Source organism: Vibrio sp. 10N.237.312.B06, from assembly GCF_041464685.1.
Classification (GTDB): Bacteria; Pseudomonadota; Gammaproteobacteria; order Enterobacterales; family Vibrionaceae; genus Vibrio; species Vibrio tasmaniensis_A.
The window spans coordinates 1-82,548 of record NZ_JBFSPI010000009.1 but is presented as its reverse complement, the minus strand read 5'-3'; the positions used below and the strand labels follow the sequence as shown (position 1 = coordinate 82,548).

The following is an 82,548-nucleotide window of genomic DNA, read 5'->3' as shown; positions in this document are numbered from 1 at the left end:
GAAACTCACTCTACCATTTACCCAGAAATCAAGCTCATCTAAGCGGAGAAGAGCCGTTTAGCTAATCTGAAATGCCTATTCACGGTACAAATATTCATTCGTCAATCAGCGTTTTTACTACTACACTCGCGCTTAATTTTTATATCCCTATGGCCTATAAGACTCCAATTTATAGACCTAAATTATAGAGCTACAGCAATGCTACTAAGTGTTTTGTATATCATTGGCATCACGGCAGAAGCCATGACCGGTGCTCTCAGTGCTGGCAAACAAAAAATGGATTGGTTTGGTGTAATGCTAGTTGCGAGTGCAACGGCAATTGGCGGAGGTACAGTAAGAGATATTTTACTCGGCCATTACCCTTTAGGCTGGGTTGAAAACCCCCAGTATCTGGCGATCACTTGTATTGCTGGTGTTATCACAACGGGATTAGCCAAATGGGTAATCAAGCTAAAAGGCTTGTTCATTCGTTTGGATGCGTTGGGGCTTATCGTATTTAGTATCATTGGTACTAAAGTAGCGATGACCATGGGTCTGCACCCAATGATTTGTATGGTGTCTGCATTAGTGACTGGCGTGTTTGGTGGCCTGCTGCGCGATCTTATCTGTCGTCAAACGCCACTGGTTCTACATGAAGAGCTGTACGCATCTGTTGCCCTTGTCGCTTCAGGTTTATACCTAGGTTTGCTTGAGCTTGGCATTAACGACGTAACAGCAACGATTGTTACGCTTGTGGTTGGCTACTTGCTGCGTATGGCTGCCGTAAGATTCAAATGGCGCTTGCCTTCGTTTCAGCTTGATCCGGAAAGCTCTGTGCATTAGATAATATATTCTCAATGACGCAGAATATAAAAAGGGTTGCTTCATTACGAAGCAACCCTTTTTGGTTTCTCTCAAATCAGTTTCAAATCTGTTCTGAATAAAACGAAGCAGAACTAGATTTTTGGCGTTTCTGTTGTCACACCAAAGTTTTGACCACGGTGACGTAGTAAGTGATCAAGCAACACGATAGCCAGCATCGCTTCAGCAATAGGCACTGCACGGATACCAACACATGGATCGTGACGACCTTTAGTGATTAACTGCGTTGCTTCACCATCTTTAGTAATGGTGTCACCAGGAACGGTAATGCTTGATGTGGGTTTAAGCGCAATGCTTGCCACAATATCTTGACCAGTAGAAATACCGCCTAAGATACCGCCAGCATGGTTGCTGCTGAAGCCTTCTGGAGTTAATGGATCACGGTGTTCACTACCGCGTTGATTAACCACATCGAAGCCATCACCAATCTCAACACCTTTCACCGCATTGATGCTCATTAGAGCGTGAGCAATATCAGCATCTAGACGATCAAAGATTGGCTCACCAAGGCCTACAGGCACTTTAGTCGCAACTACTTGGATCTTCGCACCGATCGAGTTGCCTTCTTTTAGCAAGTCACGAATCAGTTGGTCAAATTCAGGTACTTTGTCGGCATCAGGACAGAAGAAAGCGTTGTTTTCGATCTCGTTCCAATCCACTTTATCAATTGAGATATCACCCATTTGAGAAAGATAAGCTTGGATTTCAACACCAAATTCTTGCTTAAGGTATTTCTTCGCAATCGCACCTGCCGCAACACGCATTGCAGTTTCACGAGCAGAAGAGCGGCCGCCACCTCGGTAATCACGCACACCGTACTTTTGATGGTAGGTATAATCAGCGTGGCCAGGGCGGAACTTGTCTTTAATTTCGGAATAGTCTTTAGAGCGTTGGTCTGTATTTTCAATCAATAGACCAATAGAAGTACCCGTAGTCTGGCCTTCAAATACACCGGATAAAATCTTTACTTCATCCGCTTCACGGCGAGCCGTTGTATAACGAGAAGTACCTGGGCGACGACGATCCAAATCTCTTTGAAGGTCTGCTTCGGTAATTTCTAATCCTGGTGGGCACCCATCTACGATACATCCTAGTGCGATACCGTGACTTTCTCCGAACGTAGTCACGCGGAAATGTTGTCCGATACTGTTTCCTGCCATTACTTCCTCTAAATCAGCCATTGAGCAGAAGGTTTGATTCCTAAACCTACGGGCTAACAGCTTTACTTGTCTATTCTTCGTGAATTCATATTGGCTTTATTACCAAATGATGTAAACCCCAAAAAACCAACAATTTTAACTTTCTATTACATCAGCCGAATGAAATGAATAACGAGGGAAAATGAGTGGCGATTGGAGATGATTGTTTTTATTATGGTGAGAAAGCAAAAAACCCGACAACTCAGAGAGTTATCGGGTTTCTTTAAATAGTGGTACGCCCTGAAGGATTCGAACCTTCGACCACCTCCTTAGAAGGGAGGTGCTCTATCCAGCTGAGCTAAGGGCGCGCTACAGGAAGGATTATACGAATTCGAATCAGTAAAGCAACGGCTTTATGTAACATTCTGATCCAAGTGAGTAAAAAAAGTGCAATAAGATTATAAGTGTTGGAAAATAGAACAAAGCAAACGTTTGCTTGATGGTAATCAAAAAGATTTTCTGGAATAATGCGCCAAAAACATCAGCCACTAACTTGAATATCAATACTAAGGAAATTCATGACTGCTCAAAATATTGATGGAAAGCTAATTTCTCAAACGGTTCGCTCTGAAGTTGCGGCTCGTGTAAAAGCTCGCACTCAAGCTGGATTACGCGCTCCGGGCCTAGCGGTTGTTTTAGTGGGTGAAGACCCTGCTTCTCAGGTTTACGTAGGAAGTAAACGTAAAGCATGTGAAGAAGTTGGCTTCGTATCTAAATCTTACGACTTGCCAGCCACTGCTACAGAAGACGAATTATTAACACTGGTAGACCAACTGAACGAAGACCCGGAGATTGACGGTATTCTTGTTCAACTTCCCCTACCAGCTGGTATTGATAGCACTCAAGTTCTTGAGCGCATCACGCCGGAAAAAGACGTTGATGGCTTCCACCCATACAACGTAGGTCGTTTGGCTCAGCGTATGCCTAAGCTTCGCTCTTGTACGCCTAAAGGCATCATTACGCTGCTTGACCGTTATAACATCGACTTACGTGGCAAACACGCGGTTGTGGTTGGCGCATCAAACATCGTAGGTCGCCCAATGACGTTAGAGCTTCTTCTAGCCGGTTGTACAACGACAACATGTCACCGCTTCACCAAAGACCTTGAGGGTCATGTACGTCAAGCAGATGTTGTTGTTGTAGCAGTTGGTAAGCCTAACTTCATTCCTGGTGCTTGGATTAAGAAAGGTGCTGTTGTGGTCGATGTAGGCATCAATCGTTTGGAATCTGGCAAACTCGTTGGCGACGTTGAATACGATGTCGCGAAAGAGAGCGCAAGCTTCATCACACCAGTTCCGGGTGGTGTTGGTCCAATGACTGTAGCAAGCCTAATTGAGAACACTATGATTGCTTGTGAGCAGTTTCACTCGTAATAGCCCACAAATGGCAGTTTCAGTAGCAATATCGCAGGCATGAATTGACTGTTACTAAAATAGAATTAAAAAGCCGCAGCGTGAAAACGTTGCGGCTTTTTTGATACAAAGCGACTCGCTTTAAATGCAGAGCACTCACTACTTATCTGGAGTATCAGCTCTTTCCGTTGGCTCCGAAGGCGGCAATAAACTAATGATCGCACACTCCGTTGATATGAGTTTTTCCAAATCAGAACCTTGTGTTACTAAACGGAAATCACCACCAGTCATCACACCGAGTGGAATCGCTTTAGGATACAGCGCGTTAAACTCATTAAGGTCAAACGCATCGGTCAATCCCGTGCTCTTAATTTGGCTGCCTTGAGCCATCAAGGAGTTAAGCTTGGAATAGGTAATTCCTTCCGAAAACAGGCTTCTGTTACCATCTCGGCTCACTGAATGCCTTTCGTGTTTAGTTTCTGTCGATTCAAGCTCAAACACCTTATTTTCACCAAACTCATCTTGATAATGCATGCTGACTAATGGATTGGTTTGACGATAAGGCGAGACGATCATCGCGCGCCCTATCCCGTCCAATTCCAGATTATTTTCCGCGTGGCTTGAGGCTGGGTTACCAAAATAGACATTCAGGTTATCCATACGCGCCAAACGAATGCTTTCCCAGTTGGTATCGGCAAGTACACTGTTGATATTGTGTGTCGCCAGCACCTTGGCAAACTGTCTTGCAAAATGAGTCGCGCCAAAGAAGATAACCCCTTGCGCTTTCTCTTGAGTCACACCCAACCTTCTCGCCCACCAACTTGCGGTAAGGCTTTGAATCACAACCGTACCGATGATGACCAAGAACACCATTGGCACCAGTAGATCAGCCCCTTCAATCAATTGCTTCTCTTGAAGTTTGATAGCAAACAGAGAAGAAACTGCGGCAGCAACGATCCCGCGAGGCGCCATCCAGCTCAAAAACCATTTATCTGCTGAGGTAAGATCCGTGCCGATCCCGCTGATCCACACACTCAGAGGACGAGCCACCAGCATGACGACCGCTAATAAGCCAATACCGCCCCAACCTATCGAGAGGAAAGTCCCAGAATCGAGTCGACTCGCCAGTAAGATAAACAAGGCAGAAATGAGTAACACGGTTAAGGTCTCTTTGAACTCAATAATATCTTCAAGATCCAAGCCTTTCACGTTGGCGAGCCAGATACCCATGATGGTAACGGTTAATAGGCCAGACTCTTCACTAAGATCATTAGAAAAAGAGAATGCCGCCAGCATTAACGTTAGAACAGCCACGTTACGCAAATAGTGCGGAACCCAATGCCCTTTCAGCATCTTGGCAATCAAATAGCCACCGATGATCCCTAAGCCTAAACCGATGGCTAGAGTCAGCCCCAAAGCCGACAGTACATGGCTTGTAGGATCGGCTGAAGAAACAATGTATTCGTAAACGAGAACGGCAAACAGAGCGCCAATCGGGTCAATCACTATCCCTTCCCAGCGCAAGATACTGCCTAACGAAGATTTGGGCTGAATGCTGCGCAGCATGGGAACAATCACGGTTGGCCCCGTCACCACTACTAAGGCAGCAAACAGCGCGGCTAATGGCCAACTGAAGTCCACAAAGTAATAAGCACCAACGACAATACACGCCCAGGTAATCAGCATGCCGAAACTCACGAGGTGCGTCACCATGCGACCATGGCCTCTGATTTCTTTGAAATTCAGGGTCAATGCACCTTCAAACAGAATAATAGCGACACCTAATGAAATCAGCGGAAATAGCACGTCACCAAAAATGGCATCGGGATTAAGGATGTTAAGACCGGGACCTAAAAGTAGGCCGACAATAAGAAGAGGAAGAATAGCAGGAAGACGTAAGCGCCAGCCTAACAATTGACACGTTAAGGACAGCAGTCCAATTAACGCCAAGGATGAAGTAATCGACAAATCCATTTGTGCCCCTAAAAAATTTGCACCACACCTTGTGATACAAACCTATTTGCTGAAACAAGAAAGCCTATGTCATTAAACTATAGGCTCTCTTTTTCATGCTAACCGAATATTAGTGTGATTAATCAGTCACTTTACTATAGGGGAAATAAAGTGACTGACTCATCCACTCTGTACTTATCATCTAGCTACAGAGAAAGCACCACGCCAGCGATCGCAGCGCTCATTAAGTTGGCAAGCACACCCGCACAAATCGCTTTGAAGCCATATTGTGAGATGAAAGAGCGACGCTCTGGAACTAAGCTACCCAAACCGCCAATCAGAATCGCCATGGTAGAGATGTTAGCAAAACCACATAGTGCAAAAGTAACGATCGCTTTTGAGTGCTCACTCAGTGCATCTTTTACGTCCATTAACTGGATGAAAGCCACAAACTCATTCACAACGATTTTGTTACCGATCAGCGAGCCTGCAACCACAGCTTCAGACCACGGTACACCGATCAGCCATGCAACGGGTGCGAACACATAACCTAGGATAAGTTCGAAGCTTAGGTTTACGCCAAACCAGCCACCAACAATACCTAACAAGCCATTCAGCATCGCAATCACACTGATAAAGGCTAGAAGTGTCGCACCCACCGCAACGGCAATACGAAGTCCAGACATAGCCCCATCTGCCATTGCCTCAACTACGTTTGTTGCTCGTGGAATCTCTACACCAGACTCAATATTTTCTTGAACATCCTCTGGGCTGCCTGGTACTAAGATTTTAGCCATCAATAGACCGGCTGGTGCCGACATAAATGCCGCAGCGATCAGATAGTTTAGGTCAACACCCAGCGATGCATAACCCACTAGCGTGCCGCCAGCAACAGAAGCCAAACCACATACCATCACAGCAAACAGTTGTGAGTCCGTCATATGTTTTAGGTAAGGCTTAACCACCAATGGCGCTTCGATCATGCCAACAAAAATGTTTGCCGTTGCAGATAGTGACTCCGCACGACCTGTGCCTAGAAACTTCTGCAAAGCACCGCCGATTATGTTGATCACCTTTGGCATAAAGCCGATGTGATACAAACCTGAAATCAATGCAGAGAAAAAGATAATGATGCCGAGAACGTTAATAGCGAAAACAAATCCGTTATTCGTTAGGCCACCGAATAGGAAGTTAATCCCCTCTTGACCGTAGTTGATCAAGCTAGACACCGCACCAGTAGCTGCATTCAGCGCTTCTTTACCCATTGGCACATAAAGAACCAATAGCGCGAATGAGATTTGCAGTAAGAAAGCCAAAGAGACAGTTCTTAGCGGGATATTTTTTCTGTCCGTAGATAGTAACCAAGCGGCTACTAGAATAGTGATAATTCCAAGTAGGGAAGCCATATGCGTCAACCTAAAAGTTGTAGGTAGGAAAGGCGACGCATTGTATAGAGGAAATCGTTTGCGGCAAGGTGCGGTTGTTAATGTGATGTTGGGATTATCAGCAACTTGCCCAAGATTAAATTAAAGCATTGAATTTTAATGGATTAACTTGTTCAAAAAGCATACTTTTTCCATATGGAAATTATATTTATGAATTAGGAAACAATTAACGATGCAGCTCAACGCAAGTTTTGAGGTTTTTGTCCCAATACGTCGGCGAACCAACATGCTGTTTGATGAACTCAATCACTGCTGAAAGCTTCTTTGGCATGTTCTTTCGACTCGGATAGACGGCATAGAATGGCATCAACTGACTGGCTCTCCATTCTGGTAATACTTGGATTAACTTGCCTGTTCTAAACTCCTCTTTGACTAAATAAGTCGCCAAATAAGCAACACCCCATCCAGATACAGCTGCGTCTCGTACCGCCTCAGCCAAATCCACCGAGTAATCGCCCGCCACTTTGACACTGAGGTTTTCTTGCCCGTTATCAAACGCCCATGACGTGTAGTCTCGTTCACGGCTGCGATAGATAAGACAGTTATGGTCAATCAGATCAGATGGCACATGAGGAGTACCAGCTTTAATCAGATAATCCGGTGATGCGGCTACCACAAATTGGCTGTCGGCTAAACGCTGCGCAATATAACCTTCTGGCAGGTCTTCATTATTGGTGATCCAAAGATCCAAGCGCTCCTCAATCATATCCACTTTGTAATCGAACAAATGCACTTCAATTCTCAGCTGCGGATAGAGCTGTCTGAGCTGATCAATCGCTGGAATGATATGCAGTGTGCCAAATGACTGAGACAAGCCTATGCGGAATATTCCAGAAATGTCGTCACGCTGGCTATCCATATCCATTTGAGCCGCTTTCACCGTATTGAACAGCTGCTCACAATGCTGATAGAACACTTCCCCTGCTTCAGTTAGTGTCAGGCTGCGTGTGGTTCTTTGCACCAGCTTGATACCTATCGAATCCTCGAGCAAAGCAACTTGCTTACTGATGTGAGACACCGACACATTCAAACTTTTTGCTGCACTGGTAAAGCCTTCATGCTTGATTAACGCATGGAATATCACCATCTGTGCGGCTCTATCTGTTAGCACAAGGCCACCTTTAAAAATCTCTGAAATATAAAAGAAAAAGGACTCCGAAGAGTCCTTTAGTTCGTTCTGCCTATGGTAGGCCAAATGCTATTCAAAGCGACCTAAATCTGTTAACCAAATTAGCTCGAATAACCAAATTAAGGCCATTAATCAAATTAGGTCGATTAATCAAACTTAACTCTGTCCGCTAGGTGGCTTACTGCTAAAGCAAAGTAGTAAGAACGATTCCACTTCATTAACACATTGTAGTTGTTGTAAATGAGGTAAGAACGGCCAGTTTCATCGTCTGGCATAATTAGCCAAGCTTTAATATCTTCATCAAGCGTTGGTAGTGGGCGATCGTCAAAGCGCTTAATACCGAGTTCAGACCACTCTTTTAAGTATTTCGCTTTGTCTTCGCCTCGGCCTTGCATTTCAATAGACACAGTCGACGGTACGTGAACCTGACGGCCCCAAGTATATTTGTCATCCCAACCCGATTGGCTGAGATAATTCGCCGCTGAAGCAAATACATCCTCTTCAGTACCCCAAATATCTTTCTTGCCGTCGCCGTTACCGTCAGCGGCATAAGCTAAGAATGAGCTTGGCATAAACTGAGGCTGCCCCATCGCACCAGCCCAGGATCCTTTCATCTCTTGTGGTGCAATATGGCCTTGATCAAGAATCTTCAACGCCGCCATCGCTTCGCTACGGAAGAAGGCTTCTCTACGTCCTTCATAGGCCATAGTCGTGAGAGCATCAATAACACTGTAGTTACCCGTGAACTTACCAAAGTTACTCTCAACACCCCATAGCGCGACAATGAATCTTGGTTGAACACCATATTCATCACCAATGCGCTTCAACGCAGAATAATGCTTCTTATAGAGCGATCTCGCCTGCTTCACTTTCCAATCTGGAACCGCGCGTGGAATGTATTCATCCAGAGTCAGTTTTTTCTCAGGTTGATTCTTATCGGCTTTCACCGCTCTTGGCTTAAACGTCACACCATCAAAGGCCTGATCAATGATCGTTTCAGAGATGCCTTCTGCACGGCCTTGTTGCTTTAGTTTCTCTACATATTGCTCAAAGCTCAGCTCTTCAGCCTGAACTGAACCAATCGTCAGGCTATTACCCAATAGTAAGGCCGACACAGCCAATATGGTTTTCGAAAATTTACTCAACGATCACTCCTCCCTGAATTAAGGTAGCTATCACTCTTCGTCTTGAACGTTTTGCTGAGCTTTACGCTCTTTATGAAGTTCAAGTTCATTAACCGGTGGTGGCGGAACCTGCAAAAAGAAACCATCGGTGTTCAGTGATTCTCTCACTTTATCGATGTTCACTTGCGCCAGTTTACGGCCATCCATTTTAATTACCATTACAAAACTAGGTTTACCAAACATTTGCATCAATGCGTCAGGAACTTGTGAGAAATCATCCTTCTTAGGGATATAAAGGTATGTTCCTTCTTTCTTTGAACTTTTATATATAGAACACAGCATGACAAACCTTTTTATTGTTTATGACTACAAAACTCTCACTTACGAGATCAATAGTTTATGTTAAGGGAAATATTGGGAACAAAACGTTCATTTGACAACAAGATTACTTGCTGTGCTTGGTTTGGGAATATAACATGATAAACCAAGTTTCAGGCAACGCCCTTTATTTTATTGATAAAGAAATTGTACCAATCCGCTATTGAGGTCCTGTAGTTTTCGATGTCTAGTAATCCAGAGCTAAAAGGTAGCAGTTTTACGCTATCTGTTTTGCACTTATCCGATGATCAAGTCGAAAATGCGGTGTCTTTTCTTCAAGAAAAAGTAAACCAAGCTCCCACTTTTTTCGCTGCTGCGCCTGTTGTTATCAATATTAGAAAAGTCGCGGGTGATATCGATTTTTTGCAACTGAAAGAGGGTATATCTCAAGCGGGCATGATCCCAGTAGGTGTGGCTGGTTGTTCGGATAAACGTATGCAGAACCTAGCGAAAGAAGCTGGTTTTGCAGTGATGACAGCCAGTAAATCTCCTTCTCAAGCTCCAGCGAAGATGGCTCCGATAAAAGTGGTGAGAACGCCTATTCGTTCTGGTCAGCAAGTGTATGCAAAAGATGGCGATCTATTGATCCTCAGCCATGTGAGTGCTGGCGCAGAAGTCATAGCCGATGGCAGCATCCATATCCATGGTACTTTACGCGGTCGTGCGATTGCAGGCGCGAGTGGTCAAACTGAAGCAAAAATAATTTGTAATGATTTACAAGCCGAGCTGGTTTCCATTGCTGGAAATTACTGGCTCAGCGATCAAATTGAAAGCGAGTACTGGCAGAAGAAAACCATGTTCAGTATGGCAAACGATGTATTACACGTTGATGTCCTCGCAATATAAGAGAAATAAAAAGGAAAACTAAATGGCACGCATTATCGTTGTAACGTCAGGTAAAGGCGGGGTAGGCAAAACGACCTCCAGTGCAGCTATTGCCTCAGGCTTAGCTTTAAAAGGGAAGAAAACCGCAGTTATCGACTTTGATATCGGTCTGCGTAACCTAGATTTAATCATGGGTTGTGAGCGTCGTGTTGTGTACGACTTCGTTAACGTTATCAATGGCGAAGCGACACTGAACCAAGCGATGATCAAAGACAAGCGCACAGAGAATCTATTCATTCTTCCGGCTTCTCAAACTCGTGATAAGGATGCACTAACAAAAGATGGTGTTCGTCGTGTATTTGATGAACTAGATGAAATGGGCTTTGATTTCATCATCTGTGATTCTCCTGCAGGTATCGAACAAGGCGCTCTGATGGCGCTTTACTTTGCTGATGAAGCGATTGTTACGACTAACCCAGAAGTTTCTTCTGTACGCGATTCAGACCGTATTCTCGGTATTCTTGATTCTAAGTCTCGTCGTTCAGAAGATGGCTTAGAACCAGTGAAAACGCACCTTTTACTGACTCGCTACAACCCAGCACGTGTAACTCAAGGTGAGATGCTAAGTGTTGAAGACGTTGAAGAGATTCTTCACATCTCTCTACTGGGTGTCATCCCAGAGAGCCAAGCAGTACTGAACGCATCGAACAAAGGTGTTCCAGTTATTTTTGACGAAGCAACCGATGCAGGTATGGCTTACAATGATACTGTAGAACGACTACTGGGTAGCCAAGTGGACTTCCGTTTCTTAACGGAACAGAAGAAAGGCATCTTCAAAAGACTGTTCGGGGGCTAATTCGCAATGTCATTACTAGAGTTTTTTAGACCACAAAAAAAGACAACCGCAAACCTAGCTAAAGAGCGTTTGCAGATCATTGTTGCCGAGCGACGCAGCCATGACGACCCAGCGCCGTCTTATCTGCCGCAACTAAAAGAAGACATCTTGAAGTGTATCGCGAAGTACGTTGACGTCGATCCATCAATGGTTGATCTGACTTTCGAACACAAAGATGACGATATCTCAGTATTAGAGCTGAACGTCAAACTTCCAGAAGAAGACCGATAAGCAGAGCTCGAGCTGCGCTTATCACGATTCAATAAAAAAGAGAGCCTAGGCTCTCTTTTTTGGTATTTTAACTTGTGTCTAAACGCTATAAAAGATTAAGAATTCTGCATACGCTTTTTCAGTCGAGCTAAGTCAATTTCACTAGAGCGAACAGTCAACTTAATGCACTCGTAATCGTACTCTTCTTTAACCACACTCATGTTTGAGCGAATCTCTCCGATGATGCCTTGTCCTGAATAAGGGATGGTGATCTCTTCTTCGATCATGCCTTCTTCAGCAACACCAACGATGTACTTGTGCAGTTTCGTGATATCCAGAGGATCCCGAGTCGACGTTAGCATCGCATCTGGGAATTCTTCGATCAGCTCTAATTGCTGTTCTTCAGTCAATCTATCGCACTTATTCAGAACTAATAGTTTTTCGCTGCCTTCTACACCCACTTGAGCTAATACGTCGTGTACCACATCAAGTTGTGCGCGGAATGAAACATCAGAAGCATCAACCACATAAAGCAACAATGAAGCATCGTGCGCTTCTGCTAGCGTTGAGTGGAATGATGCAACCAGATCGTGTGGCAATTTCTTGATGAAACCAACGGTATCTGAAACCAGAATACGCGGTTGAGTAATCGGCTGAAGCGCACGAACCGTCGTATCTAGCGTTGCGAACAGTTTATCTTCACCCACCACTTCGGTTGCGGTCATTGCACGCATCATCGAAGACTTACCGGCATTGGTGTAGCCAACTAAAGCAACAGTGAAAAGCTCCGCGCGCCTTGTGCGTCGGGTCTTCATTTCATCTTGTACGCTTACTAGCTCACGCTTAAGCGCAGCAATTTGGTCACGTACGTTACGACGGTCTAGCTCTAGTGAAGTTTCACCGGCGCCCTGACCCATTTGACGCTCTTTATCGCCCTCAGCCGTTTCGCGAAGACGTGGCACTAAGTAGTTTAAACGAGCGATATCAACTTGCAGACGAGCAGTACGAGTACGAGCGTGGCGGCTAAAGATTTCAATGATGATGCCAGTACGGTCAAATACTTCCACACCCAAACTCGCCTCAACAGTACGCATTTGAGATGGACTTAAATCACAGTCAAATACCACAACATCAGCGGCACCGTATTGGAAATTGCCCGTTGGAAGATCATCAAAATCTAGCTCATCGATTTCAGAATCAAACAAACCCGACTCATCAAGAAAGTCTTCATCTTCAGCTTCTTCAATAGAGCCTTGGTAACCAGTTAGATGTGCAATTTCGGCGAGCTTACCTGCACCCAACACATTCTGTCTTTGAGATGAACTGTGGTGTTGCGATTGCGTACCGACGACTTTAAACCCTAGGGTTGTCACTAAGCGAGCAAGTTCGGCAAGAGACTCTTTTGCTTCGTCACCTTTAAAATCCGGTGTCGTAATAGAAATAAGTAAAGCGTTATTCGCCGCTGGTTTTGCTGTTAGTTTCATGTATTCTTCTGTTTATGCACCAAGGTGCAGCCTAGTTTCTGGTCTAAAGTAGTGTGATCCTACGCGTTTCTACGTCAGCTTTATAGAGCTAAGGGATACTAAATCACGATATTATTGCAGTAGAAGCATATATATCGTTTATCCCTCTGTTTTTATAAGGGATAAAAAGCAAGTATAGACAACGAAAAAGGCAGCATCACGTTACTTATTAGTAGTTGGTGATACTGCCTTTGATTTAGACATGAACTTTGATTGTTAAACTAACTCAGCAACTAGAAGTTAGAAGTCGATTCTCGCTTCGGTTTGAGCATCGAAGAATACCGCCTTTGATAAGTCAAAATGCAGCGGTGCCATTTGCCCAACCGTCACTTCGAATTCTGGCGACAAACGACACGCGACCTCTTGGTCATTCACTTTAACCATCGCGATCGTATCTGGCCCAGTTGGTTCCAATACTTCTAGTTGCAAGTCTAGCTTGGTGGAAGCTGAAACATCATCGCCTTCCTGCTCAGTGATGTGTTCTGGACGCAACCCAATCACCAACTCTTTGCCATCTTGGTCACGCATACTCTGAGGCAATCGAATGTGGTGTTCTTGCTCCGCCGTGCCAGTTACTTTGATGATCGGATTCTGGTCCTCATCCAAGTCCACCATGGTTTTAATGAAGTTCATTGATGGTGAGCCCATAAAGCCCGCTACGAACATATTGTTGGGTTTGGTATAGATCTCTTGTGGCGTACCTAGCTGCTGCAGTTCACCGTCTTTCATTACTGCGATGCGATCCGCAAGAGTCATAGCTTCGATCTGATCATGGGTTACATAAACAATTGTGGTATTCAGCTTCTGGTGGAGACGTTTAATCTGATGGCGCATTTCAACACGCAGCTTGGCATCCAAGTTGGAAAGCGGCTCATCAAACAGATACAGCTTAGGACGACGAGCTAGAGCACGTCCCATCGCGACACGTTGACGCTGACCACCAGAAAGCTGCGACGGTTTACGATCCAACAACTGTTCGATTTGCAGCATTTCCGCTACTCGGTTTACCTCTGCATCGATCTCTTGTTGCGGCATCTTACGAATCTTCAAACCGAAAGCGATATTGCCGCGTACCGTCATATTGGGATAAAGCGCGTAAGACTGGAATACCATCGCAATGTCGCGGTCTTTAGGTTCAACCTGAGCCACGTCAACACCATCAATCACGATTTCACCCGAACTAATATTTTCGAGCCCAGCAATGGTGTTCATTAGGGTGGACTTTCCACACCCCGAAGGGCCGACAAGTATCAAAAATTCCCCCGAATCGATACTGATGTCGATGCCCTTTAACGTTTCGTTGTCCGCGTTGCGATAGGTTTTACGGATCTGTTTTAAATCTAATGTTGCCATGGGTAATTATCCTTTTACTGATCCTGCCGTTAGGCCACGAACAAAATATTTTCCTGCGAAGACATACACCAACAGCGTTGGCAGTGCAGCGATGATCGCGGCAGCCATGTCGACGTTATATTCTTTAACGCCTGTGCTGGTGTTGACTAGGTTGTTTAATGCCACGGTGATCGGCTGAGTCTCTGAGCCGGAATAGACCACTCCGAACAAGAAGTCATTCCAAATCGCGGTGAACTGCCAGATCACCGTCACCATGATGATTGGTGTCGAGATCGGTAATAAGATCTTAAAGAAAATGGTAAAGAAGCCTGCGCCATCCAGTTTTGCCGCTTTGATCAATTCATCAGGAATCGAGATGTAGAAGTTACGGAAAAACAGAGTAGTAAACGCCATGCCGTAGATAACGTGCACAATCACCAAGCCGATAGTTGTGTTCGCCAAACCCATTTTTCCTAACATGGTTGCCATTGGAAGCAACACCACTTGGAATGGAATAAAGCAGCCAAACAACAACAAGCTAAAGAACAGGTTTGAACCTCTAAATTGCCATTTCGTCACGACATAACCATTGAATGCACCGAGTAATGTTGAAATCGCAACCGCAGGAATCACCATTTGGAAAGAGTTCCAGAAGTAACCTTTGATGCCTTCACATTTCACGCCCGTACAAGCGGTGTCCCACGCTTTATACCAAGCGTCAAACACCCACTCTTTCGGTAAGCTCATCAAGTTACCTGCCTTTATGTCTGGCAAGGTTTTGAATGACGTCAGCGCCATGACGAACAATGGCATCAAATACACCAAGCAGAAGAAAAGCAGTGCTGAATAAATAAAGATTCGAGCAAAATTGATGTTATTCATCATGACTTTTTCTCCCTAAGTTCAGAGTAAAGATAAGGCACGAGAATCGCTAAGATACCGGCAAGCATCATCATGGCACTGGCAGCACCAAGGCCAATTTGTCCGCGAGTAAAGGAGTGTGCGTACATAAATAGCGCAGGAAGATCCGATGAATAACCGGGGCCACCTGCCGTCATTGCGGTCACAAGGTCGAAGCTCTTAATCGCAATGTGCGACGTAATGATCACCGCACTGAAGACCACTGGGCGCAAACAAGGCAGAATGATTTTGAGATAGATGGTAGGTAAGCTTGCCCCATCAATTTGCGCCGCTTTAATGATTGAAGAATCGATGCCACGCAGACCTGCTAAGAACATCGCCATCACAAACCCTGAAGACTGCCAAAGTGCCGCGATAACCAAGGTATACACCGACATTTCGGAGTCGACTAGCCAATCAAATTTGAAGTCAGTAAATCCCCAATCTTGCATCAGTTTTTCAATGCCAAGACCCGGATTAAGAATCCATTTCCACGCCGTACCCGTCACAATGAATGACAACGCCATTGGGTAGAGATAGATGGTACGAATCGCCCCTTCTTGACGGATATTCTGGTCAAGCAATACCGCTAAACCAACACCAAGCAAGATGGCAATCGCCATGAATAGAAAACCAAACACACCGAGGTTGGTAATTGAGGTGATCCAGCGATCGTTATCCATCAGCTTTTCATATTGGGTTAAACCAACGAAGTTAAAGCTAGGTAGAAATCGAGAGTTGGTGAACGACAGCGCTGCCGTCCAAAATATATAGCCGTAGATACACACCACGGTCACTAACGCAGTCGGCGCCAGTACAATTTTAGGTAACCAATGTTGCAACCTGTCAGCAAAACTCGGTTTCGGTGCAGGCTGGCTCCTTGTGGGTTTTGGAGTCGACTCAGTCAAAACATGCTCCATAACTTATCCTTGTTGCACAATCGAGCCAATGGCTTACCTTTCGGCACCACATCAGCATCACGCATATCAGAATTGGGAGTGAAGAGCAGATAGGCTCCCTACGAGCCTACCCACCCTGGGGGTTCGATAAAGCAACACAGCCCGTCACTCACGTGCGTTGTGTGTCACTTATCAAGTTAGATTAGATAGCCGCTTTCACTGCTTTTGCTAACTTAGCTGCCGCTTGTTTAGGATCGGCATCTTTCTCGTTGAAGAAGTTGGTCACTACGTCATAGATAGCGCCTTGAGCATAGCTTGTTGTCGCTAGGCCGTGAGCCATACTCGGAACAAGATCGCCCGATTCAGCACTCGCTTTGAAGGTAGCCATTGAATCCAACGCACATTGGTCGAATTTAGACATGTCCATATCTAGACGTACAGGGATAGAACCTTTGTTAAGGTTGAAGACTTCTTGGAAATCCTTGGTAAGAATGGTTTTTGCTAGGTCTTGCTGCGCTTTTTGGTTCTCTTTGTCACTTAACTCGAAGAACGCAAAGCTATCGATATTGAAGGTAAATTGGCCGTCAGTACCTGGAGCTGGTGCACAGATGTAATCTTTACCCGGCACTTTGCCTGCCGCAGTAAATTCACCTTTCGCCCAGTCACCCATGATCTGCATCGCTGCTTCACCATTGATAACCATTGAGGTTGCTACATTCCAATCACGACCAGGAGAGTTGCTGTCGATGTAATCACGCATCTTTTTGAACTTGGTGAACACTTCCACCATTTTGTCACCAGATAACACGTCCATATCAAGATCAACGAACGCTTTGTTGTAATCTTCACTGCCTAATACATCAAGTGCTACGGCTTCGAATACGGTCGCATCTTGCCAAGGTTGACCACCGTGAGCCAGTGGAATGAAGCCAGCCGCTTTAATCTTGTCTGCAGCAACAAAGAACTCATCTAATGTCGTTGGAACTGTCACACCCGATTTTTCTAAAACAACAGGGTTTGCCCAAAGCCAGTTAACACGGTGAACGTTGACAGGAACTGCCACATATTCACCATCCCACTTCATCACTTTAGTCACTACTTCTGGAAGTAGTTCATCCCATTGTTCTTGTTTAGCAGTCGCATCGAGAGACGTTAGAAAACCTAAACCACCCCACTCCTGAATATCATGACCTTTAATCTGCGCTGCAGAAGGTGGATTGCCCGATACTGCTCGCGTTTTCAAAACAGTCATCGCACTTTCACCGCCGCCACCAGCAACTGCGAAGTCTTTCCAAGTATGGCCTTGTTGTTCAATCATCTCTTTCAGTACGGCAGCGGATTTCGCTTCGCCACCGGCAGTCCACCAGTGGAGCACTTCCACTTCACCAGCTTGAGAAAATGTTGAGGCAGCAAGAAGAGATAGAGTAAGTAGGGTTTTATTGATTTTCATTATTATCTTCCATGTTTAGCGGACTCGACGTCCGGTTCATTAAAGAGTCTACTTATTCTGACTGGTAAGATTGAAACAAAAGGTAAGCCCAATGTAACAAGATTGTTACACTACACCTCTAAGCCTGTTGGGATATAGACTTTGACTTCCAAGCCACCTTGAGAGGAGTTGCGAATAATGAGATCTCCACCGTGTCCGTGCAGGATATTTCGGCAGATCCCGAGGCCAAGTCCGTGTCCTTGATCATCCGTTGCTAGCCTAAAATAGGGTTCAAAAACCATCTCTAACTTGTCTTCAGGAATGCCATTCCCACGGTCTTGAATAGTCACGACAACCCAAAGCTCATCACCACTAACTTCCACGACAGCTGATGAACCATACTTAACCGCGTTGTCAATTAAGTTGGTCAGTACACGCTTAATCGCCAGTGGTTTCGCGACCAGTGGCTCAATGACGACCGGCTCAAACTCAACTTTTGTCTGATACTGGTTATGAGATTCAATAACAGAAAGTACCATTTCGTTGAGGTCAATAATGGCATTATTCTCGTGTAGATCGGTGTCTCTTACCGCTTGCAAAGCACCTTTGACCATCATCTCGAGCTCATCGAGATCTTTATTGAATTTGTCTTTCTTTACTTCACTATCCAACAACTCTGCACGCAATCTTAGACGTGTTATTGGTGTCTTTAAGTCATGGGAGATCGCAGAGAAAAGGTGCTCTCGGTCGGCAACATAGCGACGAATCCGTTGCTGCATGCGATTAAAGGCTCGGGTTGCGGTGACCAGTTCAGTCGCCCCTTCTTCGTTTAGCGGAGGCTGCTGAATATCCATACTCATCTCATTGGCCGCCCTTGCTAACTTTTTCAGAGGACGCACTTGGCGACGAATCATCAAGTAAGTTAGAACCAGCAGAATAAGCGTTGAAGAAACTAAGAAGATCACCTGCTCTCTGCCAAGAATCGTATCGTCGAGTTTCACATATGGAGCAGGCAACAATGCCGCAATGTATACCCATTCGTGACTGGTCAATTCGATTTGTACAACCAGAATGGGTGGATTCAGCGGTTCTAACGTTAAAGTATGATGTGCCCAAGATCGCGGGAGATCGCTTAAGTAGATGTCGTTTTTAAGCAAGCGAAGGTGTTCAGGTCGAGAAAAATCTACCCGCACTGACGCCACTTTATTGAGTTTGCTACTCAAAACACTTTCTATCGCTTCAATCGAGGCTGTTTTTAAACGGGTATCGGGGATCGGTTCGACAATCAAAGCCTCTTTATTGAAAGAAACGAAGAAGCGCGTACCGCCCATATTCCGTATTTGATCCAGCACGATATGACGATATTTAACGGGTAGAGATTGGAAAAAAGTCACCGTTGAAGCAAACATGTTCGCCATGCTCGACGAGGCAGAACGAATTCCTTCCAGCTCTTTGTGTTTTGATTCGCTATACCATATAGACGTTGCGATGCCTTGAGCAATCACAACGGCTAACAACGTCAACAATAAGGTTCTTGCGACCAAAGAGTTTGGTTTTAATCGACTCAACCAGTTCATAGGAAATACTTCATTGGCAAGGTGTTCATTAACAGCACTTGATTATCAATGTTCATACTGAACCGGCACAGCAAGAATGTAGCCATTACCGCGCATGGTTTTGATGTAGTGAGGATATTTACCACTGTCGCCCAATCGGCTTCTCAGGCGGCTAAGCTGTACGTCAATGCCACGTTCAAAAGGCAGCGCTTCACGGCCTCTGGTAGCGAAAGAGATGGTGTCACGGTCGAGAACTTCGTTAGGACGAGTTAAGAACAACATCAACAAAGAAAAGTCACTGCCCGACAAGTCCATCTCTTCTGAGTTTTCGTTGTGATAGATTCGGTGCGCGAGCGTATCGAGCGTCCAATCACCAAAAATAATCTGCTTTGGCAATGCATCACTTGGCTTGTCGTCCACCACTTGTACACGGCGTAATAGCGCTTTGATTCGAGCCATTAACTGACGAGGACTAAACGGCTTCGCGATGTAATCATCTGCACCAATTTCTAAGCCGATAATCTGATCGGTTTCATCCGATACCGCTGTCAGCATAATGATAGGCACATTGGATTGCTTTCGTACTCGCTGACACAAGGTAAAACCGTCGTCACCGGGGAGCATCACATCGAGCAGAATCAGGTCGGGATAACCTTGGTTTTGCAGGTGGTTTTCTAATTCAACACCGTCTCCCACAGAAGAGACATCGAAACCTGATTTTGTGAGGTACTCTTCCAGCAGCTCGCAGATTTCTTGATCATCATCCACCACGAGAATTCGAGTATTTGTTGGCATCGCCCAAACCTATTAAATTTACAACTTATTCACATAGTGTATAGGCTGGCCGATTATTTGATTATTGACATGTTTGTAAAGTTAGACGAACAAACAGATAAAGATCACATCTTAGTGACCTCTACCTGTACTTAGCGACTCAAAGAATCATAGAGGGTTAAGAGGAACAGCTGATTTCCATGGCTTTGCCCCACTCAGGCGGCAAGGCAGCAAGATGTTCGTAGTCAGGATGTTCCGCATAAGGGTCTGCCAGCACCACCATTAGTGCATCAATATCGCTGCTATCACCGCGCTCAGCTTTATCTATCGCAAGCTGGGCTAGGTAGTTTCTGAGGATGTATTTCGGGTTTACTTGTCGCATCTTTTCACAGCGCTCGGCCACTGAACTCTCTTCCAATTCACAGCGTTGCAAGTAGTTATCCACCCATAGCTTTGCGGCCTCGCGGTCGATAACCAAATCAATCACGTCTTGCGGCAGCAATGTATCTAGGTTCGATAGCGTTCTAAAGAATCTTGGGTAATCGACTTTGTTTTGCGACATCAGCTCGAACATAGATTCAAACAAGCGACTGTCACCTTCGTGTTTCGAAAGCAATCCTAACTTACGGCGCATCAGCTGACTGAAATAACCGTTCATTTGTGGTTCGTACTGTTCTAACGCGACCTCTAAATCGGCTTTATCCACCAGCGGCGAAAGAGAATGAGCCAGTGCCGACAAATTCCATAATCCAATTCTAGGCTGCTGATTAAAGGCATAACGACCTTGATAGTCGGAGTGATTACAGATCAAGCGAGGGTCATATTCATCTAAGAAGGCGAACGGGCCATAATCGAAGGTTTGCCCTATGATCGACATGTTATCGGTGTTCATCACCCCATGAGCAAAACCATTCGCTTGCCACAGCGCGACCATTTCCGCAGTGCGATCAACAATCTGATTAAACATAGCAGCGTAGGGTTTGTCGTCATCGAGGCATTCCGGGAAGTGCCATTCGATGACTTTATCGGCCAATAATTTATGTTCTGCCAACTGATTGGTATAAAACAGATGTTCAAAGTGACCGAAACGGATGTGTGACTCAGCAGCACGCACCAGCAATGCGCCCCACTCTTGCTTCTCTCGATAAACGGGTGTGTCGCTAGTCATCATCGCCAATGCGCGAGTAGTTGGGATATTAAGCCCCGCCATCGCTTCGCTACATAGATACTCACGAACCGTTGATCGAATAACAGCACGACCATCGCCCATACGAGAATAGGGAGTTTTACCCGCACCTTTAAGGTGTAAGTCGAACGTTTCACCACTTTTCGCGACAACTTGAGCTAATAACAGCCCTCTTCCATCACCTAAATCAGGGTTATAAGAGCCAAACTGGTGGCCTGCGTATTTCATTGCTACTGGCGAAAATTGCTCAGGTTCAACATTGCCTGATAACGTCTCAAGCAACTCCTCGGAAGTGCATTCAAATGACGGAAAGCCTAGTTCATTCGCAAGGTTATGGTTCCATGCGAGCCATTGGACATTGTTTAACGGTGTAGGTTGAATTGGGGTATAGAACAGTCGAGGTAATGCAGTAAATCGATTGTTAAATGAAATAGAATCCCAGACAGACATGAGAGATACACTGTAGATAAAAGATGACTTAAGATTATCACAGTTTGATAACAACTTCAGATCAGGTTATGCAGTGAGTCTATTGAGATAAAGGGGGCTAATCAGACAAAGAGATTATTCAGAGAAAAGGTTACTGAGAGGAAGGTACAGCTAAGAAAAGGTTAAGTGGCTAGCCTGATGAGAAGAGCCACATTTACGAGTGTAAGAGTTCTAACTTTGAAGACTTTTTGAAAAGTATATTCATAATAAAACTGAAAATATAGAGCCATGAAGCTGACTACATTAGAGCAAGAATACCCAGAAGAGAAAGGGTAGAGAAAATCCAAGTACGACTGATTACGCCAAAATTACTGTGTTGAATCATTTCTTGATGCTGCATATATCTCTCCTGAGAATGTGATGGTGTAACACCAATATATCGACTTTATGCCGATATCAGCAAGCACATTAATATTAACCTTTTATTACAGCCTGAATAATTTTCTGTAACTATTCAGGCCTTTGATAAATTGAAAATTACGCTCGGCTTGTAGTAGAAAGCAGCGCCCCTGCACCGATAAAGACACCACCAGTCACAAGATTAAAAACCTTGGCTCTACCTTTAGCAAACAACCAATTTGATGATTTCGCACCTAGGTAGGCATAAACCAGTAACCAAGACAATTCCATCACAACGAAGGTCAAAGCGAACACCAAAAATTGAGGAAATAGCGCTATCGATGGGTCAATAAACTGAGGAAAAAGTGCGGTAAAAAACAGGATAGCTTTTGGGTTACTCGCACCAACAATAAAGCCACTGACATAATGCTGTGCAGCGCTTTCTTTAACAGGTTGAGAGCCTGCTTGTTGATTCGATAACTTGTCGTAATCTTGCTGACTCGATCGTAACGACTTCCAACCGAGATAAATAAGGTAAGCAGCCCCCGTCCACTTAATGATATTAAACACCACTTCTGACGAAGCAATGATCACCCCTAAACCGGTAAAAGATAACGTAAGGATTCCGGTAATGGCAGTCACGCTACCCAAGGCGGTAAATATCGATAACTTAAAGCCAGATTGCACACCCTTAGTCATGCACAACAAAGAGCTTGGCCCTGGTGATGCCGTTAAGATCAACACCGCTAGCAAATAATAAATCCATGTATCAAAGGTCATCGCGAATTCTCCTTAACTCACTAAAACGACTAAATATTGAGCACCAATATGTGATAGCTATTCATATTAAGCAACTAAATATTGAGCACGTTCACTCTGTGTTGCTTACTTATCCATTAAATTTTGGCAATAAAAAACGCCATGCATTACTGCATGGCGTTTAAATTCAAACGTTTCAAATAGAACGTCTTATCAGGTTCTAACCTTAAGTTTCCAGCCTAATCTCTAAGCTAAATCCCTAAGCTAACGACTAACAGTAACAGTAACAGTAACCTAGTCTTTGTAGATAGAGAACTCATCCGCGCAAGCAACAAGCTGCTCACGAGTGATCATGAATACGCCATGACCACCGTTAGAGAATTCAATCCAAGTGAATGGAATCTCTGGGTACTGATCCATCATGTGAACCATTGAGTTGCCCACTTCACAGATAAGAATACCGTCGTCAGTTAGGTAGTCAGGTGCGTTAGCTAAGATACGACGAACCAATTTCAGACCGTCTGTACCCGCTGCTAGGCCAAGTTCTGGCTCGTGAGTAAACTCATCTGGCAGGCTGTTCATATCTTCTTCGTCCACGTAAGGTGGGTTAGATACGATCAGGTTGTATTTCTCTTTTGGCAAGTCACGGAAAAGATCTGAACGGATTGGGAACACTTGCTGCTCCATGCCGTGATCTTGAACGTTCTGCTCTGCAACTTGCAGTGCGTCTGTAGAGATATCAATCGCATCTACTTCTGCGTCAGGGAATGCATGAGCACAAGCAATAGCAATACAACCACTACCCGTACACATATCCATGATGCGAGTTGGCTCTTCAATTAACCAAGGTTGGAATTGAGCTTCGATCAGCTCACCAATTGGAGAGCGAGGCACAAGAACGCGCTCATCAACGAAGAACTCAAGGCCACAGAACCAAGCTTTATTGGTTAAGTAAGCCGTTGGTGTACGCTCATTGATACGCTTGATTACGCGCTCAACAATACGCAGACGTTCGCTACTTGTTAGACGAGAGTTCATCACATGCGAAGGAACATCAATCGGTAGATAAAGAGTAGGTAAAATTAGTTGTACCGCCTCATCCCACGCGTTATCAGTGCCGTGACCATAAAATAGGCCCGCTGCGTTAAAGCGACTAACAGTCCAACGAATCACATCTTGAAGCGTGTGTAGTTCTGATACCGCTTCTTCTACAAAAATCTTATCCAAAATTGTCTCCGAAAAGCGCTACAATACTGCTAATTACGTTTCTAATTAGAATTCATAACCTGATGAGCAAAAAAGACACCGACTTCGATGACGATTTCGCCCTATTCAACGATGCAGTAAAGGGCGTTAAAAAGTTGCAACAGGATACCATAGTCCAGCAGCCAAAAAGAAATGCCAAGCAAAAAGAAATTACTCGAACGGCAAGACAAGCCAGTGATAGCGAGTTTTATTTCTCGGATGAGTTCATTCCGCATCTTAGCGAAGAGGGGCCGACACGTTATGCGCGCGATGATGTCTCTAAATATGAGGTGAAGCGCTTACGTCGTGGTGTCTATGTACCGGATGTGTATCTTGATATGCACGGTATGACTCAACAGGAAGCCAAACGTGAACTTGGCGCGATGATTGCGCACTGCGTGAAAGAGAGCGTAGCTTGTGCCTGTGTACAGCACGGCATTGGTAAACACATCCTTAAACAGAAAGTGCCTTTGTGGTTAGCACAGCACCCAGATGTGATGGCTTTTCACCAAGCACCTTTAGAGTTCGGTGGCCATGGGGCGCTACTGGTTTTACTTGCTATCCCAGATAAATAGCCATCGACTTGCTCTTTATTCTAAAAAGTACGTCCAGCACCTTGTCGTTTGGTCGAAATAATCCGTTAGAAACAATAAAGGGCATCTCAATAATCATGAGGTGCCCTTAAATTTATCTTGAGAAAACGGTCTCAGCTATGGATTAATGTTCCAAAGCAACTCGCCTTTTTGTTTTTCAAGGTCGAATTCAATACACGCGAGCCCTGAGGTTGGGAACATAGGTGGCGCCATGCCCGTCGCAAATTCAGCCGTTAAATAGCCCACTAGAGGTAAATGAGAAACAAATAAAATGGTCTCTAGCTTTTCTACTTCAGCCATTGCTATGGTCAAATCAAACACATCGTCGGACATTCCGTAAGGCGTAATATCATCACAGGTTTCTACTTTCTTTCCAGAAAACGCTTGAGAGATTTCTAACCACGTTTCTTGTGCCCTTAAGTATGGGCTCACAAGCACTTTATCGAACTGGCTAAACCCTTGCTCATTTGCAGCTTGAGCTACCGCAAGAGACGCCATTTTACCGCGCTTCGTTAACGCACGTTCTGCATCCGAGTTAGCAAAATGTTCTGCTTCACCGTGGCGCATTATGAATATTTTCATGTTCAGTCCTGTCTACGTAACATTTCGAAAGTCGATATATCCCATATCAGCGATACGCTACTTAGCGTTTGGCTCTCAAACTAGAGAAACCGCAGTCTATATAAATAATTATATCAAGTCACTTGCTAAAGAGTTCGACTTTCTTAACAATCTTATTAAAAGAAAATAAATCACTGATAAAAATCGATAAAAGTGATTTAGAAGTCGCCAAAAAGCACTTCATATCCCAAAATATGATCGCGAGGTTTGCACCTGAAATCATCGCGTACATAATTTAAAAACCACCTTCTCTGGAGATGCATCTGTGCATTTAAGCCCTAATGATGAACATCAATACCGTTACGTAACATTAGATAACGGGTTGAGAGTACTGTTAGTTCACGATCAGAACGCTCAAAAAGCTGCAGCCGCACTCGCCGTTAATGTCGGGCATTTTGATGACCCTACAGACCGAGAGGGTTTAGCTCACTACTTAGAGCATATGCTATTTTTGGGAACTGAAAAGTATCCAAAGGTCGGAGAGTTCCAAAGTTTTATCAGCCAGCATGGCGGTAGCAACAACGCTTGGACAGGAACCGAACACACCTGCTTCTTTTTTGATGTTGAATTGAATGCCTTTGAAAATGCACTCGATCGCTTCAGCCAATTTTTTACTGCCCCCCTGTTCAACGAAGAAGCCTTAGACAAAGAACGCCAAGCCGTTGATTCAGAGTATAAAATGAAACTCAACGACGACTCGCGACGCTTGTACCAAGTGACCAAAGAGCTAGTGAATAACAATCACCCATTCTCGAAGTTTTCTGTCGGTAATATCGATACGTTGGGTGACCGAAACGGCGAGACGATTCGACAAGAGATCTTGGCTTTCCACCAGCAGCAGTACTCTGCTGACTTAATGACACTGACGCTGTCTGGTAATCAATCACTGGATGAAATGCAAAGCTGGGTTGAGGATCGCTTTAGCTCGATTACCAATCACAACCTACAAGGCAAGAAGGTTAACGTACCCATTATTGGCGAGTTAAGTACTGGCGTTCAAGTCCGTGTTGAGCCGATCAAAGAAGTACGCAAACTTATCTTAACCTTCCCAATGCCAAGTATGGATGAACACTACGGTATTAAACCATTATCGTTCTTTGCACACCTTATAGGTTACGAAGGCGAAGGCAGTTTGATGATGCAACTCAAAGAGAAAGGCTGGATTACTTCTCTCTCCGCAGGTGGCGGCGCAAGTGGCAGTAACTATCGTGATTTCACAGTCAGTTGCTCATTAACCATCGAAGGCTTAACCAAAACCGATAACATCATCCAAGCGGTGTTCCAGTACGTTAAGTTGATTGAACAACAAGGTATTGAAGAGTGGCGTTACCTCGAAAAACGGGCTGTTTTGGAATCAGCCTTCCGCTTTCAAGAGCCCTCAAGACCACTTGATGTCGTCAGCCATCTCGTTATCAACATGCAGCATTACCAAGAGCAAGATGTAGTGTATGGCGATTACAAAATGTCGCATTTCGACGAAGAGTTACAACGTTCTCTGCTTCCTTACTTAACCGTCGACAACATGCGGGTCACCATTGTTGCTCAAGGGTTCGAATATGACAGAGAAGCGAAATGGTACTTTACGCCCTATTCGCTCACACCATTTAGCGCTGAGCAAGTTCAATGCTTTACATGCATTAACCCCGGCTGGCAGTTTGAGCTCCCAAGCAAAAACCCATTTATTTGCTACGACTTAGACCCTGCAGAGCTCGAAGGTGACGCTAAGCACCCACAACTGTTAGAAGAGCTGGACGGCTTTAAGTTATGGCACCTCCAAGACCATCAATTTCGAGTTCCAAAAGGTGTGGTGTATATCGCTATAGATAGCCCACACTCAGTTGCCACCCCGAGAAACATCGTTAAAACACGCTTGTGTGTAGAGATGTTCTTAGACTCGCTTGAAAAAGATACATATCAAGCTGAGATTGCTGGCATGGGCTACAACATGTATACCCATCAAGGTGGTGTCACACTTACTCTATCTGGATTTAGCGAGAAACAGCCACAGCTGCTCAATATGATTCTTGAACGTTTCCAAGCACGCGACTTTAGTTCAACACGATTCGAAACGATTAAGCATCAATTGCTCAGAAACTGGAATAACGCATCGCAAGACCGTCCTATTTCTCAGCTGTTCAATGCGATGACGGGAATCTTACAGCCAAACAACCCGCCCTATTCCGTTTTAATTGAAGCGCTGGAAACAATAGAAGTCGACGAGCTTTCTTCTTTTGTTCAAGCTATTTTGGCCGAACTGCATGTCGAAATGTTTGTGTATGGTGACTGGAAAAAAGCCGATGCGAACAAGATGGCTGAAACGCTAAAAGATGCCCTGCGTGTTCAAGATCAGGCTTACGAAGAGTCACTGCGCCCTTTAATCATGCTGGGTGATAACGGTAGTTTCCAACGCGAAGTGGTCTGTAATCAAGATGACTCAGCCATTGTGGTTTACTACCAATGTTCAGATATATCACCTACAAATATTGCACTGTATTCATTGGCCAACCACTTGATGTCAGCCACTTTCTTCCACGAGATTCGTACTAAGCAGCAGCTAGGCTATATGGTCGGCACTGGTAATATGCCATTGAACCGACACCCAGGTATTGTGTTGTATGTGCAATCGCCTAATGCAGCCCCAGCAGATCTGTTGGCTTCCATAGACGAGTTCCTCAATGCCTTTTACATGGTATTGCTAGAGCTTAACGACTATCAATGGCACAGCAGTAAACGCGGTCTTTGGAATCAAATTTCAACGCCAGATACCACCTTGCGTGGTCGTGCTCAACGCTTATGGGTTGCGATAGGCAATAAGGATTTGGAATTCAATCAGAGGGATCGCGTGTTAGAAGAGCTCAAAGGTCTGACTCGCTCAGACATGATGCGCTTTGTGGTTAGCCAACTTAAACCTCGTACAGCGAATCGTCTGATTATGCATGCCCACGGCAACGCTCATAATGAAGAAGAGAAGTTGTCAGCAGGTGTGGAGATTGGCTCAATTGATGAGTTTCAGTTGCGTCCTAAAGACTGTGAGCTTGGTTAGTCGTTCTTAGTAAAAAGATCAGAAGGTTGATGTGAAAGCATCAACCTTTTTTATTGAATGCAGCACAAGAGCAGATCTCCTATTACGCTCCTTCGTCGCTTTAGGAGATGACGGTAGTTTTGATTGAGGTGTGTTGACCACCTTCCTAATCAACACAATAGCTTACTTGTTACATCTCAATCGTCACTCCCAAAAAGAGAAACGACCGAGTTAGAAATCTCCCACACCAACCAACACTACCTTACAGAACACATCACCCTCCCCCGCCATTCCCGAGAAGGAGGAACGACTGAGTCGTGAATCTCCCACACCAGGCCAACATTACCCGACAGAACTCATCACTACCCCCGTCATTCCCGAGAAGGAGGAGCGACTGAATCGGGAATCTCCTGCCTCTCGAATACTCCCATAAAAATGAAGCCCGCATCAATTGCTTGATACGGGCTTTATAATCAAAGTGCTAGAAAGTTACTAATCGAAAGAGTTACTTATAAAAAGACTCATCCAATCCAGCACGTGTCAGTAGGCCATCACATGGCGCAAAACGATCACCGTACTTCTTAGCGAAGTCGTTCATCATCTCTACCAATGACTTAATACCCACTTGATCCATATAACGGAACGGACCACCTAGGAATGGCGGGAAACCGATACCGAAAATAGCACCAATATCGCCATCTCTAGGGCTACGGATAATGCCATCGTCTAGACAACGAACTGCTTCGTTGAGCATTGGTAACACACAACGCATTGCGATGTCGTTATCGCTTAGCTTAGGTTCAGGTTGCAGCTTAAGCAGTTTGTAAACTGACTTATCGACTTCCTTCTTCTTACCTTTGTAAGTGTAGAAACCTTTGCCACTCTTACGGCCTTTACGGTTGTCATTCAAAAGAATGTCGAACACATCAGGGCCTTGGAAACGTTCGCCTAATTCATTAACTAGAATCGGGATGATCTTCGCACCGATATCAACACCGACTTCGTCTAACAAAGTAATAGGGCCAACCGGGAAACCAAAGTCCAGCAACGTGCTGTCGAGCTTTTCAATCGGCTCATTTACCAATAACAGATGCGCAGCTTCATTCATGTATGGAGCAAGGATACGGTTCACGTAGAAACCTGCCGTGTCTTTAACAACAATCGGCGTTTTACCTTGCTTCTTCGCTAATGCAACCACCGTCGAAATCGTCTCTTCTGACGTTGTTTCATGAGGAATAACTTCAACCAGTGGCATTTTTTCTGCTGGGCTGAAGTAGTGAAGACCGACCACGTTTTCTGGTCGCTGCGCCTTCTCTGCAATTTTGTGGATTGGCAGTGAAGATGTGTTGGTCGCAAAGATAGTCTCTGACTTGGCATTGGCTTCAATGTCTGCAACCATTGATTGCTTAAGGTCGAGATCTTCAAATACCGCTTCAATCACAACATCAGTATGGTTAAAGCTTGTAAAGTCGATGCCACCAGAAAGCTGAAGCATCTTACTTTCAAGGCCAGCTCGGCTCAGAATACGACGTTTACGCTGTTTATCGAACAACTTGTAATTGTAGTTAAGTGCATTGAGCACACCTTCATTAGACACATCTTTAATACGAACCGGTACTTTCGCTTTAGCAACACTGACGTGGCTGATACCAGCGCCCATTAGACCGCCACCTAGCACACCAACACGCTTAACCGCTTTCGGTTCTGCGTCTGCGCCGTGTTCTTTTTTCATTTCAGTGGTGGCAAAGAAAATCGAACGAAGGGCTTTGGATTCTGCGGTCATCACCAATTCAGAGAAACGCTTCGCTTCGTACTGAAGACCTTTATCAAAGCCGTTCTCTAAGCCATAACGAATCACATCAAGAATCGCATCAGCGGCTGGGTAATTACCGCGTGTTTTCTGATTGGTCTTCTTTGAAGCCTGTTCAAAAATAACCTTGCGACCAAGACCCGTACGTGAAATTAGTTTTTCTTTGGCCGAAGCTTGGCTTTTAGACGCCAAGCGCTTACCTTTTTTCCCGCCTGAGTTCTTTTCAACAAAGCTCTTAGCCACTTCCAGCAAGATAGTTTCTGGCACACAAGCATCCACGACACCTAGCGATTTCGCTTTTTTAGCCCGCAGTTGCTTACCCGTAAGAATAAGGTCAAGAGAAGGCAGTAAACCGATAAGACGAGGAAGACGTTGCGTACCACCAGATCCTGGTAACAGACCAAGTTGGACTTCTGGCAGACCTAAGCGAGTCTTATCTGAATCAGTACATACGCGGTAATCACACGATAGTGCCAGCTCTAAGCCACCACCTAAACATGGGCCGTGAATCGCTGCAACAACAGGATAAGGCAAATCAGAAAGTGCTTGGAACATCTCCTGCCCCTGACGAGCAAGAGATTGCGCTTCATCTGCTGTCTTGCAAGCATCAAGCATTCGTACGTCAGCGCCAGCAATAAAATTATCTGGCTTCAATGAATGAACGATTAAGCCTTTAACTCGGCTTTGCTTTTCCTTCAACTGCTCGAAGATTGCTTTCATTTCTTCGGCAAATGCCGCTTGTAGCGTGTTCATTTTTTCGTTTGGTACATCGATCGCAAGCCATGCAATATCTTGGTCATCGATAGTTAAAGAAAACGCGGTCGCCGGTTTTACGGCTTCATCATTTGAAACCGTCTTATCACTTTTAGATACAGTCACTGGCTTTGAATCCGTTTTTTTGACTGCTTTCTTTTCTTTTTTCACATCAAGAGTCGTAGACATTATTCCACCTCCAAGATCATTGCTGCACCTAAGCCACCAGCCGCACAAGCAGTATTCAATGCTAGGCCACCACCACGACGTTTAAGTTCACGCAGTGTCTGAGTCATCATACGCGCGCCAGTCGCTGCAAACGGGTGTCCGTAAGCAATTGAGCTACCCAGCACGTTGAACTTCTCCATATCAATCTCACCGATCGCTTTGTCACGGCCAAGATTCTTCTGAGCAAATTCATCGCTTGCGAACATTTTGACGTTAGCCAGAACTTGAGCTGCAAACGCTTCGTGCATCTCGATAAGTGTTAGGTCTGATAATTCTAGTCCTGTGTTCTTCAATACTTGAGAGGTCGCGTACGTCGGCCCCATCAGCATATCCGTTTCAACACCAATCGCTGAGAACGCGTAACCACGAATGTAACCAAGCACTTCTAAGCCTAGCTCTTTCGCTTTTCCTTCGCGCATCAACATCACTGCGGCACCGCCATCGGTAAGAGGCGTGGCATTGGCTGCCGTTACACTGCCGTATTGTCTGTCGAATGCAGGGCGCAATTTAACGTAACCTTCAACCGTCGAGTCGTGGCGAATGTTGTTGTCTTCTGCTAGGTACTTTTTATAAGGCGCGGGGAATGCCGTCATCACTTCGTCTTTAATCTTGCCTTCTTTCCATGCTTGAGAAGCCAAAGAGTGAGAACGGTGAGCAAGTGCATCTTGAGCTTCGCGAGTAATACCATGTGTCTTAGCCATCTGCTCAGCAGTTTGTCCCATAGACAAACCTGTCGAGTATTCTGCGACTGCTGGTGGTACTGGCATCAAATCTTTGACTGAAAATGTTTTAAGAATCTTCAGTTTTTGACCTATGGTTTTCGTTTTACTCAGTGCTAATAAGTTCGCCGCTAACTTTTTCGAAACACCGATTGGCAATACAGAAGAAGAATCCGCGCCGCCCGCAATACCAACATCAATCGTGCCAGCCATAATGCTCTCGGTCACGTTGACTGCAGCTTGGAAGCTAGTCGCACATGCTCGCGTCACACTGTAGGCATCAGTATTAATGTCCATGCCTGTACCCAGCACGATTTCACGTGCAATGTTCGGTGCTTCTGGCATTTGCACTACTTGCCCGAACACGACTTGTTCGATAAGCGCAGGATCGACATCAGTTCTTGCAAGCATTTCGCTCACCACCATTTTGCCTAGGTCAACCGCAGGCACTTGGCTAAATTCTGTGCTCTGACGAGCGAATGGGGTTCGTAGTCCAGCGACAACGGCAACACGTTCTCCAGAACGCGTTTTGACTTCCTGTTTGCCCATGGTTTCTCCTTAAGGTTAAGAGGTCTGACCTGAATCATTGTAAACAAGTTGTTAATTAAATCAAACAGGCGTTTAAATAAACGTGATACGAGTATCCCACTGCTTGAAAATCTAACTGAACATTCAGGCGAACCTTTTTGAGGGAAAGGTTGTCGTAAGATACTAAACTATTGCAAGCAAAGCTGTTATCGCTATGTAAGGAATGGTTTTCTTGAGGCAAAAAAAAACCACACAAAACTGTGTGGTCGGAATGTATATAAAGCAATTAACTTAACGTCAATTGAAATAATCAGTTTCCTGATTAGGAGAAAGTAAAGTCAGCCTTCAAAAGGAAGTGTCGTCTTGCTCAACATGCTAGCCACGAATGACTAACTAGACGACAAGGTGTACTATAGCGTTTTCGAGGGCTTAAATTTTGAAGTAGATCAATTTTAATGTGATTTTACGACTTCCTGCCGACGTTAGCCCTAAAAACGAAACAGCATATGTAACGAAGCACAACGTATAGAAGACAGCTATACGCAGAGCAATTATGGAGGCTCGTGTGTCAATAATAAAAATGTTTGGAAAGAAAACAGCCAAGCGTCCGGTCAACTCTGATATGGACAAACAAAGAAAATACGAAGCACTCGTGCGCGCCTATCATCGTGACCTCTTTCGCTATGCCTATTGGCTATGCAAAGACAAAAGCATTGCCGAAGATTTAGTTCAAGAAACTTGCCTTCGTGCATGGAAGTCACTCGATAGCCTACAAGATGAAAAAGCCGCAAAGTCATGGCTGATTACTATCTTGCGCCGCGAGAATGCTCGACGTTTTGAACGCAAACAATTTGATCTGGTTGATATCGACGATCATGGTAACGATGCTAGCATCAGTGATGACCCACATCATCAACACCAATGGTTGCAAGCGCAGATCATGAAACTTGAAATCGAATACCGTGAACCCCTCTTCTTACAAGTGATTGGTGGTTTTAGTGGTGATGAGATCGCCGATATTCTCGATCTTAACAAAAATACGGTGATGACACGTTTATTCAGAGCTCGAAATCAGTTGAAAGAGATGCTGGATACAGAAGAGGCAGAGAGGGGGCAACATAATGGATGATTTGGAATTTCGTCGTCGTGTATTGTCGGAACCTAAGCAACGTACACAAGACATTATTGATGCAGCAGCGAATAGTGAAGCCAATAGTAATTTCTTAGACGATGTACTATCACTTGATAAGCAAATCCATTCAGCATTGAATGTGGATGTGCCAGACGATCTGGCAGATCGTATCCTATTCAATCAGACCTCAAGCGAAGAGAGCAAAGTAGTAAGGCCTACGTTTGCTCGACGAGCGATGGCAATGGCTGCTTCTGTGGCATTCGTTGCAGGTTTATTGGTTGGTCAAGTCAACTGGAGCAACGCGTTGGTATCTCCAGCTCAAGCAAGCTTGGCGGATACTGCAATGAAACATGTTGTTGATGAAAAGAGCTTCGTTAGTGCACTTGATGAAAATGTATCATCTCAACAAATCAACGCAAAAATGAACCCGTTTGCTTTTCAGTTTGATGAAGCCTTCCCTTACCACGTCTATTACCTGAACCACTGTGGTTTTGGCAAATCCAACGCAATGCACATGGTTTTCCAAGGCGAAAAAGGCAAAGTCACGCTGTTTTTAACTGGCATTCCGACTGACAAGTCTATCGACTTTGATGAAAAAGGCATGTCAGGCTCGGTAACACCGATCGATGGCAGCAGTTTGATCCTTGTAGGGGAAGATGGCGAGGATGTCTCTAAAATCGCCGAAAAGCTGACAAAAATGATCAAACCAATGAGCTAATTTGCTCTCAAAGCCCCGTAACAAAAGGCCCAGCAAGTATATCACTGATATTACTGGGCTTTATTTATCAATAAATCGCAAAACCATTCACCACACCAATACCTCTAGAGTTAAAACTCTAAAAAACAGCATTTCTCTCCATTTTCGTGCCAGATAGGCGTCATTTCCATAATTTTACCCTCAAAATTTCCAATGGTCGGATTTGTATATCGTATACTTCCGAATAGGATCAGCCAACATTGAGCAATTGCTCAAATTAATCGCCCTGTAGAGGCGGATATATAAAGGAATAAATGAATGACTACCAACAACACGCGTCTGTTTAAAAAGTCTCTTTTAGCAGTAACAATCACACTGGCATCTTCGCAAGCGATGGCAGCAGGTTTCCAACTTAACGCACAATCAGCAACCGGCATCGGCCGTGCTTTTGCTGGTGATGCAGTAATCGCAGATAACGCGTCAGTAATGGCACGTAACCCTGCAGCAATGGCACTATTTGATAAAACTGAGCTATCTCTTGGTTTTGAAAGCATCACTTCAATGATTGAAGTCAACGACGTTAACTACGTTGGTGGCAAAGTTCCGGTAAATAATACTGATGATGTAGGTGACACATCAATCGCGCCTAACATCCACTTAATCGTTCCAGTAAATGATAAATTTGCTTGGGGTATCAATGCCTACTCAAACTTCGGTACTAAAACAGAGTTTGACAACAACTACCCGGCAGCTGAATACGGTGGCTTAACGGATGTTAAGAGCGTCAACTTTGGTCTTGCAGGATCTTACCGACTAGACGACCAATGGAGCTTCGGTGCAGGTTTAGACCTTATTTATGGTCAAGGTACGATGAAACGTACCGCTGGCGCTGGTTTTGGCCCTGGAGATGCATCTAAGGGAATTCCACCGGCAGGCACTCCTTTATTAAACGTCGACAAAGCTGATGGTTGGGCTGTTGGCTTTAACGTTGGTACTGTTTATGAGCTAGATGAAAACAACCGTTTTGGTCTATCTTACCGTTACAGCCCTGAAATCACCGCTAAAGATGACAAGGGCCAAGAAATCACGCTACCACTACCAGACATCGCTGAATTCTCTGGTTTCCACAAAATTGAAGATACTAAGTTCGCAGTTCACTACTCTGTACAGTGGATCGGCTGGGGTGATTTCGACCAGATCGAATTCCAAAACCTATCTCAAGGTGCGATCAAAGGCGCTTACAATAAAGAATACAAATGGCAAGATGGCTGGCACTACGCAATTGGTGGTACTTACTACCTAAACGATACGTGGACACTACGTACTGGTTACATGTATGACACCAGTGCACAAGACGAACTGACATCTATTTCTGTTCCAGATTCTGACCGTCAGTGGTTCTCTGCTGGTTTCACTTACCACATTGACACTGCTTCAAACGTAGACTTCGGCTTTACATACTTGTTAGGTGACGATGTGAAGGTTTCAGAAACCTCTTCAGGTACACCACTAACAGCGACGACACATGCTGATGCAATCCTATTAGGTCTTCAGTACAGCCGCAGCTTCTAATATAAAGTTAGCTATAATCCCATAGGGTCGCATTGTGCGACCCTTTTTGTTTTTCTAAACCACTGACCAACCTAAATTTAGGCTTACAACTGTAGCCTGCAGAGCAAATATACAGCTACAGGTGTACGCTCAAACTTCGCAACACAGCCGAAACATTTAGATGATTTCTCTAATAATTAAACACATTTGCTCATTTAATCCCTAAAACACTGTTTTATTCGAATTTCATTTTTAAAGTAATAACTCTAAAAGTAGAATCACGCCACTAAATACTTATGATTCAGTGAACATAATAATGAAAATGAATAAAACTCTTCTATCTGCTGCAGTGGCAGTAGGATTACTTTCGACTTCTACCGTAACTAACGCGGCAGGTTTTCAACTAGCAGAATACTCAGCAACAGGCTTAGGTCGTGCTTACGCTGGTGAAGCAGCAATGGCTGACGGTGCAGACGCGCAATGGCGTAACCCTGCTATGCTGACTTACCTAGAAGGCACACAGGTTTCTGTGGGTGGTATCTACGTTGACCCAAATATTGATATTGAAGGGACTTCTACAACTCCTCGCGGAAAAACAACATCTAACTCTAGTGACTTCGCGCACAGTGCTTTTATTCCAAACTTTTATGTTTCTCATAAGTACAACGAAAAATTTGCGTTAGGCTTTGCTGCTGGTACTAACTACGGCATGGCTACGGACCTAGGTAAAGACTTCGGCGGTGCAAACCATGGTAACGAAGCAAGTGTGACTACTATGGAGCTGAACCTGAATGCTGCATACCAAGTGCTAGAGAGTGTTTCTATTGGTGGTGGCGTACGTTACATCATAGCTGAAGGTAGCTTTGGCGCAGTATCAACTAAAAACTCTCTTATTCCAGTGAAGTCTGGCACCTCTTTGAAATATATGGAAGGTGATGACAAGGCATGGGGCTGGCAAGTTGGTACCGCTTGGGATATTAATGAAGACAACCGCCTAGGCTTCACCTACAAATCAGAAGTAGATCTAACTCTAGAAGGTTACGCTAAAGGTTTTGGTTTCAACCCTAAAAACCCAGAAGCACACAAAAGTGGTTCAATGGATCTCGCTCTTCCGGCAACAGCTGAACTTGCTAGCTTCCACCAGCTGACAGACACTGTAGCGGTTCACGCAAGTATTAACTGGACGAACTGGAGCAGCTTTAAAGAGCTTGTTGCTGATTTCCCTGGTGAAAAAAGTGTAGAGATCAAGCAAGAGAACTGGGAAGACAACTACCGCTTTGCAATCGGTACTACTTACCAAATGACACCTAAACTAGCACTACGTTCTGGTATTGCCTACGATACTTCAGCGGTAAGCGAAGAGCACCGTACTGCGACGATCCCAGAAACAGACCGCACTTGGTTAAGTATTGGTGCGGGCTACCAATGGTCTGAACAGCTAACTCTGGATGCAGGCTTCACTTACATTCTAGCGAAAGACGCGAAAATGCATGAAAAAGATCCAAAAGCAGATTACTTTGGTGGTAGCTTCGAAGGCGAAGTGACAGGCAGCATCTGGTTAGTCGGTATCCAAGCTAACTACCGCTTCTAGACTAGTTACCTAATTATCTACTTACCTTCTTACCTTCTTACCTTCTTACCGAAAGGTAGAAAAGTAGAAAAGTAGAAAAGTAGAAAAGTAGAAAACATTAAAAAGGCTCGATGTTGAATTAACATCGAGCCTTTCTCTTATCTGCTTATCTAAGCTTTGTATTTAGTAATCTTCGAGATACTCATCAATGAAATCTTCCTCCTCAAGATCAACCTCTTCTGGCTCGATCTCAGCTTTAAAATCTTGACGTTGGATGTAAATATCACGAGTCAAAGCATATGGATCTGGAGAGTCATCTAATAAGGCTTCTTGCGAGGCCAACTGAGCACGTGTTTCCATACCTTCAAAGGCCCACTTCCCTAACTTTGCCCAAAAGGTAAACAGAGACAAAGGTACATATAAGCTATCCACTTGCTCTGTTACTTGTCGGGTCGTCACTGGGCCATATCCCGGCAGCATAAAATACGGTCCATTCCCTACCCCATAATGACCAATCGCATCAGAAAACGACTTTTCGTCATATTTGGTGATCCCCGCTTCGCTAGCAATATCAATCAGACCAAGAAGACCAAAGGTAGAGTTAATCCAAAAACGATTGAAATGATCAAGCGCTTTCCCACCATTACCCATAATGAGATTGTTGAGCATACTTGATGGCTCATCTAAGTTGGCTAAAAAATTGGAAATACCAGAGCGAATTGGTACAGGGGTATAGTCAACATAGGCAAGAGAAACAGGTCGAACCAAATAAGGGTCGAGATACTCGTAGTTGATATCCCACATCGCTCGGTTGAAACCTTCAAAAGGGTCGTTCGGATGGGACTCTTCGACATATTCAGAGGTTTCGAGGTTATCACCGCCATTGCTTTCATCTGGTACGCTCGAACAACCTACCGTTAAGCTTGCGATGAAGAGTAAACTCGAAAGTCTTAAAACACTGATAGACATATCACCTTTTCCATAAGGAATAATAAAAAAGGCCAGCAATCGCTGGCCTCAATTGGTTGCGTAAGACTATACCGTTTTTTAATAAATCGGAATAGCTAACACCTATGCAAAGTAATGATTAATATTGCTTATTGATATCAATGGTAACTGGGGCACCCAGTTCAACCACTTCACTTTCACCGTACCAATCACCGTCTCGAGTTGAAACGTTACCATCTGTATCAAGCCTAGCTCTAACCATTAGAGTTTCAAGGCTGGACAACTTCTGCCCTTCCAACATGCTGTTGCCATCATCAAGAACGACAGTACGAGGGAAAGTTCCTAGCGGATAACGAGCCGCAGCAATCGGCATTGGTGAGCCGTCAGCTCTGTGCACTGATACAACTAACACTGAACTAGGGGCAGCATTCACATCACCAGATAACTCAAGCGTTACAGCAACAGTTTTACCTTGGTCAACGCCCATAGCATTGCCCATTTTCTTCTGTGCACTTTCAATACTGCGCGACAACATTTCATAGCGACTGTCTTGTGGACCAATCATCTGTTGCATGATGCTCCAGTACTTAACAGCACCTGGGTAGTCTTGACGCTCAAACGCATCAAACGCTAGCAACGAGAACACACGAAGATCAACATAGTCGTTTTGAATCAAACGGCTCAAAATTAAACGAGCTTGGTTTTGATCCGCATCATCAGGTGAAAGCATCAATGCTTGTGCATAACCTAGCTGAACATCTTCATTCTTTGGCTCAAGCTTGTAAGCTCTTTGCATCGAATCTTTCGCAGTTTCCGCGTCGCGGTTAGCCAATGCAATACGACCTAATAGTAACCAACCTGTCGAATCTTTTGGTTGATAGTGCAGACGAGTACGAAGTGCCAGAGTCAAATCTTCTAGTTCATCATCCGTTAATGCACCACCTTCCGATGACATTAGCTTTTTAGACAACTCAGGAAGGTTTGAACTCACTTCTTGCCAGTGTTGGACTTTATCCAGAGCACCAAACTGAAAGTACATACCATATGTAACAACCACGACTAGGACAATAGATGGTACTACGACGCCCAATGTTGAGATTTGGGTCTTCTTCATCTCTTTCTGCGCAGGTACATCATCAAGTAGAGACTGTTTCAAATCAGCGATCAGCTCTTGTTGGTTATCAACAAGGCCTTCTTCTGCTTCTACTTCGAGCTCAACGAGACGATCTTTATAGAATGCTTTGTTCAACTCGTCGCGAAGCATTTCATCATTGTTCGCCTTCTTATTTATGAAGGGCAGAACAATTAAGAAAATAGCTGCTAGCGAAAGGATAATGGTAGAAATCCAAAATAGAGTCATTACTTCTTATCTCCGTCGTTCTCTTCATCGAGTAACGCTTTTAAACGAGCTTCTTTGTCTGCATCCCAGTCTTTATCTGACTCTACTGCTTTCGACTTTGACTTTCGGCTTCGTAAAATGATCAAACCGAAACCAAACACGACTACCGCAAACGGACCAACCCAAAGGATTGATGTGGCTAATGTGAGTGGTGGGTTGTAAGTAACAAAGTTACCGTAGCGAGCAATCATATAATCAATGATGTCTTGCTTCGACTTGCCATCTTTTGTCATTTCATACACTTTTTGGCGTAAATCAACCGCAAGCTCTGCGTTCGAATCACCAATGGTGTTGTTCTGACATTTAGGGCAACGCAGCGTGTTGCTTAGCTCTTTGAACTGCTGCTCTTGATCAACGGTATCAAATTCATGAAATTCGATAGGCGCAGCAGAAACAGTCGCCGAAATAGCAAATGTAGCGAATAGAGCAATCAGTGTCTTCTTAATCATTTCGCTTCCTCCAACAACTCTTGGTACATCGGCTCAAGCGTCGATGCCCAGTTAGTTGGGTTCACGTCACCAACATGGCGATAACGAACTACGCCGTTAGCATCAATGAGGAAAGTCTCTGGAGCGCCATACACACCAAGGTCAAGACCTAGCATGCCGTTACCATCGAACAGGCTGATCAAGTATGGATTGCCCAGCTCTTTTAACCAACCTACCGCTTTATTGCGATCATCTTTGTAGTTAAGGCCAATAATCTTAACACCTTGACCCGCTAACTTATTCAAGTAAGAGTGCTCTGCATAACAAGTAGGACACCAAGTCGCCCACACATTTAGAAGCAGTGGCTCACCTTTAAAGATAGCTTGATCATGGAACTTACCCGGTTGCTCTAAGTCTTCTAAACCGAACTCAGGTACTGCCTTACCAATCAATACCGATTCAAGTTTAGTCGGGTCATCACCCGACTGGTTACGCATCAATTGAGTCGCAAAGATTCCAGCTAGAACCATGAACGCAATCAATGGAATGAATAAAATCTTCTTGTTCATTCGAATTAAGCCTCCTGCTCTTTAGTAGACTTTTTCGGTGGCTTACGGAAGCGGTAACGACGGTCACTGATAGCAATAACACCACCAATCGACATAATCAGAGAACCAGCCCAGATCCAACGTACAAATGGTTTGTAGTAGATACGCACAGCCCAAGATTTATTGTCGTCTAAACGCTCACCCATTGCGATATAAAGGTCGCGCGTTACGCCACGATCAATCGCCGCTTCTGTCATCATCGACTTAGCGGTTGTGTAGAAACGTTTTTCAGCGTGAAGCGTGTTGATGTATTTGCCTTCTTTGGTAATTTCAAAGTCAGCAATGTAACCATCGTAGTTAGGGCCATCTTTGTCACGAACTCCTGTAAACAGGAAGCTGTACTCTTCAAGTTGGTAGCTTTCACCTGGTGCTAAGCGTACGTCACGTTCGATGCTGTAGTTTTGCACCATCGCAATACCAATCACTGTCACGGCCAAACCAATGTGACCACACATCATCGCCCAGTGGCTACGAGGTAGCTTAGTCAGGCCTTTCAGGAATGTATGACGGTGTGTCGCACGTTCATGAAGCTCAAAGCCATGCATGAAGATAATCCAGAATGCCATTACCCAACCGGCAAAAGCGGTACCGCTGAAACGGTCAGCCAAAATCGTAACCATTAGCGCACTTAAGCCCAGTGAGAATGTACCTGAGATCAGCATAGGTTTAACGAGCTTAGATAGGTTGTCACGTTTCCAACGGATCAGTGGACCGATACCTAATAGGAACGAGAACGGGATCATTAACCAGAAGAACAACATATCAAAGAATGGTGCACCGATAGATACCGAGCCCAAGCCTAACTGTTTATGAACTAATGGCAGCAAGGTACCGACTAACACAACCACAAGTGCAGCAATCAATAGGATGTTGTTGCCGAGTAGCGCGTTTTCACGAGAAACCAAATCGAAGTTACCACGTACACGAACCGATGCGCCTTTAACAGCAAACAACAACAGTGAACCACCGATAACGAACACTAAGAAACCTAGAATAAACATACCACGGGCAGGATCCGACGCGAATGCGTGAACCGATACCAATATGCCCGAACGAACTAAGAATGTACCTAGTAAGCTTAGTGAGAATGCAGAGATAGCCAGCAAGACTGTCCAAGCTTTAAATGTGCCACGCTTTTCGGTTACCGCTAGTGAGTGCATTAGAGCAGTACCAGCTAACCAAGGCATGAATGAAGCGTTTTCTACTGGATCCCAGAACCACCAGCCACCCCAGCCAAGTTCGTAGTAAGCCCACCATGAACCTAGAGCGATACCTACTGTTAGGAATAACCAAGCAGCGATTGTCCAAGGACGAGACCAACGAGCCCATGCCGTATCTAAACGACCGCTCATTAGGGAAGCGATTGCAAAAGAGAACGCTACCGAGAAACCGACATAACCCATGTAAAGCATTGGCGGGTGAATAATCAAACCCGGATCTTGCAGTAGTGGGTTCAAGTCACGGCCATCAACGGGGAAGAAAGGCAGTGTACGTAGGAACGGGTTAGACGTTACGATAATGAACAGCAAGAAGCCGACAGTAATCAAACCCATAATCGCCAGTACGCGAGCCACAGACTCTTGAGGCATACCACGACTAAACGTAGCAACTGCTACCGTCCAACCCGCTTGGATTAGAACCCAAAGCAGTAGTGAGCCTTCATGAGCCCCCCAAACCGCGGTAATTCGGTAGTACCAAGGCAGTTGGCTATTCGAGTTACTTGCTACGTATTGAATCGTAAAATCATTAGTGTAGAACGCGTAACACAAGATAAAGAACGAAATCGCAAGGAATCCGAACATACCCCACGACAGCGGTCGTGCACTGTTCATCAATAATGTGTTATTTCGAGCGGCTCCATACAGTGGGAGCACGCTTAGCAGCAGTGCAAGTCCCAAAGACAGGATCATCGCAAAATGGCCGATCTCGGCTATCATTGAGCATTTCCTTCTTTTTGTTCAGTCGTGTATTGCAAAGGCTCATGAGTTTTCTTCATTGCTTCAGCAACTTCAGAAGGCATATATTCTTCATCGTGCTTTGCCAACACCTCAAACGCTTCAATTGTCGTTGCATCCTTAAGGACACCTTGAGCAACAATACCTTGGCCTTCACGGAAAAGATCAGGAAGGATACCATCGTATAAAATCGTTACTTTAGGGCCTACATCAGCCAAATCGAAGCTTACACGCAATGATTCATTGTCACGGCTTACAGAGCCGACTACAACCATGCCACCAATACGTAAGCGTTGACCCACTTCAGGTTTTTTACCATCTTTGCCGTTGACGAGCTCAGTTGGCGTGTAGAACAGATCCATGTTCTGGTTAAGTGCATAAACCATCAATCCAACAGTTGCACTGATACCAAAAAAGATCGCTAAGATAATGCCTAGCCTCTTTTTGCGTCTTGGGTTCATAGAGTGTTCTCCATATTTTTTGCTGCATCAATACGAGCTTGACGGTCAATCTTAGCTTGTACTTCATTTAATAATTGCTTACCACGACGAACGCTTACGACCAGTAAAATGATCATCGCGAGGAATGTGATTCCAAATGCACTCCATACATATGAGGCGTAGCCACCCATGGCAAAGAAATCACTCAGAGATTCAAAATACATAATTACCTACCCTACTACGCTTTATTAGCCGCTAGCTTGCGAACCCATGGACGGTGACTCTCTTTACTGATGATTTCGTTTCTAAAACGAACCATAGTCACAGCACCAAAGAAAAAGGCAAAACCGAAGATGTTAAGAAGAAGCGGCCATAGCATGTCACTTGAAATAGAAGGCTTATCAAACTTAGTAATTGTTGCGCCTTGGTGGAGTGTGTTCCACCACTCTACTGAAAAGTGAATGATAGGTAGGTTGATGACACCAACGATGGCCAAAATACCGGCTGCTTTTGCTGCGGTTTTTTGGTCGTCAAACGCATGGTGCAGTGCAATAACACCTAAATATAGGAATAGAAGAATCAGCTCTGAGGTTAAACGTGCATCCCAAACCCACCAAGCACCCCACATTGGTTTACCCCAAACAGCGCCAGTTAGTAACGCAATAAAGGTAAATACAGCACCGATAGGCGCCATAGCCAACGCAGCCATGTCTGACAGCCTTACCTGCCATACCAAACCGATAAAGGCGGCAATTGCCATCGACATGTATACACCCATAGACCAAATTGCAGACGGAACATGGATATAGATAATTCGGAAGCTATCGCCTTGCTGGTAATCAGAAGGGGCAAATGCAAGCCCCCATACAGTACCGGCGGATAGACACAATAGCGCTAGGATCGAAAACCATGGCAGAAGTTTACCAGCAAGCTGATAAGAGGTTTCTGCTTTGGCGTAGGGATGGAGCCATTTCCACATGTTGTAATCTCACTCTTACTTCATATTGCTTACAGCTATCACAGCTATAATTATTATAATTTATTTGGCTTACAGCTTCTTTCAGTGACTCTAGGAGTTTGAAGGCTTTAAATAGTTCACTTTGAACATGCAAAGTGCTAGTGAGTGCCTAGTTAATCTTAACCAGGTAATTAACTAGTTAACACTCACTCTCAGTGCTGCACTGATGGCAAATGGGGTGAGCGTCATCGCGCCCATTAACATTGCCCCTAACACCGCTAATTGTCCGTTATACGCAACGCCTAACGCTGCGGCATCAATCGCTGATGTAGCAAATATAAGAATTGGGATATACAACGGCAAAATAAGCAGACTTAACAGCACACCACCTTTTTGTAACCCAACCGTTAAAGCCACACCAATCGCACCAATAAAGCTTAATGCAGGCGTACCGACCGATAACGTTAAGACTACCGATAACCAAGTATCGAAATCCAAGGACAGCAGTACCGCCAACAACGGACTGATCAATATTAATGGTAACCCTGTCAATAACCAGTGCGCTATGACCTTGGACAAGACTACCAACTGCAACGGGATGGGCATCAACATCATCTGCTCAAGCGCGCCATCTTGAAAATCATCACGAAACAAACGCTCTAAAGAGAGCAATGCAGAAAGCAAAGCCGCTACCCAAACAATACCTGCAGCAATACGTGCAAGTAGGTTTGGCTCAGGGCCGATACTCAATGGGAAAAGGGTGATGACAATAATAAAAAACCACAGAGGGTTAAAGATATCGGCTTGGCGACGAAATGCGATCAATAGCTCACGTCGGATGATCGTTGTCATTGAAGAGATCATATTACTCACCCAACTTTATTTTTCTTAGTTTCGGGCTATCAGCAAACATATCTTGGTGTGTGGTTAATAACACAATGCCACCGTTATCTGCATGCTGAGAAAAAAGAGACTCCAAAACCTTAACACCCTGCTTGTCTATTGCAGTCAGCGGTTCGTCTAGAATCCATAACATTTGCTTACTCAACCAAAGACGAGCCAATGCCACACGGCGCTGTTGCCCCGCTGAAAGTTGCCCTGCTGGTACGTCTTCTCTACCAGCAAGCCCCACTTGAGCCAATGCATTGTAAAGTTCTTCCTTACTCGTTCCACTGCTGTGAATCGATTGATAGAAGCTCAGATTTTCATAGGCACTGAGCTCGCGTTTCACGCCAGTTTGGTGACCAAGAAAAAGCAAATTTTGGTGATACATATCTCGGTTCGACTCAATAGATTCGCCATCCCAAGAGATAGTGCCGTCATCGCGGTCGCCTAGCCCGGTGATAATCCTAAGGAGTGTCGTTTTCCCAGTACCGTTACGACCTTCAACTTGAACCAGTTCACCGGGTTTCAATTGAAAAGACAACGATTCAAACAGAACCCTGTCGTCACGAATAGCAGTTAAATTTGAGACTTCTAGCATAGGTAAATTTAGTCGAGTAATGAGGGGGCTATAGTAGCACACCAATAAGGTGACAAAACAGGACTAGGCGTTTTCGAAAGGACAAACTCCGTAAGAAACTGTTACCACCGCATCACAATTTACACATTTTCATCAACAAACAATATATTGCATTAGATACAAATACTTATAAACATCGTTCTATATAGGTATAACAGGCACAAAAAAAGAAGCCGAAGCTTCTTTTAAGAGGTGTACGTGATGAACATCAATTGCTCATTACGCAGTAAGCGCTAAATTTAACGACGTCGAGTCGGGTCTCTACGATCACGAGAGGATGCAGGTTGTTCATCATATGATGAAGGGTTACTTCTTAACGAAGGGATTTTTTCCTTACCTGCGAGCTTATTCTGCAGAGACATCATCAGCTCAGCTTCTGCCTTAGGTAATTCACACTCTTCGATCAGTTCGTTTATCCCAGCACCAAGCTGAACCATTTTAGTTGCACGTGTATACAAACGCCCATCGGTGTCCGCATGTTCCAACTCAACAATACGTTCATTCAAGTGTTTTATCAGATCTTGCTGTTCCGTCACTTTCTGACCAAGGCCAACCACAACAGAGCGAACTTCAAGTAATTGCTTACTCGATTTTTGAAGCTCTTTGTCCAAGTTACGAACTTGCAGGCGTGACGTATCGATCTGCTTTTGAATTGCACTTTTTACTTTGCTAATCAAAATCACGATGAATAACGTAAAAACCCCAACTCCGACTATCAGAGCAATAGGGTTTAAAGGAAGCGCTTCAAACATTACAGGTGAGCCATCTCATCCCATTCGTCTTCACTTAACAGCTTGTTCAGATCGACTAAGATAAGAAGCTTGCCATCACGGTTACTAACACCTTGGATGAACTTAGCACTTTCATCAGTACCAACACTTGGTGTCGTGTCGATCTCAGAAGAACGCAGGTAAACAACTTCAGCAACACTATCTACTAAAATGCCAATAACTTGACGCTCAGACTCAATAACGATAATGCGTGTGTTATCTGTGATTTCACCTTGCATCAAACCAAAACGAGAACGAGTGTCAATAACAGTAACAACGTTACCACGCAGGTTGATAATACCTAAAACGTAGTCTGGAGCACCCGGTACTGGAGCAATCTCGCTGTAACGCAATACTTCACGTACTTGCATTACATTGATGCCGTAAGTTTCTTCTTCTAGTTGAAATGTCACCCATTGAAGTACTTCATCATTTGTTTGATCTTTTCTTACTTCAACTTCACTCATATGAGACATAGATAATCCTCTTGCCGTCGTTACCGACCACTGTTGTTAACTTGATGCTTATATTGTACCAATCGTAGTACTAGCCCAATGCTTTTACGTCTAGCCCTGCATTTAGCATGGCGGTTAATGCTTCAACATGGATCAAAGCACACATTTTTTCTTTTACCATACCAGCGAGCCATGGCCGTTTCCCTGCCGTTTCTCGCCAGCGTACTTTATCTGTATTAAGCAGCTCGGTACCTTTAAGCTCTGTGCTCGCAAGCCCCCACAAGCTTTCGCCAAGCATGACTATATATTGATAATTTTCTTTATAATCATCACATAATAGCTTTTCAGGCATCACCCATTTGGCGGTATCAACCACGTCTAGCTTACTATCTCGATTAGTTTGCAACCCCAAATACCAAGCAGGTTTGCCAATAATATGACTTAACTCTTCAAGGCGATGAATACCCCCGAGCTCATCAAGTGGCACAGCAAACGTCACACCGTTCACATCAAAATACAGCACTTGAAAATCTTCAGTTCTAGCCGTCGTTTCCCATGATGTAAACTGACCGGCTCCACCAGCTTGAGTTTCAAGTTCGGTAAATGGCTCAATTTGAGGAGATTCAAGATCGGGTTCAGTAGCCTTAACTTCTACTTGCTCCGTCTCCAGCGATTCAGCTTGTAACTCTTCAATTTGCTGCGATTCAACAGGTGGATCTACAGCAATTGATAAATCAGGTTCTGGAAGATCCCAATCTTGAATTTCAGGATCTACAGACACTTGAACAGACTCTACTGCAGCGTCAAACATTTGCATGTCTGCCTGCTGAGCAATTTGCTGTGTGTTCCGATCCATCAACTCATCTAGATTCAGATCATCGACAACATTAGTCGCTTCTAAACGACTCAGAAGTTTCTGAACATCCTCAAGATTCGGCACTTCAAATTCTGCAGCGCGTATTTCGGCGTAGCTTGAATAATGACTAGTCGTTAATTGTGGCTCTGGCTCTTTAGTTTGTGATTCGCCGCTAGACTCGTCAACAAGAAAAGCATCAGATTCAAAGTTTTCATCGCCTAACAGCGCGGTAAAGTAATCATCGATTGCTTGTTCACTCGATAAACTTGGTTGCGTCAATGTCGATTCGTTATTCGCGCTCATTTATCGCTAACCTCTCGAGATAAATAAGCAGCTGTTTATAAGCAAATACACCACGGCTACCCGATGCGAAATGAGATGCTGGCAAACGTTTTAGACTGGCATCGCGAAACTTGGTATCAATCGGCACAGCAGAGGTCCAAACTTGGTTTGGATAGTCATCTTTAAGCTGAGTCAATGTTTGCAATGATGCTTTCGTTCGCTTGTCGTACATCGTCGGGACAATCGTCACCTTAAACGGTGTTTTGCGAGACTTCTGCATAATAGTTAGAGTGCGAATCATGCGCTCTAAACCTTTCATCGCCAAAAATTCAGTCTGTACCGGAATCAAGATACGATCACTGGCAGCCAACGCATTCACCATCATCACACCAAGAATAGGCGGACAATCGATAAGCACGTAGTCATAGTCATCTTTCAAAGCGGCTAAAGCACGCTTTAAGATCAACCCCATACCACTTCGATTTCCCATTACACGGTCTAATGTCGCCAATGACATGTGTGCGGGAATAATATCGATACCTTCAATTTCGGTCTGTATAGTCAACGCTCTCACAGCTTGCGTAGAAAACTCACGCAGCTGGAACAGATCAAACAGGCTCGATTCCACCGTATCTGAGTCGTAACCCAAATAGGTGGTTAGTGATGCATGTGGGTCAGTATCAACCAACAACACACGATGACCCTTTAAGGCAAGTAAGCCAGCTAGGGTCACTGTCGTCGTCGTTTTTCCAACGCCACCTTTTTGGTTTGCAACACTCCAAACAATCATGTCGATTTACCTAAGCTAACCCAACTTCGACCAAAATCCGTTCCGCAACGCGGTCTAGAGGTAGGTCTTCAGTAGAAATGCCAGCTTTTGCTACAGCTTGAGGCATACCATATACAACACAACTATCTTCGTCTTGCGCCCAAATGGTCGAACCCGCTGTTTTTAACATGCGAGAACCTTCTCGACCATCAGCACCCATACCGGTCAGTATCATAGACAACACTTTATCGCCGTAGATCTTAGCTGCAGAACCAAAAGTGACATCCACACAAGGCTTGTAGTTCATTCGGTCACCACCATCGATAATCTTCAGACGCGCCGAACCCGGGCGACCATCAATCATCATTTGCTTTCCGCCTGGAGCAAGATAAGCCACCCCAGGTTTCAACAGGTCTCCGTCTTGAGCTTCACGAACTTCAATCTTACACAAGGTATTCAAGCGGCTAGCAAAAGCAGCGGTGAACGTTGCTGGCATATGCTGCACTAACACAATCGGATGCGGGTAGCTGGCAGGGATGCGTGTCAAAATTTTCTGTAGTGCAACTGGCCCACCAGTAGAAGTACCAATTGCAGTTAATTGATACTTTTTACCCGAAGCTCTGAATTTCGCGGTTGAAGCAACCGCTGGTTTAGCAGCAGGGGCTGTTGCTGAAATAGATTGGCGCAATGGCGCTGATGTTGACGCCGTAGCTGTTGCGGTAGCTCTTGGCGCAACAGGAGTGCGTCGCATAAACGCACGCTTTGCAGCAATCTGAATCACGCGCTGCTGAAGCAATGCGACAGCATCGTCACGGTTACGAGCGATGTCTTCAAATTTCTTAGGTAAGAAATCTAGAGCACCAGCATCTAACGCATCTAACGTTGCTCTTGCACCATCATGCGTTAGCGATGAAAACATCAAAATAGGCGTCGGAGACGCAGCCATAATTTCACGAACGGCAGTAATACCGTCCATGACTGGCATCTCGATGTCCATGGTAATTACGTCAGGTCTTAGCTTTTTCGCTTTCTCAACCGCTTCTTTACCGTTTACTGCTACATCGATGACTTCTAGGCGAGCCTCCGAGTTGATGATCTCGCTTACTCTACGACGGAAGAAGCTCGAATCATCAACGACTAATACTTTAATCGCCATATTTATCCTTAAGTTAAATTCTTGATGCAGCTGCGTACTGCTTCAACAAGTCCGGCACATCTAAAATCAATGCTATGTGACCGTCACTTGTAATTGTCGCACCTGCCATTCCTGGCGTGCCTTGAAGAAGCTTATCAAGTGGCTTAATAACCACTTCTTCTTGCCCGATAAGCGCATCGACAACAAAACCAACACGTTGACTACCAAGTTGCACAATAACAACATGACCATGACCTTGACGTCCTTCAACAAGACCTTCTTTAGGTGTAAGCCAATTTTGTAAGTAGAACAGTGGAATAGACTTATCGCGAACGATGATCGTTAGCTGGCCATCAACCACGTTTGTGCGGCTTAGGTCTAGGTGGAAGATTTCATTTACAGAAGCCAGTGGCAATGCGAACGGGTGACCCGCAACACCGACCATTAAGGTTGGTAGAATCGCAAGTGTCAACGGAACCTTAATGGTTATTTTGGTGCCTTGGCCCATCTCTGAATCGATATCAATAGAACCATTCAGTGTGTTGATCGCTGTTTTCACAACGTCCATACCTACACCACGGCCAGAGATATCTGAGATCTTTTCTTTACTTGAAAAGCCAGGAGCAAAGATTAGATTGAAACACTCTTTATTTGTTAGGCGAGACGCTGCATCATCATCCATCAGACCGCGCTTAACCGCGATAGCACGAAGCTTATCAGGGTCCATACCGCCGCCATCATCAACGATAGCCAGTTCAATGTGGTCGCCTTCTTGAGAGGCAGACAGAATCACTTTACCGGTTTTAGATTTACCCGCAGCAACACGGTCGTCCGGCATTTCAATACCATGATCGACAGAGTTTCTCACCAAGTGAATCAGGGGATCAGCAAGTGCTTCTACTAAGTTTTTATCAAGATCCGTTTCTTCGCCACGCATTTCAAGAACGATGTCTTTCTTCAAGGTACGAGCAAGGTCACGGACAACGCGAGGGAAGCGACCAAATACTTTCTTGATCGGCTGCATACGCGTCTTCATTACTGCACCTTGTAGGTCAGCAGTAACAACGTCTAAGTTAGAGACAGCTTTCGACATTTCTTCGTCGTTGCTGTTTAAACCTAAGCTAACGAGGCGGTTACGAACCAATACTAGCTCACCCACCATGTTCATGATGGTATCCAGTGTTGATGTATCAACACGAACTGTGGCTTCAGCTTGCTGCTTCTTCGCAGGCGCTTTAACTTCAGCTTTTGCTGGTACGCTAGGCTTAGGCTCTGCTTTTACAGCAACAGGAGCAGGCTGTGGTTTAGGAGCGACTTTCGGCGCAACAGGCTCAGGCTTCGCTTGTACAGGCTTAGTCGCAGCATCCAACTCTTCAATTGAAGGGCCGTTACCTGAACCGTGTAACTGGTCAAGTAAACTCTCAAACTCAGCATCAGTCATTAGGTCATCGCCTTCAGACTTTACTGGTGCTTTGGCTACCGGAGCGACTGGAGGAGGTGGTGCCGTTGAGCTTGCAGCTGTCGGGCTTTGACCTGCACCATGCAACTCATCTAACAACTTTTCAAATTCGTCGTCAGTAATGTCACCACTCGCAGCAACTGGCTGAGGTGCCACAGGTGCTGGCGCTGGTGTGTCTAGAGATGATGTCGTTGGTGAACCACCCTTACCGTGAAGTTCATCCAGTAAACGCTCAAATTCATCTTCAGAAATATCATCCACGGAAGATGCACTGATGTTTGTACTTTCAGCAGTAGGTTCCGGAGCAATAACAGGCTCAGGAGCTGCAACGATAGGCTCAGAGATAACCGGTGCTGGAGCTTCTACTGCCACAACTTCATCTTCAGACTCTGGCTTACAGAGGCGATGAAGTTCATCCAGTAAAGATTGGTCTGCTGGTACTAAAGCTTCCTCATCTTGCACGGCTTTAAACTGTACATTGACTGTATCTAAAGCCTGTAGCATCGTATCCATCAGTCCTGATGTTACACTGCGTTGGCCATTTCTTAGAATGTCGAACACATTCTCAGCACCATGACAAGTATCCACCAGCTCGGTCAATGCTAGGAAACCAGCACCACCTTTTACTGTATGGAAACCACGGAAAATAGCGTTTAGTAGTTCTTTGTCGTCAGGGTTATTCTCTAGCTCTACCAGTTGTTCTGATAGAAGTTCGAGGATCTCTCCTGCTTCGACTAAAAAGTCCTGAAGAATATCTTCGTCTAAATCGTAGCTCATACGTTACCTTTAAAATCCAAGACTGGATAACAAATCGTCGACTTCATCTTGAGATGCAACAGCATCCTCACGAGCTTCTGGGTTCATGATCGGACCCTCTGGAGCAATAGATGACTTCTTATCTGTCTCTGGTGTTGGTTCTATTTGATTCGCACCGAATACGGTGAGAATCTCTACCAGACGTCCTTCAACCTCATTCACCAAGGTAATAACTTTGCTAATAATCTGCCCAGTTAAATCTTGGAAATCCTGAGCCATCAAGATTTCAGTCAGTTGTCCACGTAGTTCAGTACTATCGCCTTCTACTTGGACAAGTAATCCATCAATGCGGTGGCATAAAGCTTTGAATGTTACTAGCTCAATGCGGCCATGCATCAGTTCATTCCATTGAGGCCTTACTTGAAGTAAACACTCGTGTAAATTAGTTGCAATTGGCATACAGCGATCGACAGCGTCCATCGTTTTGTTCGCCGCAACTTCCGTTTTATCAATGACATATTGAAGGCGATCCCTGGCGTCAGGGATTTCATCCTTTGCGATAACGTTAATACGCTCGTCAAAGTTGAATTGTGTCAAAGAATCATGGAGGTCACGAGTCAGACTGCCTATTTCTTGAAGCATTGGGTTATCTTGAAGATTAAAATTATCTTCATAAATGCTTCTAACAAGAGAATCAGCACCTTGCTGCTCGTCGTTTTCAAGCAGCTCTACTAATTTTTTTGCTTGTTCTAATGAAATCATCCTGAGTCCGGCCTTACTCCGCATAGTTTGTGACGCTTCAGCTTTAGAGGTAAACGGGAAACAAAAAAGTTAATGTCTCTCTATGAAGCGCCTGAAACAGGTTCTTATGAGTGCTTATAAACGCTCAAAAATCTTGTCGAGTTTCTCTTTTAGAGTTGCGGCAGTGAACGGCTTCACAATGTAACCATTAACACCCGCTTGCGCTGCTTCGATGATCTGCTCACGCTTAGCTTCTGCTGTGATCATAAGCACTGGAAGGTGCTTAAGTTCAGCGTCTGCACGGACGTGTTTTAGAAGATCAATACCTTGCATACCCGGCATGTTCCAGTCAGTTACCACGAAATCAAATTCGCCTTTTTTCAGCATAGGTAACGCGGTCAAGCCATCGTCTGCTTCTTGAGTGTTGTTGAAACCTAAATCGCGAAGTAGGTTTTTAACAATTCGGCGCATCGTTGAAAAATCATCAACAATGAGAATTTTCATGTTTTTGTTCAAATTAGCCTCCACTGAATAAAATCAGTGTTGTTAGTCGTTCTGTGTCCAAGCACTTAACTTAGTGCGTAAACGCTGCATAGATTGGCTTAGTATTTGGCTGACACGAGATTCGCTGACACCTAATACTTCCCCAATCTCTTTTAAATTGAGTTCTTCGTCGTAATAAAGCGAAAGCACGAGGCCTTCTCTTTCCGGAAGTTGTTTTATCGAGTCGATCAAAGCTTGGCGGAATGATTCATCTGCAACCCCTTGAAAAGGCGTATTATCTTGAGAATCTTCATTCGGAGATATTACATCATCAGAGACACCTAAGTCTTCTATCCCTACCAATTTTGAGCAATTAATATCAGTTAAAGCACTGTGATACTGGTCTAAACTCAGCCCCATGTGCTTTGCCACCTCAGCATCACTGGGATCGCGATTGAGAGTGCCCTCTAATTCCGCGATTGCACTACTGATTTCTCGATTGTTTTTATGAACCGATCTCGGGACCCAATCCCCGCGGCGAATGTCATCCAACATTGCCCCACGAATTCGAATACCTGCGTACGTCTCAAAGCTTGCGCCTTTGGTACCATCATAGTTCTGTTGCGCTTCAATCAGGCCAATCATGCCGGCTTGAATCAAGTCATCAACTAATACATTAGGCGGTAATCGCCCCAACAAATGATGAGCGATACGCTTAACCAACACAGAGTACTTCTCAAAAAAAGCCTGCTGGCTATTGTGATTAGCATGTTGATCGTAAGTAAGCGCTTTATTCACCAAATGGTTCCTCTATAAATTCAGTACGGTTCAGCAGCCTTTCAACAAAAAACTCCAAGTGTCCGCTTGGTGTTTTTGGTATTGGCCAGGTCAATGCCTTATTAGCCAAAGAGCTGATTGCCAATGCAGCTGGAGAGCGAGGAAACGCATCGACTACGATTTTCTGTCTCTTAACTGATTGACGTACTTTATCATCTAAAGGAATACATGCTACGAGTTCGAGGCTCACATTCAAGAAGCGCTCTGTGACCAAAGTCAACTTTGCAAATAATTCTCGGCCTTCGCGGTAGCTTCTGACCATATTTGCAACAATTTTGAATCGCTGAACTTGGTGCTCTCGACTCAACAGCTTAATCAATGCATATGCATCAGTAATCGACGTTGGTTCATCACAAACCACCACAACCACATCCTGCGCAGCTCTTGAGAAGCTGATGACCATATCGGATATACCCGCTGCGGTATCAACCAATAAGATATCCATCTCGTCTTCAAGCGAACCAAAAGCACGAATCAACCCGGCGTGTTGAGCGTGTGAAAGTTCAGTCATGCTTTGTGTGCCTGATGTCGCTGGAATAATTTTAATTCCGTGCGGCCCTTCGACAATCGCATCCTTAAGTTCACACTCGCCAGCCAACACATGCCCAAGATTTCGTTTAGAACGAATGCCGAGCATGATGTCTACGTTAGCTAATCCTAAATCGGCATCCAGCACCATGACTTTCTTGCCTTGGCGAGCCATACAAATAGCCATACCTAACGTTACATTCGATTTACCCACGCCTCCCTTGCCACCCGTTACAGCGATAACTTTTGTGAGTGAAGGCTGGGTTAAGCGACGGAGGCCGCTAGCTTGATCGTGTATCATATTCTCATTCATATTTATCCGCCGCCTAGAGCCCTTCAGAATCGCTATTCCAGTAATGAGGTTCATTCTCTGTCGATTTTTCTAATAACTCATTGGCCTTAGCAATCATGTACTTTGGCTGAGCAATAACGATATCTTCAGGAACTCGTTGACCATTTGCTATATAAGCAACTGGCAATGCATTTTGTATTACCACACTGATGAACTCACCCAAACTAAGCGATTCGTCCAGCTTCGTCAGGATACATCCCGACAGCGGGATTCTTCTAAAGTGTTCAATGGTTTCTTGTAGTACTTTGCGTTGCGCGGTTGCGGGTAACACAAGGTAACTATTGATAACGGAACCACTCTCTTGCATCAATGTGTCTAACTGCTCAGATAGGCGAACATCTCGCTGCCCCATACCTGCAGTATCGACTAGAATCAGGCGACGATTACGTAACTGATATATTACATCGGCCAATTCACTAGAATCTTTAGCAACTCTTACAGGACAACCCATAATTCGACCATAAATCGATAACTGCTCATGTGCACCTATGCGATATGTATCTGTTGTCACAAGAGCAACGTTGTCTGCACCGTACTCCATTGCTGCACGGGCTGCGAGCTTAGCAACGGTTGTTGTTTTACCTACGCCAGTCGGGCCAAGTAAGGCTACAATACCGCCGCGTTTTAAAATATCTTTTTGTGTTACTGAGATTTGATCAGCGACCAGAGCAAGCAAGGCTTTCCATGCTCGTGCTGGTTTTGTGTCTTCTGGAATGTAACAGGCCATTTGATCGGCGAGTTCTGCCGAAACACCCATACGTTCTAGGCGCTTGATAAGCATCGCTCGCAAAGGTTCGCGACGTTCGACTTCTTGCCACATGAGCCCAGAGACTTGATGCTCTAACAAACGACGAATTGAAGTCATCTCGTCGCGCATCGTTTCCATTTCAGTATCTGAACCTTTGGATTGAGTGTTCTCTCGACCACGATCATAACGGGTAGGATCTAAGCGAGGTGCTGGACGCTCTACTCTGCGATCTTCGGCAATCAATTTAGATAAACCCGTTTCACGAGCAAAGGCCGAGTCAAGGCTGCCGCTAGAATGCTGGCTACTCTGAGGTTGATGACCGTTACTTGACTGGCGATTGAGCAATGCTGATAACGAGTCTTCGTTTTCAGCGCGATGTTGTTGCTCATCGTCGGCGCCATGACTGTATTGCTTTAGCATATTCGCAAAGCGCTTGGTCATTGAGCGTCCACCTTCTGCATTCGGCTGGATGCTAACCTTGTCATCATCTAATTGACGACGCCCAGTTGGCAATTTGGGCTCAGACATTTGAGTGTACTGGCTTTGCGTAGGCTGCTGAGGTTTATTGAGTCTGGGACTTGCTGTCGACGGGCTGGAATCGCCATCAATAGCGGCAACAATTTCCACACCACCTGCGACCTTTTTGTTAGACATGATCACCGCTTCTGAGCCAAGTTCTTCTTTAACTTGGAGCAGGGCTGTTCGCATATCTTTTGCAAAAAATCGTTTAATTTTCAATTCGATCGTCCGTTCTAATTAGGCGGCTTAATTACCAACAGCTTGTACTATACGTATCTGCTTTTCGTCTGGTATCTCTTGGTAAGATAATACTCTCAAGCTTGGGATCGTGTTTTTCACGAACTTAGCCAGAGTCGAACGTAAAACACCAGAGGTCAATAATACCGCTGGCTCACCTTTCAGTTCTTGCTCTTGTGTCGCGTTACTGAGTGAGATCTGTAAACGTTCGGCTAAACCAGGTTCAATACCAGCAGATTCTCCGCCGGATGCCTGCATGGTTTGATGCAAGATTTGTTCCAACTCAGGAATCAAGGTTATAACTGGTAATTCTGGCTCTATACCATTGATTTCTTGAACAATTAGTCGTTTTAGTGAGATACGAACAGCTGCAGTTAATATGTCAGGTTCTTGACTCTTAGAAGAGTACTCCGACAAAGTTTGGACAATGGTTCGAATATCACGAATTGGAATCGCTTCATTCAGTAGGTTTTGTAGAACTTTCACAACCACACCAAGCTGTAATTGATCCGGTACAAAACCTTCCACCAGCTTAGGTGTTGATCGGCTAAGCATCTCAAGTAAGTTTTGAACTTCTTCGTGGCCAATCAACTGTGAAGCGTTATTCGTTAACTGCTGGCTAAGGTGTGTGGCAAGTACGGTTGAAGAGTCTACAACCGTATAACCTAAGGCTTGTGCGTGTTCACGCTGCTCTTCACGAATCCAGACGGCTTCAAGGCCAAAGGCAGGGTCAATCGTCGGCTCTCCATCTATCATCCCATAGACTTGGCCAGGGTTAATCGCGAGCTCCATGTCCGGCTTGATCTCAGCCTCACCAACCGCTACCCCCATCAGGGTAATTCGATAGCTGTTTGGTGTCAGTTCCAGATTATCGCGAATGTGTACTGCTGGAATCAAGAAACCAAAATCTTGAGACAGCTTTTTCCGTACACCTTTCACGCGCTCAAGCAATTCACCACCTTGGTCTCTATCGACCAAAGGAATCAAGCGGTACCCCACTTCGAGACCAATAATGTCTACCGGTTGAACATCATCCCAAGACAGTTCTTTTTGCGATGCGGGCTTATCACCATTGGCATTAGCGGTTGCAGGTAGGTTTTTCTCTTCTACCTTTGCCTTGTTCTTTTTATCGATAAAGTAAGCCCCAGCCCCAGCAACCACAGCAAGGCTCAAGAAGGAGAAATGTGGCATACCAGGAACAATACCCATGATGCCGAGGATAGCAGCGGTGATCATTAGGGCTTTAGGATTATCGAACATTTGGAAGACAAGTTGTTCGCCCATGTCTTCATCAGTATTTTGACGCGTTACCATCATCGCCGCAGCAATAGAAAGTAACAGCGATGGTATTTGTGCAACCAGACCATCACCGATAGTCAGTAGCGTATAGATTTCGATGGCTTCACCAAAACCAAGGTCAAACTGAGCCATACCGATACTCAAGCCGCCAATGATGTTGATGAACAATATCAAGATACCGGCTATTGCATCGCCTTTAACAAACTTAGATGCACCGTCCATCGAGCCGTAAAAGTCAGCCTCTTTGGTCACTTCAAAACGTCGAGTACGAGCCTGATCTTGGTCGATCAAACCCGCATTCAAGTCGGCATCGATTGCCATCTGTTTACCCGGTAGGGCATCTAGGGTGAAACGCGCACTTACTTCCGAAATACGACCCGCACCTTTGGTTACAACCATGAAGTTGATGATCATCAAAATCAAGAACACCACTAGACCTACCGCGTAGTTGCCGCCGATAACCACGTTACCAAAGGCTTCGATAACGTTACCGGCCGCGTCACCACCTTCGTGACCATGAAGCAATACCACACGTGTCGAAGCAACGTTCAAAGCTAATCGAAGTAGAGTCGCAATCAGAAGTACGGTCGGGAATGCAGCGAAGTCCAAAGGCCTGCGGGTATAAACCGAAACCAGTAATACAACCATGGACAGTGCAATGTTGAACGTGAAGAACATGTCCAACAAGAAGGCTGGTATTGGCAACACCACCATAGCGAGCGTCGCAAGTACCATAACGGGCGCGCCAATTGCAGGCATCGCACGATTAGGGATTTTAGGTAGCTTGTCCGCAAAAGGCAGGGAGAATTTCATAAGTCTAGACAGTTTCGCTATGTTGTAGCCATCTCACTAAGCTATTTGAGGCTCAGGTCTAAGCTATGTTGCTATGGTTTATAGTGCATAGGTTCAAATGCACAGGTTTATAATACTAAGCTTTATATGCTCGGGATTTATAACGCTAGGATTTATAATGACTGGGCTTATAATACTCAGATTTACAATGCTAAGGTTATTAATGATCGGCTAATAATATTCGGGATTGATATAGCAAACACTGTACCAACACTTTTCGTCAAATTATTGCCATCGCCTCTTTAAAAAGAGGATTAGCTAGCCCGCTATTATCAGGGTTCATCAAGCAGAGCTCAAGCAATTGATCTAATGTCGTAAATCAGGTGGGATCGGCATATTAGAATCTTGGAGTTTTGGCCTCTCTCCGCCTCGTTTTCGATACTGTTTCAGCTGAAATACATATGCAAGCACTTGAGCAACCGCTGTAAACAGACCGTCAGGAATTTGTTGTTCTAACTCGGTAGTGTGATAAAGCGCCCTAGCCAATGGTGGCGCAGGAACAATATAGATGTCATTTTCACGGGCAATTTCACGGATCTTCATTGCCATATGATCAACACCTTTAGCCACTACAACGGGGGCTTTGTCTTGATTCTGCTTATAGCGTAGAGCCACCGAGAAGTGCTCCGGGTTGGTCACTATCACATCCGCTTGAGGCACGTCAGCCATCATACGGCGCTGGGCTGCTTCTCTTTGCAACATACGAATGCGGCCCTTAACTTCAGGCTTACCTTCAGTATCTTTGTGCTCATCTTTAATTTCTTGTTTGGTCATCTTCAGCTGATCGGCGTGTTGCCAAATCTGGAACGGGATATCAATCGCCACCACGATAAGCAAAGAGCAGCTGATCAGCAGAATAAAATTGAGCAAGATATCTAAAGCGTGGAAGATATTCTGTGGGTATACCTCCATGCTCAGTTGCATTAAATCGTGTTGAGAAGCTTGAATAAGATAGATGGCCATTCCCGAAACAAGTGCCACTTTCAAGATAGATTTCAACAGTTCAACCCAACTCTGCAGGCCAAACATACGCTTAATACCACTGAGTGGGTTTAGCTTAGACGCCTTAGGCATCGCCGCCTGCATAGAGAAGTTAATCCCCCCGACACCCGCAGCACCAATGACGGCTGCAACAAATAAGGTTATCAGGATTAAGAACAGCGGGAACAACAGGTTCACCAATGCGCCACCCGCAATTTCGAGGAGTTTTGTGGTATCAAAAACTTCTTCCCGACTCAGAGAAAACAGACGTTGCATTGTTTCGAACAAAGCTTTCGCCATCGATTCACCAAACCACATTAAAGCAATCGCACCAACAATAAGTACTGACGCCGACGCTAACTCTTTTGACCTTGCAACCTGCCCTTTCTCTTTGGCCTGTTGCAAGCGTTTGGGCGTGGCGTCTTCCGTGCGTTCTTGACCGTCTGACTCTGCCATTTTAGTCTCCTAGCACTCTAACCTGATTAGACGACATATCTGTTGTTCGGTTTGTATCCAGAATAACTCGTAGTGACTAAACAAGCCGCCAAGGATATACCAACAAAGCAATAGGCCCACGAGTAGCGCAAATGAGAAACCCAAAGAAAAGATATTTAGTTGAGGCGCCGCACGCGTCATTACACCAAACGAAAGGTTAATCGTCAGCAGCGCAATAATACCAGACAATGACATCGCTAATGCTGTTTTGAACATGATACCCAACCACAGAGCAAGCTCTCTATAATCAACAGAGGTCAAACTTCCACTGCCAATGGGTAAAGTCTTAAAGCTGAACACCACCAGCTGCAGCATTTTCAAGTGACCGTCAGTCTCCAAAAAAAACATGGTCGCTAGCAACATAAACAATTGGCCCAGTACTGGCGTGTTTTGCCCGTTAGCCGGATCCACCATAGAGGCGAAACCCAAACTTGATTGCATACCCAAGATCTGGCCGAGCATTACGAAAGTTTGAATCATGAATTGGGTGACAAACCCCATGGCAACGCCAATCACGATTTGTTCAAATACCGTCAAGAAACCTTGGAAAGAGAGCAGTTCAATCTCTTTAGGAACAGCGGGGATCGCAGGCATCACCGCAAAGGTGATCGCTAAACCTAAATACAGACGAATACGCGGCGACACAAAGCGTGCACCGGTTACTGTCATCACCATCAGCATGGCTGAGATGCGAGTGTAGGGCCAAAAATAATTGGCTAACCACTCTAGTACAAGGCTCGTTGGGTATTCCATATCTTTTTAGTAAAGAACTTGTGGCAAGCGTTCGATGAGTTCGAAAAAGAACTCCATCATCATTTGGGTCATCCAATGTGCAAACATCATCAACGCTAATAACGTCACGATCAAACGTGGTAGGAAACTTAAAGTTTGTTCATTAATCGAAGTAGCCGCTTGGAAAACAGCCACAACCAAACCAATCAGCAGGCTAGGAATAATTATGGCGCAAACCATAATTAGTACCATCCAAAGGGCATCTTGGAACAAATCTACGAATATTTCAGGATTCATGCTTCCCCCAGCTACAAGGCAAAACTGCCGGCGAGTGTGGAGAGTATCAAATTCCAACCATCAACAAGGACGAACAACATCAACTTAAACGGCAACGATACAATCATTGGTGACAACATCATCATACCCATGGCCATCAAAACTGATGCCACCACCAAGTCGATAATTAGGAACGGCAAGAACAACATAAAGCCTATCTGGAAAGCTGTTTTCAATTCAGACGTGATAAACGCAGGAATCAGAACCGCCATTGAAACATCTTCGGGGTTGGTTACTTGTGCACCGGATATCTCAACAAAAGTTTCAAGATCTTTGATTCGAGTTTGTTTAAGCATAAAAGACTTGATCGGCCCTTGGGCAACATCAAACGCCTGTCGCGCTGATATCTGTTCATTCAAATAAGGCTGAACAGCTTGTTCATTGACCTGACTGATTACTGGCGACATGATGAAGAAGGTCAGAAATATCGCAATGCCAATAATCACTTGGTTTGAAGGTGTTTGTTGGAGACCCATTGCCTGACGCAAAATAGACATCACAACCACAATGCGGGTGAACGATGTCATCAAAATAACCATCGCCGGCAAGAAGCCAAGCATGGTCATTAACGCAAGAATTTGCAGGTTAATCGAGTAGTCTTCACCGCCATTGGCATTGGTGGTCATGGTAAATGCCGCTATGCCGCCACCATTACCGGTTAAGCTACCAGTGGTCATAGTCTTCGATTTGGCTTGATCTTGCTGCATCGTACTGATGGTGACCGACTCAGATCCAGCGGTATTCGCAGGAATGACAGTGCCATCTTCAACCTGTGCAAATACTGACACGCTAAATACGAGAGAGCAGAATATGATGAGCTGAACCAACCACACTTTCACCGTACGGAAAAATCCGGCATGGCAAAAGTAAAATGGATTCAAAAATCCGTTACTTGTTTGCATCTTTTTTTATTAGCTGGGAAAGCTGACTTGAAAATGTACTTTTTTCCAGCATCTCCTGAGTAAGAGGTTTATCGAGCTTAGAGATCAGCTGAATCGATTGTGTGGTAATGCCTACCAAGAACTGTTCATCACCCGCTTGTACAATAGCGATACGTTCTTTTGTGCCTACCGGAATTTGCCTAATAATAGCCAAACCTTGTTGATTCGACATCGCAGGCACTTGCATTCGCTTCAGTAGCCAAGCAATAAATAAAATGAAGGCTATAACGAAAATTAGCGACCCAAAGGTGGTCGCTAAATCGAGAGAAGGAGGCGTTGCAGCAAAGGCAATAGAAGGAGTAGCAAGTAGCCCTACTCCCAAGACTCTACGAGACAAACCTGTCATTCCGAGAGAAGAGCCCGCCAGTCTTTGAGACAAGAAGCCCATTAACGCAACTTCTTAATTCGTTCTGTTTGACTAATAACGTCTGTCAAACGAATACCAAATTTGTCATTCACCACAACCACTTCTCCATGAGCAATCAGAGTGCCGTTAACCATCACGTCAAGTGACTCACCAGCAATTCTATCTAGCTCAACAACCGAACCTTGGTTCAATTGAAGTAAGTTACGGATACTAATTTGAGAGCGGCCGACTTCCATTGAGATAGTCACTGGGATATCCATAATGGTATCCAGCTTACGACGCTCATCTTCTGAAATTGGAGACGATGAGTCGGTTAACTCATCAAGTGGTGCCGCGAGAACATCATCAACATCGATTGACGGTGCTGAAGGGTCTTCACCAAGTGCTGCAGCCCATTCGTCTGCTAGCTTTTGATCTTCACTAGGTTCCATTACCAATTCCTATACTTTTATTTACTTTGCTATTCTTCATCTTCGCTATTTTCCAACTCAGACATTAAGTCTTTGCCAAGAAAGGCGAGATCGGTTTTGACCACATGAGGTCTTTCAATTTTTTCAGAAATCTGTACCGCGAGCTTCTCTCCGGAACGGCCCATTTTAACACGATAGGTCGGCAGTTCTTCAACAAACATGGTTGCATGCTCAGGCATATTCATCGGGATAACATCCCCAGGACGAAGTTCCATCAAATCACGCAAAGAGATATCTTGCTCGAGCAAATTGACACGGAAGTTGACTGGCACATCCATGATTTCATCACGCAATGCTGAACTCCAACGAACGTCGGTTTCCATTTTATCTGATTGGACACCAGCATCCAGCAGTTCACGAATCGGCTCAACCATTGAGTAAGGCATAACCACATGGAAATCACCGCCGCCGCCATCGACTTCAATGTGAAATGAACTCACAACAATCACTTCGGTTGGACTCACAATGTTAGCCATACTTGGGTTTACTTCAGAGTCCAAGTATTCAAACTCAACGCCCATCACGGGAGACCAAGCTTCTTTGTAATCTTCAAAAACAATTTTCAGTAGTAACTGAATAATTCGTCTTTCTGTTGGTGTAAATTCGCGACCTTCAATCTTGGCGTGAAAACGACCATCACCACCAAAAAAGTTCTCTACGAGAATGAAAACTAGCCGAGCTTCCATCGTGATTAGCGCAGTACCTTTTAACGGGCGGAAGCGAACCATGTTTAAACTTGTGGGTACATAGAGTGTGTTCTGGTACTCACCAAATTTCATCATCTGTACGCCGTTGATCGACACTTCAGCCGTCTTACGCAACATATTAAACAAGCTAATACGCATATGGCGTGCGAAACGCTCGTTAATAAGTTCAAGGGTCGGCATTCGACCACGAACGATTCGATCTTGTGATGAGAAATCAAAATTGACCGTATTGTCACTTTCGGTTTCTAAGACATCTTCAACGTCTTCCACATCATCAACGCCATGTAATAGCGCATCAATTTCGTCTTGGCTTAATAAATCGGTCACATATTACCTATTGAATTACAAAGTCAGTGAATAACACTTTTTCAATTACCGGCTGGCCAACAGCTTGAGTTAAGCTTGCTTTAATATCTTCAGTCGCCTTGTTCCGCAGTTCAACTCTGCCGGCAGGAGATCGTAATTGATCGACCGTCGCCGAAGCGAATGTAGCAAGTAGTGCGCTTTCAACAAGTGGAGAGTGGTATCGAGCGAGAACTTCATTCTTCATACCACGTACCATCAGCTGTACTTTTATCTGAACTAAGCGATCTTTCTTATCGCCCGTAACGTTAAATAAGAAAGCTTGAGGCACATTAACATAGACCACTGGATCGGCACCCATGAGTTTAACCTCAGCTGACGACCCAGCACCCTCAGCCTTATCATCGGAACCCATTAAGAAAAATGCGGCACCACCACCTCCAAGTAACAGCACAACAACCGCGATAGCGATAATAAGGAGCTTACTCTTTCCTTTCGGTGTTTCTTGTTCTTCTGCCATATTCAGCTCTAACTTCCTGTTCTTCTATTAACTAACTGTACTTTCTATTAACTAACTGTTCTTCTATAAGCTAACGGTTCTTTCTATTAGCTAAGTGTTTTAGCCTGATACTAGGCATAATAACTAATTCCATCACGCTTTGACGTGACATTCAATTCAAGATTGCTGTTGCTATCAAGGTTTTCATCACCTTGACCATCATTTATACGGTTAGAGCCTGATTGTTGCTCACCATTATTGTACCTGTCTTGCCCCTGACCAGTATTCTGCTGCTGAACTGAAGACTCAGCAAGCTGCATCCCTTGCTGAGCGAGCATCTCCCTCAAACGAGGTAAGGTTTGTTCAATAACCTCTCTCGCTTGTTGGCTACCGACAGTAAAGTGCACGTTCGCCACGTCATTATTCATGGTCATGCGAATTTTCATCTGCCCCAACTCTGGTGGGTCAAGACGGATATCTAAGTTCTTGAGATTCTTAGACATCATCATTTGGACTTTTTCCGCCACCTGGTCGTTCGCTAACTCTTTAGTGAGTTGCAAAGGTGCCTGTTGAGCCGCTTGAATTTCAGCTCGCGTAGGTGCTGAACCCACCGTAGCTGTACCTTGTGCGCCAGCGGCCGAGGCTATCTGCTGAGCAAAGGTCGAATCTTTAGAATCTTCTTTAGCACCGGCTTTCCCCAAACCAGACAATGCCGCGGCACCTGCGCCCGCTTTAAGAAGCGCATCAGTAGAGCCTGCTTTTGTAGTGACTGGTACTGCATTCATCGCGATCCCTTGCGCGGTTAAAGCTGGATCCAACGTTGCTTGCTGCTGAGGTGAAGCAACATTAGCTTGTTGAGCGGCTGCATGTGCATTGTTGGCGTGCAGCATTGCTGCCTTATCCGTAAGAGCATTGTTTGTTGATTGAGAAGCGGCCTGCGCTGACACTTGTTGTGCAGCCGTCGCTACAGCTGCTGTTGATGCCGCAGCTAAAGCTTTAGTTTCGCTTGAATCCGTATTATCCCAATCAATAGCTGCGGGTTCACCAGACGCGCTGTTCACAGCCGGAGCTTGATTTAGCAAAGCCGTTGCTTGTTGTTGAACGTTAGTGAGCTGTTGATTCAACAGGTCTAAGTTAGAGGTCGCTTTAGCCAAAGCGGCTTGCTCATCAACCGTCAACTTAGCACCACTTTGTTGCTTCTTAAGCAAGCTATCGATAACAGACTGTTCTGATTCGATTTGTCCATTCAATTGTTTTAGTGCTTTGGTATGGGCATCAACCTGCTTGGCTAGTTCAATATCCGCAGCTGAGAGCGCTTGGCTCTGTTCGGCCACCGCGGCGCTAGCCGCATTCTTTTGACTCAGCTCTCGGTTCATACTGGCTTCAATTTGTTCTGAAGTGACGCCTTTATCCATCAACTGTCGGATTTCATCATCAGTCAGCTGAGACACACCCTTACCTCCGGTAAGAACAGCGATTTCAGAATCCACCTCAAGACTATTCTCTTGGGTTGCTGCATTCGTTTGTTGTGTCGCCTCATCCGTAATGGAAGCGACTGCAACTGAAGCTCCGGGGATATTACCTGGGGCTTTATCTACCTGACCTTGCTGAGGCAAGCCTTTGCCGTTTGGCGCTTGATTTAGAGTTTTGTTTGCCTCATCCAATTGACCAAGCAATTTATTGCCTTCATTCATCGCTGCATTAGCTTGCGATGCTTGCGTAGAGCCATCTACAGCTGATGTACCCTGAGTTTGGGATTGAGCAACCTGCTCTTTAGAATCATTCGTCGTAACCTGCGCATCTTTACCATCCGCCTTATCTGCGACAGTTTTATCAGCGACAGTGCTATCAGTACCCGAATTGGCTTTGAGCTTAGCCTTAGATCCAGATGCAGCCTCTGCAGATGTTTCCTCAGCTGCTTTCTCGCCTTCTACTTCTGAAGCGGCTTGCTTGCTTTGCGCTTCGTTCACTTCGTCAGTAGCCTTTGATTCAGCTGAATCACCTTTGTTCGCTTCGGCTGACGCTTCACCTTCGGTAGAGGCCTGTTTAGCATCAGGTTTCGCGGTGCTTTCTGTGTCTTTTGCTGCGACTTTACTGTCACTTTCTTCAAAGCCTAGTGCTTCTTTGAAAGACTCAAAGAAACCTTTAGAGTCTCCAGTTTCTTCTACCTTTGAAGAGGCAGAACCGGAGTCCAACAACGATGACGTTTTGTTGGTCGCTGAATTTGAGGAAAGACTAACATTCATATATACAAGCTCTATCTACTAGCTTTGCTGCCATGAATCAGACAACAAAAAGAAAGTCGGGTGCTTTTTATGCTTTTGATGAGCATAACTCGCAATTTGATATAAAACAGAGCAAGAAACATGCCTATAAGTTTTAAGTTTGCCATCTGAAGAGCAACACTTGCGTCATTCGTGAATTAGGTTCAAATCTTCTTTCGGCTATATAACAGAGTCGAGAACTCATCCATTTGCTTTTGCTCTCTTTGATCTTGCAGCTTTGCTTTTTCTTTCTGCTTTTTCTCCATCAACCACTCGTAGGATTTACGCTTTTTTCGTAACTCCATCCAATAGTTTTGGCAGTTATCGACCTGATTTTTAAAGTGATGCTCCGCTTCTCTCTGCTTAGAGAGCGTTTCATCTAATTGCGTTAAGAAACGGTTTAAGTGACCATATTGGCTAGCCGTTAATCCTGCCTTACCTCGGTCAACAAGTTGCTGGCAGTAATCAAGTCGATATTTTTCAATCTGTTCGACCTGTTCGTAGTAACCCTGCAGCTCGACATTCGCTTGATTCAGCGCCAATACAGCTTGGTTCTCTTGGTCTTTCGCTTGATCGAGAAGAAATTCTAACGCGTTATCCATGATTGACCTTATTCAACACGACCTAACCGCCTAACACATGCTTTAACATGTTGACGCACATGTCATAGGGAACCGTTTCTTTCATTTTCTGTTGTAAGTACTCGTCCAACCTCGGTTTCAAAGTGAAAGCACTGTCGATTGCAGGGTCTGTTCCCGGCTTGTAAGCACCAATCGAGACCAAATCTTGATTTTTCCGGCATATAGACAGTACTTGTCTAACGGCTTTCGACATCAAGACATGTTCTTCGGTGGTGATTTGAGGCATAACACGACTGACGGATTTCTCAACATCAATCGCGGGATAGTGGCCAGCATCAGCCATCTCACGAGATAAAACAATGTGACCATCAAGAATCGCTCGCGATGCATCGGCAATAGGGTCTTGTAAATCATCACCTTCTGTTAAGACGGTAAAGAAAGCAGTGATAGAACCTTGTTCATCGTTACCATTACCTGCTCGCTCCACCAGTGCAGGAAGCTTGGCAAACACAGACGGCGGATAGCCTTTGGTTGCTGGCGGCTCACCCACAGACAGAGCGATTTCACGCTGCGCCTGAGCGAAACGAGTCAATGAGTCCATCAGTAGTAAAACATCTAGACCTTGGTCTCGGAAATACTCGGCTACAGCCAGTGCGGTTTGACAGCCTTTTAAACGCATCAATGGAGACGAATCCGCAGGAGCGGCGACCACAACAGAACGCTTACGACCATCTTCGCCAAGGATCTCTTCAATAAATTCTTTTACTTCTCGTCCACGCTCACCAATCAACCCCACCACTACCACTTGCGCGGTTGTACCACGAGTCATCATCCCAAGCGTAACCGACTTACCCACACCGGAACCCGCAAACAGGCCGATACGCTGCCCTTTGCCCACCGTTAGTAAGCCATTAATCGCTTTTAAGCCAACATCAAGTGGCTCAGAGATAGGTTTACGAGCTAAAGGATTGATTGGCTCAGCATTAAAGGAAGCGCGTTGCTCGGTATAGATTGGACCTAAACCGTCGAGCGGATTACCTACGCCATCGATAACACGACCAAGCAACTCCATTCCAACAGGGATACCGCTTTCCGACGTCATCGGTGTCACGCGAGCGCCAGGTAAGATCCCAGTAATTTGTTCACTGGGCATCAAAAACAGGTTATCGCCAGAAAAGCCAACCACTTCGGCTTCCATCTGACCAGACATGGTCTCTACTAAGCATAAGCTGCCAATTGGCGCTTTGCAGCCGGTCGCTTCAAGCGTTAGTCCAACAACACGAACTAGTTTGCCTGAAGCAATTGGTCGTGACTTTAGCCCCTCGACTTTGTATTGGCTAAGACGGTTCGCTAACTCAAGCATTACTCATGACCTTGATGACGATTTACACCACAGAAGCTTTGAATGACGTTCTTCACGCGCTCTTCCATGCGGTAGTTAACACTCGATTCACCCGCTTCAATTTGTACGTCGCCGCGATTGAGTGCAGGCTCTGATACCAACGTCCAATTACGAGAGTCCAATTCCGTTTCGCCATACGCTGAGCGTATTATTGCAACGTCTTCAGGGTTTAGCTTCAATGTGATCGCGTGACCTGAGATTGGCAATGACTCTACCGATTCTTTCACGGTATCTAGTATGATTTGTGGGTTGGTTTGCACTTCAACATGAACCACTTCTTTGACCATAGTCAGCACCATGTCCACCAGTTGCTTCTCTACCTGAGCATTCATCAGCTCTAATGGCTGAGCGAACTGGTTGGCTAGCCCCATAAAGATGGCGACTTGCTGCTGAATGTACTCTTGACCAGCAGTAACGCCTTCCAGTTTGCCGGCTTCGTTGCCCTCTTCGTGACCTGCGGCAAACCCTTCTTCTTTGCCTTTTTCATAGCCTTGTTTGAAGCCGGCTTCTTGACCTTGGTGCAACCCTTCTTGATAAGCGCCCTGCTTGATCAGGTCGATTTGCTCTTCCGTTAGAACCAGCTCTTCGTCTTCAATGGCTTCTTCAACCGTTGGCATCCAGCCAGGATCGTAGTTAAAAGCCGTTTCTTTAGCTTGTTTGTTCACATCAGAGGTATAGTCAGGCAGCCCCCATTTCTGAGGTTGGGCAACCGTATTATCTTCTTCAGGGCGAAGGAAGCCGCGTTTTCTATCACCTGACATATCAGTACCTATCTATGAGTTCGTCCAACTGCGTTGTAGATTCAAGCAATTACACGGTAGTTAATCTGTGGTTTGAGGTTGGATAAAGAAAAGCCCCAACAATGTGGGGCTCTTGAGGTTTCTGTATTAAAGGAACTCGTCGGCGCCACCAGACAGCATAATCTCGCCACTGTCTGCCATCTTCCTCGCAATACCCAAGATCTCTTTCTGAGCCGCTTCTACATCAGAGACTTTAACTGGCGGCATCGCCTCAATATCGTCTCTCATCATATCAGCTGCACGCGTAGACATATTCTTGAAGATCTTCTCACGTAGGCTTTCATCAGCACCTTTAAGCGCTTTCTGTAGAACGTCTTGTGGAACATCACGCAGCAATCGCTGAACACCTTGGTCATCAACTTCAATAAGGTTTTCAAAGACAAACATAAGATCTTGGATCTGTGTTGCCATGTCTTCGTCTTGATCTCGAATTTGCCCCATCAAGATGCCTTCTACATTATTGTCCATGTAGTTCATGATCTCAGCAGCGGCTTTCAGGCCACCAATTTTGGCAGCTTGAGCACCCGCTTGACCCGCAAACTGTTTCTCCATGATTTCATTCAATTCAGCGAGAGCTGAAGGTTGAACTTCTTCAAGGTTAGCAATACGCATCATCAAATCAAGGCGAACACGCTCAGGGAATTGAGATAAGATCTCCGCAGACTGATCCGATTCCAAGTAAGACAGTACGATCGTTTGAATCTGTGGGTGCTCGTTGATAATGATGCTTGCCACCTGACGAGGATCCATCCACTTAAGAGAATCCAAACCTTTAGAGCCTGTACCCAACAGGATTTGATCGACAAGGTTATTCGCCTTATCTTCGCCCAGCGCAGCTACCAACGCATTCCGCATGAAGTCTTCACTGCCCATACCGATGTTGGTGTACTTCTGAATATCATCTAAGAAAGCGCGGTGCACAGCACCTACTTTTTCTTGAGACCAATCCGTTGAACGTGCCATTGCACTACCAACACGCTGAACCTGTTTAGGTTCTAGATGGCGAATGATACCCGCAGCATCTTCTTCACTTAAACTTAGCAACAAGATCGCAGCGCGCTCTTCGCCTGAGATAGACTCGATATCGACACTTGCGACATCAAGCTCACCACCTTCTGCTTGTTGTGGAACAATTTCGTTAGCCATCTGCCACCCAATTCTTAACTACTTGAGCTGCTAGCTCTGGTTCATTCGCTACAAGTGCACGTACTGCTTTCAGTACGTCCTCATCTTTGTGAAGGTTAGGTAGGTCGATACTTGAACCAAATTCAAATAACTCACCACCTTCAATATCACCACCAATTAAACTGGTTTCGCCGTCAGCACCAATTGGCATGCCGTCGGGTCCGTACATTTGATCGTCATCGTCTGCTGCTGGGTTAAGCAGTTTTTTCATTGCAGGGCGAACCAGCACCAATACGACAACAATAATAACCAACGCACTCGCAAACCAACGTACCCAATCATTAAAGTGTTGGTGCTCCCAAATTGGTACGTCAGCAACAATATCCGTTACTTGAGGTGCAAATTGCATGCTTAAAACATTGAGTAAATCACCGCGGTTTTCATCAAAACCCACAGTGCCAATCAATACCTGACGTATCGCGTTAATTTCGCTTGCTGGAATTGGGGTGTGAACCACTTCTCCTGTATCAGGGTTCAGTGATTGGCGATCTTTGATTGCAACGGATACGGTCTGACGATTAACCGTGCCGCTCTGTTTTCGCTCATGACTAATGGTCGTGTCCAGCTCAAAGTTGCGGGTCGCTTCTTTGTGAACCGAACCTTGCCCCATCATCGTACCATCTTTCATCTGAGCCACGTCCTGGGGAATCGATGCATCAGCAGGAGGCTGGTTACTCAAAGCCCCTGGAATACCAGCCACAACGTTGCCGTTATTGTAGTCTTCTAATGTATATTCACTTCGGGTTGCTGGAGTATTCGGATCAAAACGCTTTCTTGTTTGTTCCACAGCACTAAAGTCGAGTTGAATATCAACCTGAGCCGTGTAGTTACCAAACCCAAGAATCGGAATCAAAATGGAGTCAATTTTTTCACGTAGCGCTTGCTCTTGATTACGCTCTAACTCGTGCTCTTTTCGGCGTGCCGCTGACATCGGATCCTGAGAGCCAGAGCTCAAAAGTCGGCCATGCTGATCGGTCACCGTAATTCGCGAAGTTTTCATCCCCGGAACGGCACTAGCCACCATGTCCACAACAGAATCAACTTCTTGCTGCTTGAGGTTCGTCCCCGTTTTAAGTGTCAGGAATACTGAGGCAGAGGCTTCTTGATTGTGACGAACAAAGACACTTTGCTTAGGTAAGGCAAGTAAAACTTGAGCTTTACGTACCTGCTTCATCTGTTCAATAGCTTTAGCAAGCTGTCTTTCACGACTTAGTTTAAGACGCTCTTTCTCTAAACGTTGTGATACACCAAAACCCATGTCTTGCATGAGGATATCATCACCGGTGTTTCGCTCTTGGTTCAAACCCGCTCGAACCATATTTAACTTTAATGAGTTATATTCACTCGCTGGTACCGAGATGGTGTTCCCTTCAAGAGAGTACTCAATCTTCTGCGTATCCAAATAATCAAGAACCGGGATCAACTCTTCTGTTTCGTAAGCCCCTAATGGACGCATTTCTGGCTCTTTCACCCAGAAAAACAGCATTACAATAAGCGCTACACAGATCGAGATAGAAAGAACTAAGACGACTTGACGAAGCAAATCGAGATCACCGACGGCCATATCGAACTTAGATGAACTGCGCTCACCTAAATCGGTATTTTGCCCTTCGCCATCTAGATCAGAGCTTGCAATAAGTGCGTGGTCGTTGCTATCGCTTACGGTTAAATCTGTTGTTTGACTGTTATCTGCCACTATTTACTACCCAACTTATACCGGCATGTTCATCAGCTCTTTGTACGATTCGACCAATTTATTTCTAATTTGGATCGTCGCTTCAAAAGCCACACTAGATTTATTACGAGCAATCATCACGTCAGATAAAGACACGCTTTGATCGCCACTGTCAAAACGAGTTTGAAGATTACCAGAGGTCTTTTGTAATGAGTTCACATTATTGATGGCATTAGTCAGCATGTTGCCAAAATCTGCACCAACCGCTTGGCCCGTTGCAGCAGGACGCGTGCTGGCAGCTTCAACCATCATTGCCTGCATTTCGCCTTGTAAACCATCTATTCTCATTTACTACCTCAGGAGTCAAAATTATGACTATCTATTTAGCTTTATTATTGACAGAGCAATTAACGTGCCATGCATCAATTTGACTAGCTATCGTAATACACTAGTCAGAAAGCTGACACTACTAATTTATGTTCAATTTGGAATATCTATTCCAGCATCACGCATTTTCGCTAATTTATAACGCAATGTACGAGGGCTAATGCCTAGCTTTTCAGCCATATCTTTACGTCGACCATGACAAGCAATCAATGTTTCGAGAATGATCGCATACTCTTGATCTCTAAGTTCATTTCCAAGCCCTTCGCTACCTGCCACGACTTTATTGATAGGATTCGCTTCAGCAATCGGCTTAATTTCTGGCGCTGCAACACTGTTCCCTTCAACGATCTGTTGTAGTCCAGTTGCGTCTTGCCAATCAACACCTTCAAGTAAAATATGTTCGCCTGAAATATTTTCTTGCTCACTCAAAATTAGAGCGCGCTGCACGACATTATCCAGTTCACGTACATTTCCCGGCCACGGATAATTGACGAGTTTACTAATGGCTTGCTCAGACAGAACAGGAACAGGCATTCCTAGTTTAGTGCAATGACGTTCCACCAAATGTTTCGCAAGCGGCGCAATATCGCCTTTACGTTCACACAGCGCTGGCCAAGTAATTGGAAATACATTCAGTCGGTAGTATAAATCTTCACGGAAATTCCCTTCAGAAACATACTGTTTTAGGTCGCGGTTACTGGTTGCTAGAACACGGACATCCAATTTTATGCTCTTGCGGCTACCAAGACGTTCAACTTCGCGCTCTTGCAACACTCGCAGCAATTTCGCTTGTAGGCTGAGATCCATTTCGCTGATCTCATCCAACAAAATAGTACCGCCTTGAGCTTGCTCAAATTTACCCGGACAAGCTTGAATCGCACCGGTGAACGCACCTTTATCGTAGCCAAACAGTGTTGCTTCCAACATATTGTCTGGAATCGCGGCACAGTTAATCGCAACAAACGGACCGTCTTTACGGCTCGAAGCGTTATGAATATAACGAGACATGACCTCTTTACCAGAGCCACTTGGCCCTAGCACCATCACGTTGGCATCGGTTTTAGCCACCTTGTCAGCCAGCATCATTAGTTTGATACTTTTCTCATCGGCAACAATAGCATCGCCATTGTCATCCGACTTTACGGGAGCGTAACGGCTCACCATGTTTAACAGCACTTCTGGCGCAAATGGCTTTGCCATGTAATCGATAGCGCCTTCTTTCATTGCCGCGACCGCATCTTCAATGTTGGCATAGGCCGTCATCAATAGAACCGGAAGATTTGGCCAATGCTGCTTGATGTTTCTTAGCAATGCTAAACCGCCCATACCGGCCATCTGTACATCAGAGACCACGATATCAACAGAGTTTGATTTCAATTTTACCAGAGCATCTTCCGCACAATCCGCTTCCAGCCATTCATAACCAGCAAGCGCGAGTGTATCGACAAGGGCTTCGCGTAGACCTTCATCATCTTCGACGATTAACACTTTGCTTTGAGCCATAGGATTCTCCAGTGTAAATTCAGTTAAAACTTATTAGTCTTCAGAAAAAGAGCTTCTTTCCAACGGTAGACACATGGTAAAGCATGCGCCGTCACCCTCTTCTGATATCAATTCCAGTCGACCTTCATGTGCTCGGCATACCATTTGTACAACCGCTAAACCGAGACCTGTGCCTTGAGAACGAGTGGTAAAGAAAGGTTCCATAATCTTACCTTGTAGTTCTTTAGGCACTCCGGGGCCACTGTCTTGCACTGATATCTTAAGTTCACCGTTTACGGGTCTAAAAAACACATCAATCTGCGATTTCTTGCCAGCAATTTGAACTGCGTTCAAAACTAGGTTACTTAAAGCAGAAGCGATAGCATTGGCGTTGCCAAACATTTGAGTCTTTTCATCTTCAACTTCCTGACAATAATCAATCTGGTTGCTTTTTAACGCAGCCTCCACCATAGGATGAAACTCAATGATGAGTTCCGCGATGGTGAATGGCTTAACCACCTTGTTGTCGCCACCTTTGGCAAACAACAGCATGTCATTCACTTGTTTCTCTAAATCATGCAACCTATCCATCAGCTTAGATTGAAAACGCGTTTTTGTTGCCGGCGGCAAATTTGGCGCGGCAAGGTTTGATGCATACAGCATTGCACTAGAAAGCGGCGTGCGAACCTGATGGGCAAGCGAAGCGACCATTCTTCCGAGTGAAGATAAACGCTGAAGATCGCTCACACGAGACTGAAGTAAGCGAGTTTCTGTCAGGTCTGTAATCAAAATAAGCTGACCTGTAGTCGAAGCTGAAATCGCTAAGCGCACTTTTCGCCCATTCTTCAATGAGATCTCATGCCCATCATCGTCCCTTGGTTCAAAGGCATTTTGTATTACCGAAAACCATTTCTCGCCAACCAACTCAACCCCGAGAATACGGTGTGCTTCAGGATTCGCTTCTCTCACTTCACCATGTGTATCTAACAAGATGACCCCCGCAGGCATAACATCGAGCACTTGCTTATAGCGCTCAACCTGTTGCTCAACAGAATCTAGATGTGATTGATTTTCTGGTTCGTTAGATAGGTGCATGTCAAAAATTTGCCTCAAATACTAAAACAGCCTGACATGTACAACACAAGTCAGGCTATTTGCTATATTTATCACATAGTTAAGCAAGCAACAACTCGACTATGGTTTATCTGTTCGTTTAGCTAAAGTTGCCAAAAAGCTAAAATGCTAAAATGCTAAAGTGTGTACTAGTTTTCGTTTTCATCGAAAATAGGCACTAACGCTGCAAGTTATATTTACGCATTTTTTCGACCAGAGTGGTTCTGCGCATTCCAAGCATGTCAGCAGCGCGAGCAACAATACCGCCCTGAGCCTCCAACGCTTGATTGATCATATTCACTTCCATATCAGCGAGTAGTTCTTTCAAGTTAACCCCTTCAGCGGGTAAATCTTGAGGTGCGTTCGCATTGTCAGCAAGCTCATCGTGCTGCTCAAAACTGAAGTCTTCTGAGAACAAGTCAGAAAGAGCATCTCGCTCTTGCTCTTCCTCTGATGCAAAATTATTAAACTCTGGCTGAAACTCTGGGATATCACTGTATCTATATTTAGTTGGTAGATGATTCACATCAACCAAGCTATTTGGATATAAAATAACCATTCGCTCAACTAAATTAGCTAACTCACGTACGTTGCCCGGCCAGCAATGCTCCATCAAAGAGTTGATTGCACGGGGAGTAAAACAGATTGGCATGCCACCTTCAGCTTCCATTCTGGTCATCAACTCCTGAAGCAATAGGGGAACATCTTCTTTTCGCTCCTGAAGCGATGGCATTTCAATTGGGAAAACGTTCAAGCGATAGTAAAGGTCTTCACGGAACAAATCATCTTCGATCATGTTTTCAAGATTGCGGTGTGTTGCCGCAATCACTCGAACATCAGCTTGAATGGTACTATTGCCACCTACACGTTCAAAACTGCGTTCTTGTAAAACACGAAGCAACTTAACTTGCATCGCCATTGGCATATCACCAATTTCATCAAGAAACAGTGTACCACCTTCAGCCAACTCAAAACGGCCTTTACGTGCGGTAATTGCACCAGTAAACGCGCCCTTCTCATGACCAAACAGTTCACTTTCGAGCAAGTCTGGCGGTATAGCGCCACAGTTTACGGGAACGAAAGGTCCTGAACGACGTTTAGAATGATAGTGAACATTACGTGCTACAACTTCTTTGCCCGTGCCTGACTCGCCAAGAATCAATACGTTTGCTTCAGTAGAAGAGACTTGTTCAATCAAGTGACGAACTTCTTGGATACCAACACTCTGCCCAACTAGACTACGAAAAAGCGTGTTCTTACGCGCTGAAGGTAAAATTTGAACGCCTTTACGGCCTAAGAAGTCTTTACAGTGTCTCAGTGCATCACTTAATTGCGGATAGTTAAGAGGAAGTTCGAGTTCACCAACAAAGTTAGTAAGTTCCTCAACCGGGTAATCGTTTTTGCCAATCACCAGTAAAGGGATGTGATTAACATGAACAAGCTTTTCATTCAGTAATGCGAAGCCTTTGGCTTTAATTGAACCAATGATGCAGCCAGCCCACTGTAGGGACCAGTCAACTTTGTGTGCTTGTTCAGAGCTGATTACTTCGCAGCTCTCTCCTACAAACTCTAATATTGTGCTTAAATTGTGACGATTTTGAGCGTTATCATCGACGACAAGCAGTTTTGCCAAACCTTGCATAAGTAGGAATTATTGCCTTTATTTTGGTGCGATGCGGAAATTGGTAAGCGACGTAAGAGACAAAACAGAGAAAATATCAATGATTATGATCTACGTGGACAAATCTAGGAAACCAGCAACGAAAAAAGCCATTAGGCTATCTAATGGCTTCTATTTTATTTGATTATAAAAATAAGGCAACCAAGCAATTCAGAGATATGCAATTGGTTTAAACTGGGATGTTTCTTTAAATACCAACATCCGCAGACGTTAAATTGTGATATTCATTCGGAATTTGGTCCCAAGCGCTCTTAATTTCGCGGATAATATCGATAACATCATCAATTGGCTGAGGATCATTTTTGTGATTTGCAGCAGAAATTTGCGTGATCATAAACTCATAAAGTTGATCTAGATTTTTCGCAATGTCGCCACCATCGGACATCGATAGGCAACTACGCAGGCTAATAATGATATCTAGAGCCTTACTCAGTCGCTCACCTTTCACCGGGATGTTGCCCGCTTGCATTGCCGCTTTACCTTGAATTAAGCGCTCGATAGCACCAGCCATTAGCATCTGAACAATTTTATGCGGTGAGGCAGCTGTAAGCTGACTATCCACTGATACCTTTTTATATGCCTGTAAAGAACCGCGCATAGTAAACCTCTTCTATAAAAACTTTTTGTATTGTTGAACTGATTTGGCACCATGTCGGTATTTATGTAAGTTTTTACCTACTCGACCAGTCTCAGACTGCATCAGTTCGACCAATTGTCTTGTTCTCGAAATGGCTTCAAACCACTCGGAGCTTTGCTTAACGTCGGGATATGAATCGATTAATTGAAGCACGTTTTGCAATAACTGTTCTCTGTTATCGACAAGATGCACTATTTCTTCAGCATTAATTTCACTATATTCGAGCTTAGACATAATTAATTGATCGAGCTCACAAAGCTCTTGAAGCAGTTTGCTCATCTATTAGCCCATTGCACTCATCATGCTGCCCAACTGAGATTGCATCTTGCTGGTCGCATCCTGCATCGCAGTGAACTTGGAGTGCGTACGGCTCTCTAGGCTATCCATGCGTCGGTCAAGCGCGCTTTGATCATCAACCAAACGGTAATTTTGTTCGACTAAGCTCTTTTCTCTCGTGCGGATTGAGCCCGTAACACCCGTGATCCCTTGAATCGCATCTTCGACTTTTTTGGCGAAACCGTTGTTGCCGCCAAAGAACTCACCCAACTTATCAAAGTGATTGTTAAGCTGACGATCAAGCATGTCGTAGTTGATTTCTAGCGAGCCTTGTCTTGTGGTGGTGATACCAAATTCAGTCAAAGACTTAAGGTTGTCAGGCGCGTCTTCAATGCTTGAAGAGAACACACTTTTTAGTCGCGAGTCTGCGTTACGCACTGTACTGTCACCAGAAAGAGGGCCTTTTTGACCTGTCAAAGGGTCAACACTCGCCAAACCTTTAGATACTTGGTAAAACTGATTATAAGAGCTAACAAAAGCTTCAATATCTTCACGAACACGATTACGGTCGTACTCAACACCAATTTCTGCTGGCGGCTTATCTTTTGGCGTTTTACCTTTAACCGTAATATCAATACCTTCAACGGCATCTTCAATCACATTATTATTGCTAGAAAGCTGAGCGACACCATCCAGAATGACCATTGAATCTTGTCCAGCTTGCACTTCAGTCATGCCGCTGTATTGGTCAAAAGACTGTTGAGCCAAAGCCAGATTAGCTTGAGCTTTATCAACCTTCTCTAAATGTGTTCGTTCCCCCGGAGATAACCTAGCTCTCTCTAATTGCTGAGCCTGCTCCGGGGTTAATTCACCTTTCTCAACTCTCTTCGCTAACTCTGAACGTTCCTCAACCAATTTACTTTCTATTCTGGCTTTCTCGGCATCGAGCTTCTGCTGCGCTTCTTTGGGGGTAACATAAGAATCCGTCAGAGTACCTGCGGCAGTATTTGACCACCCCGGAATATCAGCGGCTTTCTCGATGGCTTTTTCGTCAAGCTCGAGTTCAGGCCTAAAAAAAGAATCGAGTAATGTGCCCGAAGCGGTGTTGTTCCAGCCTGGGATCGTATCTTCTGGCATCCCTGAAGCCGCTAAGGCGGACGCATCTAGCGCCTTTTGACCTGCCATTGCCGCTTCTTGGCCATAAGTTAAATTATCACGGTCAAATTCAGCGAAAGGATCTTCAGGTTCAACGACAGGTTCCGATTTTCTTTCAAAAATAGGATTGCCGTTTTCATCAAATATGGAATTTCCGTCATCGTCTCGCAGCGGAACAGCAAAGCCGTCAGGAATTGGGTTACCGTCAGCATCCAATTTAGGAGGGGCATCAGCTAAGACGCCTTGCGCTACTGAGCGAGCATCTTCTAAGGCTTTCAGTCTTTCCGATAGGGTTTTATATTCTAATTTTTTTAGAGGGTTGTTATCTTCAGAGTCAACGTGGAGTTTTATTTGATTGTCTTCACCAGACATATTTGAAGCGAGGACTAACCGTGGTCCTTCTTTATCATTAATGATAGAAGCTCGAACACCCGGATTATCCCCAGCGCTGTTAATACCTCTAACAACATCACGCAGTTTTGAGTTAGCACTAACTTGTGTTTCGAAGCTCTCGCTACCAAGCGAAACCTGCAGCTTGCCAGGGCCAAATTTCATGTCATCTGATAGAACATCAGAAGCCACTTTATGGCTCTGGGCAAGCTGCAACACATCGATGGCATATTTGCCAGCGATCGCTTCGGTAGTCGCGGTAGCAGAAACAAGATTTTCATCAGTACTTTCTACTGTTCGCACAGCAAAAGCTTTATCCTGACGAAAGCTTGTCATCAGATCCTTCATCGAATCAAGGGATTCTCTGAGTCTTCCATAGGCACTAATGCTGGTGTCGATTCGCGTTCGTTCATTGTCGATCTGTTGCTGTTTAGGCACACGCTCAGAATCAACAATTTTGCTGACCATGGAATTGATATCCATGCCAGACGAAATCCCCATTGGGCCAAAACTCATTAAACCACCTCAATAATACGACTTAAACCTTAGCCTCCAATATTCCACTATTCGAGGTTTGGGCTGCTAGGCGCCTCAGAATTTCGAGCATTTCTTCGTCGGGAATTTGGCGAATAATATCGCCTGTTGTGGTCTCATAAATAGTGACCACATCTCTCCCAGTCTCTTCATCAACCTTGAAGGCAACACCCTTGTTAAGAGAAGATATAAACTCATTGACCTTCTCAACCATCTTGACACGCTCCTGATCATTTAACTCTTGTCTATGTTGAGCTAATTGAATCGCCGCTTCGGTAGCCATCTCTTTCGATTTTTCTACCTTGCCATGAGATGTTGCTTCTTTTAGTTGTAAAGTGCTCGACGCACTACTACCTTCATCGCTTGCAAATTTAGTGCCATTAGGTGAGCCATAAGGCTGGATGTTCGACGCGTTAGATAATATTTCCATAACACTCTCCCTCCCACCTTTATGAGCCTAACAGTAAAACTCTACCCACAGTAGAGTTTACCGTTACTTACTGAAGTAAGTTTAGCCCAACAAGCTTAGAGCTGCTGATGGTGATTGTTTTGCTTGAGCTAAAATAGAAGTACTCGCCTGTTGTAAGATTTGAGACTTCGTCATTGCCGTTGTTTCTTTTGCGTAATCGGTATCTTTGATACGGCTCTTAGACGCATTAACGTTTTCGTTAATATTATCTAAGTTGCTGATTGCGTGATCAAAACGGTTTTGGAATGCACCGAGAGATGCTCGGTTACTGTCTACTGATTTTAGAGCGCCATCAATAATAGATACCGCGTTGTTAGCACCAGCAACCGATGTTACATCGATATCGTTAACAGTAACGTCTTTACCTGCACCAATCCCTAGCTCGCCCGCCAGACTGCCGCCAAATTCAACATTACCTTCAATTTTTTGGCTAGAAGCAAACAGTTGCAGTTTACCGCCTTCACCTACCGATGCTTGGACGTCTGGACTTTGGCCATTAATATACGTTGCTAGCTCTTCCATGTCGTTGCCTTCTTTCGCAGAAATAGACAACTCTTGAAGATCACCAAACTGATCTTGGTATTTCATCGTTAGAGCAGAGTTTGCTCCTACACGCCAAGACGTATCTTTACCCTCGGTAACACTATAGCTCTTACCGCCCATAGCTTGAGTGTCAGTACGCATATTATTCATCGTCAGCATTACTGCTTCACCAGAATCTGCACCGATTTGGAAAGATTGGCTACCAAAAGTACCGTTCAAAAGCTTGTTACCACCAAAAGAGGTCGTTTCAGCAATACGGTTAAGCTCAGTGTTTAACGCCGATACTTCTTCTTGGATAGCAACACGTTCAGATCTCGTGTTTGAGCCATTTGAAGATTGAAGAGAAAGGTCACGCATTCGTTGCAGGATATTGGTTGACTCATTCATTGCACCTTCAGCAGTCTGTGCAATAGAGATACCATCATTCGCGTTTTTTACAGCCATATCTAGGCCACGGCTTTGCGACGTTAAGCGGTTAGAGATTTGTAGGCCTGCAGCATCATCTTTCGCGCTATTAATTTTATAGCCAGAAGACAAGCGCTCCATTGATTTTTGAGTACCTTCAGCCGCGCTATTTAGGTAGCGCTGAGCCGTCATTGCAGACACATTTGTGCTTACATTAATCGCCATAATTGATCTCCTTTAGGCATTTTTTCATGCACTTATGTGACTCTCACCTCACAAAAATACATGTTTTTCTGTTTTATATACCAGTGTCTCTCTCACCTTACATTGGTACATATCATTTCTCTCAATCCCTTTAACGGCCCCTTAACTAGAAGCTTTAATAAAAAATGCATTTTTTTTCGTATTATTTTAAATATTAAAAAAACGTGAAGTAGCTCGATTAATCTCACGGCATCTTTTAAAGCCGGATTTGTACCAATCACAGTAAGTAAGTGAGCAGAAATAGCGCAGGAAAAATGCTTGAGAACAAGGCAGGGTTTTTCGATAAGTAGTTATTCGCCGTTATCGAGTTTTTTAACAAGCTAGGGTGATAAGTTATTTACTACGATTGGTATTAACACTATGTGTATCAACATCCATCAGAACATTGATATAAAAAAGGATTCCTGATACCTCGCTCTACTCAGTTCTGGAATGACGAAAGGCTACTTCGATACAATAAGCGATTAACGATTAACGATTAAATCATCATTTCCCGACTCGTTCATTCCTTACTGTGAGGAACGAACGTGATAGGGAATCTCGCTTTTTCTTTCCCCCCTGCTCTCGAAAATTACCGTTACCAAATCGCAGGCAATAAAAAACCCAGCCGAAGCTGGGTTTATTTAGCGCTCATCTCTCACCACGAGCTAATTTGTGGAAGCCTAACATTGACGATGATGAACAATAATGCACACGGTCAATGTGGCCTTTCAACCGATTAACCTAGTAGGCTAAGTGCCGAGTTCGGAGCTTGCTTCGCTTGAGCAAGAATCGAGCTTGAAGCTTGAGAAAGGATCTGAGATTTAGTCATCTGAGTTGTCTCTTTAGCGAAATCGGTATCTTTGATACGGCTCTTAGATGCATTAACGTTTTCGTTGATGTTGTCTAAGTTGTTAATTGCGTGGTCGAAACGGTTTTGGAAAGCACCAAGCTCAGAACGGTGGCTATCTACATATTTAAGTGCCGCATCGATAACAGCTACAGATTCTTGAGCACCACCAACAGACGTTACGTCGATAGTATCAACTGTTACTTGCTTACCTGGTTGCATGCCTAGCTCACCAGATAGACCACCAGAGAATGAGATAGCGCCATCAACTTTGTTGTTGCCA

General features: G+C 44.8%; 76 protein-coding genes and 1 tRNA gene. 11 read left to right on the top strand and 66 right to left on the bottom strand.

The window, feature by feature from the left end:
* Positions 1-198 precede the first annotated feature (198 nt).
* Complete coding sequence (locus tag AB6C75_RS04330; protein WP_004734183.1) at positions 199-822, top strand: trimeric intracellular cation channel family protein; 624 nt, start codon at positions 199-201, stop codon at positions 820-822.
* Positions 823-935: 113 nt separating this feature from the next.
* Here AB6C75_RS04330 and aroC read toward each other — a convergent pair whose 3' ends face one another.
* Positions 936-2,021 (bottom strand): chorismate synthase, encoded by a 1,086-nt coding sequence (aroC, locus tag AB6C75_RS04325; RefSeq protein ID WP_004734182.1) that lies wholly within the window; start codon positions 2,019-2,021, stop codon positions 936-938.
* Between the two features lie 270 nt (positions 2,022-2,291).
* A tRNA-Arg gene (locus AB6C75_RS04320) sits at positions 2,292-2,368 on the bottom strand.
* Between the two features lie 210 nt (positions 2,369-2,578).
* Here AB6C75_RS04320 and folD point away from each other — a divergent pair.
* Complete coding sequence (gene folD / locus AB6C75_RS04315) at positions 2,579-3,433, top strand: bifunctional methylenetetrahydrofolate dehydrogenase/methenyltetrahydrofolate cyclohydrolase FolD (protein ID WP_372107031.1); 855 nt, start codon at positions 2,579-2,581, stop codon at positions 3,431-3,433.
* Positions 3,434-3,571: 138 nt separating this feature from the next.
* On the opposite strand, the gene AB6C75_RS04310 is transcribed toward folD, so the two are convergent.
* From AB6C75_RS04310 to AB6C75_RS04290, 5 genes are all read right to left on the bottom strand, one after another.
* The gene (locus AB6C75_RS04310) at positions 3,572-5,386 is read right to left on the bottom strand and encodes a cation:proton antiporter (protein WP_372100813.1); all 1,815 of its coding nucleotides are present in this window, start codon (positions 5,384-5,386) and stop codon (positions 3,572-3,574) included.
* A 185-nt stretch (positions 5,387-5,571) separates the two neighbouring features.
* Positions 5,572-6,771, bottom strand: coding sequence for a NupC/NupG family nucleoside CNT transporter (locus AB6C75_RS04305; RefSeq protein WP_009848493.1), 1,200 nt, complete (start codon positions 6,769-6,771; stop codon positions 5,572-5,574).
* Between the two features lie 205 nt (positions 6,772-6,976).
* Positions 6,977-7,897, bottom strand: coding sequence for a LysR family transcriptional regulator (locus AB6C75_RS04300; protein ID WP_009848494.1), 921 nt, complete (start codon positions 7,895-7,897; stop codon positions 6,977-6,979).
* A gap of 188 nt (positions 7,898-8,085) precedes the next feature.
* On the bottom strand, positions 8,086-9,084 hold the full coding sequence (locus AB6C75_RS04295) for a lytic transglycosylase domain-containing protein (protein WP_372107028.1): 999 nt from the start codon (positions 9,082-9,084) through the stop codon (positions 8,086-8,088).
* Positions 9,085-9,114: 30 nt separating this feature from the next.
* Complete coding sequence (locus tag AB6C75_RS04290) at positions 9,115-9,405, bottom strand: YcgL domain-containing protein (RefSeq protein WP_009848496.1); 291 nt, start codon at positions 9,403-9,405, stop codon at positions 9,115-9,117.
* A gap of 219 nt (positions 9,406-9,624) precedes the next feature.
* Between AB6C75_RS04290 and minC the strand changes: the two genes are divergently transcribed.
* The 3 genes from minC to minE are packed head-to-tail and all read left to right on the top strand — an operon-like array spanning position 9,625 to position 11,392.
* Positions 9,625-10,287 (top strand): septum site-determining protein MinC, encoded by a 663-nt coding sequence (gene minC, locus AB6C75_RS04285; protein ID WP_372107026.1) that lies wholly within the window; start codon positions 9,625-9,627, stop codon positions 10,285-10,287.
* Between the two features lie 22 nt (positions 10,288-10,309).
* A complete protein-coding gene (minD, locus tag AB6C75_RS04280) occupies positions 10,310-11,122 on the top strand; it encodes a septum site-determining protein MinD (RefSeq protein WP_009848498.1) in 813 nt (270 codons plus the stop codon).
* A gap of 6 nt (positions 11,123-11,128) precedes the next feature.
* The gene (gene minE / locus AB6C75_RS04275) at positions 11,129-11,392 is read left to right on the top strand and encodes a cell division topological specificity factor MinE (protein WP_009848499.1); all 264 of its coding nucleotides are present in this window, start codon (positions 11,129-11,131) and stop codon (positions 11,390-11,392) included.
* A gap of 95 nt (positions 11,393-11,487) precedes the next feature.
* Here the strand turns inward: minE and hflX are convergent, their stop codons facing one another.
* From hflX to prmB, 10 genes are all read right to left on the bottom strand, one after another.
* A complete protein-coding gene (gene hflX / locus AB6C75_RS04270; protein WP_012603471.1) occupies positions 11,488-12,855 on the bottom strand; it encodes a GTPase HflX in 1,368 nt (455 codons plus the stop codon).
* Positions 12,856-13,134: 279 nt separating this feature from the next.
* Positions 13,135-14,247: an ABC transporter ATP-binding protein gene (locus AB6C75_RS04265; RefSeq protein ID WP_372107024.1), complete on the bottom strand. Its 1,113-nt coding sequence runs from the start codon at positions 14,245-14,247 to the stop codon at positions 13,135-13,137.
* Positions 14,248-14,253: 6 nt separating this feature from the next.
* The gene (locus AB6C75_RS04260; protein ID WP_009848502.1) at positions 14,254-15,111 is read right to left on the bottom strand and encodes a carbohydrate ABC transporter permease; all 858 of its coding nucleotides are present in this window, start codon (positions 15,109-15,111) and stop codon (positions 14,254-14,256) included.
* On the bottom strand, positions 15,108-16,046 hold the full coding sequence (locus AB6C75_RS04255) for a carbohydrate ABC transporter permease (protein WP_009848503.1): 939 nt from the start codon (positions 16,044-16,046) through the stop codon (positions 15,108-15,110). Before AB6C75_RS04255 ends, AB6C75_RS04260 begins: the two co-directional genes overlap by 4 nt.
* A 181-nt stretch (positions 16,047-16,227) precedes the next feature.
* Entirely contained in the window at positions 16,228-17,475 is a 1,248-nt protein-coding gene (locus AB6C75_RS04250; protein ID WP_012603467.1) for an ABC transporter substrate-binding protein, read from the bottom strand.
* Positions 17,476-17,585: 110 nt separating this feature from the next.
* Positions 17,586-19,031 (bottom strand): ATP-binding protein, encoded by a 1,446-nt coding sequence (locus AB6C75_RS04245; protein ID WP_372107021.1) that lies wholly within the window; start codon positions 19,029-19,031, stop codon positions 17,586-17,588.
* 45 nt (positions 19,032-19,076) lie between these two features.
* The gene (locus AB6C75_RS04240) at positions 19,077-19,805 is read right to left on the bottom strand and encodes a response regulator (RefSeq protein WP_009848506.1); all 729 of its coding nucleotides are present in this window, start codon (positions 19,803-19,805) and stop codon (positions 19,077-19,079) included.
* A 157-nt stretch (positions 19,806-19,962) separates the two neighbouring features.
* The gene (locus AB6C75_RS04235) at positions 19,963-21,420 is read right to left on the bottom strand and encodes a protein adenylyltransferase SelO (RefSeq protein ID WP_371707230.1); all 1,458 of its coding nucleotides are present in this window, start codon (positions 21,418-21,420) and stop codon (positions 19,963-19,965) included.
* Positions 21,421-21,936: 516 nt separating this feature from the next.
* Positions 21,937-22,578 (bottom strand): LysE family translocator, encoded by a 642-nt coding sequence (locus tag AB6C75_RS04230; RefSeq protein WP_012603462.1) that lies wholly within the window; start codon positions 22,576-22,578, stop codon positions 21,937-21,939.
* 273 nt (positions 22,579-22,851) lie between these two features.
* Positions 22,852-23,784 carry a 50S ribosomal protein L3 N(5)-glutamine methyltransferase gene (gene prmB, locus AB6C75_RS04225; protein ID WP_009848509.1) on the bottom strand — a complete coding sequence of 311 codons (933 nt, stop codon included), beginning with the start codon at positions 23,782-23,784 and terminating at the stop codon, positions 22,852-22,854.
* Positions 23,785-23,846: 62 nt separating this feature from the next.
* Here prmB and smrB point away from each other — a divergent pair, with 62 nt between their 5' ends.
* The gene (gene smrB / locus AB6C75_RS04220) at positions 23,847-24,377 is read left to right on the top strand and encodes an endonuclease SmrB (RefSeq protein ID WP_009848510.1); all 531 of its coding nucleotides are present in this window, start codon (positions 23,847-23,849) and stop codon (positions 24,375-24,377) included.
* A gap of 135 nt (positions 24,378-24,512) precedes the next feature.
* Here the strand turns inward: smrB and sixA are convergent, their stop codons facing one another.
* Complete coding sequence (gene sixA, locus AB6C75_RS04215) at positions 24,513-24,977, bottom strand: phosphohistidine phosphatase SixA (RefSeq protein ID WP_012603460.1); 465 nt, start codon at positions 24,975-24,977, stop codon at positions 24,513-24,515.
* A gap of 304 nt (positions 24,978-25,281) precedes the next feature.
* Here sixA and AB6C75_RS04210 point away from each other — a divergent pair, with 304 nt between their 5' ends.
* Positions 25,282-28,059: an insulinase family protein gene (locus AB6C75_RS04210; RefSeq protein ID WP_372043858.1), complete on the top strand. Its 2,778-nt coding sequence runs from the start codon at positions 25,282-25,284 to the stop codon at positions 28,057-28,059.
* A 484-nt stretch (positions 28,060-28,543) separates the two neighbouring features.
* On the opposite strand, the gene fadJ is transcribed toward AB6C75_RS04210, so the two are convergent.
* Together fadJ and fadI are read right to left on the bottom strand one after the other, a co-directional pair.
* Positions 28,544-30,790 (bottom strand): fatty acid oxidation complex subunit alpha FadJ, encoded by a 2,247-nt coding sequence (gene fadJ / locus AB6C75_RS04205; RefSeq protein ID WP_372107018.1) that lies wholly within the window; start codon positions 30,788-30,790, stop codon positions 28,544-28,546.
* Complete coding sequence (gene fadI, locus AB6C75_RS04200; protein ID WP_372107016.1) at positions 30,790-32,097, bottom strand: acetyl-CoA C-acyltransferase FadI; 1,308 nt, start codon at positions 32,095-32,097, stop codon at positions 30,790-30,792. Before fadI ends, fadJ begins: the two co-directional genes overlap by 1 nt.
* Before the next feature lie 559 nt (positions 32,098-32,656).
* Here fadI and AB6C75_RS04195 point away from each other — a divergent pair.
* From AB6C75_RS04195 to AB6C75_RS04180, 4 genes are all read left to right on the top strand, one after another.
* Positions 32,657-33,205: a sigma-70 family RNA polymerase sigma factor gene (locus tag AB6C75_RS04195; protein WP_009848515.1), complete on the top strand. Its 549-nt coding sequence runs from the start codon at positions 32,657-32,659 to the stop codon at positions 33,203-33,205.
* Positions 33,198-33,926, top strand: a complete 729-nt coding sequence (locus tag AB6C75_RS04190; RefSeq protein WP_009848516.1) for a DUF3379 domain-containing protein — start codon at positions 33,198-33,200, stop codon at positions 33,924-33,926. Before AB6C75_RS04195 ends, AB6C75_RS04190 begins: the two co-directional genes overlap by 8 nt.
* 297 nt (positions 33,927-34,223) lie before the next feature.
* Positions 34,224-35,477: an outer membrane protein transport protein gene (locus tag AB6C75_RS04185; protein ID WP_012603455.1), complete on the top strand. Its 1,254-nt coding sequence runs from the start codon at positions 34,224-34,226 to the stop codon at positions 35,475-35,477.
* Positions 35,478-35,772: 295 nt separating this feature from the next.
* Positions 35,773-37,047, top strand: a complete 1,275-nt coding sequence (locus tag AB6C75_RS04180; protein WP_009848518.1) for an outer membrane protein transport protein — start codon at positions 35,773-35,775, stop codon at positions 37,045-37,047.
* Positions 37,048-37,209: 162 nt separating this feature from the next.
* Here the strand turns inward: AB6C75_RS04180 and AB6C75_RS04175 are convergent, their stop codons facing one another.
* From AB6C75_RS04175 to AB6C75_RS03950, 46 genes are all read right to left on the bottom strand, one after another.
* Positions 37,210-37,995 carry a VacJ family lipoprotein gene (locus AB6C75_RS04175; RefSeq protein WP_009848519.1) on the bottom strand — a complete coding sequence of 262 codons (786 nt, stop codon included), beginning with the start codon at positions 37,993-37,995 and terminating at the stop codon, positions 37,210-37,212.
* A 118-nt stretch (positions 37,996-38,113) separates the two neighbouring features.
* Positions 38,114-39,334, bottom strand: coding sequence for a c-type cytochrome biogenesis protein CcmI (ccmI, locus tag AB6C75_RS04170; protein WP_012603452.1), 1,221 nt, complete (start codon positions 39,332-39,334; stop codon positions 38,114-38,116).
* Entirely contained in the window at positions 39,334-39,822 is a 489-nt protein-coding gene (locus AB6C75_RS04165) for a cytochrome c-type biogenesis protein (protein WP_009848521.1), read from the bottom strand. The genes ccmI and AB6C75_RS04165 overlap by 1 nt, the downstream gene beginning before the upstream one ends.
* Positions 39,819-40,370, bottom strand: a complete 552-nt coding sequence (locus AB6C75_RS04160) for a DsbE family thiol:disulfide interchange protein (protein WP_372107013.1) — start codon at positions 40,368-40,370, stop codon at positions 39,819-39,821. Before AB6C75_RS04160 ends, AB6C75_RS04165 begins: the two co-directional genes overlap by 4 nt.
* A gap of 5 nt (positions 40,371-40,375) precedes the next feature.
* Positions 40,376-42,346, bottom strand: coding sequence for a heme lyase CcmF/NrfE family subunit (locus AB6C75_RS04155; protein WP_372107012.1), 1,971 nt, complete (start codon positions 42,344-42,346; stop codon positions 40,376-40,378).
* Complete coding sequence (gene ccmE, locus AB6C75_RS04150; RefSeq protein ID WP_009848524.1) at positions 42,343-42,825, bottom strand: cytochrome c maturation protein CcmE; 483 nt, start codon at positions 42,823-42,825, stop codon at positions 42,343-42,345. Before ccmE ends, AB6C75_RS04155 begins: the two co-directional genes overlap by 4 nt.
* On the bottom strand, positions 42,822-43,028 hold the full coding sequence (gene ccmD, locus AB6C75_RS04145; protein ID WP_009848525.1) for a heme exporter protein CcmD: 207 nt from the start codon (positions 43,026-43,028) through the stop codon (positions 42,822-42,824). The genes ccmE and ccmD overlap by 4 nt, the downstream gene beginning before the upstream one ends.
* A 14-nt stretch (positions 43,029-43,042) precedes the next feature.
* The gene (locus tag AB6C75_RS04140; RefSeq protein WP_009848526.1) at positions 43,043-43,783 is read right to left on the bottom strand and encodes a heme ABC transporter permease; all 741 of its coding nucleotides are present in this window, start codon (positions 43,781-43,783) and stop codon (positions 43,043-43,045) included.
* Positions 43,784-43,957: 174 nt separating this feature from the next.
* A complete protein-coding gene (ccmB, locus tag AB6C75_RS04135; RefSeq protein ID WP_009848527.1) occupies positions 43,958-44,626 on the bottom strand; it encodes a heme exporter protein CcmB in 669 nt (222 codons plus the stop codon).
* Position 44,627: 1 nt separating this feature from the next.
* The gene (ccmA, locus tag AB6C75_RS04130; RefSeq protein WP_009848528.1) at positions 44,628-45,245 is read right to left on the bottom strand and encodes a cytochrome c biogenesis heme-transporting ATPase CcmA; all 618 of its coding nucleotides are present in this window, start codon (positions 45,243-45,245) and stop codon (positions 44,628-44,630) included.
* 278 nt (positions 45,246-45,523) lie between these two features.
* Positions 45,524-46,036 (bottom strand): DUF2802 domain-containing protein, encoded by a 513-nt coding sequence (locus tag AB6C75_RS04125; protein WP_009848529.1) that lies wholly within the window; start codon positions 46,034-46,036, stop codon positions 45,524-45,526.
* Positions 46,036-46,530, bottom strand: coding sequence for a chemotaxis protein CheW (locus AB6C75_RS04120; RefSeq protein ID WP_009848530.1), 495 nt, complete (start codon positions 46,528-46,530; stop codon positions 46,036-46,038). The genes AB6C75_RS04125 and AB6C75_RS04120 overlap by 1 nt, the downstream gene beginning before the upstream one ends.
* Positions 46,531-46,600: 70 nt before the next feature.
* Positions 46,601-47,668 (bottom strand): chemotaxis protein CheW, encoded by a 1,068-nt coding sequence (locus tag AB6C75_RS04115; protein WP_372107010.1) that lies wholly within the window; start codon positions 47,666-47,668, stop codon positions 46,601-46,603.
* The gene (locus AB6C75_RS04110; RefSeq protein ID WP_009848532.1) at positions 47,655-48,437 is read right to left on the bottom strand and encodes a ParA family protein; all 783 of its coding nucleotides are present in this window, start codon (positions 48,435-48,437) and stop codon (positions 47,655-47,657) included. The genes AB6C75_RS04115 and AB6C75_RS04110 overlap by 14 nt, the downstream gene beginning before the upstream one ends.
* Positions 48,438-48,447: 10 nt before the next feature.
* Complete coding sequence (locus AB6C75_RS04105) at positions 48,448-49,572, bottom strand: chemotaxis response regulator protein-glutamate methylesterase (protein WP_009848533.1); 1,125 nt, start codon at positions 49,570-49,572, stop codon at positions 48,448-48,450.
* 13 nt (positions 49,573-49,585) lie between these two features.
* On the bottom strand, positions 49,586-51,787 hold the full coding sequence (locus AB6C75_RS04100) for a chemotaxis protein CheW (RefSeq protein ID WP_372107007.1): 2,202 nt from the start codon (positions 51,785-51,787) through the stop codon (positions 49,586-49,588).
* A 9-nt stretch (positions 51,788-51,796) separates the two neighbouring features.
* Entirely contained in the window at positions 51,797-52,528 is a 732-nt protein-coding gene (locus AB6C75_RS04095) for a protein phosphatase CheZ (protein WP_372049645.1), read from the bottom strand.
* A 114-nt stretch (positions 52,529-52,642) separates the two neighbouring features.
* Positions 52,643-53,011, bottom strand: a complete 369-nt coding sequence (gene cheY, locus AB6C75_RS04090; RefSeq protein WP_012603445.1) for a chemotaxis response regulator CheY — start codon at positions 53,009-53,011, stop codon at positions 52,643-52,645.
* Positions 53,012-53,053: 42 nt separating this feature from the next.
* On the bottom strand, positions 53,054-53,788 hold the full coding sequence (locus AB6C75_RS04085) for an RNA polymerase sigma factor FliA (RefSeq protein WP_009848537.1): 735 nt from the start codon (positions 53,786-53,788) through the stop codon (positions 53,054-53,056).
* Positions 53,781-54,668: a MinD/ParA family protein gene (locus AB6C75_RS04080; protein WP_009848538.1), complete on the bottom strand. Its 888-nt coding sequence runs from the start codon at positions 54,666-54,668 to the stop codon at positions 53,781-53,783. Before AB6C75_RS04080 ends, AB6C75_RS04085 begins: the two co-directional genes overlap by 8 nt.
* Positions 54,669-54,681: 13 nt before the next feature.
* Entirely contained in the window at positions 54,682-56,193 is a 1,512-nt protein-coding gene (flhF, locus tag AB6C75_RS04075) for a flagellar biosynthesis protein FlhF (protein ID WP_017101966.1), read from the bottom strand.
* Positions 56,194-56,220: 27 nt separating this feature from the next.
* Positions 56,221-58,323, bottom strand: a complete 2,103-nt coding sequence (gene flhA / locus AB6C75_RS04070) for a flagellar biosynthesis protein FlhA (protein ID WP_372107004.1) — start codon at positions 58,321-58,323, stop codon at positions 56,221-56,223.
* Between the two features lie 345 nt (positions 58,324-58,668).
* Entirely contained in the window at positions 58,669-59,799 is a 1,131-nt protein-coding gene (gene flhB, locus AB6C75_RS04065; protein ID WP_009848541.1) for a flagellar biosynthesis protein FlhB, read from the bottom strand.
* Between the two features lie 9 nt (positions 59,800-59,808).
* The gene (fliR, locus tag AB6C75_RS04060) at positions 59,809-60,591 is read right to left on the bottom strand and encodes a flagellar biosynthetic protein FliR (RefSeq protein WP_009848542.1); all 783 of its coding nucleotides are present in this window, start codon (positions 60,589-60,591) and stop codon (positions 59,809-59,811) included.
* A gap of 6 nt (positions 60,592-60,597) precedes the next feature.
* On the bottom strand, positions 60,598-60,867 hold the full coding sequence (gene fliQ / locus AB6C75_RS04055) for a flagellar biosynthesis protein FliQ (RefSeq protein WP_009848543.1): 270 nt from the start codon (positions 60,865-60,867) through the stop codon (positions 60,598-60,600).
* A gap of 11 nt (positions 60,868-60,878) precedes the next feature.
* A complete protein-coding gene (gene fliP / locus AB6C75_RS04050) occupies positions 60,879-61,808 on the bottom strand; it encodes a flagellar type III secretion system pore protein FliP (protein ID WP_372107002.1) in 930 nt (309 codons plus the stop codon).
* A complete protein-coding gene (fliO, locus tag AB6C75_RS04045) occupies positions 61,795-62,235 on the bottom strand; it encodes a flagellar biosynthetic protein FliO (protein ID WP_009848545.1) in 441 nt (146 codons plus the stop codon). Before fliO ends, fliP begins: the two co-directional genes overlap by 14 nt.
* Positions 62,235-62,645, bottom strand: a complete 411-nt coding sequence (fliN, locus tag AB6C75_RS04040) for a flagellar motor switch protein FliN (protein ID WP_004739851.1) — start codon at positions 62,643-62,645, stop codon at positions 62,235-62,237. The genes fliO and fliN overlap by 1 nt, the downstream gene beginning before the upstream one ends.
* 29 nt (positions 62,646-62,674) lie before the next feature.
* Complete coding sequence (gene fliM, locus AB6C75_RS04035) at positions 62,675-63,718, bottom strand: flagellar motor switch protein FliM (protein WP_009848546.1); 1,044 nt, start codon at positions 63,716-63,718, stop codon at positions 62,675-62,677.
* Between the two features lie 7 nt (positions 63,719-63,725).
* Entirely contained in the window at positions 63,726-64,214 is a 489-nt protein-coding gene (gene fliL / locus AB6C75_RS04030; protein ID WP_372107000.1) for a flagellar basal body-associated protein FliL, read from the bottom strand.
* A 110-nt stretch (positions 64,215-64,324) separates the two neighbouring features.
* Positions 64,325-66,439, bottom strand: a complete 2,115-nt coding sequence (locus AB6C75_RS04025; protein WP_372106999.1) for a flagellar hook-length control protein FliK — start codon at positions 66,437-66,439, stop codon at positions 64,325-64,327.
* Positions 66,440-66,621: 182 nt separating this feature from the next.
* Complete coding sequence (gene fliJ / locus AB6C75_RS04020) at positions 66,622-67,059, bottom strand: flagellar export protein FliJ (RefSeq protein ID WP_009848549.1); 438 nt, start codon at positions 67,057-67,059, stop codon at positions 66,622-66,624.
* 22 nt (positions 67,060-67,081) lie between these two features.
* Positions 67,082-68,401, bottom strand: coding sequence for a flagellar protein export ATPase FliI (gene fliI / locus AB6C75_RS04015; RefSeq protein WP_009848550.1), 1,320 nt, complete (start codon positions 68,399-68,401; stop codon positions 67,082-67,084).
* Positions 68,401-69,201: a flagellar assembly protein FliH gene (gene fliH / locus AB6C75_RS04010; protein WP_017101963.1), complete on the bottom strand. Its 801-nt coding sequence runs from the start codon at positions 69,199-69,201 to the stop codon at positions 68,401-68,403. Before fliH ends, fliI begins: the two co-directional genes overlap by 1 nt.
* A gap of 126 nt (positions 69,202-69,327) precedes the next feature.
* On the bottom strand, positions 69,328-70,386 hold the full coding sequence (gene fliG / locus AB6C75_RS04005) for a flagellar motor switch protein FliG (protein WP_012603439.1): 1,059 nt from the start codon (positions 70,384-70,386) through the stop codon (positions 69,328-69,330).
* On the bottom strand, positions 70,379-72,121 hold the full coding sequence (gene fliF, locus AB6C75_RS04000) for a flagellar basal-body MS-ring/collar protein FliF (protein WP_017099171.1): 1,743 nt from the start codon (positions 72,119-72,121) through the stop codon (positions 70,379-70,381). The genes fliG and fliF overlap by 8 nt, the downstream gene beginning before the upstream one ends.
* A 15-nt stretch (positions 72,122-72,136) precedes the next feature.
* Complete coding sequence (gene fliE, locus AB6C75_RS03995) at positions 72,137-72,448, bottom strand: flagellar hook-basal body complex protein FliE (protein ID WP_009848554.1); 312 nt, start codon at positions 72,446-72,448, stop codon at positions 72,137-72,139.
* A gap of 132 nt (positions 72,449-72,580) precedes the next feature.
* On the bottom strand, positions 72,581-73,990 hold the full coding sequence (locus tag AB6C75_RS03990; protein WP_009848555.1) for a sigma-54 dependent transcriptional regulator: 1,410 nt from the start codon (positions 73,988-73,990) through the stop codon (positions 72,581-72,583).
* 33 nt (positions 73,991-74,023) lie between these two features.
* On the bottom strand, positions 74,024-75,064 hold the full coding sequence (locus AB6C75_RS03985) for a PAS domain-containing sensor histidine kinase (protein ID WP_372106997.1): 1,041 nt from the start codon (positions 75,062-75,064) through the stop codon (positions 74,024-74,026).
* A gap of 196 nt (positions 75,065-75,260) precedes the next feature.
* On the bottom strand, positions 75,261-76,724 hold the full coding sequence (locus AB6C75_RS03980) for a sigma-54 dependent transcriptional regulator (RefSeq protein ID WP_012603437.1): 1,464 nt from the start codon (positions 76,722-76,724) through the stop codon (positions 75,261-75,263).
* Positions 76,725-76,950: 226 nt separating this feature from the next.
* A complete protein-coding gene (fliS, locus tag AB6C75_RS03975) occupies positions 76,951-77,361 on the bottom strand; it encodes a flagellar export chaperone FliS (RefSeq protein WP_009848558.1) in 411 nt (136 codons plus the stop codon).
* A gap of 12 nt (positions 77,362-77,373) precedes the next feature.
* On the bottom strand, positions 77,374-77,679 hold the full coding sequence (locus AB6C75_RS03970; protein ID WP_017101962.1) for a flagellar protein FliT: 306 nt from the start codon (positions 77,677-77,679) through the stop codon (positions 77,374-77,376).
* 3 nt (positions 77,680-77,682) lie between these two features.
* On the bottom strand, positions 77,683-79,689 hold the full coding sequence (gene fliD / locus AB6C75_RS03965) for a flagellar filament capping protein FliD (protein WP_372107033.1): 2,007 nt from the start codon (positions 79,687-79,689) through the stop codon (positions 77,683-77,685).
* A 70-nt stretch (positions 79,690-79,759) separates the two neighbouring features.
* Complete coding sequence (gene flaG, locus AB6C75_RS03960; RefSeq protein ID WP_017101960.1) at positions 79,760-80,185, bottom strand: flagellar protein FlaG; 426 nt, start codon at positions 80,183-80,185, stop codon at positions 79,760-79,762.
* 81 nt (positions 80,186-80,266) lie between these two features.
* Positions 80,267-81,397 carry a flagellin gene (locus tag AB6C75_RS03955; RefSeq protein WP_017101959.1) on the bottom strand — a complete coding sequence of 377 codons (1,131 nt, stop codon included), beginning with the start codon at positions 81,395-81,397 and terminating at the stop codon, positions 80,267-80,269.
* Positions 81,398-82,154: 757 nt separating this feature from the next.
* Positions 82,155-82,548: flagellin (locus AB6C75_RS03950; protein WP_372106995.1), on the bottom strand; the 394-nt coding region annotated here is incomplete at its 5' end.

What these genes read in the sequence shown, in the direction of transcription:
- AB6C75_RS04330 (WP_004734183.1), top strand. Translation starts at nt 199, where the DNA reads ATGCTACTAAGTGTTTTGTATATCATTGGCATCACGGCAGAAGCCATG.
- aroC (WP_004734182.1), bottom strand. Translation starts at nt 2,021, where the DNA reads ATGGCAGGAAACAGTATCGGACAACATTTCCGCGTGACTACGTTCGGA.
- folD (WP_372107031.1), top strand. Translation starts at nt 2,579, where the DNA reads ATGACTGCTCAAAATATTGATGGAAAGCTAATTTCTCAAACGGTTCGC.
- AB6C75_RS04310 (WP_372100813.1), bottom strand. Translation starts at nt 5,386, where the DNA reads ATGGATTTGTCGATTACTTCATCCTTGGCGTTAATTGGACTGCTGTCC.
- AB6C75_RS04305 (WP_009848493.1), bottom strand. Translation starts at nt 6,771, where the DNA reads ATGGCTTCCCTACTTGGAATTATCACTATTCTAGTAGCCGCTTGGTTA.
- AB6C75_RS04300 (WP_009848494.1), bottom strand. Translation starts at nt 7,897, where the DNA reads ATGGTGATATTCCATGCGTTAATCAAGCATGAAGGCTTTACCAGTGCA.
- AB6C75_RS04290 (WP_009848496.1), bottom strand. Translation starts at nt 9,405, where the DNA reads ATGCTGTGTTCTATATATAAAAGTTCAAAGAAAGAAGGAACATACCTT.
- minC (WP_372107026.1), top strand. Translation starts at nt 9,625, where the DNA reads ATGTCTAGTAATCCAGAGCTAAAAGGTAGCAGTTTTACGCTATCTGTT.
- minD (WP_009848498.1), top strand. Translation starts at nt 10,310, where the DNA reads ATGGCACGCATTATCGTTGTAACGTCAGGTAAAGGCGGGGTAGGCAAA.
- minE (WP_009848499.1), top strand. Translation starts at nt 11,129, where the DNA reads ATGTCATTACTAGAGTTTTTTAGACCACAAAAAAAGACAACCGCAAAC.
- hflX (WP_012603471.1), bottom strand. Translation starts at nt 12,855, where the DNA reads ATGAAACTAACAGCAAAACCAGCGGCGAATAACGCTTTACTTATTTCT.
- AB6C75_RS04265 (WP_372107024.1), bottom strand. Translation starts at nt 14,247, where the DNA reads ATGGCAACATTAGATTTAAAACAGATCCGTAAAACCTATCGCAACGCG.
- AB6C75_RS04260 (WP_009848502.1), bottom strand. Translation starts at nt 15,111, where the DNA reads ATGATGAATAACATCAATTTTGCTCGAATCTTTATTTATTCAGCACTG.
- AB6C75_RS04255 (WP_009848503.1), bottom strand. Translation starts at nt 16,046, where the DNA reads ATGGAGCATGTTTTGACTGAGTCGACTCCAAAACCCACAAGGAGCCAG.
- AB6C75_RS04250 (WP_012603467.1), bottom strand. Translation starts at nt 17,475, where the DNA reads ATGAAAATCAATAAAACCCTACTTACTCTATCTCTTCTTGCTGCCTCA.
- AB6C75_RS04245 (WP_372107021.1), bottom strand. Translation starts at nt 19,031, where the DNA reads ATGAACTGGTTGAGTCGATTAAAACCAAACTCTTTGGTCGCAAGAACC.
- AB6C75_RS04240 (WP_009848506.1), bottom strand. Translation starts at nt 19,805, where the DNA reads ATGCCAACAAATACTCGAATTCTCGTGGTGGATGATGATCAAGAAATC.
- AB6C75_RS04235 (WP_371707230.1), bottom strand. Translation starts at nt 21,420, where the DNA reads ATGTCTGTCTGGGATTCTATTTCATTTAACAATCGATTTACTGCATTA.
- AB6C75_RS04230 (WP_012603462.1), bottom strand. Translation starts at nt 22,578, where the DNA reads ATGACCTTTGATACATGGATTTATTATTTGCTAGCGGTGTTGATCTTA.
- smrB (WP_009848510.1), top strand. Translation starts at nt 23,847, where the DNA reads ATGAGCAAAAAAGACACCGACTTCGATGACGATTTCGCCCTATTCAAC.
- sixA (WP_012603460.1), bottom strand. Translation starts at nt 24,977, where the DNA reads ATGAAAATATTCATAATGCGCCACGGTGAAGCAGAACATTTTGCTAAC.
- fadJ (WP_372107018.1), bottom strand. Translation starts at nt 30,790, where the DNA reads ATGTCTACGACTCTTGATGTGAAAAAAGAAAAGAAAGCAGTCAAAAAA.
- fadI (WP_372107016.1), bottom strand. Translation starts at nt 32,097, where the DNA reads ATGGGCAAACAGGAAGTCAAAACGCGTTCTGGAGAACGTGTTGCCGTT.
- AB6C75_RS04195 (WP_009848515.1), top strand. Translation starts at nt 32,657, where the DNA reads ATGTTTGGAAAGAAAACAGCCAAGCGTCCGGTCAACTCTGATATGGAC.
- AB6C75_RS04190 (WP_009848516.1), top strand. Translation starts at nt 33,198, where the DNA reads ATGGATGATTTGGAATTTCGTCGTCGTGTATTGTCGGAACCTAAGCAA.
- AB6C75_RS04185 (WP_012603455.1), top strand. Translation starts at nt 34,224, where the DNA reads ATGACTACCAACAACACGCGTCTGTTTAAAAAGTCTCTTTTAGCAGTA.
- AB6C75_RS04180 (WP_009848518.1), top strand. Translation starts at nt 35,773, where the DNA reads ATGAAAATGAATAAAACTCTTCTATCTGCTGCAGTGGCAGTAGGATTA.
- AB6C75_RS04175 (WP_009848519.1), bottom strand. Translation starts at nt 37,995, where the DNA reads ATGTCTATCAGTGTTTTAAGACTTTCGAGTTTACTCTTCATCGCAAGC.
- ccmI (WP_012603452.1), bottom strand. Translation starts at nt 39,334, where the DNA reads ATGACTCTATTTTGGATTTCTACCATTATCCTTTCGCTAGCAGCTATT.
- AB6C75_RS04165 (WP_009848521.1), bottom strand. Translation starts at nt 39,822, where the DNA reads ATGATTAAGAAGACACTGATTGCTCTATTCGCTACATTTGCTATTTCG.
- AB6C75_RS04160 (WP_372107013.1), bottom strand. Translation starts at nt 40,370, where the DNA reads ATGAACAAGAAGATTTTATTCATTCCATTGATTGCGTTCATGGTTCTA.
- AB6C75_RS04155 (WP_372107012.1), bottom strand. Translation starts at nt 42,346, where the DNA reads ATGATAGCCGAGATCGGCCATTTTGCGATGATCCTGTCTTTGGGACTT.
- ccmE (WP_009848524.1), bottom strand. Translation starts at nt 42,825, where the DNA reads ATGAACCCAAGACGCAAAAAGAGGCTAGGCATTATCTTAGCGATCTTT.
- ccmD (WP_009848525.1), bottom strand. Translation starts at nt 43,028, where the DNA reads ATGTATTTTGAATCTCTGAGTGATTTCTTTGCCATGGGTGGCTACGCC.
- AB6C75_RS04140 (WP_009848526.1), bottom strand. Translation starts at nt 43,783, where the DNA reads ATGTGGAAATGGCTCCATCCCTACGCCAAAGCAGAAACCTCTTATCAG.
- ccmB (WP_009848527.1), bottom strand. Translation starts at nt 44,626, where the DNA reads ATGATCTCTTCAATGACAACGATCATCCGACGTGAGCTATTGATCGCA.
- ccmA (WP_009848528.1), bottom strand. Translation starts at nt 45,245, where the DNA reads ATGCTAGAAGTCTCAAATTTAACTGCTATTCGTGACGACAGGGTTCTG.
- AB6C75_RS04125 (WP_009848529.1), bottom strand. Translation starts at nt 46,036, where the DNA reads ATGTTTGAAGCGCTTCCTTTAAACCCTATTGCTCTGATAGTCGGAGTT.
- AB6C75_RS04120 (WP_009848530.1), bottom strand. Translation starts at nt 46,530, where the DNA reads ATGTCTCATATGAGTGAAGTTGAAGTAAGAAAAGATCAAACAAATGAT.
- AB6C75_RS04115 (WP_372107010.1), bottom strand. Translation starts at nt 47,668, where the DNA reads ATGAGCGCGAATAACGAATCGACATTGACGCAACCAAGTTTATCGAGT.
- AB6C75_RS04110 (WP_009848532.1), bottom strand. Translation starts at nt 48,437, where the DNA reads ATGATTGTTTGGAGTGTTGCAAACCAAAAAGGTGGCGTTGGAAAAACG.
- AB6C75_RS04105 (WP_009848533.1), bottom strand. Translation starts at nt 49,572, where the DNA reads ATGGCGATTAAAGTATTAGTCGTTGATGATTCGAGCTTCTTCCGTCGT.
- AB6C75_RS04100 (WP_372107007.1), bottom strand. Translation starts at nt 51,787, where the DNA reads ATGAGCTACGATTTAGACGAAGATATTCTTCAGGACTTTTTAGTCGAA.
- AB6C75_RS04095 (WP_372049645.1), bottom strand. Translation starts at nt 52,528, where the DNA reads ATGATTTCATTAGAACAAGCAAAAAAATTAGTAGAGCTGCTTGAAAAC.
- cheY (WP_012603445.1), bottom strand. Translation starts at nt 53,011, where the DNA reads ATGAAAATTCTCATTGTTGATGATTTTTCAACGATGCGCCGAATTGTT.
- AB6C75_RS04080 (WP_009848538.1), bottom strand. Translation starts at nt 54,668, where the DNA reads ATGAATGAGAATATGATACACGATCAAGCTAGCGGCCTCCGTCGCTTA.
- flhA (WP_372107004.1), bottom strand. Translation starts at nt 58,323, where the DNA reads ATGAAATTCTCCCTGCCTTTTGCGGACAAGCTACCTAAAATCCCTAAT.
- flhB (WP_009848541.1), bottom strand. Translation starts at nt 59,799, where the DNA reads ATGGCAGAGTCAGACGGTCAAGAACGCACGGAAGACGCCACGCCCAAA.
- fliR (WP_009848542.1), bottom strand. Translation starts at nt 60,591, where the DNA reads ATGGAATACCCAACGAGCCTTGTACTAGAGTGGTTAGCCAATTATTTT.
- fliQ (WP_009848543.1), bottom strand. Translation starts at nt 60,867, where the DNA reads ATGAATCCTGAAATATTCGTAGATTTGTTCCAAGATGCCCTTTGGATG.
- fliP (WP_372107002.1), bottom strand. Translation starts at nt 61,808, where the DNA reads ATGCAAACAAGTAACGGATTTTTGAATCCATTTTACTTTTGCCATGCC.
- fliO (WP_009848545.1), bottom strand. Translation starts at nt 62,235, where the DNA reads ATGGGCTTCTTGTCTCAAAGACTGGCGGGCTCTTCTCTCGGAATGACA.
- fliN (WP_004739851.1), bottom strand. Translation starts at nt 62,645, where the DNA reads ATGGAACCTAGTGAAGATCAAAAGCTAGCAGACGAATGGGCTGCAGCA.
- fliL (WP_372107000.1), bottom strand. Translation starts at nt 64,214, where the DNA reads ATGGCAGAAGAACAAGAAACACCGAAAGGAAAGAGTAAGCTCCTTATT.
- AB6C75_RS04025 (WP_372106999.1), bottom strand. Translation starts at nt 66,439, where the DNA reads ATGAATGTTAGTCTTTCCTCAAATTCAGCGACCAACAAAACGTCATCG.
- fliJ (WP_009848549.1), bottom strand. Translation starts at nt 67,059, where the DNA reads ATGGATAACGCGTTAGAATTTCTTCTCGATCAAGCGAAAGACCAAGAG.
- fliI (WP_009848550.1), bottom strand. Translation starts at nt 68,401, where the DNA reads ATGCTTGAGTTAGCGAACCGTCTTAGCCAATACAAAGTCGAGGGGCTA.
- fliH (WP_017101963.1), bottom strand. Translation starts at nt 69,201, where the DNA reads ATGTCAGGTGATAGAAAACGCGGCTTCCTTCGCCCTGAAGAAGATAAT.
- fliG (WP_012603439.1), bottom strand. Translation starts at nt 70,386, where the DNA reads ATGGCTAACGAAATTGTTCCACAACAAGCAGAAGGTGGTGAGCTTGAT.
- fliE (WP_009848554.1), bottom strand. Translation starts at nt 72,448, where the DNA reads ATGAGAATAGATGGTTTACAAGGCGAAATGCAGGCAATGATGGTTGAA.
- AB6C75_RS03990 (WP_009848555.1), bottom strand. Translation starts at nt 73,990, where the DNA reads ATGGCTCAAAGCAAAGTGTTAATCGTCGAAGATGATGAAGGTCTACGC.
- AB6C75_RS03985 (WP_372106997.1), bottom strand. Translation starts at nt 75,064, where the DNA reads ATGCACCTATCTAACGAACCAGAAAATCAATCACATCTAGATTCTGTT.
- AB6C75_RS03980 (WP_012603437.1), bottom strand. Translation starts at nt 76,724, where the DNA reads ATGCAAGGTTTGGCAAAACTGCTTGTCGTCGATGATAACGCTCAAAAT.
- fliS (WP_009848558.1), bottom strand. Translation starts at nt 77,361, where the DNA reads ATGCGCGGTTCTTTACAGGCATATAAAAAGGTATCAGTGGATAGTCAG.
- AB6C75_RS03970 (WP_017101962.1), bottom strand. Translation starts at nt 77,679, where the DNA reads ATGAGCAAACTGCTTCAAGAGCTTTGTGAGCTCGATCAATTAATTATG.
- fliD (WP_372107033.1), bottom strand. Translation starts at nt 79,689, where the DNA reads ATGGTCAGCAAAATTGTTGATTCTGAGCGTGTGCCTAAACAGCAACAG.
- flaG (WP_017101960.1), bottom strand. Translation starts at nt 80,185, where the DNA reads ATGGAAATATTATCTAACGCGTCGAACATCCAGCCTTATGGCTCACCT.
- AB6C75_RS03955 (WP_017101959.1), bottom strand. Translation starts at nt 81,397, where the DNA reads ATGGCGATTAATGTAAGCACAAATGTGTCTGCAATGACGGCTCAGCGC.